Source organism: Luteococcus sanguinis, assembly GCF_039527675.1.
Classification (GTDB): Bacteria; Actinomycetota; Actinomycetes; order Propionibacteriales; family Propionibacteriaceae; genus Luteococcus; species Luteococcus sanguinis.
The window spans coordinates 7,777-122,331 of sequence record NZ_BAAAKI010000012.1 but is presented as its reverse complement, the minus strand read 5'-3'; the positions used below and the strand labels follow the sequence as shown (position 1 = coordinate 122,331).

At 68.5% G+C, this 114,555-nt stretch carries 98 protein-coding genes, 3 tRNA genes, 1 other RNA gene and 1 pseudogene (1 of these 103 only partly in view); 30 read left to right on the top strand and 73 right to left on the bottom strand.

Going from position 1 to position 114,555, the window contains the following annotated elements:
• The 7 genes from ABD089_RS09170 to ABD089_RS09140 all read right to left on the bottom strand — a co-directional run.
• Positions 1-432 carry the 5' portion of a ComF family protein gene (locus ABD089_RS09170; protein WP_343886038.1) on the bottom strand. The gene continues 210 nt to the left of window position 1, outside the view, so 432 of the gene's 642 nt are visible here — the first part of the coding sequence; it begins with the start codon at positions 430-432; its stop codon lies beyond the left edge, outside the window.
• Positions 433-549: 117 nt separating this feature from the next.
• Positions 550-2,304, bottom strand: coding sequence for an LpqB family beta-propeller domain-containing protein (locus ABD089_RS09165; RefSeq protein WP_343886037.1), 1,755 nt, complete (start codon positions 2,302-2,304; stop codon positions 550-552).
• A complete protein-coding gene (gene mtrB, locus ABD089_RS09160) occupies positions 2,301-3,761 on the bottom strand; it encodes an MtrAB system histidine kinase MtrB (RefSeq protein WP_386769097.1) in 1,461 nt (486 codons plus the stop codon). Before mtrB ends, ABD089_RS09165 begins: the two co-directional genes overlap by 4 nt.
• An 81-nt stretch (positions 3,762-3,842) precedes the next feature.
• The gene (gene mtrA, locus ABD089_RS09155; protein WP_343886034.1) at positions 3,843-4,574 is read right to left on the bottom strand and encodes an MtrAB system response regulator MtrA; all 732 of its coding nucleotides are present in this window, start codon (positions 4,572-4,574) and stop codon (positions 3,843-3,845) included.
• A gap of 134 nt (positions 4,575-4,708) precedes the next feature.
• A complete protein-coding gene (locus ABD089_RS09150) occupies positions 4,709-5,269 on the bottom strand; it encodes a YqgE/AlgH family protein (RefSeq protein WP_343886033.1) in 561 nt (186 codons plus the stop codon).
• 196 nt (positions 5,270-5,465) lie between these two features.
• Positions 5,466-5,834, bottom strand: a transfer-messenger RNA (tmRNA) gene (gene ssrA, locus ABD089_RS09145).
• Positions 5,835-5,968: 134 nt separating this feature from the next.
• Positions 5,969-6,607, bottom strand: a complete 639-nt coding sequence (locus tag ABD089_RS09140; RefSeq protein ID WP_343886032.1) for a DUF1707 and DUF4870 domain-containing protein — start codon at positions 6,605-6,607, stop codon at positions 5,969-5,971.
• A gap of 53 nt (positions 6,608-6,660) precedes the next feature.
• Here ABD089_RS09140 and ABD089_RS09135 point away from each other — a divergent pair, with 53 nt between their 5' ends.
• Positions 6,661-7,032: an FKBP-type peptidyl-prolyl cis-trans isomerase gene (locus ABD089_RS09135; RefSeq protein WP_343886070.1), complete on the top strand. Its 372-nt coding sequence runs from the start codon at positions 6,661-6,663 to the stop codon at positions 7,030-7,032.
• A 12-nt stretch (positions 7,033-7,044) separates the two neighbouring features.
• Here ABD089_RS09135 and ABD089_RS09130 read toward each other — a convergent pair whose 3' ends face one another.
• From ABD089_RS09130 to prfB, 7 genes are all read right to left on the bottom strand, one after another.
• The gene (locus ABD089_RS09130; protein ID WP_343886031.1) at positions 7,045-8,346 is read right to left on the bottom strand and encodes a glycosyltransferase; all 1,302 of its coding nucleotides are present in this window, start codon (positions 8,344-8,346) and stop codon (positions 7,045-7,047) included.
• Entirely contained in the window at positions 8,297-10,150 is a 1,854-nt protein-coding gene (locus ABD089_RS09125; protein WP_343886030.1) for a DUF2207 domain-containing protein, read from the bottom strand. The genes ABD089_RS09130 and ABD089_RS09125 overlap by 50 nt, the downstream gene beginning before the upstream one ends.
• Positions 10,150-10,626 (bottom strand): SsrA-binding protein SmpB, encoded by a 477-nt coding sequence (smpB, locus tag ABD089_RS09120; protein WP_343886029.1) that lies wholly within the window; start codon positions 10,624-10,626, stop codon positions 10,150-10,152. Before smpB ends, ABD089_RS09125 begins: the two co-directional genes overlap by 1 nt.
• 149 nt (positions 10,627-10,775) lie before the next feature.
• Entirely contained in the window at positions 10,776-12,275 is a 1,500-nt protein-coding gene (locus tag ABD089_RS09115; protein ID WP_343886028.1) for a peptidoglycan DD-metalloendopeptidase family protein, read from the bottom strand.
• Positions 12,276-12,316: 41 nt separating this feature from the next.
• The gene (gene ftsX / locus ABD089_RS09110; RefSeq protein ID WP_343886027.1) at positions 12,317-13,222 is read right to left on the bottom strand and encodes a permease-like cell division protein FtsX; all 906 of its coding nucleotides are present in this window, start codon (positions 13,220-13,222) and stop codon (positions 12,317-12,319) included.
• A gap of 23 nt (positions 13,223-13,245) precedes the next feature.
• Entirely contained in the window at positions 13,246-13,932 is a 687-nt protein-coding gene (gene ftsE, locus ABD089_RS09105) for a cell division ATP-binding protein FtsE (RefSeq protein WP_343886025.1), read from the bottom strand.
• Between the two features lie 180 nt (positions 13,933-14,112).
• Positions 14,113-15,222, bottom strand: a complete 1,110-nt coding sequence (gene prfB / locus ABD089_RS09100; RefSeq protein ID WP_343886024.1) for a peptide chain release factor 2 — start codon at positions 15,220-15,222, stop codon at positions 14,113-14,115.
• A gap of 85 nt (positions 15,223-15,307) precedes the next feature.
• On the opposite strand from prfB, the gene ABD089_RS09095 reads away from it, so the two are divergent.
• Positions 15,308-15,769, top strand: a complete 462-nt coding sequence (locus ABD089_RS09095) for a GatB/YqeY domain-containing protein (protein ID WP_343886023.1) — start codon at positions 15,308-15,310, stop codon at positions 15,767-15,769.
• Positions 15,770-15,789: 20 nt separating this feature from the next.
• Here the strand turns inward: ABD089_RS09095 and ABD089_RS09090 are convergent.
• Positions 15,790-15,863: transfer RNA gene (locus tag ABD089_RS09090), tRNA-Val, on the bottom strand.
• 130 nt (positions 15,864-15,993) lie between these two features.
• Positions 15,994-17,475: a hypothetical protein gene (locus ABD089_RS09085; RefSeq protein ID WP_343886022.1), complete on the bottom strand. Its 1,482-nt coding sequence runs from the start codon at positions 17,473-17,475 to the stop codon at positions 15,994-15,996.
• Positions 17,476-17,736: 261 nt separating this feature from the next.
• Here ABD089_RS09085 and ABD089_RS09080 point away from each other — a divergent pair, with 261 nt between their 5' ends.
• Positions 17,737-19,260, top strand: a complete 1,524-nt coding sequence (locus tag ABD089_RS09080; RefSeq protein ID WP_386769098.1) for a catalase — start codon at positions 17,737-17,739, stop codon at positions 19,258-19,260.
• 146 nt (positions 19,261-19,406) lie between these two features.
• Positions 19,407-21,362 (top strand): APC family permease, encoded by a 1,956-nt coding sequence (locus tag ABD089_RS09075; protein ID WP_343886020.1) that lies wholly within the window; start codon positions 19,407-19,409, stop codon positions 21,360-21,362.
• 141 nt (positions 21,363-21,503) lie between these two features.
• On the opposite strand, the gene mgrA is transcribed toward ABD089_RS09075, so the two are convergent.
• Genes mgrA through ABD089_RS09060 form a run of 3 tightly spaced genes read right to left on the bottom strand, consistent with a single transcriptional unit; the run spans position 21,504 to position 23,530 of the window.
• Positions 21,504-22,493, bottom strand: a complete 990-nt coding sequence (gene mgrA / locus ABD089_RS09070; RefSeq protein WP_343886019.1) for an L-glyceraldehyde 3-phosphate reductase — start codon at positions 22,491-22,493, stop codon at positions 21,504-21,506.
• 47 nt (positions 22,494-22,540) lie between these two features.
• Positions 22,541-22,702, bottom strand: coding sequence for a hypothetical protein (locus ABD089_RS09065; protein WP_343886018.1), 162 nt, complete (start codon positions 22,700-22,702; stop codon positions 22,541-22,543).
• 9 nt (positions 22,703-22,711) lie between these two features.
• Complete coding sequence (locus tag ABD089_RS09060; RefSeq protein ID WP_343886017.1) at positions 22,712-23,530, bottom strand: carbon-nitrogen hydrolase family protein; 819 nt, start codon at positions 23,528-23,530, stop codon at positions 22,712-22,714.
• A 67-nt stretch (positions 23,531-23,597) separates the two neighbouring features.
• Here ABD089_RS09060 and ABD089_RS09055 point away from each other — a divergent pair, with 67 nt between their 5' ends.
• Positions 23,598-25,394, top strand: coding sequence for an ABC transporter ATP-binding protein (locus ABD089_RS09055; protein WP_343886069.1), 1,797 nt, complete (start codon positions 23,598-23,600; stop codon positions 25,392-25,394).
• Positions 25,395-25,425: 31 nt separating this feature from the next.
• Here the strand turns inward: ABD089_RS09055 and ABD089_RS09050 are convergent, their stop codons facing one another.
• The 6 genes from ABD089_RS09050 to ABD089_RS09025 all read right to left on the bottom strand — a co-directional run bounded on the left by ABD089_RS09050 (position 25,426) and on the right by ABD089_RS09025 (position 32,118).
• Positions 25,426-25,839, bottom strand: coding sequence for a DUF3052 domain-containing protein (locus ABD089_RS09050; RefSeq protein ID WP_343886016.1), 414 nt, complete (start codon positions 25,837-25,839; stop codon positions 25,426-25,428).
• 127 nt (positions 25,840-25,966) lie between these two features.
• Positions 25,967-28,732: a pyruvate dehydrogenase (acetyl-transferring), homodimeric type gene (gene aceE, locus ABD089_RS09045; RefSeq protein WP_343886015.1), complete on the bottom strand. Its 2,766-nt coding sequence runs from the start codon at positions 28,730-28,732 to the stop codon at positions 25,967-25,969.
• A 140-nt stretch (positions 28,733-28,872) separates the two neighbouring features.
• Entirely contained in the window at positions 28,873-29,748 is an 876-nt protein-coding gene (locus tag ABD089_RS09040) for a sulfurtransferase (protein WP_343886014.1), read from the bottom strand.
• Positions 29,745-30,401, bottom strand: coding sequence for a thymidine kinase (locus ABD089_RS09035; protein ID WP_343886013.1), 657 nt, complete (start codon positions 30,399-30,401; stop codon positions 29,745-29,747). The genes ABD089_RS09040 and ABD089_RS09035 overlap by 4 nt, the downstream gene beginning before the upstream one ends.
• On the bottom strand, positions 30,401-31,534 hold the full coding sequence (locus tag ABD089_RS09030) for an alkaline phosphatase family protein (RefSeq protein WP_343886012.1): 1,134 nt from the start codon (positions 31,532-31,534) through the stop codon (positions 30,401-30,403). The genes ABD089_RS09035 and ABD089_RS09030 overlap by 1 nt, the downstream gene beginning before the upstream one ends.
• Entirely contained in the window at positions 31,531-32,118 is a 588-nt protein-coding gene (locus ABD089_RS09025; protein ID WP_343886011.1) for a DUF5998 family protein, read from the bottom strand. Before ABD089_RS09025 ends, ABD089_RS09030 begins: the two co-directional genes overlap by 4 nt.
• A gap of 158 nt (positions 32,119-32,276) precedes the next feature.
• On the opposite strand from ABD089_RS09025, the gene ABD089_RS09020 reads away from it, so the two are divergent.
• The 3 genes from ABD089_RS09020 (at position 32,277) to ABD089_RS09010 (ending at position 36,554) form a co-directional block, all read left to right on the top strand.
• Positions 32,277-33,317, top strand: coding sequence for an App1 family protein phosphatidate phosphatase (locus ABD089_RS09020; RefSeq protein ID WP_343886010.1), 1,041 nt, complete (start codon positions 32,277-32,279; stop codon positions 33,315-33,317).
• Positions 33,318-33,427: 110 nt separating this feature from the next.
• The gene (locus ABD089_RS09015) at positions 33,428-35,995 is read left to right on the top strand and encodes a DNA gyrase/topoisomerase IV subunit A (protein WP_343886009.1); all 2,568 of its coding nucleotides are present in this window, start codon (positions 33,428-33,430) and stop codon (positions 35,993-35,995) included.
• Between the two features lie 64 nt (positions 35,996-36,059).
• A complete protein-coding gene (locus ABD089_RS09010; RefSeq protein ID WP_343886008.1) occupies positions 36,060-36,554 on the top strand; it encodes a beta-class carbonic anhydrase in 495 nt (164 codons plus the stop codon).
• 33 nt (positions 36,555-36,587) lie between these two features.
• On the opposite strand, the gene ABD089_RS09005 is transcribed toward ABD089_RS09010, so the two are convergent.
• Both ABD089_RS09005 and ABD089_RS09000 read right to left on the bottom strand, forming a co-directional pair.
• The gene (locus ABD089_RS09005) at positions 36,588-37,139 is read right to left on the bottom strand and encodes an RBBP9/YdeN family alpha/beta hydrolase (RefSeq protein WP_343886006.1); all 552 of its coding nucleotides are present in this window, start codon (positions 37,137-37,139) and stop codon (positions 36,588-36,590) included.
• A 10-nt stretch (positions 37,140-37,149) separates the two neighbouring features.
• Entirely contained in the window at positions 37,150-38,472 is a 1,323-nt protein-coding gene (locus ABD089_RS09000; protein WP_343886005.1) for an MFS transporter, read from the bottom strand.
• Between the two features lie 72 nt (positions 38,473-38,544).
• Between ABD089_RS09000 and ABD089_RS08995 the strand changes: the two genes are divergently transcribed.
• Positions 38,545-39,009, top strand: coding sequence for an SRPBCC family protein (locus tag ABD089_RS08995; RefSeq protein ID WP_343886004.1), 465 nt, complete (start codon positions 38,545-38,547; stop codon positions 39,007-39,009).
• A 211-nt stretch (positions 39,010-39,220) separates the two neighbouring features.
• Here ABD089_RS08995 and ABD089_RS08990 read toward each other — a convergent pair whose 3' ends face one another.
• Complete coding sequence (locus ABD089_RS08990; protein ID WP_343886003.1) at positions 39,221-41,305, bottom strand: DNA gyrase/topoisomerase IV subunit B; 2,085 nt, start codon at positions 41,303-41,305, stop codon at positions 39,221-39,223.
• 184 nt (positions 41,306-41,489) lie between these two features.
• Between ABD089_RS08990 and ABD089_RS08985 the strand changes: the two genes are divergently transcribed.
• The gene (locus ABD089_RS08985) at positions 41,490-41,672 is read left to right on the top strand and encodes a DUF7455 domain-containing protein (RefSeq protein ID WP_343886068.1); all 183 of its coding nucleotides are present in this window, start codon (positions 41,490-41,492) and stop codon (positions 41,670-41,672) included.
• Between the two features lie 78 nt (positions 41,673-41,750).
• Here ABD089_RS08985 and ABD089_RS08980 read toward each other — a convergent pair whose 3' ends face one another.
• Genes ABD089_RS08980 through ABD089_RS08970 form a run of 3 tightly spaced genes read right to left on the bottom strand, consistent with a single transcriptional unit; the run spans position 41,751 to position 44,857 of the window.
• On the bottom strand, positions 41,751-42,764 hold the full coding sequence (locus ABD089_RS08980; RefSeq protein WP_343886002.1) for an LLM class flavin-dependent oxidoreductase: 1,014 nt from the start codon (positions 42,762-42,764) through the stop codon (positions 41,751-41,753).
• Between the two features lie 28 nt (positions 42,765-42,792).
• The gene (locus tag ABD089_RS08975) at positions 42,793-43,794 is read right to left on the bottom strand and encodes a DMT family transporter (protein ID WP_343886001.1); all 1,002 of its coding nucleotides are present in this window, start codon (positions 43,792-43,794) and stop codon (positions 42,793-42,795) included.
• 7 nt (positions 43,795-43,801) lie between these two features.
• Positions 43,802-44,857, bottom strand: coding sequence for a glutathione S-transferase family protein (locus tag ABD089_RS08970; RefSeq protein WP_343886000.1), 1,056 nt, complete (start codon positions 44,855-44,857; stop codon positions 43,802-43,804).
• A gap of 84 nt (positions 44,858-44,941) precedes the next feature.
• On the opposite strand from ABD089_RS08970, the gene ABD089_RS08965 reads away from it, so the two are divergent.
• Positions 44,942-46,372 carry an FUSC family protein gene (locus ABD089_RS08965; protein ID WP_343885998.1) on the top strand — a complete coding sequence of 477 codons (1,431 nt, stop codon included), beginning with the start codon at positions 44,942-44,944 and terminating at the stop codon, positions 46,370-46,372.
• A 56-nt stretch (positions 46,373-46,428) separates the two neighbouring features.
• Here ABD089_RS08965 and ABD089_RS08960 read toward each other — a convergent pair whose 3' ends face one another.
• The gene (locus ABD089_RS08960; protein ID WP_343885997.1) at positions 46,429-46,923 is read right to left on the bottom strand and encodes a GNAT family N-acetyltransferase; all 495 of its coding nucleotides are present in this window, start codon (positions 46,921-46,923) and stop codon (positions 46,429-46,431) included.
• Between the two features lie 169 nt (positions 46,924-47,092).
• A complete protein-coding gene (locus tag ABD089_RS08955) occupies positions 47,093-48,577 on the bottom strand; it encodes an RNA polymerase sigma factor (RefSeq protein ID WP_386769095.1) in 1,485 nt (494 codons plus the stop codon).
• 72 nt (positions 48,578-48,649) lie between these two features.
• On the opposite strand from ABD089_RS08955, the gene ABD089_RS08950 reads away from it, so the two are divergent.
• The gene (locus ABD089_RS08950; protein ID WP_343885994.1) at positions 48,650-50,779 is read left to right on the top strand and encodes a S9 family peptidase; all 2,130 of its coding nucleotides are present in this window, start codon (positions 48,650-48,652) and stop codon (positions 50,777-50,779) included.
• 167 nt (positions 50,780-50,946) lie between these two features.
• Complete coding sequence (locus ABD089_RS08945) at positions 50,947-51,867, top strand: sigma-70 family RNA polymerase sigma factor (protein ID WP_343885992.1); 921 nt, start codon at positions 50,947-50,949, stop codon at positions 51,865-51,867.
• Between the two features lie 77 nt (positions 51,868-51,944).
• On the opposite strand, the gene ABD089_RS08940 is transcribed toward ABD089_RS08945, so the two are convergent.
• On the bottom strand, positions 51,945-52,805 hold the full coding sequence (locus ABD089_RS08940; RefSeq protein ID WP_343885991.1) for an acyl-CoA thioesterase: 861 nt from the start codon (positions 52,803-52,805) through the stop codon (positions 51,945-51,947).
• 53 nt (positions 52,806-52,858) lie between these two features.
• Positions 52,859-53,848 (bottom strand): YeiH family protein, encoded by a 990-nt coding sequence (locus ABD089_RS08935; protein ID WP_343885990.1) that lies wholly within the window; start codon positions 53,846-53,848, stop codon positions 52,859-52,861.
• A gap of 118 nt (positions 53,849-53,966) precedes the next feature.
• Between ABD089_RS08935 and ABD089_RS08930 the strand changes: the two genes are divergently transcribed.
• Positions 53,967-54,881: a LysR family transcriptional regulator gene (locus tag ABD089_RS08930; protein WP_343885988.1), complete on the top strand. Its 915-nt coding sequence runs from the start codon at positions 53,967-53,969 to the stop codon at positions 54,879-54,881.
• A 28-nt stretch (positions 54,882-54,909) separates the two neighbouring features.
• Here ABD089_RS08930 and hrpA read toward each other — a convergent pair whose 3' ends face one another.
• The 7 genes from hrpA to ABD089_RS08895 form a co-directional block, all read right to left on the bottom strand.
• Entirely contained in the window at positions 54,910-58,869 is a 3,960-nt protein-coding gene (hrpA, locus tag ABD089_RS08925; protein WP_343885987.1) for an ATP-dependent RNA helicase HrpA, read from the bottom strand.
• Positions 58,870-58,927: 58 nt separating this feature from the next.
• Positions 58,928-59,947, bottom strand: a complete 1,020-nt coding sequence (locus ABD089_RS08920) for an NADP-dependent oxidoreductase (RefSeq protein WP_343885986.1) — start codon at positions 59,945-59,947, stop codon at positions 58,928-58,930.
• Positions 59,948-60,206: 259 nt separating this feature from the next.
• Positions 60,207-61,070 carry a universal stress protein gene (locus ABD089_RS08915; RefSeq protein ID WP_343885985.1) on the bottom strand — a complete coding sequence of 288 codons (864 nt, stop codon included), beginning with the start codon at positions 61,068-61,070 and terminating at the stop codon, positions 60,207-60,209.
• Positions 61,071-61,075: 5 nt separating this feature from the next.
• Positions 61,076-61,471: a pyridoxamine 5'-phosphate oxidase family protein gene (locus ABD089_RS08910; RefSeq protein ID WP_343885984.1), complete on the bottom strand. Its 396-nt coding sequence runs from the start codon at positions 61,469-61,471 to the stop codon at positions 61,076-61,078.
• Entirely contained in the window at positions 61,471-63,924 is a 2,454-nt protein-coding gene (locus ABD089_RS08905; protein ID WP_343885983.1) for a phosphoketolase family protein, read from the bottom strand. Before ABD089_RS08905 ends, ABD089_RS08910 begins: the two co-directional genes overlap by 1 nt.
• A 67-nt stretch (positions 63,925-63,991) precedes the next feature.
• Positions 63,992-64,942, bottom strand: coding sequence for a T3SS (YopN, CesT) and YbjN peptide-binding chaperone 1 (locus ABD089_RS08900; protein ID WP_343886066.1), 951 nt, complete (start codon positions 64,940-64,942; stop codon positions 63,992-63,994).
• 48 nt (positions 64,943-64,990) lie between these two features.
• Positions 64,991-65,917: an AEC family transporter gene (locus ABD089_RS08895; RefSeq protein ID WP_343885982.1), complete on the bottom strand. Its 927-nt coding sequence runs from the start codon at positions 65,915-65,917 to the stop codon at positions 64,991-64,993.
• 106 nt (positions 65,918-66,023) lie between these two features.
• On the opposite strand from ABD089_RS08895, the gene ABD089_RS08890 reads away from it, so the two are divergent.
• The gene (locus tag ABD089_RS08890) at positions 66,024-66,545 is read left to right on the top strand and encodes a ferritin (protein ID WP_343885981.1); all 522 of its coding nucleotides are present in this window, start codon (positions 66,024-66,026) and stop codon (positions 66,543-66,545) included.
• 236 nt (positions 66,546-66,781) lie between these two features.
• On the opposite strand, the gene ABD089_RS08885 is transcribed toward ABD089_RS08890, so the two are convergent.
• The 4 genes from ABD089_RS08885 to ABD089_RS08870 all read right to left on the bottom strand — a co-directional run bounded on the left by ABD089_RS08885 (position 66,782) and on the right by ABD089_RS08870 (position 71,652).
• The gene (locus ABD089_RS08885; protein WP_343885980.1) at positions 66,782-67,360 is read right to left on the bottom strand and encodes a CueP family metal-binding protein; all 579 of its coding nucleotides are present in this window, start codon (positions 67,358-67,360) and stop codon (positions 66,782-66,784) included.
• Between the two features lie 156 nt (positions 67,361-67,516).
• The gene (locus ABD089_RS08880; RefSeq protein WP_343885979.1) at positions 67,517-70,420 is read right to left on the bottom strand and encodes a vitamin B12-dependent ribonucleotide reductase; all 2,904 of its coding nucleotides are present in this window, start codon (positions 70,418-70,420) and stop codon (positions 67,517-67,519) included.
• A gap of 95 nt (positions 70,421-70,515) precedes the next feature.
• Positions 70,516-70,971 carry a transcriptional regulator NrdR gene (gene nrdR, locus ABD089_RS08875; protein WP_343886064.1) on the bottom strand — a complete coding sequence of 152 codons (456 nt, stop codon included), beginning with the start codon at positions 70,969-70,971 and terminating at the stop codon, positions 70,516-70,518.
• A gap of 273 nt (positions 70,972-71,244) precedes the next feature.
• Entirely contained in the window at positions 71,245-71,652 is a 408-nt protein-coding gene (locus ABD089_RS08870; protein ID WP_343885978.1) for a DUF2752 domain-containing protein, read from the bottom strand.
• A gap of 205 nt (positions 71,653-71,857) precedes the next feature.
• Here ABD089_RS08870 and ABD089_RS08865 point away from each other — a divergent pair, with 205 nt between their 5' ends.
• A complete protein-coding gene (locus tag ABD089_RS08865; RefSeq protein ID WP_343885977.1) occupies positions 71,858-73,009 on the top strand; it encodes an RDD family protein in 1,152 nt (383 codons plus the stop codon).
• Between the two features lie 93 nt (positions 73,010-73,102).
• Here ABD089_RS08865 and ABD089_RS08860 read toward each other — a convergent pair whose 3' ends face one another.
• The gene (locus tag ABD089_RS08860) at positions 73,103-73,492 is read right to left on the bottom strand and encodes a hypothetical protein (protein ID WP_343885976.1); all 390 of its coding nucleotides are present in this window, start codon (positions 73,490-73,492) and stop codon (positions 73,103-73,105) included.
• 249 nt (positions 73,493-73,741) lie between these two features.
• Here ABD089_RS08860 and lexA point away from each other — a divergent pair, with 249 nt between their 5' ends.
• Positions 73,742-74,542 carry a transcriptional repressor LexA gene (gene lexA, locus ABD089_RS08855; RefSeq protein ID WP_343885975.1) on the top strand — a complete coding sequence of 267 codons (801 nt, stop codon included), beginning with the start codon at positions 73,742-73,744 and terminating at the stop codon, positions 74,540-74,542.
• 5 nt (positions 74,543-74,547) lie between these two features.
• Positions 74,548-74,814: a DUF167 domain-containing protein gene (locus tag ABD089_RS08850; protein ID WP_343885974.1), complete on the top strand. Its 267-nt coding sequence runs from the start codon at positions 74,548-74,550 to the stop codon at positions 74,812-74,814.
• On the opposite strand, the gene ABD089_RS08845 is transcribed toward ABD089_RS08850, so the two are convergent.
• The 4 genes from ABD089_RS08845 to miaA form a co-directional block, all read right to left on the bottom strand.
• Entirely contained in the window at positions 74,811-76,748 is a 1,938-nt protein-coding gene (locus ABD089_RS08845) for an ATP-dependent DNA helicase (RefSeq protein WP_343886063.1), read from the bottom strand. The two genes, ABD089_RS08850 and ABD089_RS08845, sit on opposite strands and share 4 nt — an antisense overlap.
• A 146-nt stretch (positions 76,749-76,894) precedes the next feature.
• Entirely contained in the window at positions 76,895-78,379 is a 1,485-nt protein-coding gene (gene hflX / locus ABD089_RS08840; protein WP_343885973.1) for a GTPase HflX, read from the bottom strand.
• Between the two features lie 109 nt (positions 78,380-78,488).
• A complete protein-coding gene (dapF, locus tag ABD089_RS08835; protein WP_343885972.1) occupies positions 78,489-79,340 on the bottom strand; it encodes a diaminopimelate epimerase in 852 nt (283 codons plus the stop codon).
• Between the two features lie 53 nt (positions 79,341-79,393).
• Positions 79,394-80,314, bottom strand: a complete 921-nt coding sequence (gene miaA / locus ABD089_RS08830) for a tRNA (adenosine(37)-N6)-dimethylallyltransferase MiaA (protein ID WP_343885970.1) — start codon at positions 80,312-80,314, stop codon at positions 79,394-79,396.
• Positions 80,315-80,444: 130 nt separating this feature from the next.
• Here miaA and ABD089_RS08825 point away from each other — a divergent pair, with 130 nt between their 5' ends.
• Positions 80,445-80,651 (top strand): antitoxin, encoded by a 207-nt coding sequence (locus tag ABD089_RS08825; RefSeq protein ID WP_343885969.1) that lies wholly within the window; start codon positions 80,445-80,447, stop codon positions 80,649-80,651.
• A gap of 64 nt (positions 80,652-80,715) precedes the next feature.
• Here ABD089_RS08825 and miaB read toward each other — a convergent pair whose 3' ends face one another.
• On the bottom strand, positions 80,716-82,221 hold the full coding sequence (gene miaB, locus ABD089_RS08820; RefSeq protein WP_343885968.1) for a tRNA (N6-isopentenyl adenosine(37)-C2)-methylthiotransferase MiaB: 1,506 nt from the start codon (positions 82,219-82,221) through the stop codon (positions 80,716-80,718).
• 73 nt (positions 82,222-82,294) lie between these two features.
• Between miaB and ABD089_RS08815 the strand changes: the two genes are divergently transcribed.
• Positions 82,295-83,185 (top strand): aldose 1-epimerase family protein, encoded by an 891-nt coding sequence (locus ABD089_RS08815; RefSeq protein WP_343885967.1) that lies wholly within the window; start codon positions 82,295-82,297, stop codon positions 83,183-83,185.
• Positions 83,186-83,224: 39 nt separating this feature from the next.
• On the opposite strand, the gene rny is transcribed toward ABD089_RS08815, so the two are convergent.
• The 4 genes from rny to ABD089_RS08795 form a co-directional block, all read right to left on the bottom strand.
• Complete coding sequence (gene rny, locus ABD089_RS08810) at positions 83,225-84,892, bottom strand: ribonuclease Y (protein ID WP_343885965.1); 1,668 nt, start codon at positions 84,890-84,892, stop codon at positions 83,225-83,227.
• A gap of 104 nt (positions 84,893-84,996) precedes the next feature.
• Positions 84,997-85,557: a regulatory protein RecX gene (locus ABD089_RS08805; RefSeq protein WP_343885963.1), complete on the bottom strand. Its 561-nt coding sequence runs from the start codon at positions 85,555-85,557 to the stop codon at positions 84,997-84,999.
• A 2-nt stretch (positions 85,558-85,559) separates the two neighbouring features.
• Positions 85,560-86,624 carry a recombinase RecA gene (gene recA, locus ABD089_RS08800; RefSeq protein WP_343885962.1) on the bottom strand — a complete coding sequence of 355 codons (1,065 nt, stop codon included), beginning with the start codon at positions 86,622-86,624 and terminating at the stop codon, positions 85,560-85,562.
• A 221-nt stretch (positions 86,625-86,845) separates the two neighbouring features.
• Complete coding sequence (locus tag ABD089_RS08795) at positions 86,846-87,040, bottom strand: DUF3046 domain-containing protein (protein ID WP_343885961.1); 195 nt, start codon at positions 87,038-87,040, stop codon at positions 86,846-86,848.
• 46 nt (positions 87,041-87,086) lie between these two features.
• Between ABD089_RS08795 and ABD089_RS08790 the strand changes: the two genes are divergently transcribed.
• Together ABD089_RS08790 and ABD089_RS08785 are read left to right on the top strand one after the other, a co-directional pair.
• A complete protein-coding gene (locus ABD089_RS08790; RefSeq protein WP_425560031.1) occupies positions 87,087-91,598 on the top strand; it encodes an ATP-dependent helicase in 4,512 nt (1,503 codons plus the stop codon).
• A gap of 132 nt (positions 91,599-91,730) precedes the next feature.
• The gene (locus tag ABD089_RS08785) at positions 91,731-92,495 is read left to right on the top strand and encodes a DeoR/GlpR family DNA-binding transcription regulator (protein ID WP_343886062.1); all 765 of its coding nucleotides are present in this window, start codon (positions 91,731-91,733) and stop codon (positions 92,493-92,495) included.
• A 136-nt stretch (positions 92,496-92,631) separates the two neighbouring features.
• Here ABD089_RS08785 and ABD089_RS08780 read toward each other — a convergent pair whose 3' ends face one another.
• The 6 genes and pseudogenes from ABD089_RS08780 to ABD089_RS08755 all read right to left on the bottom strand — a co-directional run bounded on the left by ABD089_RS08780 (position 92,632) and on the right by ABD089_RS08755 (position 99,437).
• On the bottom strand, positions 92,632-92,901 hold the full coding sequence (locus ABD089_RS08780; protein ID WP_343885958.1) for a helix-turn-helix domain-containing protein: 270 nt from the start codon (positions 92,899-92,901) through the stop codon (positions 92,632-92,634).
• Between the two features lie 214 nt (positions 92,902-93,115).
• A pseudogene (locus ABD089_RS08775) lies at positions 93,116-93,559 on the bottom strand (CinA family protein); the annotation flags it as partial.
• Positions 93,556-94,164: a CDP-diacylglycerol--glycerol-3-phosphate 3-phosphatidyltransferase gene (gene pgsA, locus ABD089_RS08770; RefSeq protein ID WP_343885957.1), complete on the bottom strand. Its 609-nt coding sequence runs from the start codon at positions 94,162-94,164 to the stop codon at positions 93,556-93,558. The gene pgsA and the pseudogene ABD089_RS08775, both read right to left, overlap by 4 nt.
• A gap of 64 nt (positions 94,165-94,228) precedes the next feature.
• Entirely contained in the window at positions 94,229-95,668 is a 1,440-nt protein-coding gene (gene rimO / locus ABD089_RS08765) for a 30S ribosomal protein S12 methylthiotransferase RimO (RefSeq protein WP_343885956.1), read from the bottom strand.
• Positions 95,669-95,813: 145 nt separating this feature from the next.
• Positions 95,814-98,318, bottom strand: a complete 2,505-nt coding sequence (locus ABD089_RS08760) for an FtsK/SpoIIIE family DNA translocase (protein WP_343885955.1) — start codon at positions 98,316-98,318, stop codon at positions 95,814-95,816.
• A gap of 132 nt (positions 98,319-98,450) precedes the next feature.
• Positions 98,451-99,437 (bottom strand): thiamine-phosphate kinase, encoded by a 987-nt coding sequence (locus tag ABD089_RS08755; RefSeq protein ID WP_343885954.1) that lies wholly within the window; start codon positions 99,435-99,437, stop codon positions 98,451-98,453.
• Between the two features lie 53 nt (positions 99,438-99,490).
• Here ABD089_RS08755 and ABD089_RS08750 point away from each other — a divergent pair, with 53 nt between their 5' ends.
• Complete coding sequence (locus tag ABD089_RS08750; RefSeq protein WP_343885953.1) at positions 99,491-99,724, top strand: Lrp/AsnC ligand binding domain-containing protein; 234 nt, start codon at positions 99,491-99,493, stop codon at positions 99,722-99,724.
• Between the two features lie 17 nt (positions 99,725-99,741).
• On the opposite strand, the gene ABD089_RS08745 is transcribed toward ABD089_RS08750, so the two are convergent.
• Complete coding sequence (locus ABD089_RS08745) at positions 99,742-100,857, bottom strand: D-alanine--D-alanine ligase family protein (protein WP_343885952.1); 1,116 nt, start codon at positions 100,855-100,857, stop codon at positions 99,742-99,744.
• A gap of 7 nt (positions 100,858-100,864) precedes the next feature.
• Entirely contained in the window at positions 100,865-101,644 is a 780-nt protein-coding gene (locus tag ABD089_RS08740) for a lysophospholipid acyltransferase family protein (RefSeq protein WP_343885951.1), read from the bottom strand.
• A 68-nt stretch (positions 101,645-101,712) separates the two neighbouring features.
• On the opposite strand from ABD089_RS08740, the gene ABD089_RS08735 reads away from it, so the two are divergent.
• Positions 101,713-101,964: a hypothetical protein gene (locus tag ABD089_RS08735; protein WP_343885950.1), complete on the top strand. Its 252-nt coding sequence runs from the start codon at positions 101,713-101,715 to the stop codon at positions 101,962-101,964.
• 200 nt (positions 101,965-102,164) lie between these two features.
• On the opposite strand, the gene ABD089_RS08730 is transcribed toward ABD089_RS08735, so the two are convergent.
• The 3 genes from ABD089_RS08730 to leuC form a co-directional block, all read right to left on the bottom strand.
• Positions 102,165-102,464, bottom strand: coding sequence for an HU family DNA-binding protein (locus ABD089_RS08730; protein WP_343885949.1), 300 nt, complete (start codon positions 102,462-102,464; stop codon positions 102,165-102,167).
• Positions 102,465-102,682: 218 nt separating this feature from the next.
• Positions 102,683-103,291: a 3-isopropylmalate dehydratase small subunit gene (gene leuD, locus ABD089_RS08725; protein WP_343885947.1), complete on the bottom strand. Its 609-nt coding sequence runs from the start codon at positions 103,289-103,291 to the stop codon at positions 102,683-102,685.
• Positions 103,292-103,302: 11 nt separating this feature from the next.
• The gene (gene leuC / locus ABD089_RS08720) at positions 103,303-104,727 is read right to left on the bottom strand and encodes a 3-isopropylmalate dehydratase large subunit (protein ID WP_343885946.1); all 1,425 of its coding nucleotides are present in this window, start codon (positions 104,725-104,727) and stop codon (positions 103,303-103,305) included.
• A 113-nt stretch (positions 104,728-104,840) separates the two neighbouring features.
• On the opposite strand from leuC, the gene ABD089_RS08715 reads away from it, so the two are divergent.
• Positions 104,841-105,566 (top strand): IclR family transcriptional regulator, encoded by a 726-nt coding sequence (locus ABD089_RS08715; protein ID WP_343885945.1) that lies wholly within the window; start codon positions 104,841-104,843, stop codon positions 105,564-105,566.
• Positions 105,567-105,675: 109 nt separating this feature from the next.
• Here ABD089_RS08715 and ABD089_RS08710 read toward each other — a convergent pair.
• From ABD089_RS08710 to ABD089_RS08695, 4 genes are all read right to left on the bottom strand, one after another.
• Positions 105,676-105,751, bottom strand: a tRNA-Glu gene (locus ABD089_RS08710).
• 66 nt (positions 105,752-105,817) lie between these two features.
• Positions 105,818-105,889, bottom strand: a tRNA-Gln gene (locus tag ABD089_RS08705).
• A 35-nt stretch (positions 105,890-105,924) separates the two neighbouring features.
• Positions 105,925-106,860, bottom strand: a complete 936-nt coding sequence (locus ABD089_RS08700) for a CPBP family intramembrane glutamic endopeptidase (RefSeq protein WP_343885944.1) — start codon at positions 106,858-106,860, stop codon at positions 105,925-105,927.
• Positions 106,857-107,684, bottom strand: a complete 828-nt coding sequence (locus tag ABD089_RS08695) for a fumarylacetoacetate hydrolase family protein (protein ID WP_343885943.1) — start codon at positions 107,682-107,684, stop codon at positions 106,857-106,859. The genes ABD089_RS08700 and ABD089_RS08695 overlap by 4 nt, the downstream gene beginning before the upstream one ends.
• A gap of 44 nt (positions 107,685-107,728) precedes the next feature.
• Here ABD089_RS08695 and ABD089_RS08690 point away from each other — a divergent pair, with 44 nt between their 5' ends.
• From ABD089_RS08690 to ABD089_RS08675, 4 genes are all read left to right on the top strand, one after another.
• A complete protein-coding gene (locus tag ABD089_RS08690) occupies positions 107,729-109,009 on the top strand; it encodes a thymidine phosphorylase (protein WP_343885942.1) in 1,281 nt (426 codons plus the stop codon).
• 152 nt (positions 109,010-109,161) lie between these two features.
• Positions 109,162-109,368 (top strand): type II toxin-antitoxin system Y4mF family antitoxin, encoded by a 207-nt coding sequence (locus ABD089_RS08685; RefSeq protein WP_343885941.1) that lies wholly within the window; start codon positions 109,162-109,164, stop codon positions 109,366-109,368.
• Positions 109,361-109,825 (top strand): HipA N-terminal domain-containing protein, encoded by a 465-nt coding sequence (locus tag ABD089_RS08680; RefSeq protein WP_343885940.1) that lies wholly within the window; start codon positions 109,361-109,363, stop codon positions 109,823-109,825. Before ABD089_RS08685 ends, ABD089_RS08680 begins: the two co-directional genes overlap by 8 nt.
• Positions 109,822-110,553 carry a type II toxin-antitoxin system HipA family toxin gene (locus tag ABD089_RS08675; RefSeq protein ID WP_343885939.1) on the top strand — a complete coding sequence of 244 codons (732 nt, stop codon included), beginning with the start codon at positions 109,822-109,824 and terminating at the stop codon, positions 110,551-110,553. Before ABD089_RS08680 ends, ABD089_RS08675 begins: the two co-directional genes overlap by 4 nt.
• Before the next feature lie 44 nt (positions 110,554-110,597).
• On the opposite strand, the gene cimA is transcribed toward ABD089_RS08675, so the two are convergent.
• Entirely contained in the window at positions 110,598-112,199 is a 1,602-nt protein-coding gene (gene cimA, locus ABD089_RS08670) for a citramalate synthase (RefSeq protein WP_343885938.1), read from the bottom strand.
• Between the two features lie 104 nt (positions 112,200-112,303).
• Positions 112,304-113,386, bottom strand: a complete 1,083-nt coding sequence (locus tag ABD089_RS08665; RefSeq protein WP_343885937.1) for a branched-chain amino acid aminotransferase — start codon at positions 113,384-113,386, stop codon at positions 112,304-112,306.
• Between the two features lie 76 nt (positions 113,387-113,462).
• Between ABD089_RS08665 and ABD089_RS08660 the strand changes: the two genes are divergently transcribed.
• A complete protein-coding gene (locus tag ABD089_RS08660) occupies positions 113,463-114,515 on the top strand; it encodes a 3-isopropylmalate dehydrogenase (protein WP_343885936.1) in 1,053 nt (350 codons plus the stop codon).
• Positions 114,516-114,555 lie beyond the last annotated feature (40 nt).

Genomic DNA, 114,555 nt, shown 5'->3' with positions numbered 1-114,555 from the left:
CTGGTCAGCCACCGGCCGAGTGCGACGCAGCAGCTGACGAGCCGTCACATCGACGTCGGCTGCGCGCAGGGTCCGGGCCGCTCGGCCGCCCAGCGCGCCGCCGTGGTCGTAGCCACGTTCCCGGACGCTCGCCGCAGAGGAAGGGACCGGTGCCAGCACCAGTGGCCCGTCGAACCCCAGCGCGGCCACCGCCTCGGCCAACAGGTCTGCCAGCGGTCGACACAGGAACCAGGCGCCGCGGTCCTTGTGGGCGGTGACCAGGGCACGCACCAGCGGTCCGTACTCGGTACCCACGCCCAGCGGGATGGCGCCGGGGATCACCCGCTTGCGGCCAGCGAGAGCGTCCCGGCACCGTTCGCACAGACCAAGCCCGGGCCGCTGGCAGCCGGGGCAGCGTGCGCCCACCAGCAGGTCGGCCATCTCGTCCAGCACTCCCCCACCCAAGGACTGTGCGCCCCGAGCGTCAAACAGCGCACCGTTGGCCTGTGGACAACCCCGCCACGGCGTCCGGCTCTATCCACAGGTGCTGCAGGCTCTGCCCGCGGACGCTCAGCACGGGTAGGTTGCGGTCGTCACGGACAGGTCGTCGCCCTGCCACCGCCAGGCAGACTCGAACCTGAGGAAGGTGCCACGCTTGCTGATCAGGCCGGCCACGCCGCCGCGCAAGGTCGGTTGCACCACCAGCGCGAGGGGGTCAGCATCGCCGGACGGGCCGAGAGCCTCCAGGTCTGCGCCGTCGCAGCCGATCTGCACGACCCCGGCGCGCGAGGCCTTGTCGACGGCGGCCAACACCAGCAGGGTCGTGGGCGTCGACCACACCACATCGCTGACCCAGGTGAGTGGCTGGGAGTCGACCAGCGGCAGCGGCCGGTAGCCGGAGGCGGCGAGCTGGTCGGAACCCTGCAGGAGGCACAGCCCGAGCACCCGCTGGGCACCTGACTCGCTGACAACGGCCAGCCTCGTCCCCTCCGGCGAGAGGCTGAAGCGCACCAATCGGTGGCCCTTGGGAAGGGTGACGCCCACCACCTGGGATGCGCCCTTGGCGCTGATCCGCAGCAGGCGCGGGGCCTTGCTCTCGCCATCGGTGAGCAGCCAGACCTGCCCGGCGCTGCTGAACTGCGGACGTCCCAACTGCTCGCCGGTGAGCCACTGCTCCACCCCGGGCTGATCGATCGGTCCGACGACCAGACGCGTGCGCGCCCGGTTGACGACGGCGAGTTTGGCGGTGGCCCCGTGAGCGGCCATCGCGCCGGCCTCATCCCCCCAGGTCTTGAGACCGAAGGAGCCGGCGACCGGCGTGTGTTGGTTGGGGGCATCGATCCGTCCGATGACTCCCTTGACCAGCGCGAAGGGCTGCTGGGACGCGTTCACCGCGACCGGGCTCCAGGCCATCACGTCCACCTCACCGATCGAACCGTCGCCCGTGGCGCCCGGCAACGACCAGGTCTTCCCGGCGACGCTGATCCGCAGCCGCTGCACCTCGGGCAACTGACGCAGGGTCCACAACAACTGCGCGGCGACTTGAGCGCGCTGGGCATCCGGAAGGTTGGCCACGGCGTCGCTCAGCGGGACCTCCGCGACGCCGTCCGCGTCGATGGTCACGGCCGGGGCCGACAGCTTGGTGCTGGCAGGAAAGGCTGCGGACACCGCGGGACGCAGCCATTCAGAGGGACCCTGGAGCAGTGCCTGGACGAGTTGCGTCGCGGTGGGCGGGGATGCGGCCAGCCAGACCAGCTCCGGGACGACCTGGCGTCCGGTTCGGTCGAGGAACCACACCTGCACCGGCGCGAAGCGGTGAAGCATGGTGAAACTGCTCACCAGCAGTCCCTTGGGCGGGTTCTGGATGCGCCACTGGCCGTCCACCGTGACCATGTCGAAGTCGTGGGTCAGCTGGCCGGACGCGGAGGTGAAGTGGCCGCCGGCATCGAGACGACCGACCACTGGCGCATGAAGAGCGGCCGACTCGGCGCTGGTGAAGTTGGCGCGCTCGTCGCCGTTGAAGACGGTGACTCCCGCGCGTGGGTCCCAGCTGACGGCGGCCTTCGGGGTCAGGTACTGCCGCGCGACCTTGAAGTCCGGCTCCAGGCTGGCCAGTGCGTCGATGAAGCCGGCCATCACCACCTCGGGCGACCCGTCCACCTGCGGCAGCGCGGGGCGCACCTGCACGCCACGCTCGAGGCTGGCCTGCGCCGACGGCGAGACCTGTTCGACGGGTCCGACGGTGGGCACGTGCGCGCAGGCGGCCAGGGATCCGAGGGCGCCGCCGAGCAGCACCCGGCGCGCCAAGCGCAGCTCGTCGGTCATGACTCTCCCTCCGGCACGAGTTCCAGGGGCGAGCCGGTGAGCTCGACACCCTCACGGCGCGGCAGCGTCAGCCGGAACTGGGCGCCGCGACGGGGTCGTCCCCAGGCCTCCAGCCAGCCGTCGTGCAGGGCAGCGTCCTCGAGCGAGATCGCCAGCCCGAGTCCGGTTCCGCCCACCGTCCGCTGGCGGGAGGGGTCTGCGCGCCAGAAGCGCTGGAAGACGTGCTCGGCTTCCTTGGGGTCGAAGCCCACCCCGTGGTCGCGGACGGTCACGGCGACCGCCTGCTCGTCCTGCGCGATGGTCACCTCCACCGGACGTCCCTCGCCGTGCTCAATGGCATTGGTGACCAGGTTGCGCAGCACGCGCGTGACCCTGCGTCCGTCAACCTCCGCCATCGCAACCTCGTGGCCCTTGAGCACCAGCTCGCAACCCTTCTTGTCGGCCAGCCCCCGCTCGGCGCGCAGTTCGGCTCGGACCAGCTCGGCGACGTCGGTCTCGTCCAGGCTGAGCACCGCGGCGCCCGCATCGAAGCGGCTGATCTCGAGCAGGTCGGCCAGCAGCGACTCGAAGCGGTCCAGCTCGTCATGCATCAGCTCGGTGGAGCGGGCGGCGAAGGGATCCATCTCATCGCGGCTGTCGAAGAGCATGTCGGCGGCCATCCGCACCGTCGTCAACGGCGTGCGCAGTTCGTGGGAGACGTCCGAGACGAACTGTTGCTGCACCTGCGACAGGTTCTCCAACTCCTGGATGCGCGCCTGTAACTGCTCGGCCATGTTGTTCATGCTGGTGGCCAGGGAGGCGAGGTCGTCTGTGCCGCGGACGGGCAGGCGGTCGTCCAACTGGCCGGCCGCGAGGCGTCCGGCGGCCAGGGAGGCCTCACGGATGGGGGTGGTCACCTGGCGACTGACCAGCCACGCGACCAGCGCCAGCATGGAGAGCAGCAGGGCGCCGGTGGAGATGGCGGCCTGCTGGAGCACGCGCACAGTCTCGACCTCGTGGGTCTCGGGAAAGACGAGGAAGACCGGGTAGCTCTGTGATGTGCCGGGCACTTGAAGGGTGGAGCCGACGACCAGGCCGGGCTCTGGGCTGCGGTTGGCGTCGGACCACACGACGGTGGTGGGGGTGAGGAAGGTGCCGTCGGAGCTGGCCAGCGTCTTGGCCAGTTCGTCGGGGACGGATGCCTCGGTGATCTGCGGCGAGACATAGCGCGACACAGGCCCTTGGATGACCACCAGGTACTGGTCTGGGCGGTTGCCTGCCTCGTCGGCAAGCTGGCTGAGCCGCTCGTAGATGGAGGCGGTGCGCAGATCGGTGGCGCGCAGCTGCGTCTGCATGCGGTCCAGCGCGGTGGTCGCCTCGGCAACAGCGGTCTGGCGCTTGCCCGCCAGCACGCCGTCGGTGGCCTGGCGCATCAGCACGAACCCGCCGAAGAGCAACACCAGCGCCGAGCCGACCAGCGTGAGGGCGATCACGCGCAGCGGCAGCGACGACCACCAGACGCGCGCCGCAACGGCGCGGGGGGTGCGGGCCATGGAGGCTCAGGCGCCCTTGCCAAGGTCGCCGGCCCGGTAGCCGATGCCGCGCACGGTGACGACGATCTCGGGCTTCTCGGGATCCTTCTCGATCTTCGAGCGCAGCCGCTGGACGTGGACGTTGACCAGCCGGGTGTCCGCAGCGTGGCGGTATCCCCACACCTGTTCGAGGAGGGTTTCGCGGCTGAAGACCTGGTTGGGGCGGCGGGCGAGAGCCAGCAGCAGGTCGAACTCCAGCGGAGTCAGCGAGATGGGCTGGTCACCCCGGCGCACCTGGTGGCCCTGGATCGAGATCGTCAGGTCACCGATCTGCAGGTTGCCCGTGCCATCCTCGGTCTCGGACGACGAACGACGCAGCCGGGTGCGGATGCGCGCCACGAGTTCCTTGGCCTTGAAGGGCTTGCTCACGTAGTCGTCCGCTCCGGCCTCGAGGCCGACGACGACGTCCATCGTGTCGCTCTTGGCGGTCAGCATGACGATCGGAACACCGGAGAAGGCGCGGATCTCGCGGCAGACGTCGACACCGTCCTTGCCGGGCAGCATCAGGTCGAGCAGCACCAGGTCTGGCTGGGTCTCGCGGAAGGCGGCCACGGCCTTGTCACCACTGCCGCACCAAGAGCTGTCGAAACCTTCCTGGCGAAGGACGATCTGCAGCATCTCGGCGAGCGCGGAGTCGTCGTCAACCACCAGGATGCGATTGCGCCCCCGCGACGACGCGTTGTCGGCGGACTCGGCCATCGCTGCACCTCCCTCTCCCGATGAGTGGACCTTGACCATGGTAACAATCCGATAAACAGGCCCAGCGGACGGCGCGCGGCCAGGACGAGCATGAGCTCAGCAGGAGGTCAGTTCCCGGGCCAGTGCCGCGCGGCTCAATTCGCTTCTGGATCCTCGGACCAGGTTGACATCAGGGCCAGGTCGAAGCCTTGGCGCCGCAGTACCCGGCGCCACAAACCTTCGGTGGACAAGCAGAAGACGTCTTCGTCGAGGCGCCTGACCCGGTGCCAGTCGCCGCGCAGCAGCTCGCCCTCGAGCTGGCCCGCCTCCCAGCCGGCATAGCCGGCAAAGATGCGCAGGTCGGCGTAGGCACCGCGGGCGATCTCGGTGGGCGTGTCGAGGTGGAGCAGGCCGAGATCGTCGTGGATGCGACGCCAACCGGGCGGGTCCTCGGTGGGGTTGGCGAGCTTGGCGAGGCACACGGCGCCGTTCTGGCTCACCGGACCGCCCTCGAAGAGCACCTGCGGTGCGCTGGTCAGCTCGCTCCAGCCCGGCAGCACGTCGTCCAGGTCGGCGTCGGCGATGCGGTTGAGCACCACCCCCAGCGCCCCGGAGCCGTCGCAGTCGAGCAGCAGGACCACACTCTGGCCGAAATAGCCGCCACCCATGCCGACGTCCGCCACGAGCAGCTCGCCCGCGCGGGGTCGGTTGGTCATCTGCACCCCCACAGTCTGGCACGCGCCGTCAACGCCGCCCGTGGACGACGAACGCCCCGCGAGCACGGGCGGCGTTGAGGGTCCCGGGGCGGCGTTGGGGGGAAGGAGCTGGACGCAGTGACCCCTTGGACAGGCTTGAGGACGGGCGCGGACATGACAAGGGCCCCCGGACCGAAGTCCGAGGGCCCTGCACAAGGGGTGGAGGTGGCGGGAATTGAACCCGCGTCCTCAAGAGGCGAACCAGGTCTTCTCCGGGCGCAGCTGAGGTTGACGTTTTCTCGGCCCCCACGCTCTCTTCAGCACGTCGTGGACAGGCCCAGTAGCAGTTAAGTCCCGATCAACCCCTGCCACGCAGGTTGATCAGCAAGCCTTCTGGATGAGGCCAGTTACCGGACCGAAGGCGGAGTCCGGGCTGACCCTTCGGTCACTGCTCAGGCAGCGAGAGCGAAGTCTGCGCGATTGGTGTCGGCAGTTATTGGTTTCCAAGGAACATTTACGTGTTGACCATGGATTCACGGCCCGCTTCCCCTGGGACTACCGTCCCAAGTCGAAACCAGTCACCCCCCTGTTGAGTTGTCAACGCCGACCGGGGCCGGTGTTCACCGGCGGACGCACCAACATCCACCGTTCGTACAACACTACCGCTGAAGGTCTTGTTCCCCCAAGTGAATAGTTGGCCAGTGGTTCGTGGGCAGACGCTCAGCGTCGCAGCGCAGGAGTGGAAGCGTGCTGTCCCTTGGCTCCGTCCTCGCGCGCCACTTGCAGCGGCAGGACGCGCTGCACCGGGTTGCGCCAAGCGATGCCTCGGTGGGCCTTGAGGCCGCCCACGACGGTGGACCCGAGCCAGCCCAGAGCCACGACGAACATGAGATAGCCCTCGAGGAACTCAGGCGCCAACATGGCGGCCACGGACAGCAACAGGAAGAGCAACTGCAGGTTCACCGCCTTCGCGGCCTCCTTGCGGGCGAAGGAACGGGCGGGGCTCACGGCGTAGACCACCGCGGGGCCAAGGACCCAGGTCGCCAGGGCGCTCCAGTGGGCGACGGCAGCCATCGTCCGTCCGGTTCGCCCCTGGGCAGAGGTGTCCAGCAGCGGTTTGCGCGCGACGGGGACGACCGGGATGTTCGCCAGGCCGACGAAGGCCTGGTTCAGCTCGGCGCGGTTGGTCGCCACGAGGACGAGGTGCAGGCGCTCGTCGAACTCGTACTTGGCCAGCCGCCCCTGCGCGTAGGCGTGTTGGAGGTAGTCGACGCTGCGATCGCGCTGCTCGTCGGTCAGCTGCAGCGCCAGGGTGGGATGTGCGAAGGCCTGGCCAGGGAACGGGGAGGGAGTGCCCATACATCCATTGTGCCTCGCACTGGGAGCGCGCCGTTAGGGTGGAACCCATGAACATGCCTGAGAAGCCCGAAGTCGACTTCCCCGAGGGCCCCGCGCCCACCGAGCTGCAGATCAGCGACATCACCGTCGGTGACGGTGCCGAGGCCCTGCCCGGCAGCCTGGTCGCCGTGCACTATGTCGGCGTCGCCTACTCCAGCGGGGAGGAGTTCGACTCCTCCTACGGCCGTGGCGAGCCCATCCAGTTCCCGCTCGGTGGTGGCCGTGTCATCGCCGGCTGGGACCAGGGCATCGCCGGGATGAAGGTCGGCGGCCGTCGCAAGCTCGTCATCCCCGCGAACCTCGCCTACGGCGATCGTGGTGCCGGCGGCGTGATCGCCCCCGGGGAGACGCTGATCTTTGTCTGCGACCTGATGGGCGTCCGCTGACCTGAGCCGTCCCTAGAGCACCACCCGAGCGCGGGTCAGGGCGTCCACTGCGGCGTCCGGCCCGCGCTCGTCGCGCATCCGGGCACCGATCAAGGCCGCGCGCTCGCGGTACGAGGCCGTCCCCACCAGGGCTTCCAACCGACGGGCCAGGGTGTCGGCGTCCAGACCACGGATCGATACCGGGAAGGGTCCGACGCCCAGCGCGTGTAGTCGCCGCCCGTGCCAGGGCTGGTCGACGCCGAAGGGGACGGCCGTCGACGGCACCCCTGCCCGCAGTCCCTCCTGCGTGGTGCCCGCTCCCCCGTGGTGGACGACGGCGTCCAGTCGCCCGAACAACGACGAGTGGGGCACCGGGCCCACCGCCAACATCCCGTCGCTGACCCGGCCCTGCGCCAAGCCCACGAGCTCGGGCGTCAGCACGCGGACACCACTGAGCGCTGCGGCTTGGGCGACAAGCTTGACGTCCGCCTCCCTGCTGGCGGCGCTGAAGCTCCCCCAGCCCACCCACGCCACGGGCCCCTTTGCAAGGAACCCGGCCAGTTCGCCGCCAGGTGCCCAGTCACGGGCTGGGGCGCCCAGCCAGCCCGTCTGCACGACCCCGTCGGGCCAGTCGTCGGCCGGTGGGACGAGCACCGGGCTGGCCGCGACCAGCGTCGGCCAGCGGTCCGCGCGGTGCATCTCGGCGCGCGGTGACACCCGTCCCAGGCCGAGTCGCGAGCGCAGCCGGACACCGATGGGGTGGCCCAGTTCGCTGGCCACCAGCCAGTTCAGCCGGACGCCCATCCGGTTCCATGCCCTGCTTGGGGTGAACCACTCGTCGAAGTAGTGACTGCTCGGGCGCAGGGTGGGTACCTGGCCGGTGAAGACCACCGTCGCCATCCGGGTGTGGCGGGCCTCGACAAGGGCCAGCGCAGCAGAACGTCCGAGCACGCCGGTCACCACCGCGTCACCAGGACGGACACACCGACCGAGCACCTCCGAGACCGGGCCCGCCAGCTGCCGCACCCAGTGCACCAACAGCGCTGCCTGACCAACGCTCCCACGGCTCAGCACCTGCCCGATGGGTCCGCGGGCTGAGACCAGGGCGTCGTCGACCGATCCGTCCACGCCGACGAACTCGGCCCCCAGTTCGGCACACACCTGTTTGGCGTCGTGCAGTGCGATGACGACCGCCCGGTGGCCCCGATCCGTCAGGCGCCGCGCCAGCACGGCCATCGGCTGTACGTCACCGCGCGAGCCGAGGGCCAACAGCCAGGTGGTCGCCTCACCAGGAGTCGATGCCGCCGCCACCGCCGCCACCACCGGAGAATCCACCGCCGCCACCGAAGGACGAACCGCCGCCCCAGCCCGAACCGCTCGAGCCACCGAAGCTCGGCATCTCCTGCACCGGCGGGGCCGCAGAATGGTTGATGGTCGACAGGGCGTCGTTCCAGACGTAGAAGTTCCAGTTCGAGTACGGGCCGTAGTACCAGACCGGCGGCTCTGCGCTCAGGCGCCCCATCCGCACCAGCTGGGCGCACAGGTCGGCCCACCGCTCCGCCAGCCCGAAGACGATCGCCCAGGGGAGGTACTTGGAGAAGATGTCCTCACCCTCCTCGAAGCGCAGTTGGTCGGCCTCGGCGGTCTCGATGTAGGTGCGGAATCCCTCGACCTGGTCGGTGTACGCGCGACCGACGCCGGAACGCTGACCGCGGCTCATCCGGGAGCGCACCACCACCGCGGTGAAGATGATCGGCACCAGTGGCAGCAAGAGCCACAGCCACGCCGAGCTGAAGCCCATCATCGCGAAGGCGAGGAAGGGGATGCCGACGATGCCGCTGAACCCGCAGCCGGTCTTCGCCGAGCTGGGCAGGTCGGTGAACCAGCCCTGCCGGGCCACCTGATTGCGCACCGACAGCACGAGACCCTGGTGGGCGTAGAGCATGCTCCCCCGCTGCGACAGGTCCACCTCATCGGTGGAGCCGAACAGGCGCTGCAACAGCACCTGTTCGTGGGGCGCGGTGGCGAGGGCGGGGTTGATGAGCTTGGCGTAGGCACTGCCCGGTTCACTGCCCAGCTTGATGGCGCCGCGCACCGCCAGGTCGACCAGCGTCGCGGTGGTCTCCGTGGTGTCGATCACGCCGTCCACCAGCAGTCCCGCCTCGGCGACCGAAATCCTGGGCGGTGCGAAGGCGACCGGTACCTCCACCGGGCCCGAGTGCTTCTCGGTGGCTGGCTGCCCCTGCGCGGGCAGGACGCCGGGAGGCAGGCCCTGGAAGCGCAGGTCGCGGCCATGGCGGCGCCAGTATGCGAGCCCGGCCAGCGGCGCCAGCACCAGCGACAGTGCTCCGGCTCCGAGTCCGCCCAACTTGATCAACTGTTCGGCGGCGTCGGCGCGGGTGACCAGGTGCGGGGTGGCGTTGGCGACCTTGGACTTGTCGAGCTTGGCGCCGACGGTGAACAACCACGTCGCCGGCTTGCCGTCCTGGGTGTAGGTGGCGATGCCGTTGGTGACCTTCGCGCTGGTGCAGGGGGTCGTCGACTGCACGGGGCCGGCATAGCAGTTCGCCTGCTGCACCCCGCCCGCCGCGGTCACGGTCACCTTGGCCTGGCTGACCTGCTTGGTCTCGCCGCTCAGGGCGTCCCAGTAGAACTCGGCATAGTCGGACGACGACCGAAGCGCCCCGCCGATGCGGTAGCGGATCGTGTAGCTGGCCGTCGCAGTGGTGATGACCCGGTTGGCATCACCCACTCGGATCACCAAGAAGGCGTCGCGGCCCTGGTCGTCGTCCATGGTGGTGAATTTGGCGGACGCGTTCGTGCTCGACACCGTGATGTTGGAGATGTCGTAGACGGCGTCCTGCTTGTCGTCCCAGCGCTCGCGCACCGTCAGGAAGCGCTGGATGCCGTGCCGCCCGGACGTCGACCCGAAGCGGTAGACGAGGTTCTCGGTGGCATCCACGGTGCCGTCGGCGTTGACGACGTAGTCGATGTTCCACGAGTCGATCCGGTCGTCGGCGGCCCAGGCATTCTGCGGCCACAGCACGCCGATCATCGCGAGGACGAAGGAGGCGCAGACCAACAGGGCCCGATGACCCGCCCGGGAGGTGCGCACCGGCCGGACGCCCACCGAACTCATCAACGGCCCCGCCGCTGGCGTTCGGCGAGGTCACGCTGCATGTCGCGGTTGAGGTCGCGCTCGCGGATGGTATCGCGCTTGTCCCAGTCCTTCTTGCCCGTGGCCACGGCGATCTCCACCTTGGCGTAGCCGTCGTTGAAGTAGACCTTGAGCGGCACCAGCGTCCTACCGCTGTTCGAGATCTCCCGCTCGATCTTGTCGATCTCGCGGCGGTGCAACAGCAGCTTGCGGTTGCGCTTGGCTGCATGGTTGGTCCAGGTGCCGAAGGCGTACTCGGGGATGTTGGCCTGGCGCAGCCAGACCTCCCCGTCGTCCACCGTGGCGAAGGCATCGACGAGCGAACAACGACCATTGCGCAGGCTCTTCACCTCGGTGCCGGTGAGCACCAGGCCAGCCTCGTAGGTGGTGCCGATGTGGTACTCGTGCAGCGCCTTCTTGTTCTGGGCGATCAGCTTGCGGCCCTTTTCGCGAGGCACTGGTGCTCCTTCATGGATCGGATGGGCGAGCACGCGCAGATGCGACGCGGCTCCCCCACCAGCCTAGCTTGGGCCGAAGGAGGAGCCGCAGTGGATTTTCCCGCGCCGCCGAACCCCGTGACGCTGGGCCGAGTCGGTCGACGAGCGGGTCAGAACCAGTTCATCGGATTCACCACCGAGCCGTCCTGCCACACCATCAGGTGCAGGTGGCAGCCGGTGGAGTAGCCGGTCGTACCGACGTAGCCGATGACCTGACCGGCGCTGACGTGCTGTCCGGGGCTGACGACGTAACGGATCGCGTGGTTGTAGCCGGTGGTCAGGTAGTGCCCCCCGACAAGCCCGTGGTCGATCATCAGGCGGTTGCCATAGCCGGCGTTGTAGTAGGCCTCGGTGACGACGCCGGCGCGGGGCGCGCGCATCACGGCACCGCAGGAGGCGCCGAAATCGGTGCCGTCGTGCAGCTTCCAGTAGTGCAGCACGGGGTGGAAGCGTTGACCATAGGACGAGGTGATGGGCGCGTTGACCGGGTAGTTGAAGTAGCTGGACGCCGCGGCCTGGGTGGAGCTGGCCGAGGTGGTCTCGACCTTGCTGGCGGCGGTGGCAGCGCGCGCGGCGGCCCGGCTGGCGGCCTGGGCCTTGGCCGTTGCGTCGGCGGCCCTTCGCGCCTTCGCCACGGCAGCCTCACGAGCGAGCCGGGCGGCCTCCGCCTTGACCTTGGCTGCTGCTGCGGCACGGGCTCGGCGCTCGGCCTCGGCCTTCTTGCGGGCGCGTTCGGCGGCAGCCTTCTGGGCGGCGATCCGCTGCGCGATGCGCTTGGCGACGGCCTTGTTGTCCGCGTCCAGGGCCTGCTGGCGCGACTTCTCGGCATCGAGCTTCTGCACGGCAGCCGCACTGGCCTGCTCATTGGCGGCGACCATCTCGCCGACCGAGGCCGCGGCATCGTCGGCGGCGGCCTCGGCAGCCCGGGTGCGCACCAGCTGCGCGGCGGCGGCCTGCTTGCGCGCCTCGACGGCCTGCTTGGCGCCCTCGGCGGCCTGCTGCGCGTCCTGGAGCTTGAGCTGGAGTTCGGTCAACCGGTCCATCTGGGCCTGGGTGGAGTTGAAGATGGTGGTCGACCACTGGACGTGCTCGTTGACGTCCCCGGTGCCGCCGGCCGCCTGGGTGAAGGCAGCCAGGCCGAGCAGCTCGGTGTTCTGCTGGTGGGTCTCGCGCACCGACGCCCCGATCAGGGCCACCTCGGCGTCCAGCGCCCTCTGGTTTGCGGCGACCTTGCGCTGGGCCTCGGCGAGCGCTGCGCGCGCCTTGGCCACCTCACCGGCGAGGCGGTCATCCTCGGCCTGGGCCTGGGCGCGCACCTGCTGGGCCTGCGCCAGAACGGCGCGGGCACCATCGAGGGCGACCTTGGACTGCTGGAGCTCGGCGCTGGCCTGGTCGAGTTCGTCCTCGAACTCGTGCACATTGGCGCTGGACTGGGCGAGCTCCTGTCGCAAGCGGGCCTGCTGGTCGGTGAGGGCGTCGGCGTTGGCGGTGGGGGCAACGCCGAGCACCAGCGCGGCAGCGGCAAGGCCGGCGATGGCGCTGTGGGCCAGCGGACGGATCGCGGCGCGGCGATGCGCCAGCTGCCCGTTGGGGAAGACGTCGGTGTTCACGCGGATCTCGGCTTTCCGTACCCGGGACCCTGAACGACGGCTCAGACTCTCAGGTACTTCTTGGTTGCGAAGAGCGTGGGCAGAATAGACAGCACCAGCCCCACCACCACAACCCCAACCATGGCCAACCCCGCGTGGTGCCACGTGATCCACCGTAAAGCCTGAATCGAGGGTTGAGCATTCTTGACGATCACCCACCAATAGCCGGCCGCCAGCGTTCCGCAGGCAAGAGCGGTGCCGATGACGCCCGCCACCAGGCTCTCCAGCAGGAAGGGCAGCATGATGTAGATGTTGGAGGCGCCAACCAGCCGCATGATCCCCAGTTCCCGTCGACGGCCGAAGGCGGCCATCCGGATCGTGTTGGAGATCTGCAATGCGGCCGCGACGAGCAGCAGCCCGGACAGACCGATCGTCGCCCACTTGAGGGCGTTCAGCCACCCGAAGATCGGGTCCAGGACGGTGTGCAGGTCCTGGACCGCCTGCACACCCGGCATGGCGCGCACCATGGTCACGACGTCCTGGTACTCCTGCGGATTGCGCAGTTTGATGCGGAAGGAGTCCTGCATCTGGCTCTCGGAGAGGGTCTCCAGCACCGGTGAGTCGCTGTAGGCCTCCTTGAAGTCGGCGTAGGCCTCCGCCTTGGACTCGTAGTAGACCGGCACCTGGACCTGCGGGTGGTTCTCCAGCGCCTTGCGGATGGCGTCCTTCTGGGGCTGGGTGGTCGCCTGCCCGGTGGTGCACGTGCCGCCGGTGGACTCGTCCACGCACAGGAAGACCGAGATCTCGATCTTGTCGTACCAGCGGCCCTTGATCAGGTCGACCTGCTGGGTGGTCATCAGGCCGGCGCCGAAGAGCGCGAGCGAGACCCACATGGTGACGATCACCGACAGGGTCATGGACAGATTGCGTCGCAGACCCGACCAGGTCTCGCGGAAGGTGTGGCGCATGATGTGGGGTTCCTGTTCCTGGCTCAGTGTCCGCCGTAGACGCCCTGGACCTGGTCGCGGACGACCTGTCCGTGGTCCAGTTCGACGACGCGGCGGCGCATCTGGTCGACGATGCTCGCGTCGTGGGTTGCCATCACCACCGTGGTGCCTGACTTGTTGATGCGGTCGAGCAGCTTCATGATGCCGACGCTGGTGGCGGGGTCGAGGTTGCCGGTGGGTTCGTCGGCCAGCATGATCGCCGGACGGTTGACATAGGCGCGCGCGATGGCGACGCGCTGCTGCTCACCGCCCGAAAGTTCCTCGGGCAGTCGATCGCCCTTGGTGCCGAGCCCGACCAGGTCGAGCGTCTGCGGGACGACCTGGTTGATCTCCTTGGTGGCGCGTCCGGTGACCTGCATCGCGAAGGCGACGTTCTCGTGGACGGTCTTGCCCGGGAGCAGCCGGAAGTCCTGGAAGACGGTCCCGACCTGGCGACGCAGGCCCGGCACCTTCCAGCCACGCAACCGTCCGACGTCCTTGCCCAGGACGACGACCGAACCGCTGGTGGGCCGGTACTCGCGCAGGACGAGGCGCATGAAGGTCGACTTGCCGGAGCCGGACTGGCCGACCAGGAAGACGAACTCGCCGGGGTCGATGGAGACGTTGACATTTCGCAGCGCGGGCTGGCTGCGGCCGTCGTAGACCATGGTGACGTCGGTGAAGGTGATCACGAGAACCTCGGGCCGGTACTTGGGGAAGGCGCTGAGGATTCTCAGCCCGGCTCGCTCGGGAGTCTAGGTCTCAAGCCGCCCCAACCGCGGCGCCACGCCTGGCCGGGCGCAGATTCACAGCCCGAGCATTCACAGCCCGAGCATTCACAGCCCGAGCGTCGGCGCGTCGTGAGTGTGCGCTCAGTCCTCGTGGGACTGCATGCGCCAGCGGATGCCGGCGTCGATGAAGCCGTCGATGTCGCCGTCGAAGACCGCGTCGGGGTTTCCGACCTCATAGTTGGTCCGGAGGTCCTTGACCATCTGGTATGGATTCAGCACGTAGGAGCGCATCTGGTCACCCCAGCTCGCCTTCACGTCTCCGGCGAGCTCCTTCTTCTTCGCGTCCTCTTCCTGCTTCTTCAGCAGCAGCAGGCGCGACTGGAGCACGCGCATGGCGGCGGCGCGGTTCTGGATCTGGCTCTTCTCGTCCTGCATCGAGACCACCAGGCCGGTGGGGAGGTGGGTGATGCGGACGGCGGAGTCGGTGGTGTTCACGCTCTGGCCACCGGGGCCGGAGCTGCGGAAGACGTCGACGCGGATGTCGGACTCGGGGACGTCGATGTGGTCGGTGTCCTCGATCAGCGGGATCACCTCGACGGCGGCGAAGGAGGTCTGGCGGCGCCCCTGGTTGTCGAAGGGCGAGATGCGGACGAGGCGGTGGGTGCCACCCTCGACCGAGAGGGTGCCGTAGGCGAAGGGGGCGCTCACCTCGAAGGTGACGGACTTGAGGCCAGCCTCTTCCGCATAGGAGGTGTCCATCACCTTGGTGGCGTAACCGTGGCGCTCAGCCCAACGCAGGTACATGCGCAGCAGCATCTCGGCGAAGTCGGCGGCGTCGACGCCACCGGCACCGGAACGAATGGACACCACGGCATCGCGCTCGTCGTACTCCCCCGACAGCAGGGTGCGGACCTCGAGGCCCTCGATCTCGGTGCGCAGGCGGGCGACCTCCGACTCGGCCTCGGCAGCAGTCTCAGCGTCGGACTCCTCGCGGGCCATCTCGACCAGCGTGGCGGCGTCGTCCAGCCGCGCATGCAGGCCGGTCAGTCGCTCGATGTCTGACTGGAGGCGGGACAGGCGGGAGGTCACGCGCTGGGCATTGGCCTGGTCGTCCCACAGGTTGGGCGCGGCGACCTGCTGCTCGAGGTCGGCGATCTCGGCCTTCTTGCTCTCCGGGTCGAGGACGGCCTCGATCTGGGAGAGCTTCTTCTCGAGGTCGGCGATGTCATCGGTCAGGTCTTGGAGAGCCACGATCGACCATTCTACCTGTGGGAAGCTGGGTGCTGCACTCGATGCGGCTCTCGATTGCCGCGACCGACCAGAAGGGCAGGCGACCATGGGCGCGCTCAAGGACCAGTTGAAGACCGACCTCGTGGCGGCCATGAAGGCGCACGACGAAGCGGCGAAGAGCAACCTGCGGATGGCCATCGCAGCGATCGGCACCGAAGAGGTGGCCGGCGCCAGCGCCCGGGAGCTCACCGACGCCGAGGAACTGGCGGTGGTGACCAAGGAGGTCAGCAAGCGTCGCGACTCCGCCGAGGCCTACACCCAGGGCAACCGTCCCGAACTGGCTGCCAAGGAGACCGCAGAGGCCGAGTTCCTGGCGAAGTACCTGCCCGCTCCCCTGTCGTCCGAGGAACTGCAGCAGATCGTGGACGAGGAAATTGCCGCCGCGACCGCCGATGCCGAGAAGAGCCCGCGCCTCATGGGCCAGGTGATCAAGGCCGTCAACGCCCGCGCGAATGGCCGGGCCGACGGCAAGACCGTCGCCGGGCTGGTGAAGGCTGCTCTCGCCTGACGAAAGAGCCAGTCATTGGGTGGGCGCAGAGGGACTCGAACCCCCGACTCCCTGCTTGTAAGGCAGGTGCTCTAACCAACTGAGCTATGCGCCCGGTGCCCCGACACCCTATCGCCTCGGCCGCACGATCTGGGACTGGCGGCGAGCAGGCGAGCACCCATGACGGCATGCCGATCGGGCGACTCCCGTGGAGGGGATCGCCTCATCGGCATTCCGAGGTGTTGTCAGGCGGTGCTTGCGACGTCGTCCCACTTCAGCCGCATCACCGGGGGCCCCTGCGGCGGCCCGCCCCTGGTGGGGTCGTGGAGTTCCAAACTGAGGCTCGGGGTGACCAAGTAGACGAACCCCTCCGGGGATCGCCACAGGTAACAACCCGGGGCGACTTGCTCGACGCGCCAACGTCCGTGCGTCTTCGCACGATGGACCCGCCGGCCGAGGGGTCCGAGGTTGTCGGGCCGAGTCTGACCCGGTGTCCCGTCGTGGTCGAAGGGGACGGTGTGGTCAAAAGGGACGGTGTGGTCCAGGTCGCAGCGGCTGGCCCGCTTGGACGACCACGGGAACACCTCGAAGGGATTCCGATGCTCCACGGTCTCGCGCATCCGATCGGGGACCTCGTAGGAGTCCACCGGGCACAGAGCGGCAGTGTCGAGGACGGGGCGGACACTGATCCTCCGATCACCCAGCAGCTCCTTCAACCAGCCGCCGAGCGCGGGGCCGATGCCCTCGATGCGAGCGATGCCCTGGCCGGTCTTGACGGTGGTGTCGGTGAGGTGGACCACGACCTTCGCGGTGGGGAGCAACTTCTCCGGATCGACGGTGATGGTCCCGCAGGCGTGACCCAGACGGGCCTTGAGTTCGCACGCTGACCCCTCGACAAACCCGGGGAAGGTGGGTTCGTCAAGCAGCGAAGCCTGGAGCATCTGCAGCGCCAGCGCCGGATTCGCCAACATCCCCAACGCGCGGGCGCGGATCCCGTCCTCGGTGTCCTGCACCCCCGCCCGGCGCAGGATCGACGCCAATCGCGCCACCTGCGCTTCAAGATCACGCTGGTCGAGCTTGTCCAAGACGGCGTCCACCCTGCCGAGCAACCCCTCGGAGTCGTCGTCCCGGAAGTCGACGTGCCGACGCTCCCGCTCCGCCGCGCGACGCTCCTCAGCCTGATCCGCGGGCAGGTGCTCCAACACCAGCCCCTTCGCCATCGCCTCCGACCGGGACGCCGGCATCCGCCCATAGACGTCCCGCAGGTCCGCATCGAAGGCCCGGGCACCGTCGAAGTCCAGGTCCCCGGACATGCTCGCGAGCTTCTTCGCCAACCACACCGGAAGGTCACCGGCCATCACCGCCGCCCACGCATACGGCAACCGGTGCAGACAATCAGTCGCCAACGACAACTCAACGTCGACAGCCTCGGGGCGCAGGTGCATCGCCGCCGCCAACTCCAACGACGCGAACTCCGCAACCAACGGTGTCCCGTCCGAACCCGCCGGAACCAGCTGCTCCAGACCCGGCACCACCGGACCCTCACCGCTGGCCGCCGACCACAACACGTCCACCTGCGCCAACAACTCGAACCGCCGCGCCTGGATCGCCCGAAAGGCCTTGTCCGACGCCCGCAACTCGGCCAGGAACTCACGCCGCGTCGCCGGGAAGGCAGACCCGGGAAGCGTCACCGTGTGACCCGCCGAAGGAGTCATCGTCGAACTCATGTGCTAATTCTAGACGTCCCACTGGGCGCCCACAACCCCTTCGACGATATTTGTTCGACGAGCTTCCAAAGGTTTCCGAGATCCGAGAGGTGAGGCATTCTTTCATGTTCCCCACCCATTCGAGCGGGCTAGGCTGGTGGTGCTGGCCCGCACGGGCCTGATCCGTACCTTGTAAGGAGAACGACGATGTCTGAAACCCGCGTCCCGACCGAGGACACCCTCGGCCCGCTGCCGAGCGGAGCACGTCCCACCGGTTCGACCATGTCCAACGGCGCACCTGCCGTCTCGGACCGCAACTCGCTGAGCGTGGGCCCGGACGGGCCGCTGCTGTTGCACGACGTCCACCTCGTCGAGTCCCTCGCCCATTTCAACCGCACCAATGTCCCCGAGCGCCGTCCGCACGCCAAGGGCTCGGGCGCCTTCGGAACCTTCGAGACCACCCAGGACGTCTCCCAGTGGACCAAGGCCGCGCTCTTCCAGCCCGGCGCCAAGACCGACATGCTCGCCCGCTTCTCCACCGTCGCCGGTGAGATGGGATCGCCCGACACCTGGCGCGACGTCCGCGGCTTCTCCCTGAAGTTCTACACCTCCGAGGGCAACTACGACCTCGTGGGCAACAACACCCCCGTCTTCTTCGTCCGTGACCCCATGAAGTTCGCGAATTTCATCGCCTCGCAGAAGCGCCTGCCCGGCAATGGCCTGCGTGACAACAACATGCAGTGGGACTTCTGGTCGCTGAACCCGGAGTCCGCGCACCAGGTCACCTACCTGATGGGCGACCGCGGCATCCCGCGCAGCTACCGCCACATGAACGGCTTCGGCTCGCACACGTACATGTGGGTCAACGCCGCCGGTGAGCGTTTCTGGGTCAAGTACCACTTCCGCAGCCAGCAGGGCGTCCAGGGCCTGTCCAGCGACCGCGCGACCGAGATCGCCGGCGAGGACGCCGACTTCCACCGCCGCGACCTGTGGGACGCCATCGCGCGTGGTGAGTTCCCCCAGTGGAAGCTGTTCGTCCAGGTCATGCCCTACGAGCAGGCCAAGACCTACCGCTTCAACCCCTTCGACCTGACCAAGGTGTGGCCGCACTCGGACTACCCGCTGCACGAAGTCGGCACGATGACCCTGGACAAGAACCCCGCGAACTTCTTCGCCCAGATCGAGCAGGCGGCCTTCTCGCCGTCGAACCTCGTGCCGGGCATCGGGTTCAGCCCGGACAAGATGCTGCTCGGTCGCGTCTTCGCCTACCCCGACGCCGCCCGCGCCCGTATCGGCACCAACTTCGACCAGCTTCCCGTCAACCGTCCCCGAGTGGAGCGCAACTTCTACGCGATCGACGGCAACATGAACTACGAACAGGGCGAGATGGCCGCCGTCTACGCGCCCAACTCGATGGGCCGTTCCTACTCCGACGAGGTCGGACGCGTCGACAACGGCTGGGAGTCGGATGGTGAGATGGTGCGTCAGGCCTACACCCTGCGCTCCGATGACGACGACTTCTCCCAGCCGGGGGCGCTCGTCCGCGAGGTCTTCGACGACGCCCAGCGCGACCGATTCGTCGACAACGTGGCCGGGCACCTGCTCGGTGGCGTGAAGGGTGACGTGCTGGAGCGTGCCTTCGCCTACTGGAAGGCCGTGGACCCGACCTGCGGCGAGCGGATCGAGCAGAAGGTACGAGCGGCGCAGGCCGAGGAGCGCAACCCCGGTGGCGAGGCGGACGAGGCCAAGGGTGACGCCGAGGCCGGCATCATCGTCGAGCCGGCCCCGACCAACGGCACCTACTGAGCCGCCATACCGAGGGTCCACGTGACCACTGAGCAGTCCCCGCGGGGGCGCACCACCTGGTGCGCCCCCGCGGCGCGTCCCGGCTCGAGAACTCGCGGTCGCTGGACGAGTTCGCCGCCACCGGGCGCCCGCCCTACCCTTTTGCGGTGACCGAAGTGAACACCAGCCGCCGTGACGGCCTGCGCAAGTGGTTCCTGCAGCGGGACGACTCCGATGCCGCCGGGTACTACGAGGATCACGACGAAGCCGTCGAGCAGGACCACGTCAAGCCCTGGTACGCCGTGATGTGCCTGACCGGCGTCGACTACTTCTCAACCCTCGGCTACCAGCCGGGCATCGCCGCGCTGGCCGCCGGTTCACTGGCCCCGTTGGCGACGCTGGTGCTGGTGCTGATCACCCTGTTCGGGGCGCTGCCGATGTACCGGCGCGTGGCCAAGGCGTCCCCGCACGGCGACGGCTCGCTGTCGATGCTGGAGAAGCTGCTCTCCTACTGGCCGAGCAAGGTGCTGGTGCTCTCGTTGATCGGCTTCGTGGCCACCGGATTCGTCATCACGATGACCATGTCAGCCGCTGACGCCACCGCCCACCTGGTCGAGAACCCGATGCTGAAGGACGCCCTCGAGGGACAGCAGGTGGCCATCACGCTGGTGCTGCTGACCCTGCTGGCGGCCATCTTCCTCAAGGGTTTCAGCGAGGCGATCGGCGTCGCCGTGGTGCTGGTGATCGCCTACCTGGGCCTGTCGGTCGTCGTGATCGGACGCGGGCTGTTGGAGGTCTCGCGCCATCCCGAACTGTTCGGCCAGTGGCGTGACCTGATGACCGTCCAGCACGGCTCGGTCACCGGGATCGTGCTGGCCTCCATGCTCGTCTTCCCCGCACTGGCGCTGGGTCTGTCCGGGTTCGAGACCGGCGTGGTCGTCATGCCGCTGGTCAAGGGTGATCCGACCGACACCCGGCGCAAGCCGCTGGGTCGCATCCGCAACACCCAGAAGCTGCTGGCCACCGCCGCCGCCATCATGTCCGTGCTGCTGATCGGGTCGTCCCTCGCGACGACGCTGTTGATCCCGGCCGAGGCCTTCCAGCCCGGCGGGGAAGCCAATGGCCGCGCCTTGGCCTACCTGGCACACGAGTTGCTGGGCAATGGCTTCGGGACGGCCTACGACGTCGTCACCATCGCCATCTTGTGGTTCGCGGGGGCCTCGGCGATGGCTGGCCTGCTGAACATCGTCCCCCGCTACCTGCCGCGCTTCGGGATGGCGCCGGACTGGACGCGCGCCGTGCGTCCGCTGGTGGGTGTGCTGTGGGTCATCGCTTCGCTGGTCACAATCCTGTTCAAGGCCAGCGTGGATGACCAGGCCGCCGCCTACGCCACCGGCGTGCTGGCATTGATGACGTCCGCAGCGGTCGCGGTCTTCCTGGCCGCGGTGCGCAAGCGCGAGATCGGGGCCGCCTTCTACTTCGGGATCATCTCACTGATCTTCATCTACACCTTCGTCACCAACATCCTCACCCACCCCGGCGGCCTGTGGATCGCGCTGATCTTCGTCGCGCTGATCATGGCGGTCTCGTTGTGGTCCCGGGCCACCCGGTCGACCGAGCTTCGGGTTCCCGTGGTGCGCTTCGACGAGGGGGCGCAGGCCATGCTCGCTGAAGCGATCGCGAGCCAGCAGCCGGTGCGCTTCCTGGCCAACAAGCCCGGGGCCGGCGACGAGAACGAGTACAACTACAAGGCCCTTGAGGTGCGGCTCGACAACCACATCCCCAACGAGGCCGACGCACTCTTCCTCGAGGCCGTGATCTCGGACGCCTCCGACTTCGAGGCGCCGGTGGACGTCACCTCACGAGTCATCGGACGCCACAAGATCCTGCGTGCCTCCGGGACAGCGGTGCCCAATGTGATCGCGGCCGTGCTGCTGGAGGTCAACCGGCGAACCCCCGAACCCCCCCACTGCTACTTCGAGTGGTCGGAGAAGGGTCCCAGCCAGAACGCGTTGCAGTTCCTGATCTCGGGCGAGGGCGACACTCCCCCACTGGTGCACGAGATCCTGCGCAAGGTGCAGCCCGAGGAGCGCTGGCGCCCCCAGCTGCACGTCGGCGGCTGAGGCTCAGGAGCGTCCCCGGTACCAGTCCCGAACTTCCCACGTGCCGTGTCGGCCCACGACGGCCAAATGAGTCGGACGGTGCCCAGGCACGCGCCAAGGGGGCCGTAATTGGGACCCTGGAGCGTTTTTGACTCCGAGGCGTCAGGCGAGCAGGTCGTCGATGCGGGAGAGCTCGTCGGCGGAGAAGTCCAGCTTGGACAGGGTCTGCAGCGAGTCGGTGAGCTGCTCCGGGCGGCTGGGCGAGATCAGCGTCGAGGTGACACGCTCGTCACGGACCACCCAGGCCAGCGCCATCTGGGCCAGGCTCTGACCGCGACCTCGGGCCAGTTCGTCCAGGCCGCGGATGCGGTCCGACAGCTTCGGATCGGACGCACGCGATGCGAGGTCGCCGTTGCGGGCGGCGCGAGAGTCGTCCGGAATGCCGCCCAGGTAGCGATCGGTGAGCAGACCCTGGGCCAGCGCCGAGAAGGCGATGATGCCCAGGCCCTCCTCGGCGCAGGCGTCGACCAGACCGTCCTCGACCCAGCGGTTCAGCATCGAGTAGGAGGGCTGGTGGATCAGCAGCGGGGTGCCGAGCTCACGGGCGATCTGCGCGGCGTCGCGCGTCTGCGCCGGGTCGTAGGACGAGATGCCGACGTACAGCGCGCGGCCGGAGCGGACGGCCTGGTCGAGCGCCATCATCGTCTCCTCCAGCGGGGTGTCCGCGTCGAAGCGATGGCTGTAGAAGATGTCGACGTAGTCCAGGCCCATTCGCTCCAGCGACTGGTCCAGTGAGGCGAGGACGTACTTGCGAGAGCCGCCACCTTGCCCATAGGGGCCGGGCCACATGTCGTAGCCAGCCTTGGTGGAGATCACCAGCTCGTCGCGGTAAGGGCGCAGGTCTTCGGCGAACAGGCGTCCGAAGTTGCGCTCGGCCTGGCCATACGGCGGGCCATAGTTGTTCGCCAGGTCGAAGTGGGTGATGCCGGCGTCGAAGGCGCCGCGGACGATCGCGCGCTGGCTCTCCCCGGTCGTCAGGTCGCCGAAGTTGTGCCACAGGCCGAGGCTGAGCACGGGTAGCTTCAGGCCCCACCTGCCGCAGCGTCGGTAGGTCATCGAGTCGTAGCGGCCGTCGGCGGCGAGATGGGTCATGGGTCCATCCTGCCAACATCGGCTCCCGCCCAGCACACCCGGTCAGCTCAGGAGGGGTCGCGAGGACGTCCAACGAGCACGGCCAGCACGACGATGGCGACCAGCCCGGACTGCAGCACGAGCTGCGGCATGTCGGTGAAGCGGCAGAACAGCCACCACACCAACGCACCCAGCAGGGCGCCGACGAGCATTCGCGTCATCTTGAGCATGCCGGGAGCCTAGTTGGCTGCCTCATCCCGGCGTCCCCGGACCGGACGGTGGGCCAGCACCGGAACGGACGCTCGCGTACGGGCCACCTGCCCAAGGTCCACGTCCACCACCAACAGCTCCGGATCATCCCCGGCCTCGGCCAGCACCTCGCCCAGCGGGCCGACAACCATCGAGTGCCCCACGCCCAGCGCGCCCTTCCCCGTGGTGAGCGGCTGGTCGACGGCCACCAGCACCGCCTGCGCGTCCATCGCCCGCGAGCGCGCCAGCAGCCGCCACTGCTTCAGCTTTGCGTCACCATCGGCCCAGCTGGCCGGAAGGCAGATGATCTCGGCGCCGGCCCGTCCCAGGGCCGTGAACTGGTCGGCGAAGCGGACGTCATAACAGGTGGCCAGACCGATGGTGGCGCCGGCCACCTCGACGGTGACCAGTCGCTCCCCCGGTTCGATGCGCGCCGATTCCCGGGCGCCCAGCGCATCGAACAGGTGAATCTTGTCGTAGTGCTCGTCCAACCCCATGCCATCGGTGACCAGCACGGTGTTGCGCGCCCGTCCACCCGAACCGGTCGTGAACATGCCGACCACCACGACCACGCCGCACTCCCGCGCGAGCTGCCGGACCCCGGACGCGAAGGGCCCGTCGAGCGATTCGGCGATGGTGCGTGGGTCGACGGCGAGGTTCGCCATCGTCCCCTCCGGCGCGACGACCAGCTGGGCACCCTGCCGGGTCGCCTCGGCGACGGTTTGGCGCAGCAGGCCCAGATTGCGTTGCGGATCAGGCCCGGAACGCAGCTGGGCCAGGGCAATGATCACACCACGAGGTTCGTCCATGGGTTCCATTGTGGGCCAGCTGTGGGGGTGGGGTCTGGCGCACAGCCGCGGCGTAGACTCGTCCGTCGTGCGCAGCCTCGTCCAGATCCTCGCCGCCGTCCGCGAGCTCCGGTGGTACTACATCGGCATCATCATCTGCTCCGTGTTGACAGCCGCGACCGGGATCGCGACCCCCTTCATCATCATGGCGGCGACCGATGAGGTCGTCCGCAGCGTGCAGGGCACCGGACGTGGCGTCACGATCGTCGTCTGGCTGGCCGTGGCGCTCCTGTTCTGCGACCTCGCCAACACCGTGATCACCAATGTCGGCGGCTACCTGGGCGATGCGATGGCGGCGCGACTGCGGGCGCGCCTGTCGGAGCGCTACTACAACAAGCTGCTGCTGCTCCCCCAGCGCTACTTCGACACGGCGCTGACCGGCACGATCATCTCCCGATTGCAGCGCTCGATCACCGAGACCACGCAGTTCCTGCAGAGCGCCAGCAACAACTTCTTCCCGATGATCCTGACGCTGGTCGCCTCGCTGGCCGTCACCGCCTACTACTCGCCGTGGATCGCGCTGCTGCTGCTGGTGATCTTCCCCACCTATACGTGGCTCACCGCGCTGACCAGCAAGAAGTGGCAGCGACTGGAGGGCGAGAAGAACTCCCACGTCGACATCGCGGGTGGACGCTTCGCCGAGGTGGTCGGGCAAATCCGCGTCGTGAAGAGCTTCGTGCAGGAGCGCCGCGAGCTGGCGACCTTCACCCACCACTACGACGCGACGATCGGGCTGACCGAGCAGCAGTCGATCTATTGGCATGCGATGGACTCCGCCCGCCGCGGTGCCATGAACGTCATCTTCTTCGCCATCTACGCCCTGATCTTCGTCCGCACCACGCAGGGTGCCTTCAGCATCGGCGTGATGGTGCTTCTGATCCAGCTGGTCAACCTGGCCAAGCAGCCGGCGATGATGATGAGCTACCTCGTCGACACCTCCCAGCGCGCGATCGCCGGTTCCAAGGACTATTTCAACGTGATGGGCGAGGAACAGGAGCGTCCGGAGCTGGCGCTTCCCGTCGTGGCCGACCGCCGCGAGCTGCCGGCGGACATGGCGATGATCGAGTTCGACGACGTCACCTTCGGCTACGAGGATGGCGAGGACGTGCTGCACGGCGTCAGCTTCAGCGTCGGCCAAGGTGAGCGGGTGGCCTTCGTCGGTGAGTCCGGCGGCGGAAAGACCACGCTGGTCAGCCTGCTGCTGGGGCTCTACGCGCCACGGGCCGGGACGGTGTGCCTCGCGGGCCACGACATCGCCGACACCCCGGCTGAGCTCTTGCGCAGCTCGGTTGGCGTCGTCTTCCAGGACGCCAGCCTGTTCAGCGGGACGATCCGCGAGAACATCGCCTACGCCCGCCCTGACGCCCCCGACCACGAGATCGAGGTCGCGGCCCGTGAGGCCAACGCCGCGGCCTTCATCAAGAACTTCGAGCAGGGCTACGACACCCTGATCGGCGAGCGCGGACTGAGGCTCTCCGGCGGTCAGAAGCAGCGCATCGCCGTGGCCCGGGCCATGCTCAAGGACGCGCCGATCCTGGTGCTCGACGAGGCCACGAGTGCGCTCGACTCCAAGTCGGAGCGACTCGTGCAGGAGGGCCTGGACCGGCTGATGCACGGGCGCACCAGCGTGATCATCGCGCACCGATTGTCGACCATCGCGTCCGTCGACCGGATCATCACCCTGAAGGCCGGACGGGTGGACGAGGTCGGCACCCCCGAGCAACTCGCCACCTCTGGTGGCATCTACGCAGAACTGTTGGCGCTGCAGGAATCCGGATCCAAGCGTGACAAGAAGCGCCTCAAGGAGTTCGGGATCACCGCCTGATCCAGACGGCTCGGGTACGGCGCAGGGCAGGTCAGCCGCGCGCGGCGCCCTTGGGACGGACGACCTTGTGCGCCTGCCAGTCGTCGGCCAGATTGACCGACGAGGTGAGCGACATGCCCGCCGTGGTGCACCCGTCCGCCAAGTCCGCCGGGTCGACATAGCCGGAACGCCCCACCTTGGGTGTCATCAGCCAGATCACCCCATTCGGCGCGAGGTCGGTCATGGAGTCGACGAGGCCATCGGCAACGTCGCCGTCCTCGTCGCGCCACCACAGCAACACCGCGTCGACGGCCTCGAGGGCCTCCTCGACCATGTCGCCATCGATGGCATCCATCACCTGGTCCCGCAAGGACTCGTCCACGTCGGAGTCCCAGCCCAGCTCCTGCACCACCATTCCCCCGGCCAACCCCATCAGGGTGTTTGCCGGAGTGTCGCCTGACTTCATGCGCCCAAGCCTGCCAGATCGGCGGGCCCAGGGAAAAGCGGGGGCGCCCGCCACCCCGGTGGGGTGACGGGCGCCGTCAGCTCGTGTTCAGCAGTGCGTGGCCGTTTCGTGTCCCCGTTGCGTGGGCTCAGGCGTCGCCGCCGGCATTGCCGGAGGAGCCAGCGTTCACGTTGAGCAGGTCGTACTTCTCGGCAGCCTGCTTGGGCCACTCCGCCGGCACCTCGCCGCGGGCGGCGAGCATCTGCAGCGTCCGCACGGCGACCGAGGGGCCGTCGATGTGGAAGAAGCGACGGGCCGCGGCGCGGGTGTCGGAGAAACCGAAGCCGTCCGCGCCCAGGGAGGCGAAGTCGCCGGGCACCCAGTTCAGGATCTGGTCCTGCACCTGGCGCATGTAGTCGCTGACCGCGACGACCGGGCCGGGACGATCGGCGAGCTTCTGGGTCACATAGGCGACCTTCGGCTCCTCGTCCGGGTACAGGAAGTTGTGCTCGTCGGCGGCCAGGCCGTCGTGGCGCAGCTCGTTCCAGCTGGTCACCGACCAGACGTCCGCGACGATCCCGAAGTCGGCCTTGAGCAGTTCCTGGGCCTCCAGCGCCCACGGGACGCCCACACCGGAGGCGAGGATCTGGGCGCGACGCGCGTCCTGCCCGACACCCTCGAAGGAGCCCTCCTTGAGCAGGTACATGCCCTTCTTGATGCCCTCGGCGTCGACGTTCTCCGGCTCGACGGGCTGCACCAGCGGCTCGTTGTAGACGGTCAGGTAGTAGATGACGTCCTTGGGGTCATCGCCATACATACTCTCCAGACCATCCTGGACGATGTGGGCGATCTCGTAGGCGTAGGCCGGGTCGTAGGCCTTCACCGCGGTGTTCGTGGCGGCCAGCAACTGGCTGTGGCCGTCCATGTGTTGGGTGCCCTCACCGGTCAGCGTGGTGCGACCTGCGGTGGCGCCGAGCATGAATCCGCGTCCCAACTGGTCCGCGGCGGCCCAGATCGAGTCGCCCGTGCGCTGGAAGCCGAACATCGAGTAGAAGATGTAGATCGGCACCATCGCCACGCCGTGCGTCGAGTAGGCCGTCGAGGCGGCCGTGAAGGCCGCAACCGAACCGGCCTCGTTGATGCCCGTGTGCAGGATCTGACCGTTCTTGGCCTCGCGGTAGCTGAGCATCAGCTCGTGGTCCACCGGCGTGTAGTTCTGCCCGTGCGGGTTGTAGATCTTGATCGTCGGGAAGAACGAGTCCATGCCGAAGGTGCGGGCCTCGTCGGGGATGATCGGGACGACGCGCGGCGCGAACTCCTTGTCGCGCATCATGTCCTTCAGCAACCGCACGAAGGCCATGGTGGTGGCGATCTGCTGGTTGCCCGACCCCTTCTTCACACCGGCGTAGGCCTTGTCGTCGGGCAGCTTGAGGGCCTGGGAGACCTTCTTGCGGCGCTCCGGGACGAAGCCACCCAGCTCGCGGCGACGCTCCATCAGGTACTGGATGCGCTCGTCGTCGGCGCCGGGGTTGATGTACGGCGGACGGTAGGGATCGGCCTCGAGCTGCGCATCGGTGACCGGCATCTGCAGGCGGTCGCGGAAGCCCTTGAGGTCGTCCAGCGCCAGCTTCTTCATCTGGTGCGTGGCATTGCGGCCAGCGAAGTGCGTGCCCAGGAAGTAGCCCTTGATGGTGTGGGCCAGGATCACCGTCGGCGCCCCGTTGAACTCGGAGGCGGACTTGTAGGCCGCGTAGACCTTCTGGTAGTCGTGGCCGCCGCGCTTGAGGTTCCAGATCTGGTCGTCTGACCAGTCCTTGACCATGTCGGCGGTGCGCGGGTCACGGTTGAAGAAGTGCTCGCGGACGTATGCGCCGTCGTTGGCCTTGAAGGTCTGGTAGTCACCGTCGGTGACGGTGTTCATCAGGTTGACCAGGGCACCGTCGGTGTCCTGTGCCAGCAGCTGGTCCCACTCGCGACCCCAGACAACCTTGATCACATTCCAGCCGGCGCCGCGGAAGAAGGCCTCCAGCTCCTGCATGATCTTGCCGTTGCCACGCACGGGGCCGTCGAGGCGCTGCAGATTGCAGTTGACGACGAAGGTCAGGTTGTCGAGGCCTTCGTTGGCGGCCAGCTGCAGCAGGCCGCGCGACTCCGGCTCGTCCATCTCGCCGTCACCGAGGAAGGCCCAGACGCGCTGCTCGGCGGTGTCCTTGAGGCCACGGTTGTGCAGGTAGCGGTTGAACTGCGCCTGGTAGATCGCATTCATCGGGCCGATGCCCATGCTCACGGTCGGGAACTGCCAGAAGTCCTGCAGCTGGCGCGGGTGCGGGTAGCTCGGCAGGGCGCGGATCTTGCCGTCGACGATGTGGCTCTTCTCCTGGCGGAAGCCGTCCAGGTCGTTCTCGTCGAGGCGACCCTCGAGGAAGGCGCGCGCGTACATGCCGGGGCTGGCATGGCCCTGGAAGAAGACCTGGTCGCCACCACCGGGGTGGTCCTGGCCGCGCCAGAAGTGATTCAGGCCGACCTCGTAGAGGGTCGCGGCCGAGGCATAGGAGGCGATGTGGCCACCGACGCCCACACCGGGACGCTGCGCACGGTGCACCATGATCGCGGCATTCCAGCGCAGCAGGCGGCGGTAGCCGCGCTCCAGGGCCTCGTCACCGGGGTAGGCGGGCTCGGAGGACGCCGGGATAGTGTTCACGAAGTCCGTGCTGGTGAGACTGGGGACGCCGATCTGGCGCTCGCGGGCACGCTCCAGCAGCTTCAGCATCACGTACCGGGCCCGGTTGCGGCCCTCGGCGTCGATGATGCCGTCGAGCGACTCGAGCCACTCCGAGGTCTCCTCCGGATCGGTGTCGGGGAGGTTGGTGGGCAGGCCGTTGATGATCGGTCCGGGTTCCTCGCGTGGGATCACGCTGCGTCCTTTCTCGTGGCTGATCGCCGCGAACCCACCGAAGGCGGGCGCGCAGGCACCATCATTCACTGTCCGGGTGCGGTGCGCCAGCGCTGGAGACACACCGGTGCCCCTCCGCTCCCGTGCGTGCTCCGGCCAACCTACACGCCGCCACCGACAGCAACCGGGCGAGCGGGGTCGGCGATCCACTCCGACCACGAACCGGGGTAGATCGCCAGGCCCTCGATTCCCGCCGACTCGGCGGCCAGCAGGGCCTGGGATGCGGTGAGCCCGGAGCCACAGCTGAAGGCGTCCCCGGCCGCGATACCCGCCAGGTGGACGCGCAGGTCGGCGGCGGGCAGGAAGCGTCCGTCCGCCTGCTGCAGGGTGCTGGCGGGCAGGTTGCTGGCACCGGGGATGTGCCCAGCAATGGGGTCCACCGGTTCGGTCTCGCCGCGGAAACGCTCGGCAGCGCGGACGTCGACCAACTGGTGACCGGCGGCCAGGAAGCCCGGGACCTCGTCCACTGTGATTGCAGCCAACTGGCCCGGCTGCGGCACGAAAGATCCCGTGCCGTCGGCGGGCTCATCAGCGGACACCGCTCCCCCGGCGGCCTGCCAGGCTGCGAAGCCACCGTCGAGCACGCGGATGTTGAGCTGACCTGCGTCGCGCAGCAGCCAGCGGAACCACGCGGCCGCCAACGAGGTGCCCTGGTCGTACACGACCACACAGGAGTCGTCGTTGATGCCCAGACGGCCGACGGCACCCGCCAGCCGCTCGGCGCTGGGGCGGGGATGGCGACCGCGGGCACTCGTCCCGCGCCGGATCCCGTCACCGCGCGCCGGCTCGGCAAGTTCCTCGTCCACGTCGACGAAGCGCGCACCCGGGATGTGTCCGGCCTCGTAGGCGGCGCGACCACGCCCGTGCTGGCCCAGCCAGAAGCGCGCGTCCACCAACACCAGCTGCGCGCCACCCTCGAGCGCACCGAGCAGTTCGCTGGCGCTGATCAGCGGGTTGAGGCCGTCGGACGCGTTCACTGGGTCTCCTCGAAGGGAAGCTGCGGCTCGTGCAGGGCCATGCCGACGCTGGCCTTGGTCAGGCGCTGGCGGTGGTGCTTGCGGCACAACACCTCGTACTTCACCACGTCGGCGGGGGCATCGGGAGAGGTGTCGCCGACGACCACCTGCGATCCCTCGGTGACCATCACGCCGTTGACGGTGCGGGCATTGTGCGTGGCGCGCTTTCCGCACCAGCACAGGGGTTGCACCTGCAGGGTCTCCACCCGGTCGGCGAGTTCCACCAGGCGCTTGGAGGCGGGGAACATCTCGGTACGGAAGTCAGCCATGATCCCGAAGCAGAAGACGTCCAGCTCCAGTTCGTCGACGACCCGGGCGAGCTGGTCGACCTGGACGGCCGGATAGAACTGCGTCTCGTCGCAGATCAGGTAGTCAAGCTGCACGCCGGAGGTGAGCATGCCGACGACGTTCTCCCAGAAGTCGAAGTCGTCGTCCACCTCTGTCGCGGTGCGAGACAGCCCGATCCGGCTGGTGATCCGGGCCTGGCCGGCGCGGTCGAAGCGGGAGTAGAGGTGGCCGCGGCGATCGTGGGCGCTCTGCGTATGGTCCATCTGCAGCGCGAGCGTCGACTTGCCGCAATCCATCGGTCCGGTGAAGAAGACCAGTTCGGGCATCAGGGGGCTCCAGCATCGACGAGCAGGGGGACGGCCATCTCGGCCTCGGTCAAGGATCCGTGCTGGCCCACCAGCGTGAGCTCGCGCGGCAATGCCCTGGTCATCACGGCCCAGTCGGTGCGCATCGCCACCAGCACGTCCCCGAAGCGGTCTGCAACACGCTCGTCCAGGGGCCCGAACCAGCCAGCGTCCACCGCTTCCTCCCGGCTGACCACCCAGGCGCGCTCCCCCAGCCGGGAGCGCCAACGGCGGGCGACCTGGTCGGCACTGCTGGTGTACAGCTGTCGCAGGCGTCCCTCGCCAGCGAACAGGTCGACGCCGTTCAACAGGCCGGGCTCGTCCTCGACCATGATCATCCGGTCCTGGGCAATGTCGACCATGCCGTGGTCACCGGTGACCAGCAGCACGACGTCGTCGTCCAGCTCTTCACGCAGCAGCTTGGTGAACAGGTCGACGCGGCGCAGCACCTCCAGCCAGCGATCGGAGCCGACGCCCTTGCCATGGCCGGCGTGGTCCAGGGCGCGCTCGTAGACGTAGACCAGGCTTCGCTCGCCGCGGCGCGAGGCGCGGACGGTCTCCATGATGCGCAGCGCCAGGTCCGACTCGTCGAGCATGGCGACGAAGTCGGGACCGCGCAGGGCGGCCCGGGTCAGGCCGCTGGCCTCGAAGCGGGCGGGGGCGACCGAGGTCACCGCGACACCGGCGGCAGCGGCCTGCTCGAAGACGGTCTCGACGGGCTGGAAGCCAGCCACGTCCTCGGGGCCGCCCTCCCACGTCAACGCATTCATCACGCCCCCGGACTCTGGTGAGCGGAAGGCATAGCCGGCCACGCCGTGGCGTCCGGGAGCACAGCCGGTCCCCAGGCAGGTCAGTGAGGTGGCGGTGGTGGAGGGAACACCTGCGGTGAGCCGTTGGGCAGTTCCGAACAGCTCAGACAGGTGGTCCACATCGCCCAGATGGCGCGCCAGCAACTGATGACCGAGCCCGTCGACGAGCAGCACGACATAGCGACGTGCGGACGGCAGGTCGACCGCCGGCCAGGTGTGGCCGGGGACGCCAAGGTGCGCGGCCACCGAGCCGAGCAGGTCGGCCAGGGTGTCGCGGCCGTAGCGGGGCAGGACCCAGTCGGTCATCGGCGGCCGGGCACCTGCTGCAGTGCGGCGGCGAAGGTGACCAGCTTGGCCACATTGTCGGCGCCGTCGGCGGCCGGGCTCATCCGAATGGTGATGTCGTCGCCCACCAGCGAGCCGGTGTAGCCGTGGTCAGCCTCACAGGTCGGGTCGGCGCAGACGGCGGGCTCGAGGTCGATGCGGCGCATCGTCCCCCACCCCATCGTCAGCCAGGTCTCGACGACCTGCGAGCCGTCGCCATAGCGCTCCGGGGAAGCGACGACGCGCGACAGCGCCACAGAGTTGATGGCCTGCAGGGGGATCGCCTCGCAGGAGGTGACGGCCTGGCCACTGGTGGGGCGGCCCGCCGCGTCGGTCTCGGGACCCTCGTCGGTGTGCACGACCAGCAACCGGGTGGCGGTGAGCACCAGCACGCTGAGGTGGCGCAGGATCGCCTCATTGGCGAAGTTCGCCTCGTGGTGCACCAGGTGCCCGACGACGTCCTCGTCGCCCAGCCCCAGCGCCACGGAGTCGGCGACGAACTCGGGAAAGTATCCGCAGGCGTCGATGTCGCGGCGCAGGTCCGCTGGCAGTCGGTCAGGAATCACCCGGACATCCTCTCACCCCTGCCCGCACCGCTCGACAGGCTCGGGGATCGTTTGGGTCGACTCGGGGATCGTTTGGGTCGGCTCGGGGATCGTTTGGGTCGACTCGGGGATCGCGAAGAGTGGTCGTGGTGTCACGGCCTGCCGATATCGTCTGACGCATGTCGACCAGACCCTTCATCGGAGCCCGCGCAGAAGATGGTGTGCGCAAGGTCATCAACGGCCGGCTCCGGAAATCGGGATGGGTCGAGTCCGTCATCCCCTACACCGGCTACGGCACCACCGACCACGTCCGGGTACTGGCGCGCGTGGTACTGCGTCCCGCCGCGGCGACGACCCCCTTTGGCTCGGCCGCCGAGGAGTTCTTGTCGCAGCGTGGCTGGCGCAACTTCTTCACCGCTCCCGCCCAGCGCGCGCAGGTCACGGTCACGGTGGGCGGGAGTTCAGTCCAGGTCCGCACCGACCGCGGCGGCTATGTCGACGTCCGTCTGCAGAACCACGACCTGGAGGCCGGCTGGGGCGAGGCGACGATCACCGTCGGCGAGGAGTCGGTGAGCGCAGCGGTGCAGGTGGTCGACGAGTCGGTCGACTTCGGCATCGTCAGCGACATCGACGACACCATCCTCACCACCTTCCTGCCCCGACTCTTCCTCGCTGCCTGGAACACCTTCGTGGTCACCGAGGAGGGCCGGCGCGCCGTCCCCGGGATGGCCGAGCTCTACCGCCGCATGCTGGACGAAAACCCTGGCTCGCCGATCATCTATGTCTCGACCGGGGCGTGGAACACCCATCCCTTCCTGACCCGCTTCATGGCGCGCAATGGCTACCCGGCCGGTCCGCTGCTGCTCACCGACTGGGGCCCCACGAACACTGGCTGGTTCCGCTCCGGGCCCGAACACAAGCGCCGCGCGCTGCGAGAACTGGCGCGCGACCTGCCCCACGTCCGCTGGCTGCTGGTCGGTGACGACGGGCAGCACGATCCCTCGCTCTATCGGGAGTTCGCCGAGCTGCAGCCCGACAAGGTGCGAGCGATCGCGATCCGCCAGTTGACGATGGCCGAGCAGGTGTTGGCCCACGGCACCGCCACGGTCCTCGAGGACGACGACGACCTGGCGTGGCACCCCGACCTGGCGCCCGAGGTTCGCGGGAAGGACGGCGACGAGCTGGCCGGACCGCTGGAAGCGCTCCTCGAAGAGCTCTGACCCGGCGAGGCACGCTCCCTCCGGCGCGCCGGGGATGCCCCATCGTCCTGCGTCGGCGAGAATGTGGGGTCGCCTGAGACGCGAGGGCGACAGAAGGAGCACGCACGCGCATGGCACGGCAGAGCAGGGACCTCCCGGGGGACGCCACCGAGGACGAGTTCACCGAACGCATCACCGACGTCGACGTGACCTCGGAGATGGAGACGAGCTTCCTCGAGTACGCCTACTCGGTCATCTACTCCCGAGCGCTGCCCGACGCCCGCGACGGCCTCAAGCCGGTCCAGCGCCGCATCCTGTACTCGATGGACGACATGGGCATTCGCCCGGATCGTTCGCACGTGAAGTCTGCCCGTGTGGTCGGCGAGGTGATGGGCAAGCTGCACCCCCACGGCGACACCGCCATCTACGACGCGCTGGTGCGTACCGCCCAGCCCTGGTCGATGCGGCTCCCGCTGATCGACGGCCACGGCAACTTCGGATCGCTGGACGCCGGCCCGGCCGCCATGCGTTACACCGAGTGCCGGATGGCCCCCGCCGCGCTGGCGATGACCCAGGGCCTCGACCAGGACACGGTCGACTTCCGCGCCAACTACGACGGCAAGGAGACCGAACCCTCGGTACTGCCGGCCGCCTTCCCCAACCTGCTGGTCAATGGGGCCACCGGCATCGCCGTGGGCATGGCCACCAACATCCCCCCGCACAACCTGGGAGAGGTCGTCCAGGCCCTCAGGCACCTGATCAAGCATCCGGACGCCGACCTCGAGACCCTGATGCGCTTCATCCCGGGCCCCGACCTGCCCACCGGCGGCAAGATCATCGGTCTGGACGGCATCGCGGACGCCTATGCCACCGGCCGCGGTACCTTCAAGATCCGGGCCACCGCGCGCATCGAGCAGGTCTCCCCGCGCCGCAAGGGGATCGTCGTCTCCGAGCTGCCGTACATGATCGGCCCGGAGAAGATCATCGACCAGATCTCCACCCTGGCGCGCAACAAGAAGATCACCGGCATCGCCGACATCAAGGACCTCTCCGACATCAACCACCACACCCGGTTGGTGATCGAGGTCAAGAACGGGATCAACCCCGAGGCGATCCTGCAGCAGCTGTACAAGCAGACCAAGCTCGAGGACTCCTTCGGCATCAATGCGGTCGCGCTGGTCGACGGTCAGCCGCGCACCATGCCGCTGAAGGAGATGCTCGAGGTCTACCTGGCGCACAAGTTCGAGGTCACCACCCGACGGACGCGTTTCCTGCTGGGCAAGGCCTCCGATCGACTGCACATCCTCGAGGGCCGCCTGATCGCCATCCTCGACATCGACGACGTGATCGCCATCATCCGCGGCTCCGACGACGCCGCGCAGGCGCGCGCGAAGCTGATTGAGGTCTTCGAGCTGTCCGAGACCCAGGCCAACGACATCCTCGAGATCCCGCTGCGCCGGTTGACCAAGTTCAGCCAGCTCGAGCTGGAGACCGAACGCGACGAGAAGCTGGCCGAGATCGCGCGGCTGAACGAGATCCTCGAGAACCGCGACGTGCTCGACAAGCTCGTCTCCGACGAGCTCTCCGAAGCGGTGAAGAACTTCGGGACGCCGCGCCGAACCGTGCTGCTGGCCAGCTCCGGTGAGGTGACGTCGGCGTCGACGACCCCGCTCGAGGTGCCGGACGTGCCGTGCTGGGTGATGATGAGTTCGACCGGGCTGATGGCGCGGATGGACACTCCCGACCCGATCGCCCTGGGCGGTCCGCGGGCCAGCCACGACGTCGTCACCGCACTCGTCCGCTGCACGACGCATGCCGAACTCGGCGTCATCACCAACACCGGACGCCTGATCAAGGCCCGCGCGATGGAACTTCCGACGGTCGCCGTGACCGCCAACTCCCCGAACCTGCGCGGCGGGTCCCGGGCAACCGAGCTCTACGCCTTCGAGAAGGGTGAGCGCCCGATCGGTCTGACCTCCTTGGATCCGCAGGGCCTTGGCCTGGCCGTGGGCACGCGCCGAGGCGTCGTGAAGCGCGTCAACCCCGAGGTGCTCAACAAGGAGTCGTGGGAGGTCATCCGCCTTGACGAGGGCGACGAGCTGGTCGGCGCGGTGGAATTGCGGCGCGACGACGTCGAGCTGGTCTTCGTCACCTCCGACGCGCAGCTGCTGCACTTCCCAGCGAGGCTGGTGCGTTCCCAGGGCCGCAATGGTGGCGGCATGGCGGGCGTGAAGGTTGCCAACGGCCAGCACGCCCTGTGGTTCGGCGCCACCCCGGAGGAGGCCGTCGTCGTGACGGTGTCCGGCACCTCGTCCGAGCCAGCGTCCGCACAGAACGGCATGGTGAAGGTGACGCCCCTGTCGGAGTACCCGGCCAAGGGACGCGCCACCGGCGGGATGCGCTGCCACCGCTTCCTCAAGGGCGAGGACGTGCTGCTGCACGCCTTCGTGGGTCCGGCGCCCGTCGTGGCCGCCGCTGCCTCCGGCTCCGCGGTGGATCTGCCGCCGGCCACCGGACGTCGTGACGGGTCTGGCACTCCCCTGTCCCAGCCGCTGGCCGGGATCGCCTCACGTGACCTGGGCTGGGCGCACCAGCTGGACGACGCACTGCCCTCGGAAGCCGATGACGCACCCACGGCACCTGAGCCCCACCTCGCCGGGAAAGACGACTCCGAAGATGCCCCTGACACGCTGATCTGAGCAGGCGTGTGGCCGTCCGCGGACCCCACCCTCGAAGCCCCGCGGACGGCGATATGTTGACCTCATGGGTGAATTCGAAGATCTTCTGAAGGCCAACGACGTCTACGCAGAGAGCTTCTCAGACGGCGGCTTCGACGGCATCGCCAGGGCGGGCGTGCTCGTGATCACGTGCATGGACTCCCGCATCGAGCCGCTCGCCATGCTCGGCTTGAAGCTGGGCGACGCGAAGATCCTGCGCAGCCCCGGCGGGCGCGTGACCCCCGACGTGCTGACCGGTTGCATCCTCGGCTCACACCTGCTCAATGTCGACCGGATCATGGTGGTCCAGCACAGCCGCTGCGCGATGGCCTCGGGCACCGACGCCGAAGTGGCCGACAAGATCATCGAGTTCTCCTCGATGGATCTGCGCGGAATGACCTTCGGCGCGAACCCCGACCAGGACCGCACCCTCGACTTCGACGTCCGCCTGCTGCGCTCGCACCCGGCGATCAAGCCCCGCACCAAGATCGGTGGCTTCCTCTACGACGTCGACTCCGGGAAGATCTCCCAGGTCCTCTGACCCCCGTTCACGCTCCCCGAGCCTGTCAAGGGGTCACAGCGGCATGTGCTCCAGTCGCGCCAGGAGTGCCTGGCCGACTGGCCACATGCCCAGCCGGGACGCCGAGTTGAGATGCCCGTGCGCTCCGACAACCTCGATCGGGGCACCCCAGGCCGCGGCAATCCGACGTGCTGCCGGCTCGGTGTCGTAGGGGTCATCGGTGCTTGCGACCACCAGCGCGGGAACACCGATCGGGCGTGCGTCCAGCACAAAGGTCGGCGCCTCATCGCGCGGGAAGCTCTCCGCGTCAGGGTCGGGCGGGGCGACCAACAGCAGCCGGACATTGGACGGCTGTCGGGTCCGCGCCCACTCCGCGGCCGCCCAGGTACCGAGGCTGTGCGCGACGATCGTGCAGAGCTTCGCGGCACCCACAGCGTCGTCCAGGCTGGTCAGGTAGTCGTCCAGGTCGGGGTGTTCCCAGGATTCGATCTGCACCCGCACGGCCTGGTTGCCCCACGCGCGTTCCCAGTGGGTCTGCCAGTGTTCGGCGCCGGAGCCGTGCCAGCCGGGAGCGATGACATAGCGGTGTTCGAACGAGGTGGGCATGGCCCGCAAGTTACCGGTGGGTCACTCCGGGAATCCGCAGCGGCCAGAATGCGACCAGCCCGAACACCAGGGTCACGACGATTCCCATCAGCCCCCACCGGGCCCCGAAGGCCAGCGTGAACAGGCCCGTGAGCCCCGGCGCGACGAAACTCACCACGCGTCCGACCGTGGTGTAGAGGCCGTAGGTCTCGTTCTCCTCCCCCGCCGGGATGATGCGGGTCAGAAGGGTACGGCTGGCGGACTGGATGGGCCCCACGAGCGAGGCGATCGCCAGCCCGAACACCCAGAAGGTGATGACCTTGTTGACGCCCACGATCCCCAGCCCCAGGACGACGATCACGATCAGGCTGCCCAGGATCACCGGGCGTGGGCCGAAGCGGTCGTCCACCCGTCCGAAGATCCAGGTTCCGATCGCGGCCATGACGTTCGCGGCAAGACCGAAGTAGATGACCTGCTCCTGGCTGAAGCCGTAGGCGGTCGCGGCGATCACGCCGGCGAAGGCGAACACAGCATTGAGCCCGTCGCGGTAGAGCGCCGCGGCACCGAGGAAGTGCAGAAGCGCGCGTTCGTCACGCCACATCCGCACCAGGCGCCGGCCGATGTCGCGGTAGGCCCCGGTGACCGTGAACGGCGCGACGCCCGGACGCGGGGTGTTGTTGGGCCCGAGCACCATCACCGGGAGCGAGAACAGCAGCATGAACACCGCGCACAGCAGCGCGACCGAGCGGGCGTTGATGGCGTCATGGGTGGGCAGTCCCAGCACACCGCCGTCCAGGATGAAACCGAACAGCGCCAGCACCAGGCACAGGGTGCCGCCCAGGTAGCCCAGCGCCCAGGCGGTGCCTGAGATCCGTCCGACATTGGAGGGGGTGGATATGCGGGGGAGCATCCCGTTGTAGAAGACGCCCGCAATGTCCTGCGTGACCGACGCGAAGGCCAGCAGCCCGGCTCCGAGGTAGAGATAGGGATTCTCCGGCTTGACGAAGTAACAGGCGGCCATCGCGGCGATGGTGATCATGGTGGTCACCGAGAGCATCCGTCGGGTGCGCACCACCCGGTCGGCCCAGGCGCCCATCAAGGGGGCCAGCACCGCCAGGCAGATGCCAGCAGCGGCCTGGAACCATGACCAGACGGTCTGGCCGTGCTCGGGGTCGTCGGCGACCGTCGAGGTCACGTAGACGGAGAAGACGAAGCTGATCATCACGGTGTTGAGGGCATTGCCCGCGAAGTCATAGGCACTCCAGGCGACGACGACCTTGCGAGAGGCTCCCTCGCCGGATAGGGCCGGGACGAGCGGCGGCGGCGCCGCGGCCGAATCAACTGTCTGGGTCACGCTGGAAACCTAGTCGATCAGCCGATCGCGAACCCGCTGCCACGACGACATGTTGGGTGCTTAGCTGAAGCCATGACTGAGAACACCAGCGTCAGCGCTACCCGCGATATCCCGGCCTCGGCCGCCGACATCTTCGACCTGCTGAGCAACCCGCAGCGCCACCCGGAGACCGACTCAAGCGGCTCGGTTCGTTCGGCCGACTTCGGGGAGCGCCTCAAGGAGGTCGGGGACAGCTTCCGGATGAACATGGTCAAGGGGGACGGGTCGGAGTACCAGACCCAGAATCGCGTCTTCGCCATCCAGGATGGCCGACTCATCGGCTGGCAGAACGAGAAGAACCTCACGAGCGACGTCGAGGTGGGCGCCAAATGGCTCTACGAGCTGGAGCCCATCGACGCCGACAACACCAAGGTCACGTTGACCTACGACTACGCCGAAATCGAGAACCCGGCGGTCATCAAGCTGGCCAAGGAGACGTTCGCCAAGGAAGACCTGCTGGACAAGTCGCTCGGCACCCTGGCTGACGCGCTGGCCTGAGGCCACGCGAACCGCCCGTGAAGGGTCGCAATGGGTATCGGCCACCGCCGTCGGTACACATTGCGACCCTGGTCGGGTTGAATCTGGGCGACCCTGGTCGGATTGAATCTGGGCGACCCTGGTCGGATTGAATCTGGGCGACCCTGATCGGGCTGAATCTGGGCGACCCTGATCGGGTTGAATCTGAGTTCCAGAACTCACCCCGGCCAGGTCAGGCGTCGATCTGCTCCTGGTCGAGCAGGTAGGCACCCTCGAGGATGAACTCCTTGCGGGGGGCGACATCGTTGCCCATCAGCTTCTCGAAGACTGCCTCGGCGGCCTCGATCTCGTCCACGGTGATCCGGCGCAGGGCACGGTGCCGGGGGTCCATCGTGGTCTCCTTGAGCTGGTCGGCGTCCATCTCGCCGAGGCCCTTGTAGCGCTGGGGCTCCTTGAAGTTGATGCCCTTCTTGGTGAGCTCTGCCGTCTTGCGCCGGTACTCCGCGTCGGAGTAGGTGTAGATGTAGCGCTCCTGACCGCGGCGCGGGTTGGTCAGCTCGAAACGGTGCAGCGGCGGGACGGCCGAATACACCCGGCCGGCCTCCACCATCGGGCGCATGTACTTGAAGAAGAGGGTCGCCAGCAGGGTGCGGATGTGCGCGCCGTCGGAATCGGCGTCGGCCATGAAGATGACCTTTCCATAGCGCGCCTGGTCCAGCTCGAAGGTACGGCCGGAACCGGCGCCGACCACTTGGATGATCGCGGCGCACTCGACGTTCTTGAGCATGTCGCCGACCGAGGCCTTCTGGACGTTGAGGATCTTGCCCCGGATCGGGAGCAAGGCCTGGAACTCCGAGTTGCGGGCCCGTCCGGCCGTCCCCAGCGCCGAGTCACCCTCGACGATGAACAGTTCGGTCTTCTCCGAGTCGTTGGAGCGGCAGTCCTTCAACTTGGGCGGCAGCGAACTCGACTCCAGCGCATTCTTGCGGCGCTGGTTCTCCTTGTGGGCGCGGGCGGCGACGCGGGTGCGCGAGGCGCCGATCACCTTCTCCATCAGGTTGCGTGCCTGCGCCTTCTGCGCTGGCTTGGTCGAGGTGAGGAAGTCGCCCAGCTCGCGCTCGACCACGCGCTGGACGATTCGGGTGGCGGGCGGGGTGCCGAGCACCTCCTTCGTCTGACCCTCGAACTGCGGCTCCGCCAGGCGCACCGTGACGACGGCGGTGAGCCCCTCCAGACAGTCGTCCTTGATGATCTCGTCGCCCGCCTTCATGATGCGGGTGCCCTCCATCGCCCTGGTGAACGAGCGGGTCATCGCCCGCTCGAAACCGGTGACATGGGTGCCGCCCTTGGGCGTGGAGATGATGTTGACGAAGCTCTTCACCGTCGTGTCGTAGGTGTTGCTCCAGCGCACGGCGATGTCGACGTCGAGGGTGCGCTGCACGTCTTGAGGGGTCATCGCGCCCGTCTCGGCGTCCAGCATCGGGACGGTCTCGACGAACTGGTCGCTGCCCTGCAACCGCAACACGTCGGTGACCGGGTCACCCTGGCTGAGGAAGTCGCAGAACTCGCTGATGCCGCCCTCGTGGTGGAAGACCTCCACGTCGTCCGCGCCGTTGCGCCGGTCGGTGACGGTGAACTTCAGCCCCGGCACCAGGAAGGACGACTGGCGCGCGCGGGCCAGCAGCGAGTCGACGTTGAGCTGGGCGTCCTTGAGGAAGATCTGGCGGTCGGGCCAGTAACGCACCCGCGAACCGGTGACGCCGCGCTTTGCCTTGCCCACCTCGCGCAGCCCTGAGGTGGGCGTGAACGGCGCGTCGGGGCCCGGACCGTCGAAGACGCCGGGGGTACCGCGCCGGAAGCTCATCTCGTAGGTCTTGGAGTTGCGGTCGACCTGCACGTCGAGCCGGGAGCTCAGCGCGTTGACGACCGAGGCGCCGACGCCGTGCAGTCCACCGGTCGCGTTGTAGGCCCCGCCGCCGAACTTTCCGCCGGCGTGCAGCTTGGTGAAGATGACCTCGACTCCGCTCAGCCCGGTGCGGGGTTCGGTGTCGACGGGCATGCCGCGGGCGTGGTCGTCCACCTGCACCGAACCGTCGGCGTTGAGGAAGATCTCGATCGAGTCGCCGGCACCGCCGAGTGCTTCGTCGATCGCGTTGTCGATGATCTCCCACAGGCAGTGCATCAGGCCCTTGGTGTCAGTGGACCCGATGTACATGGCCGGGCGCTTGCGCACCGCTTCCAGTCCTTCAAGGACGAGCAGGTGCTTGGCCTCGTACTCGCGGCCCCCCTGGGCGGGGACATTCTTCTCGTTCGGCACCCATGAAGGTTAGTGGGCGCCACGACCAATTCCCCGCCTCCACGCCGTGGCACCACGCGCTGGGTACTGTGGGTGGCAGGGGGCCGGGCACCGGGAACAAAGCACCAGTTGGACGCGTTGACCCCTACGAGCGCGAGTGCAGCACTCGCACCGAGTGAATGGAGGCACTGTGAGCACCACAGTCATGGAGGACCGCACGCTGGACGCGTCGGACCGTTGCGACCGTTGCGGAGCCCAGGCCTACCTGCGCGTCGTCATGAGCTCCGGCGGCGAACTGCTGTTCTGCGCGCACCACGCCCGCGCCCACAGCGACAAGCTGAAGCAGGTCGCCCTCAAGATCCAGGACGAGACCGGGAAGGTCAGCTGACAGCCAGCTGAACGCCGAGACGAGCAAGGCCCCCGCCAGATGGCGGGGGCCTTGCTCATTGTCTGGGAATCCGATCCGTCAGCTGGTCTGCAGGCCCATCGCGGCGACGTCCCGAAGCGTGTCGACACGGGTCTGGACGTCAAAGGTGGTGGCCGTCACCATCAGCTCCTGCACTCCGGTGCGCTCGACCAGGGCCTGCAGTTGCGGCTTCACCGTCTCCGGTGTGCCCAGGAACTTGGTCGCGGGCAGCTGCGAGAGCATCGCCTCGTCCAGCGGGCTGAACTCCTGCGCGGCGGCGGTCTCGGGGCTGACGATCGGGCCCAGCTTGTTGGTGCGCAGAGCAAGCGCCATCACCTTGGACGGGCCGGCGAGGTACTGCGCCTGCTCCTCGGTGCCGGCGGTGATCACCGAGGTGCAGACCATGGCGTAGGGCTCGGGCAGGGTCGCCGAGGGCTCGAAACGGGAACGGTAGGCCTCCATCACCTCCACCTCGTCCATCTGGCCGAAGTGGTGGGCGTAGCAGTAGCGCACGCCCAGCATGCCCGCCAGCTGCGCCGAGTAGCCCGAGCTGCCGAGCAACCACACCTCGGGGGTGCCCTCAGCCACCGGTGTGGCGGCCAGGTGGGCCGACTGCGGGTTCTCCAGACGGTTGTCGCCGAGCCAGCTCATCACCTCGAGCACGTGCTGGGGGAAGTCGTGGACGTTGAGCCCATCCGGATCACGGCGCAGCGCGGCCGCCGTCCGCTGGTCGGTGCCGGGAGCGCGGCCGATGCCCAGGTCGACGCGGCCCGGGTACAGCGCCTCGAGGGCGGCGAACTGTTCGGCCACCACGTAGGGAGCGTGGTTGGGCAGCATCACTCCCCCGGACCCGACCCGGATGCGCTGCGTGTGCGCGCCGAGGGCGGCGATGATCACGGGCGGCGAGGTGGACGCGACGGCCGGCATGTTGTGGTGCTCGGCGACCCAGTACCGGCGGTAGTCCAGCTCGTCCGCGGCTTTGGCGAGGGTGATGGCGCGGGCCATGGCCTGCGCGGAGGTGCCGTGTTCGACGACGGGGACGAGATCCAGTACTGACAGCGGGAGGTTGCTCATGGTTGCTCAACCCTGTGGTGGGACGCGTCTATTCCGAGACGCGGGAACCCCGAGTGGCCAGGCCTGCCATCGCGGCGGCAGCCAGCGTGGTCAGCACGCCCAGCAGGAGGCTTCCCGTGACCGGCGCGGAGCCGGTGACGACGTCGATGACGACGGCCATGACCAGCTGGCCGGCCAAGGACAGCAGCGCAGCCACGAGCACACCCAGGCTTCGAACGAGCGCAGCCATGGCTGCCACGTAGCCGACCCCGATCAGCCCCCCGACCAGGGACCACCAGGGCACATGACCGAGCTCGGGCACACCCACCCGACCGGATGCCAGCAGGCCTCCTCCCCACAGGCCCAGGGCCAGCGTGCCCCACGCGAAGTTCACGAAGGTGGTGGCGATCACGTCCTTCGATGCCACGTTCAGCTTGCCGTTGATGGCCTGCTGCACCGCCATCGCGCCACCCGCGAGGATGGTGAGAGCGATGGCCAGCAGCGCAACGCCGTGATCGGCGCCCGAACTGCGGGACATGGAGGCGACGGATACGCCCCCGAGGGTGGCGAGAGCAGCCAGCACCCGCCCAGCGCTCAATGGGGAGATTCCCGCCGGTCCCAGGCCCAGCCGGTCGACCATCAGCGAGCTCGCGGTCTGTCCGCCGACGAGGGCGATGGTGAAAAGGGCTACGCCCGTCTGGGGCACGGCGAAGGACTGGACCGCAATGAAGAAGGCACCGCCCAGACCGCCCAACACCTCCCACCACCGCAGGTGCTGGGCGCGCAATGCGACGCCCACCTGGCGAAGGCCTCCCCGCGATCGCGGCAGCAGCAACAGGCCACAGGTCAGCACCATCAACCCCGAACCGAAGCTCCACAGGGCCGCCCACGGCGCAGATCCCAGATGCGCTGCCAGCGCGCCGTTCGCCCTGGCCTGCACGGCCATGGCGGCACCGGCCACTGCCGCGGCCAGCAGCGGCAGCGGATGCTGGGGGTGACCTTTCCCGGATCTCCCGCGCGCCTGCTCCTTGGTTGACGACGAGGTGGTCATCCTCGCATCACAGGGTGTGCGGTGACTGTTCACCAGCGCGGACCGGGCCGGGGGCAGTGCCGTCACCGAATGGGCGTCCGCCCAGGGCCTCACGTCCGTGCGGCGTCAGCCACCCCGACAGGTCGGGGCCCTTGGGGATGATCGACAGCGGGTTCAGGTCGGTGTGGACGACGTAGTAGTGCGCCTTGATCTGCTCGAAGTCGATGGTGTCGCCGAAGCCGGGGGTCTGGTAGAGGTCGCGGGCGTAGGCCCATAGCACGGGCATCTCGGTGAGCTTGTTCCGGTTGCACTTGAAGTGGCCGTGGTAGACGGCGTCGAAGCGCACCAGCGTGGTGAACAGCCGGACGTCAGCCTCGGTGATCGACTCCCCCATCAGGTAGCGCTGGCTGGCCAGCCGCTCCTCCAACCAGTCGAGCGCGGTCCACAGCCGGTCGTAGGCGGCGTCGTAGGCCTCCTGCGTTCCGGCGAAACCACACCGGTAGACGCCATTGTTGACCTCGGTGTAGATGCGCTGCATCACCTCGTCCATCTCGGCGCGCAGCGCCTCGGGGTAGAGGTCTGGGGCTCCCTCGCGGTGGTACCGCTTCCACTCACTCGACAAGTCGAGCGTGATCTGGGCGAAGTCATTGGTGACCACGGCGCCGGTGGTGGTGTCGACGATCGCGGGGACGGTGACGCCGCGGCTGTAGTGCGGGTCGCGGGCCAGGAAGGCGTCCTTGAGCTTGTGGATGCCCAGTACGGGGTCAACGCCGCCGGGGTCGAGGTCGAAGGTCCAGGAGTCTGCGTCGTGGGTCGGCCCGGGCGTGCCGAGGCTGATCGCGTCCTCCAGCCCCAGCAACCGACGGACGATGATCGCCCGGTTCGCCCATGGGCAGGCGCGGGCTGCGACCAACCGGAAGCGTCCGGGCTCGACCATGACAGCGTCTTCACCGGCAGCCACCTCGGCCGTGATCCGGGTGGTGATGTAGCGGCTGTCGCGCTGGTACTCCTTGCCCTTGCTGGAGTAGACGCCGCCCGTAGCCTGCTCGGTGCCCATGTCCGTCCCATTCATGTCGTTGCTCATTCAATGAGACTAGCTCGGCGCACCGGACCTGCCTTGGTGGTCCACAGGCCCCACCCAGTTGGGAAACCTAGACTGGGCAGCGTCATGAAGCCGCTGCTTGCACGCCTCCTGGAGGCCGTCTGGCCGGGCCACCCCGACACGATGCGAGGGGTGTGGGCCCGGGCTCTTCCCCTGCTCGGGAACAACTTGCGGATGGCGCTGGTCGCGGTGCTCGCGCACCTGCTGGCCCGCAAACTGCTACCCGGCACCGTCGACCTGACCGCGGCCCTGACGTCGTTGCTGGTGATGCAGGCCAGCGCCACCACCTCGCTGAAGACCGGCCTGCTGCGCGTCGTCGCGGTCGGGACGGGCGTCGGGATGGCCATCGTGGTCTCCCAGCACTTCGGGATGCACTGGTGGAGCCTGGGGCTGGTCATCTTCACCGCACTCGTGGTGGCCAAACTGCTGCGCCTGGGCGACAACGTACTGGAGGTGCCCATCTCGGCGATGCTGATCCTGGGTGCCGTCGGTGCCGACGTCGCCGCGGAGAAGCGTCTGTTCGCCACCTTGATCGGCACCTTCGTCGGCATCGTCTTCCCGCTCGTGGTGCCGCCCGCCATCCCCTACCGGTCGGTCGCTGCCAGCGTCCGGCAGGTGGCGGACAAACAACGCGAACTTCTCTACCGTGCCGCGCACGAACTGAACGAGAGCACTGCGACCCGCCAGATGATCGAGGGCTGGCTGGCGAAGTCGAGCGAGATCAACAAGTCGGTGGACCTGGCGCGGCAGCGCATCTCGTCCCTGTCGGAGGTGCGCCGGTTCAACACGCGCGCCACCGGCACCGCGGATGTCTCACCCATCCTCAGCTCGGGTCTGGACTCACTGGAGCACTGCCTGATCTCGTTGCGCGGCGTGCTGCTGACGCTGTTGCGGCAGGCGCCGGACGAGGACGATGCGGATGGCCACGACTGGTTCAACTCGCAGGTTCAGCACTCGTTGGCCCAGGTGATGCGCGACCTGGGCAGTTGTCTGGCCGCCTTCGGCCAGATGGTGGAGGCCGAGGCAATCGGCAACGAGACCGACGCCCAGGCCGTCTTCTCCCGCAACTATCGCGCCGTCCGTGACGCGCGCGCCGACCTGCGCCACCTGATGGAGAGCGACGACACCTTCCGCGACCAGTGGATGATCCGGGGTTCGCTGCTGGCGGCGGTGGACCAGATGCTCGCCCAGGTCGACCTGGACGCGCGTCAGCGGGTGCGGCACCGCTGGAAGGTCTCCCAGCTGGGACGCAGCCTGCCCGAGTCACACATCGGCCCGCGCACCACCCAGCTGGACCGCTACCGGTTGCGGCGGATGCGCCGTCGCCAGGCCCTTCGTCCCCAGACGGCCGCGAACCTCGCCCGCACGGCCACCACCGCGGACTTCATGCACGACACCGAGATCACCCAGCCGATCCCGCGGATCAGCGCGCCGGTCGTCGACCCGACCGGCATCGCGCGGTCGTACCCGACGCCCACGCTGCCGGACGACCAGTAGCCGGCCAGCGGGAAGGCCGCCAGGTCGCGTTGGCTACCTGAGCCGGCCCACTGGAACTACTCCGCGGCGCGCACCATGCGCAGTTCGCGGGCGCCCTTCATCGACTCGGGGATGCGGGTGAGCCCATCGAGCTCGAAGCCCTCCTTGGTGTAGAAGGCGATGGCGCGGTCGTTGCCCTCGAGCACCCACAGGTAGGCCGGCGAGTCGCCGATGGCGGTCTTCAGCAGGGCTGAACCGACGCCGGTTCCCTTCGCCTCCTCGAGCAGGTACATGGTGGTCAGCTCGAGCGGCTGGGGCGCGTCGTCGTCGCGCGGCGGCCCGGCGTGGGCGATGCCCAACACGCGGCCGTCGTCCTCGGTGACGATCCAGAAATAGTGGCCCTGTTGCATCAGTTCGGCCCAGTGGGAGGTGTTGTCCACGACGCTGGCATCCAGGTCGTCGAAGATGCTGGGGCCGAGCAGTCCTTGGTAGCTCTCGCGCCAAGCACGCGCCTCCATGTGAGCCATCGCGTCAAGGTGGGCGTAGTTCGCCTGCTTGATCACCAGTGCCATCTGCGTCGTCCTTCCATCGCCCAATCCATTCGGGCCTCGCACAGGATAGGGCCGCCCAGAGCCGCCGCCAAACCCTTTCCCGGACACCGTGGCATGGTTGCTGACCAGCCCGTTGACGCACGAACGGCCGCGCCCCGGGGCCCGGCCGTTCGTCGTTGCTTCCAGCGACTCAGTCCAGGTAGTCGCGCAGCACCTGCGAGCGCGAGGGGTGACGCAGCTTGCTCATCGTCTTGCTCTCGATCTGGCGGATGCGCTCACGGGTGACGCCGTAGACCTTGCCGATCTCGTCCAGCGTCTTGGGCTGGCCGTCGGTCAGGCCGAAGCGCATGCTGACGACGCCGGCCTCACGCTCACTGAGGGTGTCGAGGACGTCGTGCAACTGCTCCTGCAGGAGGGTGAAATTCACCGCGTCTGCCGGGACGATGGCCTCGGAGTCCTCGATCAGGTCGCCGAACTCGGAGTCGCCGTCCTCGCCCAGCGGCGTGTGCAGGGAGATCGGTTCGCGGCCGTACTTCTGCACCTCGACGACCTTCTCGGGCGTCATGTCGAGCTCCTTGGCGAGCTCTTCGGGCGTGGGTTCGCGGCCGAGGTCCTGCAGCATCTGGCGCTGCACTCGGGCGAGCTTGTTGATGACCTCGACCATGTGCACGGGGATGCGGATGGTGCGGGCCTGGTCGGCCATGGCACGGGTGATGGCCTGCTTGATCCACCAGGTGGCGTAGGTCGAGAACTTGTAGCCCTTGGTGTAGTCGAACTTCTCGACCGCACGGATCAAGCCCAGGTTGCCCTCCTGGATCAGGTCGAGGAAGAGCATGCCGCGACCGGTGTACCGCTTGGCCAACGAGACGACCAGTCGCAGGTTGGCCTCCAGCAGGTGGTTCTTCGCGCGGCGGCCATCCTCGGCGATCCACTCGTAGTCACCCAAGTCCTCGTCCGAAACATTGACCGAGGGGTCGTTGAGCTGCTCGTCAGCAAACAGACCGGCCTCGATCCGCTTGGCGAGCTCGACCTCCATCACGGCGTTCAGCAGCGCAACCTTGCCGATCTGCTTCAGGTAGTCCTTGACCGGGTCTGCGGTGGCACCGGCCACCATGACCTGCTGCTCGGGCTCGTCGGTGTCGTCGGCGTCGGAGACGACGAAGCCCTGGGTCTCCTCGACGAGCTCCTTCTCCTCCTTGGCGGTCTCCTCGGGCTTGAACTCGCCCTCGTCCACGTCGTCAAGGGAGCGCTTCTTGCCGCCCACGGTGAGCACGACCTCGTCACCCTCACGCTTGACCTGCACCTCGATCGTCTTGGAGACGACCTCCTCGACAGTGAGCTGCTCGGCCGGGCCGTCAGTGGCAGCCTTCGCCACCGCGGTCTTGGCCGCCGTCGACTTCGAAGCGGCGGTCTTGCTGGCGGCGGTCTTGGTGGTGCGCTTGCGGGGCGCGGCCGCTGCCGCCGTGTTGGGCTCGGCAGCCTTGGCTGCGCTCTTGCGGGGCGCAGCCTTCTTGGTGGCCGTCTTCTTGACCGGCGTCGTGACCTCGTCGGCCTCGGGGGTGGCCTGGTCGATGTTGCGGGACGTCACAAACGATCCTTCCGGAGTCCGCGGGCGGGAAACCCGGGCGCAGGGCGTGCTCAGGTGAGCGAAAGTCAAGGGCTCTTCCGTCGCCATCTTGTCACGCACACTCCCCCAACCCAAACCACGGGCACGGGAGCTGGCCCACACTGACCTAGGCTGGCCCCCATGTCCCCAGAAATGCTCCCCCCGACCGCCGAGAAGCACCCCGTCGTCCGCCAGTTCCACGGGGACGAGTTCGTGGATGACTACGAGTGGCTGCGGGACAAGGATGACCCACGGGTGGTGGCGCACCTGGAGGCCGAGAATGCCTTCACCGAAGATCGCACCGCCCACCTGGAAACCCTGCGCGAAGCCATCTTCGCCGACATCTCCGCTCGCACCCAGCAGACCGACCTGTCCGTGCCTGCGCTCGACGAGCACACCGGCGGCGATCGCTGGTGGTACTACTCACGCACGGTCGAAGGCTCGGACTACCCCATCTTCTGCCGCGTACCCGACGCTGACGGCCGCCGCCCCGACCCCGACTCGGTCGGTGATCGTGAGCAGGTGTTGCTGGACGGGAACGCCGAGGCGGCAGGACACGAGTTCTTCTCCTTGGGCGCTTTGTCGGTCTCCCCCGACGGACGTCTGCTGGCCTGGTCGGTGGACCACGCCGGCGACGAGCGGTTCAGCCTTTTCGTCCGCGACCTCGCCACCGGTGAGGACTTCGGGCCGGTCCAGAGCGGGATCGTCCATGGCGTGACCTGGGGTGGCGACCGGCACCTGTTCTACTCCCGTTGCGACGAGGCCTGGCGCCCGTACCAGGTCTGGCGCCACGAACTGGGAACCGATCCCGAGGCCGACGTCCTGGTCATCACCGAGCCGGACGAGCGCTTCTGGCTCGGCGTCGACGTCTCCCGCGACCGCAGCCAGCTGCTGTTCGTGGCCGGATCGAAACTGACCAGCGAGGTCTGGCTGCTACCGACGAGCGACCCGACCGGCACGCCGCGCAGCGTCGCGGGACGGACCGAGGGCATCGAGTACTCGGTCGAGGTGGCGGGCGAGGAGTTGTTCATCCTGCACGATGCGAATGATCCTGACCACGAGCTCGCGACCGCCCCGCTGGCGTCGACAAGCCGCGAACAGTGGACAACCATCGTCCCCGCTGCCCCGGGTGTGCGCCTCGAGTCGGTCGACGCATATGCCCACCACCTCGTCCTCACCGGCCGCCGGGACGGGCTGGCTGCCGTGGCCGTGCTCGAGCGTGGCGGGGACGGCAGCGTCTCCACGCCCAGATGGACCAGTTTCGACGGGGAGGTGCATGAAGTCGACGCGTGGTCTGAACACCTCTGGGAGGCCAGCACGGTGCGGCTCTCCTACACCTCACTGGTGACCCCGGCCTCGGTGCTTGACCTCGACCTGGCTTCCGGCGGCACCACCGTGGTCAAGCAGACCCCTGTGCTCGACCACCCCACCCATGGCGCCTACCGCCCCGAGGACTACCGCCAGCTGAGGCTGTGGGCGACCGCGGAGGACGGCACCAAGGTTCCGATCTCACTGGTGCACCACAAGGACGTCGCCCCCGACGGCAAGGCGCCGCTGCTGCTGTATGGCTACGGCTCCTACGAGGTCTCCATCCCGCCCGCCTTCGTCATCTCGCGGCTCTCGCTGCTCGACCGGGGCATCGTCTTCGCCATCGCCCATGTCCGCGGCGGTGGGGAACTGGGGCGGGCCTGGTATGACGACGGCAAGCAGTTGGCCAAGCCGAACACCTTCGGTGACTTCGTCGCCTGCGCCCGGCACCTGGTCGACCAGGGCTGGACCTCGCCCGACCGCCTCGCCGCCGAGGGACGCAGCGCCGGTGGCCTGCTGATGGGTGCGATCACCAACCTCGCGCCGGAACTGTTCCGCGCCGTCCACGCCGGGGTTCCGTTCGTCGACGCCCTCAACACGATCCTGAAGCCCGAGCTGCCCTTGACCGTGGGCGAGTGGGAGGAGTGGGGCAACCCGATCGAGGACGAGCAGGTCTACCGCTGCATGAAGTCGTACACGCCGTACGAGAACATCACCTCACGCCCCTACCCCGCGATCCTCGCCACCACCAGCCTCAATGACACCCGGGTCTTCTTCACCGAACCTGCCAAGTGGGTGGCGAAGCTGCGCGAGACCGTCGAGCCCACACCCGGCCGCGAAATCCTGCTGCGCACCGAGATGGTGGCCGGTCACGCCGGGGTTTCCGGACGTTACGACTCGTGGCGCGAAAGGGCCTTCGAGCTGGCGTGGATCATCGACCAGATCGTGCCCGAGGTCGGCTGAGCCCCACCCGAGCAGATGTGGCCCTGCGACCGTGGTCGTGCCCCCGGGTATGACCACGGTCGTGGTTTTCCGCCCACAGCAGATTCCGCCGAGAAAAGTCCCCGGACGTGGATAGATCGGGCGGTCTCGCGCGTTGTGCCGGTGACTGATCGCGAAAGGTGCATCACATGGACAGCAAGACACGCGTTCGCAGCGGTGAGGGCATTGACGGCAAGGACTCCGTCGGGCTCTACCTGGACGCCATCGCCAAGACACCCCTGCTCAATGCCGAGGATGAGGTCGAACTGGCCCGCCGGATCGAGGCGGGCCTCTACGCCCAGGCCGTGCTCGCCGGTGAGGTGACGAGCACCTCGAAGGCCAGCCGTGAGGAGTTCGAGGCGATTCGGGATCAGGGCGAGGCCGCCATGACGCGCTTCACGCAGGCCAACCTGCGCCTGGTGGTGTCGGTGGCCCGCAAGTACGGCCGCGCACAGATGCCCCTGCTCGACCTGGTGCAGGAGGGCAACACGGGGCTGATCCGCGCCGTGGAGAAGTTCGACTACACCAAGGGCTTCAAGTTCTCGACCTATGCGACCTGGTGGGTGCGTCAGGCCATCAGCCGCGGCATCGCGCAGCAGGGACGCATCGTCCGTCTGCCCGTGCACGTGGCCGAGCAGGTGAACCAGATCTCGTCCGCCCGCCGAAACCTCGAGCGCAAGCTGGGCCGCGAGCCCGAACTGGCCGAGATCGCCGAAGAGATGGGGATGGAGCAGGAGAAGGTGGTCGAGCTGATCCGCTTCGGCCGCGAACACGTCTCCCTGGACGCCCCCGTCGAAGAGAACGGCGACACCTCGCTCGGCGACCTGATTGCCCGCGAGACCTCCCCCGGCCCCGACGAGATGGTGCTGGACGCCGAGGAGCGCAAGGTGCTCGACGACCTGCTGGAGAACCTCGACGAGCGCTCCGCAGACGTCGTCCGTCGTCGCTACGGCCTGCTCGACGGACGCCAGGCGAAGCTCGCCGACATCGGCGCCGTCTGGGGGATCACCGCCGAGCGCGTGCGCCAGATCGAACGCAATGCACTGGCCCAGTTGAGGCTGGCGGCCTGACCGCCGTTCCGCCCCACCGTCTTGCCGCCTTACGGTCTTGCCGGCTTGCGGTCATGCCGCCAGGTGATGGTCCAGCGTCACTTGATGACGCGGATCAGGCCCTCCTGCGAGCAGGAAGCGACCAGCCGGCCGTCCTGGAAGAGGCGTCCGGTGGAGAAGCCCAACGCACCAGACGCCGACGGTGAGACCTGGTCGTAGAGCAGCCATTCGTCGGCGCGGGCGTCGCGGTGGAACCACATGGCATGGTCGATGGAGGCCGTCTGCATGCCCGGGGAGAGGAAGACCACCTCGGGGTGCGGCAGGGTGGAAACGGCCAGCAGGGTCAGGTCCGAGATGTAGGCCAGCATGGCGCGGTGGATCACCTGGTCGTGCGGCAGCCTGTCGACCGTGCGGACCCACACGCGCATGTGCGCCTGGTGAGCCCCCGGGGCGATCATCGACGACTGCGCCGAGTCGCCCGCAAAGCGCACGTCCAGCGCGTCCCACTCATGCACCAGCGGTGAGTCCGGCCCCAGCCGGGCGGCGAAGATCTCGGACATCCGGGGGCACTGGTCGGGCCTGGGGACCTTGGGCGGCATCGGGTCAGCGTGGTCCAGGCCATCCTCGTCGATGTGGAAGCTGGCGTTCATCGCGAACCGCGGCACACCGTCTTGGCGGGCCACCGTGTGCCTGCTGGAGAAACCGCGTCCGTCGCGCAGGTTGTCAGCCTGATAGATCAGCGGCTGGTTGAGCACGCCGGGCCGCAGGAAGTAGCCGTGGAGGGAGTGCACCATCCGGTCCGGCTCCACCGTGCGGTGCGCGGCGACCAGCGCCTGCGCCAGCACCTGCCCGCCGAAGGTCTGCTGCAGGGCGGTGGGCAGCTGACTGCCGCGGTAGAGCCCCTCCTCGATCGTCTCGAGGTCGAGCAGGCCCAGCAGTTCGTCAATCGTCTTCGGCACGTCCCCCACCTTTCCACAGCGGCCGTCCTCGCACAGCGGCTGTCCGGCAGGACTCAGCGCCAGCTGGTGGCCCAGACGCCCGCCAGCGAGACGCACGAGACAAGCACCGTCGACGCCAGGCCGAGGACGAAGGGGAGTGGGCCCACCCTGACCAGCGTCCGCATCCGGACACCGAGCCCCAGGGCGAACATCGCGGCCGCCAACAGGGCCGTCTGCACCAGCTTGAGGTCGGCCAGCATCGGCGTGCTCAGCAGGTGCATCGAGGCGACCACCATCATCGCCAGGAAGCCGACGACGAACAGCGGCACGATTGGCGGACGCTTCACCTGGGTGTCGGCCGGCATCCGACGGCGCACCTGCCAGGCCAACACGGCCATCAGGGGTGCCAGCATCAGCACGCGAGCGAGCTTCACGATCACCGCCACCTGCAGGGCGCCGTGGCCGATCGTCCCCGCCGCGGCAACCACCTGGGCGACCTCGTGGATCGACGCGCCGGCCCACAAACCAGCGACGCGCGAGGGCATCCCCAACAGTCCCGCAAGCAGTGGCACGACCGGGATCATCAGGGTCCCGAAGAGCACCACCAGACCGATGGCGGTGGCGGTCTCCTCCTGCTCGGCGTCGATCACCCCGTCCGCAGCCGCGATGGCGGCGGCGCCGCAGATGGAGAAGCCACATGCGACCAGCAGACGGGTGGCGGTGGGGATTCGGAGGGCACGCCCGATCAGGAGCGTCCCGAAGATGCCGATCACGACCACGGCGACCACGACCGCGATCATCCCCCAGCCCAGGGCGAGGATGTCACCGAGGACGAGTTGCAGCCCGAGCAGCACGATTCCGGTGCGCAACACGCGCTTGGCGGCGAAGCCGATCCCCGGCAGGAAGCGCTGCGGCAGTTGGACGAGGTTCGCCACGACGGCACCGAGGATGATCGCGAACAACAGCGCGCTCACCGTGGGCACCAACCGATTGCCGAGTACCGCGAGCACGGCACCGGCCGTGCACAGTGCGAGCCCGGGGGCCACACGCTTGAGCCAGCTCATATGTCGATCTTGTCATTGCCCCTCCCAACTGACCACTGGGTCCGACGACCTCTCTGGGATACACGACGGGGCCCGCCGGGGCGGGGACCTGGTGTCGTGAGTCATTAGGATTGCCTCCATGTCAACGCCCTGGCCCGACCTGGCCACACTGGAGCTGCTGGTGGCCACCGGGCGGACCGGCAGCCTCAGTGCCGCGGCCCGGGAACTGGGGCTGGCGCAGCCGAATGCGTCCCGGTCGATCTCGCGACTCGAGCGCCGCCTGGGGATGCAGTTGGTCACCCGCTCCCGCAATGGGTCCGAGCTGACCACCCCCGGGCGGATGCTGGCCGAGTGGGCCCGCCCGGTGCTGGTGCAGGCCGAGTCGTGGCGCGAGGGGACCAATGCGCTGGACACCGAGGTGCCCCCACAGTTCGAGTTCGCGGCCTCCCTGTCGTGCGCCGAGCAACTGGCACCGCACTGGCTGGCGCGGCTGCGGGAGCAGGTGCCCGAACTCGTGGTGCGGATGCACGTCGTCCACTCCCCCAATGCCCTGGCCATGGTCACGACGCAGGAAGTCGAACTGGCCTTCGTCGAGGTGGACCAGGAGCCGGAGGGCTTCCACTGCACAACGGTCGACGTGGGCCGCCTGGCGCTGGTGGTCTCCCCCGCGCACGAGTGGGCCCAGCGCTCCGATGAACCCGTCACCCTGGCCGAGCTGGCGGGCGCCGAGCTATTGGTGCGTGAGCAGGAGTCGGGCCCTCGCGAGGCGGTGGACACCGCCCTTGGTGGCCTGCAGCGCGTCGGGCACTACCGCGTCCACACGTCCAATTCGTCCCTCGCGGAGGCTGCGCTGAACGGCGAGGGAGCAGCCCTGTTGGCCGAACAGAGCACACTGCCCTATCTGGCCCTCGGGAAACTGGTGCGGGTGCCACTGGCCGACCCCGACCTGTTCACCCGCCGCGTGGTCGCGGTGTGGACCGCGCGCCCATTGGGTGCAGCGGCGCAGGCGCTGCTGGACCTGACGCTGGCTGATCGTCGCCGCCGAGAGGCCTGAACCCGCGGCAGCCGCTGCGAGGGAAGCCTCAGCGGGCCTCGGCCATCGCGCGACGAATCCGCTTCGGGGAGACGGTCACGGCGGTCCGCAACTGTTGCGCGAACAACTGGACGCGCAACTCCTCGATCAGGAAGCCGATCTCCTCGACTGCCGCCGGCAGCGGCCCTGCGGGCTGGGCGTCCACCAACTCGGCGTACTCGGCCTCCAGGTCATCCACCAAGGCCACGCCCTCGCGTTCCCGCGCCGGGTTCGCGGCGGCGGAGGCCAGCCGAGCCGTGGCGGCGCGAAGGTAGCGCGGCAGGTGGGAGAACCAGGGGTCGGGGGTGGCCGAGATGAAGTTGCGGAAGATGAGGTTGTCGGCCTGCGCGGTGACGTCGTCACGGAGCCTTCCCGGCGGGCAGCCGACCAGGGCCAGTCGCAGCTCGGTGTTGGCGCGCAGGGCATCGGCGGCCGTGGCGACGACCGTTCGCATCTGGTCGGCCTGGTCCTGCCGGACCGTCAGGGCGAGCGCTTCGTAGGCCGCCTGGTCGCGCACCTCGTCCAGTTGGGGACGGACCCGGCTGGCGATCGTCTCGACGGTCTTCAGCCGCGCGTCGGTCATCAGCGCGGGCACCGACTCGTACGGCGAGTTGCCCAGCGCGAGCTTGTCCGCATTGGCGAGGTGGGAGACGACCCACTTGGTGGGGTCGGGGTTGGTGAGCACCAGGAGCCGCCGCAATCCGCGGGTGTGTGACTGGGCAGCACGGGCGGGGGTGTCCAGGACGGTGACGCCGACCGTGCGGCCCTCGTCGGCCAGTGCCGGGTAGCCGACGGCCTTCTGCTGGTGCTTCACGACGGTGATCTGGCGTTCGATCGTCCCGAAGGTCCAGCTGGTGGCACCGGTGACCGCTGTCTTGGCGGAGGCCTTGGTCAGGGTTTGGCTGACGCGCCTGGCCAGGTCCTCCCGCAGATCGCCGAAGTCCTTGGAACGGCGCGTCTCGCGTCCGTTCTCCACGATGGAGAAGGCGATCCGCAGGTGGTCTGGCACCTGGTCGGGGTTCCACGCGTCCTCGGGGACGGGGTTGCCGGTCATCGCGTACAGCGCACGTCCGAGCTCGGCCCACATCGGACGAGTGTGGTCTGCGCCGTGCTCGGCCAGCCAGGCCAGCGCAGCGCGGGCATGGTTCGGGGCGGGCACGAAGCGCGTGCGGATCTGCTTCGGCAGGGATCGGATCAGTTCTGTCGCCAGCTCCTCGCGCAGGCCCGGTACCTGCCAGGTGAAGGGCGCTGCATCGACCTGGTTCAACTGCGCCAGCGGGATGGCGATGCTGACGCCGTCCTTGCCGGAGCCCGGGTCGAAGACGTAGTCGACGGGCAGTTCAAGGGCACCGGTGGTCCAGTGGTCGGGGAAGGCGTCGGTGTCGGGGGCATCGGCATCATCGTTGATCAAGTCGTCCGGGTCGAGCTCCAGCAGGCGCTTGTTCGGCTGGGCACGCCACCAGGCGTCGAAGTGGTTGGCGCTGACGACCTCGGCCGGGATCCGTTCGTCGTAGAACTCGTAGAGGGCCTGGTCGTCGACGATGTCGCGTCGACGGGAGCGCTCCTCCAACTCCTCAAGGTCCGCGCGGACCTTCTGGTTGTGGTGGAAGAAGTGGTGGCGGGTCTTCCAGCCGCCCTCGACCAGCGCGGCACGGATGAAGATCTCCCGCGCGACGACCGGGTCGATGCGGGCATAGGACACCGGACGGTCGGCGATGATGGGGACGCCGTAGAGGCTGACCTTCTCGTAGGCCACGACCGACCCCGAATTGGACGACCAGTGGGGCTCGGAGTAGGTGCGCTTGAGCAGGTGCCCGCCCACGGCCTCGACCATCTCGGCCTTGACGCCGGCGACGGTACGGGCCCACAAACGGCTGGTCTCGACGAGCTCCACGGCCATCACCAGCGGGGGCGTGTTCTTCGCCAGCGCGGAACCGGGGTTGATCGCGAACCGGGCGCCACGGGCACCCAAGTACTCCCGTGGGCCGGGTCTGCGGCGCTTCTGCCCCACCCTCTGCGACGGCGCCTGCGTGGACTGCTCGCGCAGGTCGGCCAGGCCGACGTGTCCCAGCAAGCCGGACAGGATGGCCGTCAGGACCGCCTCCTCGCTGGCGGCACGCTGGTTGCGATCGATGCCCAGGTCACGAGTGATGTCCTTGAGCTGGGTGTGCAGGTCCTCCCACTCGCGCACGCGCAGGAAGTTGATGAACTCGTCGCGGCACATCCGACGGAAGGCATTGCCGGACAGGTGCTTGCGCTGGTCATGCAGGTAGTCCCACAGGTTCAGCAGGGCGGTGATGTCACCGCCCTCCCCCACCTCGGGGCGCCCGCTCCTCGACACTGTCGAGGGGTCGAGATGGGTGTTCGTATGGGCGGTGTGCCGCAACGGACGGCCCTGGCCGTCGGTGGCCGGCTCGGCCTGGCTGCGGGCGGGATTGCCGGACCAGAAGCGACGGTGCAGCACGTCGGCGGCCTCGCGCTTGTCCGAGGGACGTTCCCGCACGTCCGGGATCGCCAGGGCGGCGACGATGACCTGCACCTCGCGGACGCAGCCCTGCGCCTCGGATTCGACGATCATCCGGCCCAGCCGGGGATCCAGCGGGATCCGGGCGAGGCGGTGGCCGATGCGGGTGAGGCGCGGTGCGCTGCGGTGGCCCTCCTTGAGCGCGCCAAGTTCATCGAGGAGCCGCAGGCCGTCGGTGATCTGGCTGCGGTCGGGAGCCTCGACGAAGGGGAACTCGGCGATGTCGCCCAGCCCGGCCTGCGCCATCTGCAGGATGACGCTGGCCAGATTGGTGCGCAGGATCTCGGGTTCGGTGAACTCTGGACGGGTGAGGTAGTCGTCCTCGGAGTAGAGCCTGATGCAGATGCCGGGTGCGACACGGCCACACCGGCCGGCGCGCTGGTTCGCCGAGGCCTGGCTGACCGGCTCGATCGGCAGCCGCTGGACCTTGGTGCGGGCTGAGTATCGGCTGATGCGGGCGGTGCCGACGTCGACGACGTAGCGGATGCCCGGGACGGTCAACGAGGTCTCGGCGACATTGGTGGCCAGGACGACGCGGCGGTTCTGGTGCGGCGCGAAGACGCGGTGCTGCTCGGCCGAGGAGAGCCGCGCGAACAGTGGCAGGGTCTCGGCGTTGGGGAGCTTGAGCGCGTCGACGGCCTCGGCGGCGTCGCGAATCTCGCGCTCGCCGGAGAGGAAGATGAGGATGTCGCCGGGGCCCTCCGCGGCCAGTTCCCGGACCGCGCGGGCGATGCCCTCGTTCTGGTCGATGCCGCCATCGGCCTGGGTGGCTGCGCCGTCGGTCTGGGTGGCTGCGCCATCAACGTCCGACAAGGGGCGGTAGCGCATCTCGACGGGATAGGTGCGTCCGGAGACCTCGATGACGGGCGCCGGAGTGCCGTCGGGGGCAGCGAAGTGTTCGGCGAAACGGGCGGTGTCGATGGTGGCGGAGGTGACGATGACCCGCAGCTCGGGACGCCGCGGCAGCAACTGCTTGAGGTAGCCGAGCAGGAAGTCGATGTTGAGACTGCGTTCGTGCGCCTCGTCGATGATGATCGTGTCGTACTTCTTCAGGTCCCGGTCATGGGTGATCTCGGCCAGCAGCACGCCGTCGGTCATCACCTTCACCCTCGTGTCCTTGGACGCCTTGCGGGTGAACCGCACCTGGTAGCCGACCAGGTCACCGATGGAGACCGCCATCTCATCGGCGATGCGTTCGGCCACCGTGCGGGCGGCAATCCGGCGCGGCTGGGTGTGCGCGACGCGCCTGCGGCCGAGCATCATCGCGATCTTGGGCAGCTGGGTGGTCTTGCCAGATCCGGTCTCACCGGCGACAACGACGACCTGGTGGTCGCGGATCAGCTCGGCGATCTCCTGGGCGTGCTCCGCGATCGGGAGCGCCGGGTCGAACTCGATGCGCGGTTCGGCCACTGGGATGGGTTCGACGATCTGGGCGGGATTGGTCATGGCGGTCCAAGGCTACCGGTGGGCCGCAAGGCCTTCGTGGTGTCGGGCCCGCACAGGATCAGCCCAGGCTGGGGTCGAATGCGATCAGCACCTTGCCCTTGGCTCGGTGCGACTCCAGCCGCTCGAAGGCCACCGGGAAGTCGCCCAGTGCATGCCGGGAGTCGACGACGACCTCCAGCTTCCCCTGCTCGACCAGCGAGGACAACTCGGAAAGACCTTCGCCATCGGCGTGCATCAAGAAGGCCTCGTAGCTGGCTCCGGCCTTCTTGGCGAGCGCACGCACCTTGCGGCTGGAGGCCCATTCCACGCCGGCGACCAGCAGCTTCTTCGCCCCCTTCACGTAGGGCTGGAGGGAGCCGGGGCTGAAGGGACCGGACAGGTTGACGACCTTGGCGCCCGGTTCGACCGAGGCGAACAGGTCGGTCAAGGTGTCCCCGCCCACGAGGTCCAGCACCTTGTCGAAGCGTTCCGGCCCCGCCGAGACGGCTCGCTCGTGGTAGTCGATGACCTCGTCAGCACCGAGTCGGGTGACGACCTCGCGGCCGGCGGAGGACGCGGTGGTGGTGACGTGGGCACCGGCCAGTTTGGCCAGCTGGATGGCGAACAGGCCCACTCCCCCGGCGCCGCCGGTGATGAGCAGCCGTTCCCCGGGCTGCAGGTCGAGGTGATCGCCGCCGAGGGCCTGCTGGGCGGTGAGCCCGGCGAGCGGGATGGCCGCCGCATCCACCAGCGGGATCGTCGCGGGCGCCGGAGCCAGCACGGCAGCCGGAACTGCCACCAGCTCGGCAAAGGCGCCGACACCGGGCGTCCGCGCCATCACGCGGTCACCCACGGCGAAGGCGTCCACCCCGGCACCGACCGCGGCGACGACGCCGGAGAGTTCGTTGCCGGCCACCTGCGGGAAGTCGAAGGGCTGGATCAGCTTGAACGCACCCGTGCGCTGGTGCGCGTCCACGGGGTTCAGACCGACGCCTGCCACCCGCACGAGCACCTGCCCGGGGCTGGCAACCGGGTCTGGGACATTGCTGAGGCTGGTGACCTCGGGGCCGCCATGGGAGGCATGGGTGATCGCTCGCACGCGGCGAGTCTAGGCGAGCCCCAAAGCCAGCTGAGGCTGGCTCAGCCCCCCGATGGCCGGATGCGCGGGATGCCAATGAGCGACATCTCGGCTTGGCCGCCCGTGACGGGCGCTGGGCTCCAGGGTCACCACCTTGGAGCTCACATCGCGGTCCTGGGTCGCACCCTGCCGCAGGGCCGCCCCGTCCGGGCCCCAGGTCAATGTCGCTCGCATGGATTCATCAGCACGCGGCACCTGACATGCGCCCGGCGGTCGAAGCTCAACGAACCAGGGCCACCGGACTCTTCGCGTGGGCCAACACGCCCCGGAGCACGCCACTGGCCATCCCCAGGCGCCGGGAGCGCTGGGCACCGAGCACGAAGAGGTCGGTGCGATCGGTCTCGGCGACCATCTCGTCCACGGGGGCGCCGGTCAGCACATCCACCTGGACCTCGAGGAAGGGGTGTTTCGTGCGTAGGGAGGCGAGCAAGCCCTCGACCGCCTGGCCGGCGCGCTGGATGAGCGGGTCGATGCTCTCGGGGTTCACCGCATCCATCGGGGTCGGGGTGAGGACGTGGACCACGCGAACCCCGGTGGGGTGCCCATGATCCGTGCGCCGCTGGGCCTCGGCGAAGGCCCAGTCGAGCGTGACGGACGAGTGATCCTCCGCGTCGATGCCAACCGTCACCAGTGAATGGGCGCCGGTCATCTCGGGGTTCACGGCATTGGAGATCACCACCACCGGGCACTTGGCCCCGAGCGCGACCGACACGGAGGTGGAGCCGACGAACATCCGCTCCAGCCCGGACAGGGATCGACGGCCGACGACCAGGAGCTCCGCCCCCTCGCTGAGTCGCGCCAGGACGGACGAGGGATTGCCGAGCACCACCTCGGTTCGGATCTGGTGATCGCGCAGGCCCATCGCCCGAGCCTCGTCGGATGCGAGCCGGGTGGCCTGCTCCCCTGCCTGCTGCAGCAGGCTCGGGTCGTAGACGACTCCCCACGCGCCAGCCAGCACCGCGTCATCGACGGCATGCACCAGATGCAGTTCACCCTCGAGTGCCGCGACGGCCGTGGCCGCGTAACGGACGGCGCGCAGGCCATCCTCGGAGCCGTCGACACCGACAACGATCCTGGTGGTCATCGTGCTCACCCCTCCCGGTCGGACACGGCCCGACCGGACAAACCGGTCACCTTGATGATCCGCACCTGGTCCCTGGGCCCCGGGGCCCAGGGCATCGGTGCAGACGGACGCTCCTTGGCGTTCTCCGTCACCCGGATCCGCCCACGGGCCATCACCGACCAGCCATTGCGGGTCTCGGGGTCGAACTCGTCCACCTCGAAGGCGACGGGCGTGTCATCGGCCAGCCCACCCAGCGCCGTGCCACCCCCGGTGCTCAACACGAGGCGCGCACCGTCGAAGAGGTAGGCCACCGGGATGATCGTCATCCCCCCGGGGCCATGGAAGGCGACTCGCCCAACCTGGTTCTCCTTCAGCAGGCGTGCGCACTCCTGCTCGTCCAGCGCCGTGAAATAGCCATCCATCAGGCCTTGGCCCCTTCCGTGTCCGCCTCGGCGTTACCGGCACCGTCAACCGACTGCTGGTAGCCGAACTTCCACTGGCTGACCTCCGGCATGTCCTCGAGGTGCTCGACGATGTAGCTCTCGTGGCGCTCCAGCTGAGCCTGGCACCAGGCCTTCAGCTCGCTGGCGCCCGGAGGGGTGATCTTCGCGTTGTTGATCGCGTCCATCACGAGGTGGTAGCGGCTGACCCGGTTGCGGACCACCATGTCGAAGGGCGTGGTGGTGGTGCCCTCCTCGATGAAGCCGCGCACGCGGAAGCGGTCGGCGTCGGGGCGGCCGTGCACCAGCTGGTGGATCGCGCCGGGGTAGCCGTGGAAGGCGAAGACGACGTCCTTGGAGGTGGTGAACAGCTCGCTGAAAAAGGTCTCGTCCATGCCGTGCGGATGGTCCTTCGGGCGGATCAGTGTCATCAGGTCCACCACGTTGACGACCCGCGTCTTGAGGCCGGGCAGCCGCTGCTTCAGGATCTCGGCGGCGGCGACCGTCTCCATGGTGACGACGTCGCCAGCGCAGGCCAGCACGATGTCGGGCTCACCGTGGCCGTCCTCGTTGCCCGCCCAGCCCCAGATGCCCGCACCTGCGGTGCAGTGCTTGATCGCCTCGTCCATGGTCATCCACTGCGGTTGCGGCTGCTTGTCGATGACGATGACATTGAGGTAGTTGCGGCTGCGGAAGGCATGGTCGGCGACGCTGAGCAGCGAGTTCGCGTCCGGCGGCAGGTAGACCCGGGCCACCTCACCGCGTTGTGTGAGGACGTTCTGGATCAGGCCCGGACCCTGGTGGGAGAAGCCGTTGTGGTCATTGCGCCAACAGGTGCTGGTCAGCAGGATGTTGAGGCTGGGGATGTCGGCGCGCCAGTCGAGCCCGTTGGCCTCGTCCAGCCACTTGCCGTGCTGGACGGTCTGCGATGCGCTCACCATGGCGAAGGACTCGTAGGTGGCGAACAGTCCGTGGCGCCCGGTCAGGGTGTAGCCCTCGAGCCAGCCATGGCAGTTGTGCTCGCTGAGCACCTCCATCACCCGTCCGTCGCGGCTGATCTTGCCGTCCTGGGGCTGGTGGGTCTGCTCCATGAAGGCCCGGTCTGTGACGTCGAAGACGGCGCCCAGGCGGTTGGAGTTCGTCTCGTCGGGGCAGAAGAGGCGGAAGTTGTGCGGGTTGCGCTCGTAGATGCCCTTCATGAACTCGCCCAGTTTGCGCGTCGACTCGGAGCGTTCCTGCGCGGGCGACGGGACGTCGACGGCCAGCTCGCGGAAGTCGGGCAGGTCCAGGTCCTGCGTGAGCAGACCACCATTGGCATGGGGGTTCGCGCTGACGCGCAGCTCACCGGAGGGATTGTTGGAGGTGACGATCTCGCTCGGGGCACCATTGGCATCGAAGAGTTCCTCGGGACGGTAGCTCTTCAGCCAGCCCTCGAGGATGGCCAGGTGCTCGGCGTCGTCCTTCACCCCCGCCAACGGCACCTGGTGGGCACGCCAGGTGCCCTCCACCTGCGTGCCGTCGACCTCGTGCGGGCCGGTCCATCCCTTCGGGTGGCGGAAGATGATCATCGGCCACTGCGGACGCACCGCGTCCCAATCGCCACCGCGGGCAGCGGCCTGGATCTCGAGGATCTGGGAGTGCGCGTCCGCGATCGCCGCGGCAAAATCGCGGTGCGCAGCCTGCAGCGTCTCGGGGTCGTCACCGTCCGCCACGCGCACCTCGATCACCCGATAGCCGTGGCCCTCGAAGAGCTTGTGCACCTCCTCGTCCGGTTTGCGACCCAGCACCGTCGGGCCGGCAATCTTGTTCTCGTTCAGGTGCAGGATCGGCAGCACGGCCCCGTCACGGGCGGGGTTGATGAAGCTGATGCCCTTCCAGGAACCCTCCAGCGGACCGGTCTCGGCCTCGCCGTCACCGACCACGCACAGGGCCAGAAGGTCGGGGTTGTCCATCACGGCGCCGAAGGCGTGGATCAGCGCGTAACCGAGCTCGCCGCCCTCGTGGATGGAGCCGGGGGTGGTCACCGACGCGTGCGAGGGGATGCCGCCGGGGGCCGAGAACTGGCGGAAGAGCTTGCGCAGCCCCTCGGCGTCCTGGGTGACCTTGGGGAAGCACTCGGTGTAGCTGCCCTCGAGATAACTGCCGGCGACGATCGCCGGGCCGCCGTGCCCGGGGCCGGTGATGAAGATGGCCTGCTGGCCGGTCAGCCGGACCAGGCGTTGCAGGTGGGCGAACTCGAACGAGAGGCCGGGGCTGGTGCCCCAGTGGCCCAGCAGTCGGGGCTTGATGTGCTCGGCCGCCAAGGGCTCGCGCAGCAGCGCGTTCTCCATCAGGTAGATCTGGCCAACGGTCAGGTAGTTGTTCGCCCGCCACCATGCGTCAACACGGGCGAGTTCGTCGTTGGTGATCTCGGGCAGGTTCGCGACGGATGCCATGTGGCCAACATAACAATGGCCATGGACAAAAGGGAGTCCCTTCAGCAGCAGGCGGACAATCCCACGGTCACATCTCCTTGTCGTCGTAGCTGACCCGCCCGCGAAGCTTGACGGCCAAATCGTCGTCGATGGCGTCGGCGAGCTGCGACATCACCCGAACGCCTTCGTGCAGGTGGGCCGGGACGAAGGGCCGGGCGAACAGGCTGATCGAGACGAACACCCGGTCGCGGTGCAACGAGAAGCGTCCATAGCGGGACTCGACGTTCAGGTCGTTCAGCACCTCAACGGCGCGGCTGCGTCCCTCCACGTCGTGCACCAGGGGGCTGAACACCACCACCTCCCCGCCGTCGGCGCCGGTGCGGACGAACACGACCGACGAGCCGACCCGGATTGCCACGTCACCTTCGGAGTCGCGGATCGGTGGGTGCCCGAACATGGCGGTGAGCTCTGCCTCGACCAACTGGTCGAGGTGCTCGCGATCACGCGGCATGGTCACGGGGCTGGCCACGCCCTCGACCACCGGCGCTGTTTCGGGGGCCTCCGCCACCACGGGCGTGGGATTGAGCACGTCCGCGAGCTGGTCGGGTGCCAGGAAGACCGGATGCACCACACCGAAGACCTCGGTGAGCGTCTGCACTGCCACTTGGGCGATCTGGTCAGACTGCTCCTGCGGCCTCTCGAGCCAGAAGTTCGGGCCAGCATGCTCCCCTTCTCCCGAGGGGGCATTCCAGCCGAGACAACCCATGTCATCCAGTGCCTCGCCGTTCAGCTGCTCGTCCTCGGCGAGGGTGGCATTGCTGGGGGTCTCGGCCAGAACGACGGGTTCATCGGTGCGGCGTGCGCGCGACTGGCAGGTGAAGCGAATCCACGGTGCGTCGTCGAGATCGACCGGGTCGGTGCCGATGGTCAGGGCGGCACCGTCCTCGATCATCGAGACGACATCGGCCAGTCGGCCACGGAAGACTTCCCAGGCCTGCGCAGTGCTCTGGTCGAAATCGAAGTCCGGGTTGGCACCCACTTGCTCGAAGGGGCCGCTCTGCTGCTCGTCCACGCCCAGCAACCTAGCTCAGACGAGGCTCGCCAGGGCTGCCACGGTCACGATCGAGGCGATGGAGGTGATGAAGACCACGTCGCGGGCCAGCGGGATGTCGGTCTGGTAGCGAACGGCGTGGGTGAAGACATTCTGGGCCGTGGGCAGACCCGCGAGGACGACGACCGCGACGGTTGCAGCGTGGTCCAGACCCATCAGACGCGCCAGCGCCAGGGCCAGCAGGGGGTGGAAGCCGACCTTGAGCAGGCTGATGCCGACGAGCTCGCCCGTGCGCCCCGCCTTCCCGGGCAGCGGGCCCAGCCGGAGGGATACGCCGAAGGCGACCAGCATCGTTGGCACCGCAAGGCCGCCCAGCATCGACAGGGGGGTCTTGAGCACGGTCGGGATGGCGAGGTGGGCCAGGTTCAACAGCAGCCCCGTCAGCACAGCGATCGTCATCGGGTTCCGGAAGGGCAACCAGAGGTAACGCCAAAACCCAAGGTCGCGGCCGTCCTGACGAGTCACCTCCGCGTCCAGCATGGCCAGCCCGAGCGGCTGCAGCACGCCCACCTGAACCAGCAACAGGGGTGCGATCCATGTCACGTCGTGCAGCACATAGGCGGCGATCGGCAGGCCCATGTTCCCGGCGTTGACGTAGGCGGCGCAAAAGCATCCGATGACGCGCTGCGAGGGGTCGGGCTTCCAGACGAGCCTGGCCAGCAGCAGATACACCAGGCCGGTGACAATCGTCGCCAGCACGGTGACCAGCAGGTTCCAGGCGAAGAGGCGGCGGATGTCGGCGGTGCTCATCATCACCAGGAGCAGGGCCGGGTTTCCGGCGAAGAACGAGACCCCGGTGAGCACCTGCTGGCTGTCGGCACGCAGCACCCCTGCGTGCGCCAGCAGCCAGCCCACCCCGACGACGATCCAGATGGCCGCGAACCCATTCAGCACCCCGATCACTCCCCCACCCTAGGGGCGCGTCTTGACCGGGACGCTCGTCGCGCCCTCGGCGAACGCGGGGTCTGCCGGCTACCGCGCTCGTGTCCCGCTGACTACGGTGGTGACCATGAAGCTCACCGCAGACCTGGAGAAGAAGTTCAACGACCAGATCACGCTGGAGTTCGAGGCGTCGATCGTGTACCGGCAGCTGGCCATCGAGGTCGACTGTGCCGACCTGCCCGGCATGGCTGCCTGGCTGCGTCACCAGGCGGACGAGGAGATCGTCCACGCCAACAAGTTCATCGACCACGTGGTCGACCGGGAGAACCACCCGAAGATCGGTGCGATCGCCGCACCGGAGCTCAACCCGGACATGACCCCCCTGGAGGTGTTCAGGGCGGCACTCGCGCACGAGCAGAAGGTGTCAGAGTCGATCCGAGATCTGTACCGAGCGGCGGAGGCCGAGGGCGACCTCGACTCCCGTCCCCTGCTGAACTGGTTCCTGGAGGAGCAGATCGAAGAGGAGTCCACGGCCAGCGAGATCATCTCTCGCATCGAGCTCGTCGGCGACGACGGTTCCGGCCTGCTGCGCCTGGATGCAGAACTCGGGGCGCGCCCGACGCAGACCACGGAGAACAACGAGGGCTGACGTCCGGCCCTCCCACAAACGGCCCGGGGCCGGGTGCCATGCACCCGGCCCCGGTCTCTTCGTTTCATCTGATGTCGGGTCAGGCAGTTCCCGTCACCGGGACGCTGTTCGCGCCACGGGGACGCTGCCTCGCGGCTATGGCGCCGAGTGAAGAACCGATCCTGTGGACGAAACTGCCCCGAGCCTGTGAACGTCCTGGGGTGTCGGCGCTCTCCATGCTCTGCCCCAGGGGAAACTCAAGCCAATTTCAGCGTGGTCAGGCAGGTGGGGTCGTCCGAGCCGGTGGCGAAGGGGACGCTGCCGCTGCGCTCGTCGAGGGTGACGGTCAGCTTTCCGGTCTCGCCGCTGGGCAGCCAGATACCCACGAAGCCATTGCGGCCGGTGGTCCGGTCCTCGTCCAACAAGACGGCGCCAGAGTCGGACACAGCCTTGAGGCGCACCGTGGTAGCGACCTGTTCGCCCTGGCAGCCGGACAGGCTGTGGTTGAAGCACTCGTGCGTGGTCGTGACATAGGGCGCGATCGAGAGGTAGAAGCGGTCGGCTGGCAGTTCCATCCGATGCTCACCGGCGGAGTCGGTGACCACGAGCTCGGTGGCGGTGACCGACGCCTTGAAGTCGAGCGGTCGCGCCTGGTCGAGCGCATCAAGCTTTTCGATCACGGTCTGGGCGGGGGCATCGGCCAACCCCAGACCCGCGAGCCCACCGCTGCCAGGCGTGGTGCTGGTGGTGCTGGCACCGGTGGCCCGGTCACCGCCACCGGAGCAGGCGGCCAGGGCCATTGGCAGTGGGGCCAGCAGGAGTGTGCGTCGCTGCATGGGAATCCTCTCGTCGGGGTGCCCCACATGCTACCCGCACTCCCCCGAACGCAGGTCGCCCGCCCGGACGAACCGGACGGGCAACCTCAACGGCATCGCCAACCATGAGCGTGCCAACGGGTCACCGTCCTTCAGGACGGGCAACCCGTTCGCCTGTCAGCTGCACCCGCTGGTCGAGCCGCAGCCCTCGCAGACGTAGCAGGAACCCGAGGGACGCATCTTGGTGCCGCAGGTCATGCACAGCGGCGCGTCGACGGCGTGACCGGTGAGGCTCTCCAGCAGCTCGGAGGTGGTGTGCGGGGCACCGGTGCTGACCTTGGCGGCACCCGGCTGCTCGACGCCGCCGGCAATCACCTGCACCTCGGGGGTGGCCTCGATCAGGGCCGGCTGGCGCAGGCCACCGTCGACCCGGACGTCGTCGTACTCGTCGTTCTTCAACGACTCGGACTCGGGCATCTGGGCCTCATCCTCCTCGCTGATGTACGAACCCGTCTCGACATAACGGGCGCGCTCGGCGGCCGTGTAGATGCCCAGCTCGGCCCGCTCGTCGAAGGACAGGTAGTCCAGGGCGAGGCGGCGGAAGATGTAGTCCATGATCGACTGCGCGATCCGGATGTCCGGGTCATCGGTCATACCAGCCGGCTCGAACTTCTGGTTCGTGAACTTCTGAACGTAGGTCTCCAGCGGCACGCCGTACTGCAGCGCAATGGAGATGGCGATCGAGAAGGCGTCCATCACACCGGCCAAGGTCGAGCCCTGCTTGCCGAGCTTGAGGAAGACCTCACCGAGCTGGCCATTGGTGTACTCGCTGGAGGTCATGTAGCCCTCAGCACCACCCACGGAGAAGGAGGTGGTGCGTCCGACGCGCGACTTGGGAAGACGCTGGCGACGTGGGCGGTACTCGACCTGGGCGGGGGTTGCGACGACCTCGGCCGCCTTCGGCTCCTCCTTCTTCTTGCCGTCGGACAGCGGCTGGCCCACCTTGCAGTTGTCGCGGTAGACGGCGAGCGCCTTCAGCCCGAGCTTCCAGCCCTGCATGTAGACGTCCGAGATCTCCTCGATGGTCGCCGATTCGGGCAGGTTGACCGTCTTGCTGATCGCGCCGGACAAGAAGGGCTGCACGGCAGCCATCATCCGCACATGGCCCATCGGCTGGATCGCGCGCTCGCCCATGGCGGTGTCGAAGACCTCGTAATGCTCGGTCTTCAGGCCGGGAGCGTCGATGACGTGCCCGTGGTCGGCGATGAAGGCGACGATCGCCTCGGAGGTCTCGGCGGTGTAGCCGAGGTTCTTCAGCGCACGCGGGATCGTCTGGTTGACGATCTGCATCGAGCTGCCGCCGACGAGCTTCTTGAACTTCACCAACGAGAAGTCGGGCTCAACACCGGTGGTGTCGCAGTCCATCATGAAGCCGATGGTGCCGGTGGGCGCCAGGACGGAGGCCTGCGCGTTGCGGTAGCCATTGGCCTCACCGAGGCTGATGACCTGCTCCCACTCGGCGGTCGCGGCGCGCAGCACGTCGGCGTCGAGCTGAGCGAGGGTGCGCACCTCGTCATTGGCGGCGCGGTGCTTGCGCATGACCTTCTTGTGGGCCTCGGCGTTGCGGGCGTAGCCGGCATAGGGGCCGACGACGGCCGCGAGCTCCGCGGAGCGACGGTATGACGCGCCGGTCATCAGCGAGGTGATGGCGGCGGCGACCGAACGGCCACCCTCGGAGTCGTAGCCCTTGCCCAGCGCCATCAGCAGCGCACCCAGGTTGGCGTAGCCGATGCCCAGCTGGCGGAAGTTGCGGGTGGTCTCGCCGATGGGCTCGGTCGGGAAGTCGGCGAAACAGATTGAGATGTCCATCGCGGTGATGACCAACTCGACGGCCTTGACAAACCTCTCGGTGTCGAAGGTGTCGTCCTCGCGCAGGAACTTCAGCAGGTTCAGCGAGGCGAGGTTGCACGAGGAATTGTCGAGGCTCATGTACTCCGAGCAAGGGTTGGACGCGTTGATCCGGCCGCTCTCGGGGTTGGTGTGCCAGGCATTGATGGTGTCGTCGTACTGGATGCCCGGGTCGGCACACTCCCACGCAGCCTGGGAGACCTTCTTGAACAAGGTGCGGGCGTCGACGGTCTCGATGACCTCACCGGTGGAGCGGCTGCGCAGGCCGAACTCCTTGCCGTCCTCGACGGCGGTCATGAACTCGTCCGAGACGCGCACCGAGTTGTTGGCGTTCTGGTACTGGACGCTGGTGATGTCCTTGCCGCCAAGGTCCATGTCGAAGCCGGCATCGCGCAGGGCGCGGATCTTGTCCTCCTCGCGCGCCTTGGTCTCGATGAACTCCTCGATGTCGGGGTGGTCGATGTCGAGGACGACCATCTTGGCCGCGCGGCGGGTGGCGCCCCCGGACTTGATGGTGCCCGCCGAGGCGTCCGCGCCACGCATGAAGGAGACCGGGCCGGAGGCGGTGCCGCCGGAGCTGAGCAGTTCCTTGGACGAACGAATCCGCGAAAGGTTCAGGCCGGCGCCGGAACCGCCCTTGAAGATGAAGCCCTCTTCCTTGTACCAGTTCAGGATCGAGTCCATCGAGTCGTCGACGGAGAGGATGAAGCAGGCGCTGACCTGCTGCGGTGAGGGGGTGCCGACGTTGAACCAGACGGGCGAGTTGAAACTGAAGTACTGGTGCACCAGCATCCAGGTGAGTTCGTGCTCGAAGATCTCCGCGTCCGCCTCGGTGGCGAAGTAGCCGTGGTCGAAGCCTGCCTTGGCGTAGGTCGTGACGACACGGTCGATCAGGGTGCGCAGGCTGGCCTCGCGGGCATCGGTGCCGACGGCGCCGCGGAAGTACTTGGTGGTGACGATGGTGGAGGCGTTGAGGCTCCAGAAGTCGGGGAACTCCACGCCGTGCTGGGAGAAGACGGTCTCGCCGGTGCGCCAGTTCGTCTGGACGACGTCGCGCTTCTCCCAGGTGACCTCGTCATAGGGATGGGTGCCCTCGGTGGTGAACACGCGCTCGATCGTCAGCCCCTGGGGCTGCTTGGTGCCGCGTCGCGCGGTCTTGGTGCTCTCGCTCATGATGGCTTCCGCCTCGATCTTTCTCTCTGGGAAATGGGTGGGTGTCAGGGACGTGGTGTTGGCCGTGCTGCTTGGGACGCGGCGATGGTTCGTGGTCAGTGGGCGGGCTGTGCCGCGCGCAGGTTGGCGATCTCCGCCTCGAAGTCGTCCACCGAGTCGTAGTGCTTGTAGACGCTCGCGAAGCGCAAGTAGGCCACGGGGTCGAGTTCACCCAGCGGCTTGAGGATCGCCAGACCGACCTCGTCGGTGGGCACCTCGGCCATCCCGGACGCGCGCAACGCCTCCTCGACCTGCTGGCCGAGCCGGGCGAGTTCGGCCTCGGTGACGGGACGTCCCTTGCAGGCCTTGCGGACCCCCTGGATCACCTTGTCGCGGTTGAAGGGTTCGACCACGCCGGACTTCTTCAAGACCACCAGTTGCATCTGCTCAATGGTCGTGAAGCGACGCTCGCAGGCGGGGCACTGACGACGACGACGGATGGAGCTGCCGTCCTCCGATGCGCGGGAATCGAGGACGCGGGAGTCACAGTGCCGGCAGAAGGGGCAGTACATGGCGCGGTTCCTCTCGTTCATGGGCACGTCGTTCATGGGCACGTCGTTCAGGGGCACGTCGTTCAGGGGCACGGCGGAGCCGCCCGGGGCGGGCCGCGCTGTGGATCTGGGTGTGGATGCAGCTGTGGACATCATGTGGACAACAACCACAACTTGTGGACGAACCACATGCTTGTAACCACTAGATGTAGATACCGTAGGCCCGCCCGACCACAATTTCAAGCTGCCGACACGACACGCCGATCCCTCGGCGTGTCGCCGGGGGCGAGTGCCTCACACGGCAACGCGGACGATGTCGAAGCCCACTCCCGCGACCGCCCAGACCACCAGCCAGCGATCGAGGCGCCCCGGCCAGCCGGTCGGCCACCAACGCCTCCCCGAAACCAGCTCGGCCCCCCACACGCCCCCCGCAACCAGGAGCTGGGCCAGCACGATGAGCACGAAACCGTTGGCCTGCCATGCCGCTGCCACGTCACCGCGCAGCAGCGCGGTGCCCATCGTCGTCGCCCCACACAAGGGACAGCGCACGCCGGTGGCCATCCGGAAGGGGCAGGGCAAACCGTGACCGCTGAGCAGCGCCACCGCCGAGAGCCCGGCGCCCACCACCAGGAAGATCCCGAGACGGCGCAACGCGGCCGAGGCCGCCTGGCGCGGACTGGGATTGGACGCGGACACGGGCACGTGCCCATTCTCCCCCACCTGGCGTGTTCAGTGAGCGGTGGGACCCGCCCGTCTGCCGCGACATCGAAAGAGCCGACCGCTCACCAGTTGGTCGGCGCGCCCATTGGGCAACCGAGCAACTGGCCCCGCCACGTCCTAGCATCGACAGCGGATCCCCGTTGCACCCACGAGCGGGTGCCCACCACCCAGTACACGAGGAGAAGACGTGACCGAGGACAACAAGCCCACCAACCCGTGGCGCCCGAACCTGCCAGAGGAGCCCACCCAGGTGAACGACCCCTGGCGCACGGGCTCCACCCCGAGCGACGATCCGACCGCCGTCGACCCGCTGGCTCCGAACGACCCGCTGGCTCCGAACGACCCGTGGGCGAGCACCCAGCAGCCCGCTGCGGCGAACGACCCTTGGGGCAACACCGCACAGGAGGGCACGCCGGCGGCACCCGCCAACCCCTGGGGCAACCCGCAGGAGGTGCAGCCGCCCACCTCCACCGACCAGTGGGGAGCCCCCGCCGATCCGGCACCGGCGACCAATGATCCCTGGGGCTCGCAGCAGGGCCAGCAGCCCACGCCGACCAGCGACCCTTGGGGATCCCAGCCGACCACGCCTGCCAGTGATCCCTGGGGAGCCCAACAGTCGTCGACCGAAGGCCAGTGGGGCGCGCCGCAACAACAGCCGACGGCCAGCGACCAGTGGGGCATGACCCAGCAGCCGGCAGAACCCCATGGCCAGACCAACGCCCCCTACGGCCAGACCACCAATCCCTACGGGCAGGCAGCAGCTGGCCCAGCCAACGGTGCCGCCGCTGGCGCGGCAGTGAACAACCCTTGGCAGCAGAACCAGGGCGCTGGGCTCGGCTACGGTCAGTCCGACCCCAATGCCGTGTGGGGCAACCAGCCCGGCTACGGCATGAGCGCCCCCGTCCTGGCGAGTTTTGGCAAGCGCGTTCAGGGCTACCTGCTTGACTATGTGCCGGCCAGCATCGTGTTGAACCTGCTGCTGAACTTCGACTATGGCAGGACGCTGGCCGATGGCACGACGCACGTCGGCATCCGTAACAACACGGTGGGCACGTTGATCGAGCTGGCGATCTTCGTGGCCCTGGCCTTCCTGAACAAGAATGGCCAGACCCCCGGCCGCCGCTGGGCCAAGACCCAGCTGGTCAATGAGCAGGGCCAGCCGCTACAGGCAGGCATCCCCTCGCTGCCCCGCTATGTGGCCCACCTGTTGGACTCGATCTGCTTCCTGGGTTGGCTCTGGCCGCTGTGGGACACCAACCGCCAGACCTTCGCTGACAAGATCGCCAAGACTCGCGTGATCGACCTCGAAGCCTCGCGGATCGACCCCAACCAACACTGACGCTGCGACCCAGCTGCGCAGTGGCATGACACCCTCCGGGTGCTCAACGGCCCCCGGCCAAGGTGATGGTCGGGGGCCGTTCGCAGTTCATGATCAGCGGTTCGAGATCAGCGCTCCATCAAGGGCAGCGACTGCCACCCCGCTCACAGCGTCCTGGGTCAGCGGCGCGTTGCTGACCTGGAAGAACTGCACCATCACCACGACCACTGCCGCCACGGCCAGTGCCACGAACGTGCCGAGGACCAGGGCGAGCCCGCGATCAGTGAGTTGGAGCGCCGGCTGGGGACCTGCCACGCGCACCGAGGAGCGCGCCCGAAGCGACACCGGCCGGTCAAGGGCGGGAGCCATCGGCTGCGCAGGGCGACCACCGGGGGCGTCGAGACGCTGCGGACGGGCGATCGGACCTCGCAATTGCTGCGGACGCGACCGCCTACGGACGCCGGGGGCGGAGCGGACTGCTGCGGTGAGGGTCGAGACGCTCATGGACAACTCCTTCTGGTGAGACAACCGCACGAGACCATCCGTCTCGAACAGGTGTTCGATGATGCGACTGTAGCGCAGATGTCGCCCGATTCAAACAGGTCTTCGAATGAGTTTTCGCAGCCTTTCGATCGAGCCCCCTGGGCCACATTCGTCGAGCCAACACGAGCCCGCTGACAGGAACTCGCGACACGCCACGCAAAGCATCGAACAGACGTTTGAATCAACATTCGAAAGCGATAGTCTCGGACCATGGCGAACAGCGACGAGCAGACACCGGGGACCACCGCGCAGCCGGTCAAGCGGAAGGTGGGTCGACCCTCCTTCAAGCAGGTGCGCGAGGAGTTCGAGGCCCAGGGCGCCAGCACCGTGCGCCAGCTGCCCGAGGGTCCGATGGACCGCGATGGCCTCACCATCCGGCAGCGCCGGGTGCTTGAGGTCATCCGCGACGCGATCCAGGCCCAGGGCTACCCGCCGAGCATCCGCGAGATCTGCGAGGGCACCGGGCTGGCCAGCTCGTCGTCCGTCGCCCACCAGCTGAAGATGCTGGAGCAGAAGGGCTTCCTGCACCGCGACCCGAAACGCCCCAGGGCGATGGAGCTGCACCTTCCCAAGAGCCTGCGCCAGGAAGACCCGGCCGCATCCGCCGACGTCACCGGCATCAACGACCACTTCCCACAGGCCGTGAACGTGCCGGTGGTCGGCCGGATCGCCGCCGGCGGCCCGATCCTGGCCGAGGAGATGGTGGAGGACGTCTTCCCGTTGCCGAAGCAGCTGGTCGGCGAGGGCACCTTGTTCATGCTGGAGGTGCGCGGCGACTCGATGGTCGATGCGGCCATCTGCGACCGGGACTGGGTGGTCGTCCGCCAGCAGCCCAGTGCCGACAACGGTGACATAGTCGCCGCCCTGCTCGACGACGAGGCGACGGTCAAGACCTTCCAGCGCAATGCCGGGCAGGTCTGGCTGATGCCGCACAACGAGCTCTACTCCCCCATCGACGGCAACGACGCCACCATCCTCGGCAAGGTGGTCGCGGTGATGCGGCGGATCTGACCTTCGTGCGGGCCCAGGTCCGGGTCAGGCCCGGCGCATCGAGAACCCGAGTGGGTGGCCGGCATGGCGACGACCAACTCGTGGTCGCCGTGCAGGCCCCTGCCGTCGACGGACGGGCGAACACCGCCGTCGTCACGGCCCTGGCGGATGCGCTGGGCGTGCGTCCCCGACAGGTCACGATAGTCCGCGGGCAGACCGCACGCACCAAGCTGGTGGAGTTCCCGGACGACTGCCGGGACGCCTACCTCAGCCTTCTGGACGCTCGACCTTAGTCCTCGCGTCCGGCCCGCAGACGACGCAGCGCCTGCACCGCCACCTCGCGGTCGCGAGTCATCCAGAAGTCGGGCATCGACGCCCTCAGGAAGCTGCCGTACCGAGCGGTGACCAGCCGCGGGTCGAGCACCGCCACCACTCCCTTGTCACTGGTGCGGCGGATCAGTCGCCCGGCCCCCTGGGCGAGCAACAGCCCGGCGTGCGTCGCCGCGACGGACATGAAGCCGTTTCCCCCCGCCTCGGCCACAGCCTGCTGGCGGGCCTGCATCAACGGGTCATCCGGGCGCGGGAAGGGGATCTTGTCGATGATCACCAACTCGCAGGTGTCCCCGGGCACGTCGATGCCCTGCCACAACGAGACGGTGCCGAACAGACAGGTTTGCGGCTCGGCGACGAAGCGTCGGGTCAGCTCGGACAGCTGGGCATCTCCCTGACACAGGATGGTCATCTTGGGCAGTTGCTTGCGGACGTGTGCGGCGGCCACCTCGGCGGCTCGCTGCGAAGCGAACAAACCCAAGGTGCGCCCGTCTGCCGCCCAGACGAGTTCCGCGATCTCGGCCAGCGCCTCGTCGGTGATGCCCTCCCGGCGCGGGTTGGGCAGGCTGGTGGCGCAGTAGAGGATGCCCTGCTTGCCGTAGTCAAAGGGGGTGCCGACGTCGATCCCCCGCCATGCCAGCGGGTTCTGCGCATCATGGGCGCCCTCAACCAGCCGGTCGGCGCGACGCAGCCCAATCTGCCCGGCCACCTGCTCGAACCCGCCTCCGATCTTCAAGGTTGCCGACGTCAGGACGGTCGTCGCCTGGCCCAGCACTCGCTCGCGCATCAGCCCCGCGACGCTCAACGGCGCGACATTGGCCTGCCGTCCGAAGCGTTCGCGCTCGCTCACCCACACCACGTCCACGGGAGACAGGTCTGCCATCCGCTCGGCGATGTCGAAGACCTCCTTGACTGCGGCCGACGCCGTGGAACGCTCCGGGTCGACGTCCTTCTTGCCCTGCTTGTCCGCAAGAGCCGAGACCACGCGACGCGAGACATCGCGGACGATCTCGAAGGCGCTGACCGCGGCCGCGTCGGGTTCGGTGACCCGGCCCGGTTCGGTGTCGTCGAGGGCCGCCTTCAACGCGTCCCCGCACTCGAGGAACTCCAGGCCCAGGTCGTCATCCAGCCAGCCCAGCGCTCGGCGAGCGACCCGCTCGACCAACTGCGGTGAGAGTTCGGCGCTGGCAGCCCCCGTCACCCGGGAGACCAGTTCGTGGGCCTCGTCGATCACGACGATGTCGTGCTCGGGGAGGGCTGTGCCCCCGTGCATGGCGTCGATGGCGAGCAGAGCGTGGTTGGTCACCACCAGGTCCGAGTGGCGAGCCTTCTCCCTGGAGAGCTCCACGAAGCAGTCCTGACCGTGGGGGCATCGCTGCGCGCCGAGGCACTCCCGAACCGGCATGGAGACCAGCCCCCAGGCGCGCGGGGTGTGCGGCGGCGCATCGTCCCGGTCGGCCAGCCCCTTGGCCTTGAACTGGTCCTCCGCCCAGTCGCGGAGCATCACCACCTCGGCACCGAGCTTCGTGGTGTCGTCCGCGCCCTCGGAGACCGCCGTGACCAGGTCACTGCCGCCGAGCAGGGTGTCTTGTTCGTCGACGACGCCGTCGCGGGTCTTCAGCAGGCAGGCGTAGTTGGTACGCCCCTTGAGGATGGCATGTGACGGTCGCCGTCCCAGCACCCGCTCCACGGAGTCGAGGGCATTCGGGATGTCGACGTTGGCGAGCTGGGCCTGCAATGCCAGCGTGGCGGTGGCGACGACGATCCGGCTCTCGCGGTTGTTGGCCAGATGCACCAAGGAGGGCGTCAGGTACCCGAGCGACTTGCCAGTACCGGTGCCCGCCTGCACGAGCAGGTGCTCATGGGTCTCGAAGGCATCCTCGATGGCGCCAGCCATCTTCTCCTGGCCGGGGCGCCGCTGGCCGCCGATCTTCTCGACCGCCGCCGCCAGCACGCCGGCTGCCCTGAGTGCCTCCGGAGCTGCAGGTTCGGACTGGTCGGCTTCAGGCACCACGACAGCTTACGCGAGCGCATCGTCCCCGGTCAGTCGACCACGTAGGGGGCGAGCTCTCCAGCGAGGTCCGGGTGGACGCGTGCATCCACCAGCGAACCCTCACCCGTGTGCTCGACGGTCAGCAGCTGGCCCGCCTTGTGGATCTTGTCGACCAGGTCACCGCGCCCATAGGGCAAGAGCACCCGGACCGGCACCTCGGGGCTCGGCAGCCGGGACTCCGCCACCGCACGCAGCTCGTCGATGCCCACGCCCGTGCGGGCCGAGCAGAAGACGGCGTCCGGGAAGGCCGTGCGCAACGACTGGAGCACGTCCGGGTCGGCGGCGTCGATCTTGTTGATCACCATCTGCTCGGAGACGTGGCTGGCCCCGATGTCGTTGAGTACGCTGCGCACGGCGTTGACCTGTCCGAAGGGGTCGGGATCGGAGCCATCGACCACGTGCAACAGCAGATCGGCGTCCGAGGTCTCCTCCAGCGTCGACTGGAAGGCCTCCACCAGGTCGTGCGGCAGGTGCCGGACGAATCCAACGGTGTCGGTGAGGGTGTAGACGCGTCCGTCACCGGTGGTGTGGCGTCGTGTGGTCGGGTCAAGGGTCGCGAAGAGCGCGTCCTCGACCAGCACCCCGGCTCTGGTCAGCCGGTTCAGCAGCGACGACTTGCCGGCATTGGTGTAGCCGACGATGGCGATCGAGGGGATGCGGTTGCGCTTGCGGTCTGCGCGCTTGGTCTCGCGAGTGCCATCCAGGTCGCGCATACGGCGGCGCAGGATGGCGATGCGGGTATTGATCCGACGGCGATCGGTCTCGATCTTCGTCTCACCGGGGCCACGGCCACCGATTCCGGCGCCACCTGCCGCCCGGCCGCCGGCCTGTCGGGAGAGGTTGCCACCCCAGCCGCGCAGGCGCTGCTTGAGGTACTGAAGTTGGGCAAGTTCCACCTGGGTCTTGCCTTCGACGCTCTTGGCGTGCTGGGCGAAGATGTCAAGGATGAGCCCGGTGCGGTCGATGACCTTGACCTTGACCTGGTCCTCGAGGTTGCGCAGCTGGGCGGGCTGCAGCTCGCCGTCGCAGATGACGGTGTCGGCGCCGGTGGCGACGACGACCTCACGCAGCTCCTCGACCTTGCCACGGCCGATGTAGGTCGCCGGATCAGGAGACTTGCGCCGCTGGATCAAGCCCTCAAGCACCTGCGCGCCAGCAGTCTCGGCGAGCGCCTTGAGCTCGGTGAGCGCGTTCTCGGCGTCGGACTCCGAACCGGTCGTCCACACCGAGATCAACACCACTCGCTCCAGTTGCAAGTCGCGGTACTCGACCTCGGAGATGTCCTCCACCTGGGTGGACATGCCCGCCACGCGCTTGAGTGAAAGTCGCTCGGCCAGTTCGAGCTGGAGGCCGTCGTAGCCGGTGGCCTCGGGATCGGCGTCCCAGTCAAGTTCCTCGTCGACCAGCTCCTCGCCGTCGTCAAGGGCGTCAAGGTCATCGTCGAACTCGTCGGAAGTGTCAAATCGTTGCGTCATCGTCGTCCAAGACTGCCACCCACGTGGGCCCGGGACCAAGGGATTATGCCGAGGGCACCGCCAGCGGCGCGTCCGGGCTCCCACAACTTGATGGACAAAGAGGCGCCCCTCAGCGGGTGTCGGGCTCGGGCAGTTGCACCTGACCGTGCGCGACCACTACGGCGGGACCCGTGATGAATGCATCACCATCGGTGATCTCGATGTGCAGGGTGCCCCCGGGGACGTCCACACGCACCTGCCCCTCGCTTCGTCCCTGCCGGGCCAGATGAGCCGCGGCCACCGCCACGGTCCCGGTGCCGCACGACAGGGTTTCGCCGGACCCACGTTCGAAGACGCGCATTCGGACGTGGTCGTCGGTAACCACCTCGACGAACTCGACGTTGACCCCCTGCGGAAACACCTCGGACGGCGACCAGGCGGGAGCGTGGAAGAGTTCCAGCGCACCCAGCGCCAACGGCTCCCCGTCCTGCTCGTCCAGGAAGGCGACCGCGTGCGGGTTGCCCACGTCGACCTTGGTGGCTGGCCAGGAGTGCCCCGCATGGACGATCGTGACCTCGTCGTCGACGAGGGTGACAGCACCCATGGAGGTACGGATCGAGCCATCGGCCTGTGGCCAGGCAGAGCGCAGCCCGGCGCGGGTGGCCACCTCGATGCGCTCCCCCGCGGCGAGGTCCTCCTCCAGGAGGTAGCGGACGAAGACCCGCAGGCCGTTGCCGCACATCTCGGCGATCGAACCGTCGGCATTGCGGTAGTCCATGAACCACAGGCCGGGTTCGCCGTTCCACTCGGGGATGGAACTGGCCAGCGTCACGCGCAGCAGTCCATCACCGCCGACGCCACCGCGGCGATCGCACAGGAAGCGGACGTCGTCCTCGCTGACCGGCACCAGGTTGTTCCGGTCGGCCACGATCACGAAGTCGTTCTTGGTGCCGTGCCCCTTGGCGAAAGTCCACGTCCTCATGCCCCCACCGTACCCAGACCAGCCGAGCGCAACTCGCGTGAATCCGGCCCGAGTCAATCCAGCCCGCACGAGTCGAGGATCTTCGCGACCAGCCCGGGGTCCACGGCCGACAGCCAGGTCACGCGCGGGTCGCGACGGAACCAGGACAGCTGCTTGCGTGCGAATCGTCGGGTGGCGGCCTTGACCGCCGCACGCGCCTGGGCCTCGTCGATCTGTCCGTCCAGATACTGCAGCACCTGGCGGTAGCCGATCGCACGCCAGGCGGTGACACCCTCGCGCAGGCCGCGCGCGGCCAGGGAACGAACCTCTTCCACCAGCCCGTCGGCCCACATCTGCTCGACCCGCTCGTCGATGCGCCGGTCCATCAGCTCGCGGGGCAACTCAAGACCGAACTGGTGCACGCCCTCGATCGCCGCCGTCCATTCGGGCAGCTTCGGCGTGAACTCACCGGTCAGTTCCAGCACCTCCAAGGCCCGCACGATCCGGCGTCCGTTGCCGGGCAGGATCTGCGCGGCAGCCTGCGGCGAGCGGGCGACCAACTCGCCGTGCAGGGCCTCCGGGCCCACCTCGTCCAAGCGCTGCTCCCAGCGCGCCCGCACCTGGGGATCGGTGGCTGGGAAGGAGAACTCGTCGATGACGGCGTGCACGTAGAGGGCCGAGCCGCCCACCACCACCGGCACCACACCGCGGGCCCTGCACTCCGCGATGGCCTCGCGGGCGAGCCGCTGGAAGTCGGCAACCGACGCGGTCTCGGTGACCTCGGCGATGTCGACGAGGTGGTGCACGACGCCGCGGCGTTCCGCGATCGTGGGCTTGGCGGTGCCGATGTCCATCCCCCGGTAGACCAGCATGGAGTCTGTGTTCACCACCTCCGCCCCGCGCCCGGAGGCCTGAACCGCGAGCGCGAGCTCCACCGCCAGGGACGACTTGCCGGATGCGGTGGGTCCGTTCAGGACGATGACGGGGGGCTGCACCCACCCATTGTCGCGGACAACCGAAGCTCACCTCTCAGCGGGAAACGTGGCCAACCACTGGTCCAGTGACCCCGGGTGGGGCACCATGGCATTGGAGCCCCCCTCTCCAGGGCCCGGAAAGGCAGGACACATGAGCATCTTCGACAAGGCGAAGGACCTCCTCAACGACGGTTCCGCGGTCGACAAGGCCAAGGATCTCGTGAATGGGAACGAGGCCAAGGTTGACCAGGCGGTCGAGCGCGCCGGCGACATCGTCGACGAGAAGACCGGTGACAAGTTCTCCGAGCAGGTCGACAAGGGTCAGTCCTTGATCCAGGACAAGACCGGCAACCTCTGATCCCGAACCCGCAACGGGCCGGACACCTCGTGGTGTCCGGCCCGTCGCGCGTCTGGTCGTCTCGTCAGCCCTGCGGGAGGCCGACTGTGGGCATCCCGAGCTGGACCCCGCGCGGGGCGGGCGGCGCGGCGTGGCGCGCCTGCCAAGCGTCGCCACCGCGGGTGCGGCGCAGGCCGGTGATCCCGGCGTCGGCGTTCAAATGGTGCGGGGCGCCATGGGTGATCACCGTCATGGCCATGTCGCCCGGACGGGGACGCTGCGCCGGATCGTCCGGAACGGCCACATGCACCAAGCGATTGTCCCGCGCTCGGCCGGACATCCGGTTGGTGTCCTCATCCTTGCGTCCCTCACCGGCGGCGAACATGATCTCGACCTCGCGGCCCTCGAGGGCGCGGTTCTCCTGCCAGGCAACGTCGTTGACCAGCGCCAGAAGCCGGTCGTAGCGCTCCTGGACGACCGGCTTGGGCACCTGGTTGGGCATCGTGGCTGCCGGCGTGCCCGGGCGGATCGAGTACTGGAAGGTGAAGGCGGACGAGAAGCGCGCCTGCTCCGTGACCCGCATGGTCGCCTCGAAGTCGTCATCCGTCTCGCCGGGGAAGCCGACGATGATGTCGGTGGTGATGGCGGCATCGGGAATGGCGGCGCGCACCTTGTCGAGGATGCCGAGAAAGCGGTCGGAGCGGTAGCTGCGACGCATCTCGCGCAGCACCTTGTCCGAGCCGGACTGCAGGGGCATGTGCAGCGTGGGCATCACATTGTGGGTCGCGGCCATGGCCGCGATCACGTCGTCGGTGAAGGAGGCGGGGTGCGGGCTGGTGAAGCGCACGCGCTCCAGACCGTCGACCTCACCGCAGGCTCGCAACAGCTTCGCGAAGGCCGTGCGGTCGCCGAACTCGACGCCATAGGTGTTGACGTTCTGGCCGAGCAGCGTGATCTCCTGCACGCCCTCGTCGACCAGGGCGCGCACCTCGGCGAGGATGTCGCCGGGGCGACGGTCGGTCTCCTTGCCGCGCAAGGCCGGGACGATGCAGAAGGTGCAGGTGTTGTTGCACCCGACGCTCACCGAGACCCAGGCCGAGTAGGGCGATTCACGGCGCGTGGGCAGGTTTGAGGGGAAGGTCTCCAGCGCCTCCTTGATCTCCACCTGGCTGGCCTGTTCGACGCGGGCTCGCTCCAGCAGAACGGGCAGCGCACCGACATTGTGCGTCCCGAACACGACATCGACCCAGGGTGCCTTGCGGACGATCAGATCGCGGTCCTTCTGCGCCATGCAGCCACCGACGGCGATCTGCATCCCGGGGCGGGAGCGCTTGACCTCGGCCATGTGACCAAGGTTGCCGTAGAGGCGGTTGTCGGCGTTCTCCCGCACGGCGCAGGTGTTGAAGACGACGACGTCGGCGCCACCATCGGTGGCGGGGGTCAGCGCGCGGGCATAGCCAGCGCCTTCGAGCAGCCCCGAGATGCGCTCGGAGTCGTGGACGTTCATCTGGCACCCATAGGTCACGACCTCATAGGTGCGATCGCCGGTGCTGCGGTCATCGGGGGTGGGCGCGCTCGTTTCAAGTTCCATGGCCGTCCAACTGTACGTGTGTCAGGGTCTGGGAACGGAATCGAGGCTCGGACGCATCATTAGGGTGGAGCGCATGCAGCCCACCGGCCAGTCCTACGAACTCAGCCACGGCAACCAGCGCGCGGTGGTGGTGCAACAGGGCGCGACGCTGCGCAGCTACAGCGTCGACGGCGTCGAGGTCTTGGCCGGCTTCGGCGCCGACCAATTGCCGGACGGGTGCCAGGGCCAGCACCTGATGCCGTGGCCCAACCGGATCAGGGACGGTCGCTATCTCTTCGAGGGCAGCTCCCACCAGTTGCCGCTCAACGAACCGGGTCGAGGCAACGCGATCCATGGGCTGGTGTCGTGGCTGGGATTCGAGGTGACTGAGCAGACCCCCTCGTCGGTGACGCAGCGAGTGCTGCTGCTCCCCCGCCCGGGATGGCCCGGGGTGGGCGAGTGCACCGTGCGGACGAGCCTGTCCGATCAGGGTCTGCAGGTCGAGGTCGCGTGCCACAACGTCGGGGAGCACAGCTTTCCATTCGGCTACGCCGCCCACCCCTACCTGCGGCTGCCAACCGGGACTGCGGACGAGTGGGGTCTCTGCTTGCCCTTCGAGCAGTGGTTGGAAACCGACGAGCGTTTGCTGCCGATCTCACTGCACCCGACCGCCGGCACCGGGGCGGACTTCCGAGCCGCGCGGGCGCTGTCCGGGCAACGCCTGGACACCGCCTTCACCGAACCGGTCGGGGGCGCGGGCTGGGAGGCGTCCATCGCACACGGGGGCCGACGCATCGTCCTGTGGGCGGACGACTCCATGCGCTGGGCGCAGGTCTACACCCCCGGTGAGGCGAGCATCGCCGTCGAACCCATGTCGGTGGGCCCGGATGCCTTCAACCCCGGCCCGACCCACCAAGACCTGACGGTGCTGGCACCGGGACAGCGGGCCCGCCACCGGTGGGGCCTGCGAGCGGAAGCGCACTGACCCAGTCCCTCACCACACCACCGCCGATCGGGATTGGAGTCAGTGGGCGATCTCGGTCGCGCGGGACTCGCGCACGACGGTCACCCGGATCTGGCCGGGGTAGGACAGCTCAGCCTGGATCTCCCCCGCGATGTCGCGAGCCAGGGCGTGAGAGGCGAGGTCGTCGACCTCGTCCGGGGCGACCATGACCCGTACTTCGCGACCCGCCTGCATGGCGAAGACCTTCTCGACTCCTTCGTGGGCGGCGGCGATGCCTTCGAGACGCTCAAGTCGACGCACATAGGCCTCCAACGACTCCCGCCGAGCGCCGGGACGCGAACCCGAGATGGCGTCCGCTGCCTGGGTGAGGACGGCCTCGATGGTGCGCGGCTCGACCTCGTTGTGGTGGGCCTCGATGGCGTGGACGATGTCAGGGTGCTCGCCGTGGCGACGCGCCAGTTCGGCGCCGACGATGGCGTGTGAGCCCTCCGACTCGTGGGTCAAGGCCTTGCCGATGTCGTGGAGGAAGGCGGCACGCTTGCAGGTGGCGACGTCGAGTCCGAGCTCGGCAGCCATCAGACCGGCAAGGTGGGCGCACTCGATGAGGTGGGCGAGGACGTTCTGCCCATAGGACGTGCGGTAGGTCAAGGCCCCCAGGATCGGCACCAGGCCCTCGTCCAGGTCGCTGATGCCAACCTCGACCAGCGCATCCTCGGCCGCGCGCCGGCAGCGCTCCGCCACCCGGGCCACTGACTTCTCATGGGCCTCCTCGATGCGCGCCGGGTGAATGCGACCGTCAGCAACCAGATCCAACAGGGTGAGGCGCGCGGTCTCCCGGCGCACGGGGTCGAAACAGCTCACCAGCACCGAACCCGGTGTGTCGTCCACCATCACGTTGACGCCCGTGACCTGTTCGAAGTGGCGGATGTTGCGCCCCTCGCGGCCGATGATGCGGCCCTTCATCTCGTCGGAGGGCAGGTCGACCGTGGTGACCACCGACTCGGACGTCTGTTCGGCAGCCAACCGCTGGATCGCGTCGGTGATGATGGCCCGCGCCCGCTGCTCCGCGTGACCGGTGGCCTCGCGTTCGATCTCGCGGCTGATGGTGGCCGCCTCGAGCCTGGACTCGTGCTCGACCTGCGCGAGGAGTTCTGCTCGCGCCTGTTGACGTCCGAGGCCGGCGACGCGCTCCAGTTCCTGCGTGGCCGCCTCGCGGTCCGCGGCTGCGAGGCGCCCCACCTCTGCGAGCTGCGCCGTGCGCGCGTCCAAGTCCTTGGAGCGCTCGTCCAAGTGCTGGCTGTCGTTGAGCAGCCGGTCTTCACGCTCGGCCAGCCGGGCCTCCCGGCGCTCCAACTGCTTCCGCGCGGAGGCGAGCTCCTGGCGCTGCTCGGCCAGCCGCGCTTCCTCCTCACCACGTCGACGTTCCGCCTCGTCGCGACGGCTGGTTGCCTCGGCGGCGAACTCCTCGGCGCGCGCGAGTTGCTCAGCGGCTCGGCTGCTCAGCGCGCGGGCTGCCTGCTGCGCTTCCTGGGCCGCGTTGGTTGCCTGCTGTGCCTGGTCCAGTTCCTGGGCGGATCGCGCCGCCTGCGCCACGGCTTCGGGCGAGGGCCCCTTGGGTGCGGCCGCCACGCCGCCTCGGCGTACCAGCAACCACAACCCCGCCACGAGGACGACCAACAGCGGGACGGCGACGGCCAACAGCACCACGAGCAGCATCGTCTCGGTCATGGGGAGGCCTCCTGTCGATCCGTTCGAGGTTAGGGTGCCACGGACCCGGATGCAAGGCTGATCTTGCTTGTGGGACACGCTATGGCGGGCCCACCCCACCGACCTCAGTCGATCTCGCGACCCTCCTGGTCGACGGTCATCGCCATCGCCTCGCGGACGACGCGCGAGACCACCTCCGAGCCGTAGCCCTTTCGCGCCAACATTCCCGCCAGACGCCGGTAGGCCGTGTCGCGCGGCAACGACTGCACCTGCCGCCATTTGCGCTCGGCCAGGGTCCGGGCCGCGGCAAGTTCGGCGTCATGGTCTATGCCGGCCGTCGCCTCCTCGATGGTGTCGCGATCCACTCCCTTTGCCTGGAGTTCCCTGCGCACCGCCGTCCGAGACAGCAGCTTGTTTGACTGGCGCGTGGTCGCCCACTGCGCCGCGAACTGCGCGTCATCGACCAGCCCGACCTCCTCATAACGCTCCAGCAGTTCTTCTATCACCTCGTCAGGAACATCGCGCGAGGCCAGCTGGGCCACCAGCTCGGCCCGCGAATGGGGCCGCAACGACAGCCGGCGCAGCGCGATCTCCCGCGCCACTTCCATCGGGTCGGCATCCGGCATTTCGTCGGGGGCGGAGTTCTCCGCCGCCCGGCGACGACGCGAACGCCTGTCGAAGGACATGGTCAGAAGGCGATCTCGCCGGTGACCGGGTCGACGCCCGCCGGAACGTCGGCTCCAGCCTCGACCGGCGGCTGCTCCCCCAGCCCGAGCTTGGAGAGGATCTGCTGCTCGATCTCGTTGGCCACCTCGGGGTTGTTCTTGAGGTAGGTGCGGGCATTCTCCTTGCCCTGACCGAGCTGGTCGGAGCCGTAGGTGAACCAGGCACCCGCCTTACGGATGATCCCACCCTCGACCCCCATGTCGATCAGGCTGCCCTCGCGGGAGATCCCCTGGCCGTAGAGGATGTCGAACTCGGCCTGCTTGAACGGCGGGGCCACCTTGTTCTTGACGACCTTGACCCGGGTGCGGTTGCCGACCATCTCCTGGCCGTCCTTCAGCGTCTCGATGCGACGCACGTCAAGGCGAACCGAGGAGTAGAACTTCAGCGCACGGCCTCCGGTGGTGGTCTCGGGCGAGCCGAACATGACGCCGATCTTCTCGCGCAGCTGGTTGATGAAGATGGCGGTCGTGTTCGAGTTGTTGAGCGCGCCGGTCATCTTGCGCAGGGCCTGGCTCATCAGTCGAGCCTGCAGGCCGACGTGGGAGTCACCCATCTCTCCCTCGATCTCGGCGCGCGGGGTCAGCGCTGCGACCGAGTCGATGACGATCAGATCCAGCGCACCGGAGCGGACCAGCATGTCGGCGATCTCCAGGGCCTGCTCACCGTTGTCGGGCTGGCTGACCAGCAGGGCGTCGGTGTCGACGCCCAGCTTGGCGGCGTAGTCGGGGTCGAGCGCGTGCTCGGCGTCGATGAAGGCGCAGATGCCCCCGGCCTTCTGCGCATTCGCGATCGCGTGCAGTGCGACCGTCGTCTTGCCGCTGGACTCAGGACCGTAGATCTCGACGACACGGCCGCGGGGCAGGCCACCGATGCCGAGGGCAATGTCGAGCGCAACCGATCCGGTCGGAATGAAGGCGATCGGCTGGCGGGTCTCCTCCCCCAGACGCATCACCGAGCCCTTGCCGTGCTGCTTCTCGATCTGGGCGAGCGCGGCCTCGAGGGCCTTCGTACGGTCTGCAACAGCCATCTCTGGCCTTCCTTCCTCTGCCCCCGGACAGCCGGGTTGGTTGGTGTGCGTGGGCCCGGCCCACGTTGTGTGAGGGCCACTGCGGCCGCCACCAATGACTCTAGGAATCGGCTCCGACACTTTTCCACGACCAACATGTCCTGTGGACAAGTGCTCGTGCCGTCGGCGCCCTGTGGACAGGACTCTAGTCGAACAATAGTTCGATTGAAAGTGACACGCCGTCAGCGGAAGCGGTCAGGGAGCTCCAGCTGCCGCCACACCGCGCGCCAGATGTCCTTGCAGGCAACGCCTGCGTCGATCGCCTCGCGCACCGTCCGTCCGCCAATCTCAGCCAGTACGACCGAATCGGCCCAGGCTCGGGCATAGTGCTCGCCGAGCTGCTCCGCCATTCGCTGCCACAGCTCCGCCTCACGCACGCCCCGAATCTAGCGCGCACCGGAAGTGTCGCCACCACGCGCCACAATGGTCGACATGACAGCGAACTGGGCCGACGGTTTTGGCGCCGCAACCCGCACCTGGTTCTCCGACGTGTTCGAGGGTCCCACCCCGGCCCAGGCTGCCGCCTGGCAGGCCATTGGCAGCGGCCAGCACAGTCTGGTCATCGCACCGACCGGCTCGGGCAAGACTCTGGCCGCCTTCCTGCACTCCCTCGACAAGCTCTCCCACCAGCCCGCCACCGGGAAGGTGCGCGTGCTCTACATCTCCCCCCTGAAGGCTCTCGCCGTCGACGTCGAGCGCAACTTGCGCGCCCCTCTGCGTGGGATCCAACTGGCCGCCGAGAGGCTCGGCGTCCCCGCGCCTCAGGTACAGGTGGCCGTCCGTTCCGGCGACACCCCGGCTGCGGACCGCCGCCGGCTCCTGAGCCATCCCCCGGACATCTTGATCACCACCCCGGAGTCACTCTTCCTGATGCTCTCGAGCCAGGTCGGCGAGACGCTGGATGAAGTGCAGACGGTGGTCATCGACGAGGTGCACGCGCTGGCCGGCACCAAGCGCGGCGCGCACCTTGCGCTGAGCCTGGAGCGCCTCGATGCCCTGAACACCCGCGGTGGGATGCAGCGGATCGGGCTGTCGGCGACGGTCCGCCCAGCCGAACGGGTTGCCTCCTTCCTCGGCGGTGACCGGCCGGTGGTCATCGTCCGCCCCGAGTCTGCCAAGCGCTGGGACCTGTCGGTGCAGGTGCCGCTCGAGGACATGACCGAGCTACGTCGCCCCGCCACCGACGATGATGACAGCCCGTCCCAGTCCATCTGGCCCTTCATCGAGGAGCGCGTGCTCGACCTGGTCGACCAGCACCGCTCGACGATCTGTTTCGTCAACTCCCGCCGGGTGGCCGAACGACTCACCGCGCACCTCAACGAGCTCCACGCGCAACGGCTGGGCATCGACTCGGACGACGACATGGCCACGCCGCCGGCAACCAAGCTGCCGCCCGCTCAGATCATGGCCCAGTCGGGGGCGACCACCGGACGCGACGGGACCGATTTCCCCGTGGTGGCTCGAGCCCACCACGGTTCGGTGAGCAAGGAACGCCGAGCGCAGATCGAGTCGGACCTGAAGTCCGGTCAGCTCCCCTGCGTGGTGGCGACGAGCTCATTGGAGCTGGGCATCGACATGGGCGCCGTGGGCCTGGTGATCCAGGTATCGTCCCCGCCCTCGGTGGCCAGTGGACTGCAGCGCATCGGACGCGCCGGGCACCAGGTGGGCGCGATCTCCCACGGCGTGGTGCTGCCCACCCACCGTGGCGACCTCCTGGAGTCAGCGGTGGTCACGCGCCGGATGCTGGAAGGCGCGATCGAGGAAGTGCACCGGCTGCGCAACCCACTGGACGTGCTGGCCCAGCAGATCGTCGGGCTGTGCGTCGACCGGGCCTGGCCGGTGGACGAGGTATGGAGGCTGGTGCGCCGCAGCGACCCCTTCTCCGACCTGCCCCGCTCGGCCTTCGAGTCAGTGCTCGACATGCTCAGCGGCCGCTACCCATCGGAGGACTTCGCCGAGCTGCGTCCTCGCCTGGTCTGGGACCGGATGGCCGACACCATCCAGGGCCGCCCGGGAGCGCGTCGGCTGGTGGTGACCTCCGGTGGCACGATTCCCGACCGCGGCCTGTTCGGCGTCTATCTCGTCGGCGAAGGCACGGCCTCGGGCAAGCACGAGGCCGGACGCCGGGTCGGTGAGCTGGACGAGGAGATGGTCTACGAATCACGGGTCGGGGACATCTTCACCCTCGGTACCACGTCATGGCGGATCGAGGAGATCACCCCCAACCAGGTGATCGTCACCCCCGCCCCCGGCCAGCCCGGCCGCCTGCCCTTCTGGCGTGGCGACCAGCCCGGACGCCCCGCCGAGCTGGGCATGGCCATCGCAGAGTTCACCGACGAACTGAGCGCAGCGGAGGATCCGCGCACCATGTTGGGTGAGCGAGGTCTGGACGACAACGCCGCCACCAACCTGGTCGACTACCTGGCCGACCAGCGTGCCGCCACCGGTGTGCTTCCCGGCCGCCGGACCATCCTGGTGGAACGCTTCCGAGATGAGCTCGGCGACTGGCGCCTGTGCGTCCACTCATCCGCGGGGACGGCCGTCCTGCAGCCCTGGGCGCTCGCGATCGAGCGGCGCGCCAAGGAACGGTACGGCGTCGAGGCACAGGTCACCGCCACCAACGACGGCATCATCGCCCGCCTCCCCGATGTCGAGTCCGCCCCGCCTGGAGCTGACCTGGTGGCGATCGACCCCGCCGAGTTGGACGAACTGGTCACCGAGCAGGTCTTCGGCTCGGCGCTGTTCGCCTCCCGGTTCCGGGAGTGCGCTGCCCGTGCCCTGTTGCTCCCCCGCCGCGACCCCGGCCGGCGATCACCGCTGTGGCAGCAGCGCATGCGGGCGGCGCAACTGTTGGCCGTCGCGTCCAACTACCCCGACTTCCCGATCATCCTCGAGACCATGCGCGAATGTCTCGAGGACGTCTTCGACCTCCCGGGGCTGACCGCACTGCTCGGTGACGTGGCGGCACGACGGGTTCGTCTGGTCGAGGTCGAGACCCCCGAGGCATCCCCCTTCGCCAAGTCGCTGATGTTCGGCTACGTCGGAGAGTTCATCTACGACGGCGACCAACCCCTGGCCGAGCGCAAGCTCGCCGCACTCAGCCTGGATCCGGCGCTGCTGGCCGAGCTGCTCGGTCGCGAGGGCGGCGCACAACTCCTGGACCCCGATGTGGTCGTGGCCCTCGGCGAGGAACTGGGCTGCCGCAGCGAGTTCCGCCGTGCGTCCAGCTCCGAACAGCTCTGGGACGTGCTGCGCACCACCGGCCCCCTGACCGAGGCCGAGTGCCGGTCGGCCAGCGACGACCCCGAACTGACCCGGCCCTGGCTGGACGAGCTGCTGGCAGCCGGTCGCATCGGTGCCTTCCGGATCGCCAGCGTCGCGATGCTGGCCGTTGCTGACGACGCGGGGTTGCTGCGCGACGCGCTGGGCGTTCCGGTCCCCGCCGGCTTGCCCGACCCACCGGTGACCGGTGCCCTGGATGCCCTCGCGAGGTTGGTGGTGCGTTGGACCCAGACCCACGTCGTCACCACCCCGGAAGAGTTTGCGAACCGATATGGCCTGCCCGTGGCCAGCGTCCGCTCCGTGTGGGCTGACCAGGTCAGCGCCGGCGACCTGGTCTCCGGTGACTACGGTCGGCCAGACCTTGGGCCGGTGCAGTACGTGCGCGCGAACCTGCTGGCGATCCTGCGCCGCCGCACCCTGGCGGCGTTGCGGGCGGGGGTCGAGGCCGTCGAGCAGCAGCAGTTCGCGCGCTTCCTGCCTGTGTGGCATGAGCTCGATGCTCCTGCCGAGGGGCCCGACGGTCTGGTGGCCGCCGTGGAACTCCTGGCCGGCTATCCGATCCCGGCCTCCATGCTGGAGGCGCTGGTGCTCCCGGCGCGGGTGCGCGGTTACCATCCTGGCCTGCTGGACGATGCCCTGGCCCGTGGCGAGGTCGTCTGGACCGGGCATGCCCCCATCGGCACCAAGGACGGATGGGTACAGCTGTGGCCGGCCGACACGGTGCTGGCCAGACCCTCGGAGGAAGCGCTCTCCGGTGCCGCAGCAGCCTTGTGGGAGCGGCTCGCGGCGGGCGGGGCCTGGCGTTTGGACGACCTGATCGAGGAGGGCATGACCCGCGGCGAGGCCACCGACGCGCTCTGGCAGCTGGTGTGGAGCGGGCACGCGGCCAGCGACACCTTCGCGCCCGTGCGCGACCTGGCCCACGCCGGTGCACTGAAGAAGCGCGCCGCCCCCAGACCCAGCCGCCGCAGCGCCCTGCGCCAGTTGCGAATCCCCCAAGCCCTGGGGCTGAGCGGACGGTGGGCCGCCGTGCGTCCCACACATGCGCCCGGACCCGAGTCACTGCTGGCAGCGGTGGTCTTCGAGTTGGGACGCTACGGCGTCCTGACCCGGGGCAGCGTGCTGACCGAGGCGATGACTCCCGCCTTCCCTGCCGCCTACCGCACCCTGTCCGCCATGGAAGAGGCCGGGCACACCCGCCGCGGCTACTTCATCGACGGCCTGGGCGCGGCCCAGTTCGCCCTGCCGGGAGCGGTGGACCGCCTGCGTGAGGAGGCTGCCACCCCTGCCCTGCTTCTGGCGGCCTGCGACCCGGCCAATCCGTTCGGCGCCGCCCTGCCGTGGCCCGCCAGCGACGGGCATCGGCCGACCCGCAAGGCGGGTGCCCTGGTGGTGCTGAGCGACGGGGAACCGGTCGTCTACCTGGAGCGCGGGGCGAGGACATTGGTGACCTTCGGTCACGAACCGGGAGCCGTGGGCGACGCGTTGGCCGTGGTGGCACGAGCCGTGCAGGAGGGACGCCTTGACAGCGTCCAGGTCGAGCGGATCAATCAAGTCCCTGCCCTGCAGGCGAAGGACCTCGCTCCCGCCCTGGAGGGGTCCGGTTTCACGATGACCCCACAGGGTTGGAAGGCTCGTGCCCGGGGCCGCTGAGCGGCTCCCGCGCCACTACGCTGAGCACAACATCGTCCGAATGCGCAGCGATCACCGCAAAGTGCGCACTCACCTGATCGGGGTCCGCGCATGCAGTCCGAGGCCAGCCCGTCCACGAAACGGTCGGAACGACTGGTTGCCCTGCTGGCCGCGCTGGCCGAGCGGCAGCAGATGCAGCTGAGCGAACTGGCGACCATCCTGGGCGCGTCGCCTGCGACGATCCGCCGGGACGTGGCTGCGCTGGCCGACCAGGGCCTGCTCACCCGCACCCACGGCGGCGTCCGTGCCGTGGGCGGGGGTGCAGAGCTCCCCGTCCGCCTCCGCGATGCCCGGCACCGGCGGGCCAAGCACGCCATCGCGCTGGAGGCCGTGGCCCAGTTGCCCAGCGGCCGGCACGCCATCGCTCTGACCGGCGGCACCACCACGACGGAGGTGTTGCGGGCGCTGCACCATCGCCACGACCTGACGATCGTGACGAACTCGGTCTCCATCGCGCTGGAGGCAGCCAACCAGGGCCAAGCGCGGGTGCTCATTGCCGGCGGTGTGTTGCGACCCAACTCCCTCGAACTGGTGGGAAGCCTCACCGAGTCGACCCTGCGCCAGATCAACGTCGGCACCGCCATCATCGGCTCAGACGGCGTGAGCCTGGCAGGTGGCCTCACCACACATGACGAGACGGAGGCCGCGACGAACCACACCATGGTGGAGCGCGCGCAACGCGTCATCGCGGTCGTGGACGGCTCCAAGGTGGGGATGGTGACCCTGGCCAAGCTCGCCGACCTGAGCGAAGTGGACCTGTTGGTCACCGACTCCAGCGCGGACGCCGCGGAACTGGCCCGCATCCGCAGCGCGGGGGTGCCGGTCCTCGTCGTCCCAGTTCCGGCAGGGGACGACTGAGCCGGACCGGCAAGGGTCACCGCTCAGCCGGACGAGGACGCACAGAAGCCCCGGGCCTGCGCCCGAGGCTTCGAGGTCTTGGTGGGTGCGGATGTCTCGTGGAAAGTGACACCGGAGTGTGACGCCGTGCGACAAGTCAGGCGACGCTGAGTGCCATCCGACGCAGTTCGGCCTCGGCCAGCTTCTCACTGACCCGGCGAAGGACGAAGGACAGCGGCACGCCAAGTGCTCCGCAGATCGAGGCCAGCAGCTCGCTGGAGGCCTCCTTCTGGCCCCGCTCGACCTCGGAAAGGTAACCCAGACTCACCCGCGCCGCCATGGACACCTCGCGCAGTGTGCGTCCCTGCTCGAAGCGCTGCTCGCGTAGGGTCTCACCCAAGACCTCTCGAACCAGCACTGGCTTCATGTTGCCCAACTTTCCATAGGCCCGCCCGGTGGCAGGGGACACACTCTCAACGACCAAAGATGGTGGATCAATTCCCTCAGCGGTGGCCGAGTTCAGTCAAAGGTCAGGATTTCCACCCCTAAGGGTGCGAATTTCTGGCCATTCTCCCCAGATCGGCCCCACTGGGGGGTTCGCGGGGTCCGCTTGGGAAGTCGACACAAACAGCTGACACGAAGTCGATGCAGTTCGCAACACTCGCGCGCCGGACCTCGGCGCGGTCACCAAACAAGTTCAATCCTCGAACGGCCACGGCCTCCGGGCCAGCCACCGCGATCCAGACGGTGCCGGGGTCGGCACCGTCCTGGCTGCTCGGACCGGCCACTCCGGTGCAGGCCACCGCCCAGTCCGTGCCCAGCACGGCGCGAGCGCCGATTGCCATCTGCCGGGCGGTCTCGGCATTGATGACGCCATGCTGGGCGATCCAGCCGGCATCCACTCCGGCCAAGGAGTGCTTCAGATCACTGGCGTAGGTGACCAGACCGCCCCGGAAGACAGCCGATGCCCCCGGGACGTCGGTGATCGCGGCACAGACCATGCCGGCGGTCAGCGACTCGCAGGTGCCGATGGTCTGGTGGCGCTGCGCGAGCAGGTGGACGAGTTCTTCGGCCTGCTGGGTCACTTCGCCTCGCGGCCCTCGGCAGCCCAACGCGAAAGGGCCTCCCGGCGGAGTTTGGCAGCCTCACGCAGGTAGTCCAGGCCCGTCACCACCGTCAACACGAAGGCGGCGGCCATCAGTGCCCAAGCAATCCACTGGACCGGCGTCGGCAGGTGCGGCAGCCACAGCAGGTAGAGCACCAGCGCGAGTGCCTGCACGAAGGTCTTGAGCTTGCCTCCCCGGTTGGCGGCCATGATGCCGTACTTCATGATCGCCCAGCGCAGGATCGTGATGCCCCATTCGCGGACAAGGATGATGATCGTCACCCACCACTGCAGTTCCCCGAGGATCGACAGCCCGATGAAGGCCATTCCGGTCAGCGCCTTGTCGGCTATCGGGTCCCACAGCTTGCCGAAGTTGGTGACCAGGTTGTACTTGCGGGCGATCTTCCCGTCCACGAAGTCGGTGGCCATGGCGATGCAGAACACGACGGTGGTCCAGATGCGCCAATCCATCTCGTGCGGATGGCTCAGCAACATCCAGGCGAACACAGGCACCAGCACCATGCGCACGGCGGTGAGCACGTTGGGGACATTCCACTGGCTGGGGGTCGCGTCCTGGGCAGTCATCGTTCTCCTCGTCGCGGGGTGAGACCACCCTAGCCGCGTCGCACCGGCCGGTCGCGTGGCGCGCTCAGGCCCGCGCGACCAGGTCGACGCCGTCGCTGTGCGTGACCACCGCATCGACGAAGTCACCCACCGCGGCGTGCGAGCCGATCAGGGTGGTGCAGCCGTCGACCTCGGGGCCCTGGTGGGCAGCACGTCCAACGACCTCGCCACCTGCCACCGACTCGACCAGCACCCGCACCATGTCCCCCACGCGCTCCTCGGCGCGCTGGTCGCACAGCTCGGTGACCAGGTCGGTGACTTCCTGTCGGCGTGCCTCCACCTCGTCCTCGTCCAGGTGCCCGTCCAGCGTGGCGGCCTCAGTGCCTTCCTCGTCGGAGTACCCGAAGACGCCGGTGACGTCCAGGCTAGCGGCCATCAGGAAGTCCTTGAGCACCTGCACGTCCTGTTCGGTCTCGCCCGGGAAACCGACGATGACATTGGACCGGATGCCGGCCTGGGGTGCTGCGGCGCGCACCTGGTCGAGCAGGGCGAGGAAGCTGTCAGCGTCGCCGAAGCGACGCATCCGCCGCAGCAGGGGGCCCGACGCGTGCTGGAAGGACAGGTCGAAGTAGGGAACCACCTTGTCGGTGCCGATCATGGCGTCGATCAGGGAGGGACGCATCTCGGCCGGCTGCAGGTAGCTCACTCGGACCCAGTCCAGCCCGTCCACCGTCGCCAACTCGCCCAGCAGCTTTTCCAGCAGGCGCAGGTCACCCAGGTCCTTGCCGTAGGACGAGGAGTTCTCGCTGACCAGGAAGGCCTCCTTGACGCCCTGCGTGACCAGCCACTGGGCCTCGGCGACCACCTCGTCGATCGGACGGGAGAGGTAGCTGCCGCGGAAGGAGGGAATCGCGCAGAAGGCGCAGCGCCGGTCGCAGCCGGAGGCGAGCTTCAGCGGCGCGGACGGCGAGTGGTCCAGGCGCCTGCGCAGCACGCGCGGTCCGCTGGCCGGGGCGATTCCCGCTGGCAGCTCCGTGTGGTGCCCGGGGACGGACACCGAGGCCGCGGCTTCGCGGCGCTGCACGGGCGAGACGGGCAGCAGTGTGCGACGGTCGCGCGGGACGTGGGAAATCACCTTCTGGCCGTGAAGGATCGCGTTGAGGCGCTCGGAGATGTCAGCGTACTGGTCGAAGCCGAGCACGGCATCGGCCTCCGGCATCGTCTCGGCGAGTTCCCGGCCGTAGCGCTCGGCCATGCACCCGACGGCGACGACGGCCTTGACCTTGCCGTCCCCCTTCAAGTCGGCGGCGGCCATCAACGTGTCGACGGAGTCCTTCTTGGCCTGCTCGATGAAGCCGCAGGTGTTCACCATCACGGCGTCGGCCTGATCGGGTTCGTCGACCAGGCGGAAGCCGCCGGCCTCAAGCCGGGCGGCGAGTTCCTCGGAGTCGGTCTCGTTGCGGGCGCAACCCAGGCTGACGAGGTGGACGGAGGTCAGGTGGGTCTGCGTGGTGGTGTCGCTCATAGGCCTCCAGTATCGCTGACGGTCCCCCATCCACCCGCACGCGCCGGCGGCGGCATTCACCGGCTGCCCACAGGCCGACGACAACAAAGCAGTCGTCCACCCCCAGCCCTGGTGGGAGGCTCTCACCGGTGCCGGGCGTGTCGGCTCAGCCCTGGGCGAGGTTGACCAGCACCTCTTCGAGATCGTCCGGCTTGACCAGCACGTCGCGGGGCTTGGAACCCTCGGAGGGGCCGACGATTCCGCGGGTCTCCAGGATGTCCATCAGGCGTCCGGCCTTGGCGAAGCCGACTCGCAGCTTGCGCTGCAGCATCGAGGTCGAGCCGAGCTGGAGCTCGACCACCAGACGCGCTGCGTCCAGAACCAGCTCAAGGTCGTCGCCGATGTCCTCGGCCACCTTGGCGGGGCCCGCAGCGGCGGTGACGTCCTCGCGGTACTGCGGCTGCAGCTGCTCCTTGATGACGCTGACGACCTCACGGATCTCGTGCTCGGTCACCCACGATCCCTGCACGCGCACCGGCTTGCCGGCACCCATCGGGAGGAAGAGCCCGTCACCCTGTCCGACGAGCTTCTCGGCGCCCGGCTGGTCCAGGATGACGCGGGAGTCGGTCATCGATGAGGTGGCGAAGGCGAGCCGGGAGGGCACATTGGCCTTGATCAGGCCGGTCACGACGTCCGTGGACGGACGCTGGGTGGCGAGGATCAGGTGGATGCCCGCTGCACGGGCCAGCTGGGTGATCCGGACGATGGAGTCCTCGACGTCGCGCGGGGCGACCATCATCAGGTCGGCGAGCTCGTCGACGACCACCAACAGGTAGGGGTAGGGGGAGAGCTTGCGCTCGGATCCTTCGGGCAGCTTGACCTCGCCCGCACGCACGGCCTTGTTGAAGTCGTCGACGTGGCGGAAGCCGAAGGCAGCCAGGTCGTCGTAGCGCATGTCCATCTCCCGGCAGACCCACTGGAGGGCCTCGGCGGCCTTCTTGGGGTTGGTGATGATCGGGGTGACCAGGTGCGGTATCCCCTCGTAATTGGTGAGCTCCACGCGCTTGGGATCGACCAGCAGCATGCGCACCTCGTCCGGGGTGGAGCGCATCATGATCGAGGTGATCATCGAGTTCACGAATGACGACTTGCCCGAGCCGGTGGCACCGGCGACGAGCAGGTGGGGCATCTTCGCCATGTTGGCGATCACGAAGCCGCCCTCGACGTCCTTTCCCAAGCCGACGACCATCGGGTGGTGGTCGTTGCGGGCCTTCTTGGAGCGCAGGACGTCGCCCAGGCTGACGACCTCCTTGTCGAGGTTCGGGATCTCGATGCCGATCGCGGACTTGCCGGGGATCGGGGACAGGATGCGCACGTCCGGGGAGGCGACGGCGTAGGCGATGTTCTTGCTGAGCGCGGTGACCTTCTCCACCTTGACGGCATTGCCGAGCTCGACCTCGTAGCGGGTGACCGTCGGGCCACGGGTGTAGCCGGTGACCTGGGCATCGATCTCGAACTGGTTCAACACCTCGGTCAGTCGGGAGACCACGGCGTCCGAGGCCTCGGAACGTGCCTTGGGCACGGTGCCGGGCTTGAGCAGCTCGGAATCGGGCAGCGTGTACTGCACGTCCCCCGACAACTGGAGTTGCTCGACCCGCTGCGGGATCGGGGTGTGGACGGGCGCCTCGAGCGGCGCATGGGCCTCGACCCCGGGAGCCATACCCGCGGTGACCGGCTCCTTCGATCCAGCCTGAACAGTCTCCGGCAGAATGTCCTGGGTGGGTTCGACCGAGGCGCTCGTGAGCGCCCTCGGTTCCCACACCTCGACGTCGAAGACCTCGTCGTCGGCGTCTGCACCCTTGACGATCGGGGTGTCGTAGGCCTGGTCGACGCCGTAGGTGGTGATCTGGCGCGGACGCTGAGCGCGCCGCACCTGGGCGGCCTCCCGAGCGTCGGCGGCCCGGTCGGCGATCTCGAAGAGGGGGATGCCGATGATGACGACGATGCCGAACAGCATCAGCAGGACGAGCAGCGGCACGGCCACCCAGACCGTGAGCAGGTCGGCGAGGATGCTGGACGAGATGTAACCCAGCACGCCGCCGGCGCCGCGCAGCGCCTCCGGCTCACCGGGGCGCGGAAGCCCGTGGGCGATGTTGACCAGGCCGAGGACGCCGAGCAGCAGGGCGCCCCAACCGACGACCTGTCGGCCGCTCGCGCCATTGTTCTGGGGGCGACGCAGGGTGCGCCAGGCCATCCAGAAACAGGCCAACGGCAGCGCGTAGCTGAGCGAGCCGAAGATGGTGGAGACCCCGACGCGGATCACTCGTCCGCCCCATCCGGGCAGCATGAACCAGAAACCCGCCGCGATCAGGATGCCCAGCGCGATCAGCGCCAGCCCAGAGCCGTCACGCCGCAGTTCGGGCTCGAGGTCGCGGGCTCCCCCGCCGACGGCTCGGGCGCCGGAACCGACCAGGTGCGCGGTGCCGCGCCATGCACTGGCAATGCCCCGGAAGAGCGGATTCGGGCGCGGCGTTGCAGCCTGCGCAGCCTTGGATGAGCGGGTGGATGAATTCTTGTTGCTTCCGGACGACCGCGAACCACTGGACGCCCGACCATTGCTGGACGGGGCGTTGCCACGGGACCGCGGTGGGGAAGACGCGCGGGTCGCCATGGCCCACAGGGTAACTGATGCACCGGCCAGCCCCCAGCCTCGACGCGGGGTCGCGGCTGAAGATCAGCCAGACCCACAGCGCGTGCCTGGCTGGGCATGCCTGGCTGGGCGTGCCTGCAGGCGCTCAGCCACTCACCGCTGGGGAAAGTGGTCCCATCCGGCGGCACCATCCCAGACTCGCCCACCGACCAGCACGCCGGCGCGTTCCTGCTGGGCGGTCTCCCGCACGACGCCAAGCACCCTCCAGCCGTCAGGCACCCGGTCAGGATCGAAGGTGGCGGCCAGCGCGTGGTCCTCTCCCCCGGCCAGCACCATCGCGAGCGGGTCCTGACCGGTGGCCGCGGCGACGGCCTGCACCGGCTCGTCCACCGGTATGCGCTGCGGATCCAGGTCGATCATGACGCCGCTGGCTTGCGCGATGTGACCGAGGTCGGCCAGCAGTCCGTCGGAGACGTCAACCATGGCCCCCGCGCCGTGCTCAACGGCCTGCCGGCCGGCGCCGTAGGCCACCTGCGGGCAGCGTTGCGAGTCGACGGCCGCGCGCGGTGAGCGAAAGCCCCGTCCGAGCGCCACCAATCCCGCATGTGCCCAGCCGAGCCTGCCGCGGATCGCGACCACCTGTCCCGGGCGGGCGCCCGAACGGAGCACGGGCGCCAGAGCGTCGGTCTGGCCGGTCACGGTGACCGAGATGGTCACCTGGGCGGCGCGGGTGGTGTCGCCACCCACCAGGGCGATGCCTGCCGTGGCGGCCTCTTCGCGCAGACCGGTGCTGAACTCCCGGGCCCACTGCAGGGGCAGGTCGGCCGGCGCCCCGAAGGCGACGACCATGGCAACGGGCACGGCGCCCATCGCCTCCAGATCAGCGACGTTGACGGCCACGGCCTTGCGCCCGATCTCGTGCGCAGAGGACCAGTCCCGGCGGAAATGCACGCCCTCGACCAACAGGTCGGTGCTGGTCACCGCAGACCCATTGACCAGGTAGACCGCCGCATCGTCGCCCACGCCGACGGAGACGGCTGGGGGCCGCGGCAGGTCGCGGGTGATGAGGCTGATCAGCTCGAACTCCCCGGTCTCACCCACGGTGGGCCCGGCCGCGGTGCCGGCGGTGCTAGTTTCCATGGCACGAGGCTAGCGTGGCGGGCCCTACCGCCCGCACGAGCGGAGGAGTCGTGATGGTCAAGGGATACATCCTGGTGCAGACCGAGGTCGGTCGCTCGGGAGTGATCAGCCGGGCCCTGCGGTCGGTGCCCGGCGTGGTGGTCTGCGACGACGTCACGGGGCCCTACGACGTGATCGTGCAGGCCGAGTGCGAGTCGATGGACGCACTGGGCCAGCTCGTCGTGCAGGGCATCCAGTCAGTGCCGGGGATCACCCGCACGGTGACCTGCCCGGTCGTCAACCTCTGAGCCGCACGAGTACGAACTCAGCGCAGACCGGTGGGGCGCTCCAGCGCCAGCTGGACCAGGTCGTCCACCAGCGATGGGTAGTCGACGCCGGCCGCAGCCCACATCACCGGGAACATTGAGCTGGGCGTGAAGCCAGGCATCGTGTTGATCTCGTTGATGATGACCTCTCCGTCGGGCGTGACGAAGGAGTCAACCCGCGCCAGACCCTCGCAGCCAGCTGCCTCGAAGGCCAATGCCGCCACCTCGCGCACGCGGTCGCGCACCTGCGGGTCGAGTTCGGCCGGAGAGGTGAGCTGCACCGCGTCCCCATCGAGGTACTTGGCGTCGAAGTCGTAGAAGTCGTGCCCCTTGACGACCACGATCTCGCCGGTCTCGGAGACCCGCGGGGCGTCGGTGCCGTGGCCCTGGAGCACGCCGCATTCAATCTCGCGACCGGTGATGCCCTGCTCGACGATCACCTTCGGGTCATGGGTTCGGGCCTCCTCGACGGCCGCCCGCAGGCCCGCCGGATCTGTGACCCGCGTGATGCCGAAGGACGACCCAGCGCGGCAGGGCTTGACGAATACCGGGAACTCGAGGCCAGCCAGCCCCGCGAGGGCGGCCTCGGGATCACGACGCCAGGCCAAGTCGGTGATTACCCGATAGGGGCCGACCGGCAGCCCGGCGGACTCGAAGACGACCTTCATGTAGTGCTTGTCCATCATCACCGCACTGGAGAGCACGCCGCAGCCGACATAATGCAGATCGGCCAGTTCGAACAGGCCCTGAAGCGTGCCGTCCTCACCGAAGGGGCCGTGGACCAGCGGCATCACGACGTCGACCACGCCCAGTGCAGCGGGCGGCTGAGCAGGGTCCAGGACGACCAGACCGCTGTGGTCGCCACCCAGGGGCATCACGACCTGGCTGGTCGATCCGGTGACCTCGGGCCGCTGCCCGGCGGTCAGGCGCAGGGGTTCGGGGTCGTCTGCGACGAGCACCCACTGGCCTTGGCGGGTGATCCCGATCGGGACCACGTCGTACTTCGTCCGATCGATCGCCTGCAGCACGCTCGCTGCGGTGGAGCAGGAGACCGCATGCTCCTCGGAACGTCCGCCGAAGACAACGGCGACGCGAATGCGTCCGGGCTGGTTCATCCGTTCCTCACTTCCCGTCGGCCGCGGGGGCCTCGCCGAGCGTGACCGGGCCGCGGGGCAGCCGAACACCCTTGCGGATGTCGTGGCGCTCCTCCGGGGCGACCTCGCCGCGCAGTTCCTCCAGCAGGTCGGTGATGGCCCGCATCATCCGCTCCCCGGCGATCTTGACCGCGAGGCGCTGGTTGTCCAGGTCATAGAGGTCGGAGAGGTCAACCGGGTCCCCGGCGATGACCGACAGGGTCTTGCGCGGGAAGAAACGCGGCAGGTGCAGCTTCTTGCCGGGGATGATGTGGTTCGCGCCCCAGCTGGCGACGGGGATGACCGGGACGCGGGAGGCGAGCGCGAGACGCGCGGCACCGGAGTGTGGGGTCATCGGCCATTCGTCCGGGTCGGCCGTGATGGTTCCCTCGGGATAGAGGACGACGAGTTCACCCGCGGCCAATGCGTCTTCCGCGGCCTTGAGTGCCTGGCCGGCATTGCGAGTGTTGCGCTCGACGGGGATCTGGTTGCAGGCCTTCGCGAAGTAGCCAACCACTGGCGCCTTCCAGATGTCCGACTTGCCCAGGAAGCGCGGCCAGCGACCGGAGTGGATCAGGTACTCCCCCAGCGCAACCGGGTCATAGTTGGAGATGTGGTTCGCCACCACCAGGGCACCACCGGTTGCCGGCACCCGGTCCTGGTTGCGCCAGTCGAGGCGGCACAGTGCCCGGTCGACGCCATGGACGACCGCACCGAGGAAGCGGTAAGCAGGTTCGCCATCGCTCTTGACGACGGTGCGCTGTGACATGTGTGCTCCTCGGGTGTTCGATGCTGCCCCACGAGACTAGTGGACGGCCACTCGCTAGCATCCACGACATGCTGCCCGACCAGAGCGCCCGCGACCTCGTTCCCGTCACCACGACCGGGGACGAGCCGATGACTGCCCTCACGGACGCCGGAGTCAGGGTGCCGGTCGCGTCGGCGGTGCTCAGCGCACAGTCATTGGCAGCCAAGGGGTTCGCCGCCCTGCACCCGGGCCAACGGGTGCTGGCCCGAATCCACGATGGCGCGGTGACAGAACTGGCCCCCATTTCCGTTGACCTGATGGTGCACCAGAAGAATGCATGAGTGGGCTTGGCCTCGTTGGGCATAAATCGAGTGCCCCAACGGAGCAACGGATTCAGCCGGGGTTCAGGAATTCCACCACTGGACAATTCTTCAACCCTCCCGAAAAGATCACGGCCCGGATACCTCGGGGGTATCCGGGCCGAGACCTGTTCATGGGGACTTGTCCACGCCGACCACGCCGGGGGGGCGGCGTATTCAGGTCACTTGGTCTTGGCGTCAGCGGCAGCCTGCACGCGGTTCTTGAGGTCGGTGCCGGGACGGAACCTGGGCAGGTCCATCGCGTCGGCCTGCTTGCGCTCCCCCGTGCGCGGATTGCGTACGACTCGGGCCTCGCGGTGCAACACCTCGAAGACGCCGAAACCGGTGATGGAGACCTTGCCGGTCTGCGCAACCTCGGTCGAGATGGTGTCTACGACGGCGTTCAGTGCACGCGTGGCGTTGGCCTTGTTCCCCTCGAAATGCTGCTTGGCCAGCGCATCGATCAGCTCTGCCTTGTTCAACGTAGTGCCTTTCTGTTTCTCGGCCCCGCGCCGAGTACGCCATCGCACTGTGCAGTGGCGCGGTTGCCAAGGTAGGCAAACAATTTCGTTGAATCCATCCGGAACCCTCACTTGGCGATGTTGTTCAGGAAAGTGAAAGCGTCCGCCTCCCAGCATGGGAAAGCGGACGCCGAGTCGAACACGGCCCCTCGAAAGCAATCGAGACGCCGGAACAACCGTCAGTCGGCGGTGCGGACGGGCAGCGAAGCCGGCTTGAAGGAGGGGCGGGTCGACTCATAGGCGGTGATGTCGGCCTCGTGCTGCAGTGTCGAGCCGATGTCGTCCAGGCCCTCTAGCAGGCGGGCGCGAGTGTGGTCGTCGATCTCGAAGTCGTGGCTGGTGCCGTCGGCCGTGGTGATGGTCCGCGACTCGAGGTCCACCGTGACCGGCTGGCCAGGGTTGGCGTCCTCTGCGCTCCAGAGCTTCTCGACGACCTCTTGGGGCACACGGGCCACCAGCAGGCCGGCCTTGCCGGCGTTGGACCGGAAGATGTCGCCGAAGCGCGACCCGATGACGACCTTGAAGCCGTAGTTCTGCAACGCCCACACGGCATGCTCTCGTGACGACCCGGTGCCGAAGTCGGGGCCGGCCACCAGGATCGAGCCGGACTTCCAGGGTTCGCGGTTCAGCACGAACTCGGGGTCATTGCGCCAGGCCGAGAACAGGCCGTCCTCGAAACCCGTCCGCGTGATGCGCTTCAGGTAGACCGCGGGGATGATCTGGTCGGTGTCGACGTTCGAGCGGCGCAGCGGGACGGCGACGCCGGTATGGCTTGCGAACTTGTCCATGTCAGTGCCTCTCAGGCGTTCGTGGTCGAGTTGGTGGCGGCCAGGTCAGCGGGGGCGCTGAGGTGACCGGTGATGGCGGTGGCGGCGGCAACAGCCGGGCTGACCAGGTGGGTACGGCCACCCTTGCCCTGTCGTCCCTCGAAGTTGCGGTTCGAGGTGGACGCACTGCGCTCACCGGGGGCCAACTGGTCCGGGTTCATGCCCAGACACATCGAGCACCCTGCGGCGCGCCACTCGGCACCCGCATCGAGGAAGACCTGGTGCAGACCCTCGGCCTCTGCTTCCAGGCGCACCCGCGCCGAGCCGGGGACGACGAGCATCCGGACGCCCTCGGCGACCTTGTTGCCCTTCAGCACGCTGGCCGCCAGGCGCAGGTCCTCGATGCGCCCATTGGTGCACGAACCCAAAAAGACGGTGTCGACGCCCACCTCGCGCATGGGGGTACCGGCCTGCAGGGCCATGTACTCCAGCGCGCGCTCAGCGGCGGCCTTCTCGACCGGGTCGGAGAAGTCGTCCGGGCTGGGGACGCGGGCACCCAGCGGTACGCCCTGACCGGGGTTGGTGCCCCAGGTGACGAAGGGGGTCAGCGTGGACGCGTCCAGGGTGACGACCTCATCGAAGGTGGCATCGTCATCGGTGCGCAGCGTCCGCCAGTACTCGACGGCCGCGGCCCACTCGGCGCCCTCGGGGGCGTGCGGGCGCCCCTGCAGATAGGCGAAGGTGGTCTCATCGGGAGCAACCATTCCGGCCTTGGCGCCCCACTCGATCGACATATTGCAGATCGTCATGCGGCCCTCCATCGACATCTTCTCGATGGCCTCGCCGCGGTACTCGACGATGTAGCCCTGGCCGCCACCAGTGCCGACCTTCGCGATCAGCGCGAGCACGACGTCCTTGGGGGTGACGCCCTCGGGCAGGGAGCCGTTGATCTCGACAGCCATCGTTTTCGGCTTGGCCTGCGGCAGCGTCTGGGTGGCGAGCACATGCTCGACCTCGCTGGTGCCGATGCCGAAGGCCAGGGCACCGAAGGCACCGTGGGTTGCGGTGTGGGAGTCACCACAGACGATCGTCATGCCGGGCTGGGTGATGCCCAGCTGCGGGCCGATGATGTGCACGACGCCCTGGTCCTTGTCACCGAGGGAGTGGATGCGGACGCCGAACTCGGCGGCGTTCTTGCGCAGGGTGTCCACCTGGGTGCGCGAGACCGGATCGGCGATCGGCTTGTCGATGTCGAGGGTGGGAGTGTTGTGGTCCTCGGTCGCCAGCGTCAGGTCAGGGCGGCGCAGTTGGCGACCGGCCAAGCGCAGGCCGTCGAAGGCCTGGGGGCTGGTGACCTCGTGGACCAGGTGCAGGTCGATGTAGAGCAGGTCCGGCTCGCCCGGTGCGCTACGGACGACGTGCGCATCCCAGACCTTCTCGCTGAGCGTCTTGCCCATGTGGCTCCCCTTCGTGGCGTTGATCCCCCGCGTCCGCGAGGCGGCGCGGAGGCCGCGCCAATGGGTCCAGTATGCCACTGGAATATCAGATTGCGAGACGCTAGTCTTGCCCTATGGACGACTCTTCGGGTGTTGGTGTTCTCGACAAGGCCGCGCTGGTGCTGACCGCACTGGAGTCAGGGCCCACCACGCTGGCCGGTCTCGTGACCGCCACCGGGCTGGCCCGCCCCACGGCCCACCGCCTGGCCGTGGCACTCGAGCACCATCGACTCGTGGGCCGCGACCTGCAGGGGCGTTTCGTGCTGGGGCCCCGCCTGACCGAGCTGGCCAGCGCCGCCGGCGAGGACCGCCTGCTGGCCACCGCCGGACCCATTCTCGCGCGTCTTCGCGACATCACGGGCGAGTCCGCGCAATTGTTCCGGCGCCAGGGCGACATCCGCGTCTGCGCGGCCGCCGCCGAGCGTCCGAGCGGGCTGCGTGACACCATCCCGATCGGCACCCAGCTGACGATGACGGCCGGGTCCGCCGCGCAGGTGCTGCTGGCCTGGGACGAGCCGGAACGGCTGCAGCGCGGGTTGAACTCGTCGTCCTTCTCGGCGGTGGCCCTGGCTGGCGTTCGTCGTCTTGGCTGGGCGCAGAGCGTCGGCGAGCGCGAGGCGGGCGTCGCATCGGTGTCGGCCCCGGTCCGCTCTCCATCCGGCAAGGTGATCGCCGCCCTCAGCGTCTCGGGCCCGATCGAGCGCCTCACCCGCCAGCCCGGACGACTGCACGCGCCAGCCGTGATGGCCGCCGCCGAGCGCCTCTCCGAGGTGTTGCGCCGCTCCGGCGCCAACGACTGAACCTTCCGACTGGGCTGACCCCGGTGCCGGGAGACCGGCGCCAGGGGGCACCTCAAACGGGCAAATGCACCAAGACCCGGATCCTGGAGAGGATCCGGGTCTTTGGTACTGGTAGCCCCGACGGGATTCGAACCCGCGCTACTGCCTTGAGAGGGCAGCGTGCTAGGCCGCTACACAACGGGGCCCTAGCGTGCTCTTGCGAGCGAGGAGAGTCTAGCGAAACATGCCCTGACGAGCAATTTGACCCTCAGCAGGGGTACTAGGACTCGAACCTAGACTAACTGAACCAGAATCAGTCGGGCTGCCAATTACCCTATACCCCTTGGTTGGCTGCCCCGAGGGGCAACGACGTGGAACTCTACCCGATCGAGGCCCGTGATTCCAAACCGGGGGTTCGGGTGGCCAGGTTCATGCGTCCGGCAAGCCACCACGCGATGGCGGCGAAGAGCGCGAAGCCGAACAGGTCACTGGCTGCATTGCCCCAGCCGATGACCTGCGTGGTGCGTGCCGTGGCGATGCCGCCGAAGAAGGCCGCCCAGCCGAAGGCGAAGAGATTGTTGGCCACGTGGCAACCGATCCCGGCCTCCAGCCCCCCCGTCCGCAGCACCAGCCAGCCGGCCAGCAGACCGAAGCCCAGCCGGTCCAGGAAGAGCGGCAGGTTCTGCGTCCCGTGCATCAACGCGAAGATCAGCGCGGACGCGACCACCCCCGCCCAGCGGTTGCGGGCAAGCGCCCCGAAGGACTGCAGCAGGAAGCCACGGAAGAAGACCTCCTCGGCGGCGGCCTGGAATGGCGAGGTGAGCAGCACCAGCAGCAGCCAGCCCCAGACATTGGCCTGTGGATCGGGCTGCCAAGGTGTCCCGATCCGTCCGACCAGCAGCACGGCGTTCAGTAGCACCGCCGCGATGACGAAACAGGCCAGCAGGTAGCGCCAGCGCACGCCGGGCTGCACGCTGGCCAGCCACTTGGGGTGCCGTCCGGCGATCCAGCGGGTCACCAGAATCGCGATCGGGATCAGCAGCGCCAGCGCCAGGTGGCTCGCGAACATGCCGATCGGATGCTCGAAGCGCAGCGCCTCGGCGGTGTAGGAGGCCAGCGTCGACGGACGTCCCACTGCGTACCACCCGAGCGCAATCACCAGCTGGGCGACCAACGGCACGACGACGAAGTAGCCCGCCAGACCCATGAGCGCACCCACCATGGAGCTCGCCGGCTGTGCGTCGGGCCCGGTCGTGACCTGCGCGTAGTCGACGCCAGCGGGCGGGTCGAGCGTGGAGACGGGGGTCAGACTCACTCCGCGTCCTCGTCCTCGTCCTCGTCCTCGTCCACGACAGTGTTGGTCAGGTCGCCGATGCCCTCGACCGTGACGGTGACGCGCTGGCCGGGCTCCATCGAGCCGACGCCGGCCGGGGTGCCGGTGAGGATGACATCGCCGGGCAGCAGGGTGGTGAAGGAGCTGATGTGGCTGACGAGTTCGGCGATGCCGCGCACCATCTGGCCGGTGTTGCCCTGCTGGCGCAGTTCACCGTCGACGGCGGTGGTGATGTCGAGCTTGGCGGCGTCGTCGAGGCTGAGGTGGGTGACGATCCACGGGCCGAGCGGGCAGAAGGAGTCGGCGCCCTTGGCGCGAGACCACTGCCCGTCGGTGGCCTGCAGGTCGCGGGCGGTGACGTCGTTGGCGACGGTGTAGCCAAAGATGACCTCAGCGACACGTTCGGCGGGCACCTGCTTGCAGATGCGTCCGATGACGACCGCCAGCTCACCCTCGTGGTGCAGGTCCTTGCAGGCCGACGGACGCACGATCGGGTCGTAGGGCCCGACCACCGAGGTATTGGGCTTGAGGAAGATCAGCGGAGTGGTGGGCACCTCATTGCCCATCTCTGCGGCGTGCGCGGCGAAGTTGCGACCGACGCCGACGACCTTGGAGCGGGGGATGACGGGCGCCAGCAACCGGACGTCGTCCAGCGCCAGACGTTCCCCGGTGTAGTTGACTGGGCCGGCCAGGGGGTCACCACTGATCGTCGCGATCGTGTCGGGGTTGTCTCCCCCGTCGGCGGCCAGTTCCACGATGCCGAAGCGGGGTTCGGCGCCATCGGGGGCAAATCGAGCGATACGCATGGGGCCCACAGTATCGGCGCCCCCGCACTGGAATACTCGTCGCCATGGCCAAGACCTTTTCCGCAGTCGAGTTGATCCGCACCAAGCGTGACGGTGGTGAGCTGGACGACCATCAGATCCGCTGGCTGATCAACGCCTACACCGACGGGATGGTCGCCGACGAACAGATGTCCGCGATGGCGATGGCCGTCCTCTTCCGCGGCCTGGACGACCGTGAGCTCGCCACCTGGACCCAGTCGATGATCGACACCGGCGAGCGGCTGGACTTCTCGTCGCTCTCGCGTCCGACCTCCGACAAGCACTCGACCGGCGGGGTGGGCGACAAGATCACCCTGCCGCTGGCGCCGCTGGTGGCCGCCTGTGGGGTCGCGGTCCCCCAGCTGTCCGGACGGGGATTGGGCCACACCGGCGGCACCCTGGACAAGATGGAGTCGATCCCCGGCTGGCGCGCGATGCTGTCGAACGACGAGATGATGCGCCAGCTCGAGGAGGTCGGCGCAGTGATCTGCGCCGCTGGCGACGGTCTGGCCCGCGCGGACAAGAAGCTCTACGCGCTGCGCGACGTCACCGGCACCGTGGAGGCGATCCCGCTGATCGCCAGTTCCATCATGAGCAAGAAGATCGCCGAGGGCACCGGATCGCTGGTGCTGGACGTCAAGGTGGGCTCGGGTGCCTTCATGAAGAACCGTGAGGACGCGACCGAACTGGCCCGTCGCATGGTGGCGCTGGGCAAGGCGGCCGACGTGAACACCGTTGCGCTGCTCACCGACATGGACACCCCGCTGGGACTGACCGCCGGCAATGCGCTGGAGGTCACCGAGTCGGTGGAGGTGCTGGCCGGTGGCGGCCCCGCCGACGTCGTCGAGCTGACCTTGGCCCTGGCTCGCGAGATGCTGCAGGCAGCCGGCTCGGACGTCGACCCCGCCGAGGCCCTGGCCGACGGCCGCGCGATGGACACCTGGAAGGCGATGGTCCGTGCCCAGGGCGGCGACCCGGACGCGACCCTGCCCGTCGCGAAGCACACCGACGACGTCGTTGCCGAGACCGATGGCGTTCTGACCCGCCTTGATGCGATGGCGGTGGGCGTCGCGGCCTGGCGTCTCGGCGCGGGACGCGCGCGCAAGGAGGATGCGGTGCAGGCCGGAGCCGGCGTGGTGATGCACGCCAAGCCGGGCGACCGCATGACCAAGGGCCAGACCCTGATGACCCTGCACACCGACACCCCCGAAGCCTTCGAACGGGCGCGCGAGGCGCTGGGCGGCGGCTACGAGGTGGGCGACCAGGCAGTCGAGCGCCAGCCGCTGCTGATCGACCGTATCAGCTGACCGGCACGATCGCGCCGGTTCGTTCGGGACGATGAGGCCAGACTCCCCTACCGACTGCGTAGCGGCACGATCTTTCCGATTGGCTTTGATTCGCGCTTCCGGGGCGCGCACAATGATCCCGACCGGCACGAACGTGCCGTTGGGAGGTGGTCATGGACGAACTGGGTGAGCAGCTGCGGCTGCGCCGCCGTGAGCTGGGTCTGTCTCAGGCTGACCTCGCCGACCTCGCCGACGTCTCCGAACGCACCGTCCGCGCCCTGGAACAGGGCAAGCACACGGCACGGCTCGACGTGCTGACCAAGGTGCTCGAGACCTTGGGGTTGCGGCTGGTCGCCACCTTGCGTGAGCGCCATGGCTGACCATCAGGACGTCCGTGGGGCCACCCGGGCCACCGTGTTCAAGGCCGGGACGCCTGCCGCGACCCTGACCCGACAGCACGACCGGACCCGCTTCGAGTACCTGGACGACTATGACGGCCCGCCGGTGGCGACGACCCTGCCGCGCGACGCGGCCCCAGTGGAGGCGCCCGCCGGGGCGGTGCCGCCCTTCTTCGCCGGGCTGTTGCCAGCGGGGCGGCGCCTGACGGCCCTGCGCCAAGCAGTCAAGACCTCCGCCGACGACGAACTCAGCCTGTTGCTGGCCGTCGGGGGCGACACGATCGGGGACGTCACCCTCGCGCCCCAGGGGCAGGAACCCGTCACGCCAGAGCCCTTGGTGAGCTCCGGCGTCCTGCGCTTCGCCGACCTGCTGACCTCGGCCGGGGTGGTCGACCGGGTGGGCCTGCCGGGGTGCAGGAAAAGGCGTCCGGGGCGATGATCTCGCTGCCCGTGCGGCTGGACGGGGTGCGGGCGATCATCAAGCTGGATCCGCCGGAGTACCCGGGGGCGGTCGAGAACGAGGACTACTTGCTGCGTCTCGCGCGTCGGCTGCCCGTCCCCGTGGCGCGGGCGGAGCTTGTCCGCGACGTCGAGGGACGGGCCGGTCTGGTGGTGGAACGCTTCGACCGCGTCCTGGACGCCGACGCAGGTGTGGCCAGGCTGGCCGTGGAGGACGCCTGCCAGCTGCTCGGCCGATACCCGGCCGACAAGTATGCGGTGAGCTCCGAGGAGGTGGCCGGCGCCGGCGCGGACGCCTGCCCAGCCCGGATGGTTGCCGCGCGCGGTGCCTTCGTCCTGTTCGCCTTCGCCTGGCTGACGGGCAATGGCGACCTGCACGCCAAGAACCTGTCCGTGCTGCAGCACCCAGACGGTGAGTGGCGACTGGCGCCCGCCCATGACCTGCCCTCCACGCTCCCCTACGGCGACCACACGATGGCGCTGGTTCTGGCCGGGCGACGGGAGAACCTGACGCGCACAGCCTTCCGCACCTTCGGCGGAACCCTGGGCCTGCCTTCGCGCGCCGTCGAACGGGCGCTCGACCAGGTGCTGACGGCGACCAGCCCGCTGCTGGACGACCTGCGCGACGGCGCCTTGCCGTTGACGCGCAATGCCACCGAACGGCTGGTGCGCCAATTGTCTCGGCGCCGCCGCGACCTCGAGGGCTGACCATCCCAGGCCCTCGAGAAACGGGGCCTGTGAGGACGGGGCACTCAGCTGCGGCCGAAGTCCTTCACCAAGCCGTAGAGGTAGGCGTCGGTGAGCGCCTCCCAACTGGACTCGATGACATTCGTCCCGACGCCGACGGTCGTCCAGGTTCGCTCCCCGTCGGAGAAGTCGATCAGCGTGCGGGTGATCGCGTCCGTGCTGGCACCGGTCTCCAGGATTCGCACCCGGTAGTCGATCAGCCGGAAACCCTTCACCTGCGGGTAGCTGGCGGCCAAGGCGCGGGTCAGGGCGTTGTCCAGCGCGTCGACCGGGCCATTGCCCTCGCCGGCGGTGGAGTGGGTCTCCCCCGCGGCGACCAGCCGGACGGTGGCCTCGCTGGTGGTGTCGTTGGCCTCGGCCATGCCGACGCGGTGCTCGGTGCTGGCGCGCCAGCTGGTGATCTCGAAGGGGAACTCCAGGATGCCGAGCTGGTCGCGCACCAGCAGCTCGAAGCTTGCATCGGCTGCCTCGTAGGAGTAGCCGAGCGCCTCGCGCGCCTTGACCGCGTCGGTGACCTGGGCGGCAACCTCCCGGTCATCGAGGTCGAGGCCCAACTGCTCGCCCTTGATCTGGATGTTCGCCCGTCCCGACATGTCGGAGATCAACATCCGCATCCCATTGCCCACCAGCGCCGGGTCGACGTGCTGGTAGAGGTTCGGGTCGACGCGGATGGCCGAGGCGTGCAGCCCGGCCTTGTGCGCGAAGGAGGAGTGGCCGACATAGGGCTGCCGGGCGTGCGGCGCCTGGTTGGTGATGTCGGCGATCGCGAGCGCCACATGGCTCAGCGAGGCCAGTTGCTCGTCGCTGACCAACGGCCAGCCGTACTTGAGCTGCAGGTTCGGGATGACCGAGGTGAGGTCGGCGTTGCCGGTGCGCTCGCCGTAGCCGTTCATCGTCCCCTGCACCTGGCTGACGCCCGCCTCGACCGCGGCGATCGAGTTCGCGACCGCGCAACCGGTGTCGTTGTGGCAGTGGATGCCCAGTTCGACGCCCATCTCGGCGGCGGACGAGACGATGTCGGCCATCTGGCTGGGCAGCATCCCGCCGTTGGTGTCACACAGCACGACGACCTCGGCGCCGGCGTCCGCGGCGGTGCGGACGACCGAGAGGGCATAGTCGCGGTTGGAGCGGTAGCCGTCGAAGAAGTGCTCGCAGTCGACGAAGACGTGCTTGCCCAGCCCGACCAGGTGGGTGACGGTGTCGTGCACCATCGCCAGGTTCTCCTCCAGCGTGGTGCGCAGCGCGTCGGTGACGTGACGGTCGTGGCTCTTCGCGACGATGCAGATGTACTTGGTGCCGGCATCGACCAGCGCCTGGGTCAGCGCATCGGAGGCAGCACTGCCGCCGGCCTTGCGGGTCGAGCCGAAGGCGACCAAGCGGGCGTTGTCGAGATCCAGCTCGGTCTTCGCCGCCTCGAAGAAGGCGGTGTCGTTGGGGTTGGCACCCGGCCAGCCGCCCTCGATGAAGGCGACACCCAGACCGTCCAGCAACCGCGCGATGCGCAGCTTGTCGGCCACCGACAGCCGCAGCCCCTCCTGCTGCGCACCGTCGCGCAGGGTGGTGTCGAAGATCTGGAAGTGCTCGGGGGCCAGCGGCTGGGTGGTCATGGGGGTACTACGCCTCCGATTCGGGGTGGGTCGCCGACAGTGTGCGCGATCCCACGCGCCAAGACCGTTGGTCCCAGCCCGTGGACAAATCGCTCAGTCCCCGGTCAGCAGACCCTGCGGGTCCACCCGTGGGTGTCCTCGAGCCGTCCGTACTGGATGTCGAGCAGCGCGTCGCGGATCTTGAGGCTGGCCGGCTCGGCGACCTCGGGCAGCACGACCTCCTCCTCCGCGTCCTTGAAGGAGCGGATGGGGGTGATGACCGCGGCGGTGCCGCAGGCGAAGGCCTCCACGATCGTCCCGTCCTGGATGCCCTTGAAGACCTCGGCCAGTTCCAGCCGGCGCTCGACGGGGATCAGGCCCAGTTCGGGCGCCAACTGCAGGATGGAGTCGCGGGTGACGCCGGCCAGGATCGAGCCGGACAGTTCGGGGGTGACGAGCTCGCCCGCGGAGGTGACGACGAACAGGTTCATGCCGCCCAGTTCCTCGATCCAGCGCTGCTCGGCGGCGTCCAGGAAGAGCACCTGGTTGCAGCCGTTCGCGTAGGCCTCCTTGGTGGCCTCCAGGGAGGCGGCGTAGTTGCCGCCGCACTTGGCGGCTCCGGTGCCCCCGATGCCGGCGCGGGAGGAGGAGGTGGTGACCCAGATGGAGACGGCGGCGACGCCGCCCTTGAAGTAGCCACCCACCGGGGAGGCGATCACCCAGAAGCCGGCGGTCTGCGCCGGACGGACGCCGAGGAAGGTCTCGTGGGCGATCATGAACGGACGCAGATAGAGGCTCTGCTCGGGCAGGCCGGGAACCCAGCGGGCGTCGGTGCGCACCAGCGCCTCCACCGCCGCCAGGAAGTCCTCCTCCGACAGTTCCGGGAGCGCCAGCCGATGCGCCGAGGCGGCGAAGCGTCGGGCATTCATCTCGGGACGGAAGAGCCACACCGAACCGTCCGCGTGCTTGTAGGCCTTGAGGCCCTCGAAGATCTCCTGCGCATAGTGCAGCACGGCGCTTGCCGGGTCCATCGGGATCGGCCCGTAGGGCACGACGGCCCCATCGCTCCAGCCCTCGCCGGCCGACCAGGTGGCCCGGGCCATGTGGTCGGTGAAGTAGTCGCCGAAGCCCGGGTCGACGGAGATCTCGGCGATGCGCTCCTCGGGGGTCCAGGTCGGGTTTTGCGGGGCGGAGAAGTCAAGGGCCATGGCCCGAAAACTACCCCAGCCCCCGCGCGGTGAGACCCACGGCCCACCTCGTGACCGCCCCACTAGGGTCTGGGCCATGACTTCACAGACCCCCACCCTCGCCGTCATCGGTGGCGATGGCATCGGCCCCGAGGTGACCGCCGAGGCACTCAAGGTGCTCAAGGCTGCGACGGGCGAGGACGCCTTCACCTTCGTGGACTACGACCTGGGCGCGGAGCGTTGGTTGCGCACCGGCGAGGTGCTGCCCGATTCCGTGCTGGAGGAACTGAAGGGCGTGGACGCGATCGTGCTGGGCGCGGTTGGCGCGGCGCCGGGTTCGACGGAGATCCCCAGCGGCCTGCTGGAACGGGGACTGCTGCTCAAGCTGCGCTTCGCGCTCGACCAGGCGGTGAACCTGCGTCCGTCCAAGTACTTCCCCGGTACCGCCACTCCGCTGTCGTCCGAGGTCGTCAACCGCGGACCGATCGACTTCGTGGTCGTCCGTGAGGGCACCGAGGGCCTGTACTGCGGCAATGGCGGCGCGGTGCGCGTCGGCACCCCGCAGGAGATCGCCACCGAGGTGAGCGTCAACACCGCCTTCGGGGTCGAACGGGTCGTCCGCGACGCCTTCACCCGCGCCATGGCGCGGCGCCAGAAGCTCACCCTGGTGCACAAGCACAACGTCCTGGTGAATGCGGGCGGCCTGTGGCGGCGCATCGTCGAGGAGGTCGGCGCGGAGTTCCCCGGGGTCACCACCGACTATCTGCACATCGACGCGGCGACCATCATGCTGGTCGCCGATCCGCAGCGCTTCGACGTCATCGTCACCGACAACCTGTTCGGTGACATCCTCACCGACGAGGCCGGCGCGATCACCGGCGGCATAGGCCTCGCCGCCAGCGCCAACATCAACGTGAGCGGCGAGTTCCCGTCCATGTTCGAGCCGGTCCACGGTTCTGCCCCCGACATCGCCGGGCAGCAGAAGGCCGACCCGACCGCCGCCATCTCGTCGATGGCCCTGCTGCTCGACCACCTCGGACGTCCGGAGGATGCTCGCCGGATCGAGCAGGCCGTCAGCGCGGACGTCGCCGAGCGCACCGGTGCTCGGCGCACCAGCGAGGTCGGCGACGCCATCGCGTCGCGGCTGTGACCCTCAGCCCGTAACTGCCGGGGCAACCCCGGAAAGGGGA

Excerpts from the sequence above, each read along its gene's own strand:
- ABD089_RS09165 (WP_343886037.1), bottom strand. The coding sequence starts at position 2,304 with ATGACCGACGAGCTGCGCTTGGCGCGCCGGGTGCTGCTCGGCGGCGCC.
- mtrA (WP_343886034.1), bottom strand. The coding sequence starts at position 4,574 with ATGGCCGAGTCCGCCGACAACGCGTCGTCGCGGGGGCGCAATCGCATC.
- ABD089_RS09150 (WP_343886033.1), bottom strand. The coding sequence starts at position 5,269 with ATGACCAACCGACCCCGCGCGGGCGAGCTGCTCGTGGCGGACGTCGGC.
- ABD089_RS09140 (WP_343886032.1), bottom strand. The coding sequence starts at position 6,607 with ATGGGCACTCCCTCCCCGTTCCCTGGCCAGGCCTTCGCACATCCCACC.
- ABD089_RS09135 (WP_343886070.1), top strand. The coding sequence starts at position 6,661 with ATGCCTGAGAAGCCCGAAGTCGACTTCCCCGAGGGCCCCGCGCCCACC.
- ABD089_RS09125 (WP_343886030.1), bottom strand. The coding sequence starts at position 10,150 with ATGAGTTCGGTGGGCGTCCGGCCGGTGCGCACCTCCCGGGCGGGTCAT.
- ftsX (WP_343886027.1), bottom strand. The coding sequence starts at position 13,222 with ATGCGCCACACCTTCCGCGAGACCTGGTCGGGTCTGCGACGCAATCTG.
- ABD089_RS09095 (WP_343886023.1), top strand. The coding sequence starts at position 15,308 with ATGGGCGCGCTCAAGGACCAGTTGAAGACCGACCTCGTGGCGGCCATG.
- ABD089_RS09085 (WP_343886022.1), bottom strand. The coding sequence starts at position 17,475 with ATGAGTTCGACGATGACTCCTTCGGCGGGTCACACGGTGACGCTTCCC.
- ABD089_RS09080 (WP_386769098.1), top strand. The coding sequence starts at position 17,737 with ATGTCCAACGGCGCACCTGCCGTCTCGGACCGCAACTCGCTGAGCGTG.
- mgrA (WP_343886019.1), bottom strand. The coding sequence starts at position 22,493 with ATGACCCATCTCGCCGCCGACGGCCGCTACGACTCGATGACCTACCGA.
- ABD089_RS09065 (WP_343886018.1), bottom strand. The coding sequence starts at position 22,702 with ATGCTCAAGATGACGCGAATGCTCGTCGGCGCCCTGCTGGGTGCGTTG.
- ABD089_RS09060 (WP_343886017.1), bottom strand. The coding sequence starts at position 23,530 with ATGGACGAACCTCGTGGTGTGATCATTGCCCTGGCCCAGCTGCGTTCC.
- ABD089_RS09050 (WP_343886016.1), bottom strand. The coding sequence starts at position 25,839 with ATGAAGTCAGGCGACACTCCGGCAAACACCCTGATGGGGTTGGCCGGG.
- ABD089_RS09035 (WP_343886013.1), bottom strand. The coding sequence starts at position 30,401 with ATGCCCGAACTGGTCTTCTTCACCGGACCGATGGATTGCGGCAAGTCG.
- ABD089_RS09030 (WP_343886012.1), bottom strand. The coding sequence starts at position 31,534 with ATGACCGACTGGGTCCTGCCCCGCTACGGCCGCGACACCCTGGCCGAC.
- ABD089_RS09020 (WP_343886010.1), top strand. The coding sequence starts at position 32,277 with ATGTCGACCAGACCCTTCATCGGAGCCCGCGCAGAAGATGGTGTGCGC.
- ABD089_RS09015 (WP_343886009.1), top strand. The coding sequence starts at position 33,428 with ATGGCACGGCAGAGCAGGGACCTCCCGGGGGACGCCACCGAGGACGAG.
- ABD089_RS09010 (WP_343886008.1), top strand. The coding sequence starts at position 36,060 with ATGGGTGAATTCGAAGATCTTCTGAAGGCCAACGACGTCTACGCAGAG.
- ABD089_RS09005 (WP_343886006.1), bottom strand. The coding sequence starts at position 37,139 with ATGCCCACCTCGTTCGAACACCGCTATGTCATCGCTCCCGGCTGGCAC.
- ABD089_RS08995 (WP_343886004.1), top strand. The coding sequence starts at position 38,545 with ATGACTGAGAACACCAGCGTCAGCGCTACCCGCGATATCCCGGCCTCG.
- ABD089_RS08985 (WP_343886068.1), top strand. The coding sequence starts at position 41,490 with ATGGAGGACCGCACGCTGGACGCGTCGGACCGTTGCGACCGTTGCGGA.
- ABD089_RS08980 (WP_343886002.1), bottom strand. The coding sequence starts at position 42,764 with ATGAGCAACCTCCCGCTGTCAGTACTGGATCTCGTCCCCGTCGTCGAA.
- ABD089_RS08975 (WP_343886001.1), bottom strand. The coding sequence starts at position 43,794 with ATGACCACCTCGTCGTCAACCAAGGAGCAGGCGCGCGGGAGATCCGGG.
- ABD089_RS08970 (WP_343886000.1), bottom strand. The coding sequence starts at position 44,857 with ATGAGCAACGACATGAATGGGACGGACATGGGCACCGAGCAGGCTACG.
- ABD089_RS08965 (WP_343885998.1), top strand. The coding sequence starts at position 44,942 with ATGAAGCCGCTGCTTGCACGCCTCCTGGAGGCCGTCTGGCCGGGCCAC.
- ABD089_RS08960 (WP_343885997.1), bottom strand. The coding sequence starts at position 46,923 with ATGGCACTGGTGATCAAGCAGGCGAACTACGCCCACCTTGACGCGATG.
- ABD089_RS08955 (WP_386769095.1), bottom strand. The coding sequence starts at position 48,577 with ATGGCGACGGAAGAGCCCTTGACTTTCGCTCACCTGAGCACGCCCTGC.
- ABD089_RS08950 (WP_343885994.1), top strand. The coding sequence starts at position 48,650 with ATGTCCCCAGAAATGCTCCCCCCGACCGCCGAGAAGCACCCCGTCGTC.
- ABD089_RS08945 (WP_343885992.1), top strand. The coding sequence starts at position 50,947 with ATGGACAGCAAGACACGCGTTCGCAGCGGTGAGGGCATTGACGGCAAG.
- ABD089_RS08935 (WP_343885990.1), bottom strand. The coding sequence starts at position 53,848 with ATGAGCTGGCTCAAGCGTGTGGCCCCCGGGCTCGCACTGTGCACGGCC.
- ABD089_RS08930 (WP_343885988.1), top strand. The coding sequence starts at position 53,967 with ATGTCAACGCCCTGGCCCGACCTGGCCACACTGGAGCTGCTGGTGGCC.
- hrpA (WP_343885987.1), bottom strand. The coding sequence starts at position 58,869 with ATGACCAATCCCGCCCAGATCGTCGAACCCATCCCAGTGGCCGAACCG.
- ABD089_RS08915 (WP_343885985.1), bottom strand. The coding sequence starts at position 61,070 with ATGACCACCAGGATCGTTGTCGGTGTCGACGGCTCCGAGGATGGCCTG.
- ABD089_RS08910 (WP_343885984.1), bottom strand. The coding sequence starts at position 61,471 with ATGGATGGCTATTTCACGGCGCTGGACGAGCAGGAGTGCGCACGCCTG.
- ABD089_RS08905 (WP_343885983.1), bottom strand. The coding sequence starts at position 63,924 with ATGGCATCCGTCGCGAACCTGCCCGAGATCACCAACGACGAACTCGCC.
- ABD089_RS08890 (WP_343885981.1), top strand. The coding sequence starts at position 66,024 with ATGAAGCTCACCGCAGACCTGGAGAAGAAGTTCAACGACCAGATCACG.
- ABD089_RS08885 (WP_343885980.1), bottom strand. The coding sequence starts at position 67,360 with ATGCAGCGACGCACACTCCTGCTGGCCCCACTGCCAATGGCCCTGGCC.
- ABD089_RS08880 (WP_343885979.1), bottom strand. The coding sequence starts at position 70,420 with ATGAGCGAGAGCACCAAGACCGCGCGACGCGGCACCAAGCAGCCCCAG.
- nrdR (WP_343886064.1), bottom strand. The coding sequence starts at position 70,971 with ATGTACTGCCCCTTCTGCCGGCACTGTGACTCCCGCGTCCTCGATTCC.
- ABD089_RS08860 (WP_343885976.1), bottom strand. The coding sequence starts at position 73,492 with ATGAGCGTCTCGACCCTCACCGCAGCAGTCCGCTCCGCCCCCGGCGTC.
- lexA (WP_343885975.1), top strand. The coding sequence starts at position 73,742 with ATGGCGAACAGCGACGAGCAGACACCGGGGACCACCGCGCAGCCGGTC.
- ABD089_RS08845 (WP_343886063.1), bottom strand. The coding sequence starts at position 76,748 with ATGGCTGGCGCCATCGAGGATGCCTTCGAGACCCATGAGCACCTGCTC.
- hflX (WP_343885973.1), bottom strand. The coding sequence starts at position 78,379 with ATGACGCAACGATTTGACACTTCCGACGAGTTCGACGATGACCTTGAC.
- dapF (WP_343885972.1), bottom strand. The coding sequence starts at position 79,340 with ATGAGGACGTGGACTTTCGCCAAGGGGCACGGCACCAAGAACGACTTC.
- ABD089_RS08825 (WP_343885969.1), top strand. The coding sequence starts at position 80,445 with ATGAGCATCTTCGACAAGGCGAAGGACCTCCTCAACGACGGTTCCGCG.
- miaB (WP_343885968.1), bottom strand. The coding sequence starts at position 82,221 with ATGGAACTTGAAACGAGCGCGCCCACCCCCGATGACCGCAGCACCGGC.
- ABD089_RS08815 (WP_343885967.1), top strand. The coding sequence starts at position 82,295 with ATGCAGCCCACCGGCCAGTCCTACGAACTCAGCCACGGCAACCAGCGC.
- rny (WP_343885965.1), bottom strand. The coding sequence starts at position 84,892 with ATGACCGAGACGATGCTGCTCGTGGTGCTGTTGGCCGTCGCCGTCCCG.
- ABD089_RS08805 (WP_343885963.1), bottom strand. The coding sequence starts at position 85,557 with ATGTCCTTCGACAGGCGTTCGCGTCGTCGCCGGGCGGCGGAGAACTCC.
- recA (WP_343885962.1), bottom strand. The coding sequence starts at position 86,624 with ATGGCTGTTGCAGACCGTACGAAGGCCCTCGAGGCCGCGCTCGCCCAG.
- ABD089_RS08790 (WP_425560031.1), top strand. The coding sequence starts at position 87,087 with ATGGTCGACATGACAGCGAACTGGGCCGACGGTTTTGGCGCCGCAACC.
- ABD089_RS08780 (WP_343885958.1), bottom strand. The coding sequence starts at position 92,901 with ATGAAGCCAGTGCTGGTTCGAGAGGTCTTGGGTGAGACCCTACGCGAG.
- pgsA (WP_343885957.1), bottom strand. The coding sequence starts at position 94,164 with ATGACTGCCCAGGACGCGACCCCCAGCCAGTGGAATGTCCCCAACGTG.
- rimO (WP_343885956.1), bottom strand. The coding sequence starts at position 95,668 with ATGAGCGACACCACCACGCAGACCCACCTGACCTCCGTCCACCTCGTC.
- ABD089_RS08760 (WP_343885955.1), bottom strand. The coding sequence starts at position 98,318 with ATGGCGACCCGCGCGTCTTCCCCACCGCGGTCCCGTGGCAACGCCCCG.
- ABD089_RS08755 (WP_343885954.1), bottom strand. The coding sequence starts at position 99,437 with ATGGAAACTAGCACCGCCGGCACCGCGGCCGGGCCCACCGTGGGTGAG.
- ABD089_RS08750 (WP_343885953.1), top strand. The coding sequence starts at position 99,491 with ATGGTCAAGGGATACATCCTGGTGCAGACCGAGGTCGGTCGCTCGGGA.
- ABD089_RS08745 (WP_343885952.1), bottom strand. The coding sequence starts at position 100,857 with ATGAACCAGCCCGGACGCATTCGCGTCGCCGTTGTCTTCGGCGGACGT.
- ABD089_RS08740 (WP_343885951.1), bottom strand. The coding sequence starts at position 101,644 with ATGTCACAGCGCACCGTCGTCAAGAGCGATGGCGAACCTGCTTACCGC.
- ABD089_RS08735 (WP_343885950.1), top strand. The coding sequence starts at position 101,713 with ATGCTGCCCGACCAGAGCGCCCGCGACCTCGTTCCCGTCACCACGACC.
- leuD (WP_343885947.1), bottom strand. The coding sequence starts at position 103,291 with ATGGACAAGTTCGCAAGCCATACCGGCGTCGCCGTCCCGCTGCGCCGC.
- leuC (WP_343885946.1), bottom strand. The coding sequence starts at position 104,727 with ATGGGCAAGACGCTCAGCGAGAAGGTCTGGGATGCGCACGTCGTCCGT.
- ABD089_RS08715 (WP_343885945.1), top strand. The coding sequence starts at position 104,841 with ATGGACGACTCTTCGGGTGTTGGTGTTCTCGACAAGGCCGCGCTGGTG.
- ABD089_RS08695 (WP_343885943.1), bottom strand. The coding sequence starts at position 107,684 with ATGCGTATCGCTCGATTTGCCCCCGATGGCGCCGAACCCCGCTTCGGC.
- ABD089_RS08690 (WP_343885942.1), top strand. The coding sequence starts at position 107,729 with ATGGCCAAGACCTTTTCCGCAGTCGAGTTGATCCGCACCAAGCGTGAC.
- ABD089_RS08685 (WP_343885941.1), top strand. The coding sequence starts at position 109,162 with ATGGACGAACTGGGTGAGCAGCTGCGGCTGCGCCGCCGTGAGCTGGGT.
- ABD089_RS08680 (WP_343885940.1), top strand. The coding sequence starts at position 109,361 with ATGGCTGACCATCAGGACGTCCGTGGGGCCACCCGGGCCACCGTGTTC.
- ABD089_RS08675 (WP_343885939.1), top strand. The coding sequence starts at position 109,822 with ATGATCTCGCTGCCCGTGCGGCTGGACGGGGTGCGGGCGATCATCAAG.
- cimA (WP_343885938.1), bottom strand. The coding sequence starts at position 112,199 with ATGACCACCCAGCCGCTGGCCCCCGAGCACTTCCAGATCTTCGACACC.
- ABD089_RS08665 (WP_343885937.1), bottom strand. The coding sequence starts at position 113,386 with ATGGCCCTTGACTTCTCCGCCCCGCAAAACCCGACCTGGACCCCCGAG.
- ABD089_RS08660 (WP_343885936.1), top strand. The coding sequence starts at position 113,463 with ATGACTTCACAGACCCCCACCCTCGCCGTCATCGGTGGCGATGGCATC.